The following is a 115,343-nucleotide window of genomic DNA, read 5'->3' on the forward strand; positions in this document are numbered from 1 at the left end:
ACCCCCGCCTGCCCCTGAGCCTGCTCAGCCTGGGCCTGGCCCTGCAGTGCCCCTCTGTGCTTGCCGAAGACAGCGTGGTGCTGGCCCCGTTGCAGGTCTCCGACACCTACGCCAATGATGGCTACCAGGCACGCCAGGCCGCGGTGGGCGGCTTCCAGCCCGCGCCACTGCTCGACACCCCCGCCTCTATCAGCGTGTTCAGCCAGCAGTTGCTGGAAGACCGCCAGGTACGCAAGCTTAGCGAAGTGTTGCAAAGCGATGCCTCGGTCGGCGAAAGCTATGCCCCCATCGGCTACTACGAAAACTTCAATGTGCGCGGCTTCGAGCTGAACGCCGCCAGTAGCTATCGCATCAATGGCCAGACCATTGCCGGCGAACAGAACGTAGCCCTGGAAAACAAGCAGCAGGTGGAATTGCTCAAGGGCCTGTCCGGGCTGCAGACCGGCGTGTCGGAGCCGGGCGGCTTGATCAACTATGTGACCAAGCGGGCCCAAGACATACGCAGCGTCACGGTATCGACCAACGAACAGGGCGAACGCTATCTGGCCACCGACCTTGGCGGCTGGTTCGGCAGCGAAAAGCAGTTCGGCCTGCGCGCCAACCTGGCCCATGAAGACATCCGCACCTACGTCGACCACGCTGACGGCAAGCGCGACTTCGCCTCGCTGGCATTCGACTGGCAGATCAACCCGGATGCCACCCTGCAGCTGGATGCCGAGTATCAACACCGCGAACAGTCGTCGGTGCCGGGTTACCAGCTGCTCGGTGGCACTGAAGTGCCACACGGCATCGACCCAGAAGACCGCCTGGCCTACCAGCATTGGGCAAAGCCCGTGCAGAACGACTCCCTGAACCTGGGCGGCCGCTTCGAATACCGCTTCAACGATACCTGGACCGGCACCGTGAGCGCCTCCCGCAGCAAAGTGGTGATCGACGATTACAGCGCGTTTGCCTGGGGTTCGAGCGAGGGGGCGTTTTTCGGCAGCAATGGCGACTACGACATCTATGACTTCCGCAGCCCCGACGATACCCGCCGTACCGACGAGGCACAGGCCATGCTCAACGGGCACTTCGATGCGCTGGGGGTGGGGCACGAGCTGACCGTGGGTACCAGTGCGCAGCGACGCACACTGGATCAGCGCCCGTACTACAACGAGTGGCTTGGTACCGGCAACATCCATACCAGCGCCCCGGACCTCGATCCGTCCGACAAACCCGTCGGCGCCAGCGAACGCCGGCTGGACAGCCGCCAGTACGGCTTGTTCGTCAGCGACCGCATCAGCTTCAACGAGCAATGGCAGACTGTGCTGGGCGCCCGTGAAGTGCGCCTGGATGAAAAGACCTGGGACGAGAACGGCGTAGCCGGGCGCCATACCCGCCAATACGAGCTGCTGCCCAACGCTGCGCTTATCTACAAACCGCAGCCAAACACCACGGTATACGCCAGCTACGCCAAGGGCCTGTCTGCCGGAGGCACAGCACCCTGGTTCGCCAGCAATGCAGCTGAAATCCTTGCACCCACCACCTCCCGCCAACTGGAACTGGGCCTCAAGCACGACTGGCAAGGCCTGAGCCTGAGTGCCGCCCTGTTCCAGATCCGCCAGGCGTACCAGTACGCGCGCCCGGACGGCACCGGCAACTTCACCTACGTGCAGCAAGGCCAGCAGAAAAATACCGGCCTGGAACTGGGCGCCAGCGGTCGGGTGACCCCGAACCTGCAGGTACAGGCCAGTGCGGCAGCCATTCGGGCGCGGGTGCAGAACAGCGGCACCGAAGCCTATGAAGGGCACCAGGCGATCAACGTGCCTAAATTCCGGGCGGCGCTGCATGCGGAATATGCCCTACCGGTTCCGGGGCTGGCGCTGCTGGGCGGGGCGCGGTATAGCGCCAGCAAGTATGCGAGCCAGGCGGGCAATGTGGAGGTTGGCGGGTATACCGTGTTCGACCTTGGCAGCCGCTACAGTACCCGTGTTGGCGGGTATGACACGGTGCTGCGGCTGACGGTGGATAACGTGCTGGACAAGCGATACTGGCGCGATGTGGGCGATTACCTGGGGGATAACTACCTGTTCCAGGGAGCACCGCGTACCGCTCGGCTTTCGGCTTCGATCAGCTTCTAGATTGCCGGGGCCGCTCTGCGGCCCTTTCGCGACACAAGGCCGCTCCCACAGGTGTGGACTGCCCCCAAGGGGTTGGATTGGTGTCCAACTTCTTGGGAGCACTCCAATTGCCTGTGGGAGCAACTGTCTTGCTCAATTTCTAAAAGCTGGCGCGATCCGTGTGGGAGCGGCCTTGTGTCGCGAAAGGGCTGCACAGCAGCCCCGGGATTTCAGCGTCGGTGCAAATAATGCTGGGGCCGCTTCGCGGCCCTTTCGCGACACAAGGCCGCTCCCACAGGCCGGTGTTCAGCTTCAGCCCAGCGCAGTGTCGAGAAACATCATCACCGCAAACCCACCCATCAACCCCGGGTAATGGAGCTGGGAGCATCGCTGGGCAGCTAGGTCGAGCCGGCGCTGGAAGCCCTGAAGGTCGCCGTACATCTGAAGCCTGGCATAGGCTTTGTGGGAGCCTTGTGTCGCGATGGGCTGCGCAGCAGCCCCAATGGCCTTGAAAACAAAAAGCCCCCGTGCTTTTCAGCGCGGGGGCTTTTTGTAGAATGTGGCGGTGAAGAAGGGATTTGAACCCTTGATACGATTTCTCGTATACACACTTTCCAGGCGTGCTCCTTCGACCACTCGGACACTTCACCGTTTCTCTTCAAGCCTTGCGGCCTGTCGAGGTGCGCTAATTTAGTGAAAGACTTTCCCTTTGGCAAGCATTTTTTTCAATTTTTTCATGTATTTGCACTTGGGCTGCCATGAGCACTGACCGACCAGTCAGCCTTGCTGCTTTACCTCGCCCCTGGCGCTGGGTAACGTCGTCGCCACGCCAACAAAAGGACTCTGCCATGAGCGAGCTGATTACCTACCACGCCGAAGACGGCATCGCCACCCTTACCCTGAACAACGGCAAGGTCAATGCCATCTCGCCGGACGTCATCACTGCCTTCAATGCAGCGCTGGACCGCGCTACCGAGGAGCGTGCAGTAGTGATCATCACCGGGCAGCCGGGCATTCTGTCAGGCGGTTACGACCTCAAGGTGATGACCCGCGGCCCCAAGGACGCCATCAGCCTGGTCACCGCCGGTTCCACCCTCGCCCGCCGGCTGCTGTCGCACCCGTTCCCGGTGGTGGTCGCCTGCCCCGGCAATGCGGTGGCCAAGGGCGCCTTCCTGCTGCTGTCGGCCGACTACCGCATTGGCGTCGATGGGCCATACAAGGTATGCCTGAACGAAGTGCAAATCGGCATGACCATGCACCACGCCGGCATTGAACTGGCCCGCGACCGCCTGCGCCGCTCGGCCTTCCACCGCTCGGTGATCAATGCCGAAGTATTTGACCCGCAGGGTGCCGTGGATGCCGGCTTCCTCGACAAGGTGGTACCGGCCGAGCAGTTGCAGGAAGCGGCAATGACTGCAGCACGAGAGCTGAAGAAGCTGAACATGCTGGCGCACAAGAACACCAAGCTGAAAGTGCGCAAAGGGCTGCTGGAGGCGCTGGACAAGGCGATCGAGCTGGATCAGCAGCATATGGGCTAGACGCACGGGCCCTTTTCGCGGGCTTGCCCGCGAAAAGGCCGGAACAGGCCTGCACCAAGGTTTGCCCCAACCAGTGCACACCCGTACACTGCCCCGCGACCGTCTGGTGTGAGCCGTACCATGCTTTATTCATTGCGTATGTTCCTGCTGGGGCTGCATTTTCTTGCCGTTGGCGCCGTGGGCCTGATCATTGGTCTGTGCCGCCCCTTCAACCCTGACAACAGCCGCGTTTTCGCCCGGCTCTACAGCTTGCCGGCCACCTGGCTGATGCGCATCAAGGTCAAGGCCGAAGTCGGCCCATTGTGGGACCATCCACCCGGGTGTGTGATCGTGGCCAACCACCAGTCCAACTTCGACCTGTTCGTGCTGGGCCAAGTGGTGCCGCAACGCACCGTCGCCATCGGCAAGAAGAGCCTGGGCTGGATCCCGCTGTTCGGCCAATTGTTCTGGCTGGGCGGCAACGTGCTGGTCGACCGCAAGAATGCCTATCAGGCACGCAGGGCCATACAGAAGACCACCCGGGTTCTGCAGGACGACACCTCGATCTGGATTTTCCCCGAAGGCACCCGCAATCCCGGCGAGCATTTGCTGGCGTTCAAGAAAGGCGCGTTTCACATGGCCATCGAGGCCGGTGTGCCGATCGTGCCGGTCTGCGTCAGCCGCTATGCCAGGCGCCTGAGCCTGAACAGCTGGCGCCAGCGCACGGTGATTGTGCGCTCGCTGCCGCCCATTGCCACGACGGGCATGACGCTGCAGGACCTGCCCGCGCTGATCGAGCAATGCCGGGTGCAAATGCAGCAGTGCATTGACCGCATGGAAAAAGAACTGGCCTGATCCGGGGTTGCTCTGGAGCCGGGTACAGCCCAAGCTGTATCCGTGTTCAATCGAATAAGCGGACAACCATGGGTCGAGTCGTGGCATCGGCGGTGTACAGCGCCGGCAGAAAGGTCACCAACATCAGCATCGACGAAGGCAGCGAGTGGGCGCGCAAGCCGGGGCATTTTGTGTGGATCGGCCTGGAAGAGCCCAATGCCGAAGAGCTGGCCAACCTGCAGTCGCAGTTCAACCTGCACGAACTGGCCATCGAAGATGCCCTGGAAAAACACAGCCGGCCCAAGCTGGAAACCTTCGGTGACGCGTTGTTCATCGTCACTTATTCGCCAGTGCGCCACGAAGGCAAACTGGAATTCATCGAGACCCATATCTTCGCGGGCAACGGCTACATCATCACCTGCCGCAACGGCCACTCCAAATCCTACGCCATGGTCCGCCAGCGCTGCGAGGCTCGGCCCCTGCTGCTGGAACATGGCGAAGACTTCGTGCTGTACGCCCTGCTCGACTTCGTCACCGAGAACTACCAACCGGTCAGCGAGGCCATTCATGGCGAGATCGAAGCGCTGGAGGAAAGCGTACTGGGCGGCTCGCTGCGGGAAGACGACATCCGCCGCCTGCACAGCCTGCGCCGTGACATCCTGCGCCTGCGCCGCTACGTGGCACCCCTGGTTGAAGTGAGCGAAGAACTGCAGCGCCTGAGCTTCCCGTTCATCGACAAGAACATGCGCCCGTACTTTCGTGATGTGCAAATTCACGTGACACGGCAGATGGAAGACTTGGCCGGCATACGCGACATTGCCAGCCAGACGATCGAGATCGGCATGCTGCTGGAATCGTCACGGCAAAGCATCGTGCAGCGCAAATTCGCGGCCTGGGCGGCGATTCTGGCATTCCCTACAGCCATTGCCGGGGTTTACGGGATGAACTTCCAGAACATGCCGGAGCTGAGCTGGCACTACGGTTACTTCGCGGTACTGGGGGTGATTGCGACGGGGTGTGCCGGGTTGTATGCCAGCTTCAAGAAATCGGGTTGGCTTTGATGGCCTCTTCGCGGGCGTGCCCGCGAAGGGTTGCCACCGATTAAGCGGCGCTGTCGCTGGCCTTTGATGGCTGCTGGATGAACCGCAACATCCACTCCCCTACCAAATCACCCTGGTGCTCGGTGGCCAGGCTGGCAACGGCCTTGTGGTACACCTCGTCACCCAGGTATTCCTGGCGCGCATCGAGCAGTGCGCGGGAGTAGTCATGCACGAATTCCGGGTGACCCTGGAAGCACAGCACCTGGTCGCGAATGTGGTACGCCGCGTTCGGGCAGAAATCGCTGGAGGCGATCACCGTAGCGCCTTCCGGCAGTTCGGTCACCTGGTCCTGGTGACTGATCAGCAAGGTCAGCTCCGACACCTCCGGGTCCATCCAGGGCGCATGCGCCGCCAACGAGTAGCGATGAATACCCACGCCCCAGCCTTGCTCAGCCCGCTCGGCCTTGCCACCCAGGGTCAAGGCCAGCAACTGGTGGCCAAAACATACGCCCAGCAGCTTTTCACCGCGCTCGTACAGCTTGAGCAGGTAGGCCTTTAGCGTCTGGATCCACGGGTCGGTACCGAACGAATCGGCCTTGCTGCCCGTCACAAGGTAGGCATCGAACTTTTCACTGTCGGCGGGATAGTCGCCGTGCATCACGTTGTACACACAAAATTCGGCGGCAATCGGCTGACGCGAGAAGAGCTGCTCGAACATCCTGCCGTAGCCCTGATATTGCGCCGTCAACTCCGGTCGCAGGACATCGGTTTCAAGGATGCAGATGCGTAACGACATAGGGGTAGTCCTGAACGACATGGGTGGGAATCTGCTGTAGAGACTGCCGCGAAAGGCACGTACAAGCAAGTAGGCTGCACTGACGAACGGTCACATTTCGTCGGCGCCTGCCGGGTGCTTGCGCCACTGTCTAGATAGAGCGTGTCAGCTAGATAGCACTTAGCCTCATAGCCAGAGGAATGGTTTTAGTGCACGGTTAGAACAAAGGGTTCTCAAATATGGATAACGCACACCCTACTGTTGAAGGTATATCCACTTTCAAGCGGCAAGCAGTCCGGCGCCATTCAACGCCACTGCGATCGACCCGAAGCGCGACAAGGAAGCCAACGGGTATTCAGGAATAACAACAAGAAGGCGGTCCGCCATGTTCAGACAATCGAAAATTCGCCAAGCTGGGCTCATTTTATTTGCCACCACGTTGCTGTTGATCTTGCCGAACCTGACACGTTTGTTTGGCTGACTGCGGCGGTGGCGCCAACGGGCAACGCACAGGTAACCTGCTGGCCTTGATGGTCGGAGATCGCCTATGCGCCACTGCCTTGCCCTGCTAGCGTTGCTCCTGAGCCTGCCATTGTCGGCGGCGCAACTGCACCTTGAACTGGGCGCGACACCGCGCCAGTGGAGCAGCGCCGAACTGCTTGGCCACCCTGAGGCCCAGGACATCAGCATCGAACAGGACGTATCCTACAAACGCCCCATGCACTATCGGGCGGTGCCACTGGTCACGCTGCTGAAAGGCGTGACTGCCAGCGATCACCTGCAGGCCGTGGCGCTGGATGGTTTTGCCGCCGAAATGCCCGCTGCGCCCTTGCTGCAGCAAGGGCCGGCACGGGCCTGGCTGGCCGTGGAAGACCCCGACACGCCGTGGCCGTCACTGGGTCCAGGCAAGCCAAGTGCCGGGCCGTTCTACCTGGTGTGGACTGCGCCGCAGGCCAGCGGCATCCGCCCTGAGCAGTGGCCATTCCAGATCGCCACCCTTCGCAAGCTGGCCCCGGTGGACCAGCGATTTCCTGCGCTGCTACCCGACCCGAAGCTGCCGGCCGACAGCCCGGTGCGCCAGGGCTTTGCCCTGTTCCAGCAGAATTGCCTGGTGTGCCACCGGTTGAACGGTGCGGGGGATGGGCAGGTGGGGCCGGACTTGAATGTGCCGTATAACCCGACCGAGTATTTTCAGCCGGTTTATTTACGCAAGTTGATACGCGACCCGCAAAGCCTGCGGCGGTGGCCGCAGGCGAAGATGCCGGGGTTTGCCGAAAGTGTGTTGAGTGAACAGGAACTGGATGCGCTGCTGGCCTATTTGGGGCACATGGCAGCGCGTAAGCCTTGAGGGCCTCTTCGCGGGTAAACCCGCGCCTACACGGTGGTGGAGGGTGGACACAGGTCGTCGTAGGCGCGGGTTCACCCGCGAAAGGGCCGGTCCTGCTGGCCAATATCCCTGGCCGTTCATCGTTGCCGCCGCCACCGTATTCGCGGGTGAACCCGCTCCTACAACGGCAGGTGGTGTCCACCCTCCATCAATGTGTAGGCGCGGGTTAACCCGCGAACGGGCCAACACAAAACTGTCAGGCCGTGAGCCGTTCGTGCTTGACGCCCCACCCTTCCACCTCACCCCCATACGGTGTCACCAACTGCTCGAAGGCCTCTTCAAAGTCGCCAATCCCGCCATGGGTGGCGTACATGACCTTGCTCAGTTCCAGGTGCCAGGCACCGTCGCCCAGCTCCTTCACCTGGGCATTGAGCGATTCCCCGCGAAACTGCCCGGCTGCACGACGGGCCCCTGCTTCGTCCGGGAATACGGCATAGAACTCGATGGGGTGGATCTGGGTGAAGTCGAAACCGCCTGCTTTCATCTGGCGCAGGACGTTGCTGCTGATATCGTCGTTCTGGCTGCTCATGAATCGTCCTCCTGAATAAAGCAATGGATAGACTTTCCGTGCACTACGCACCTGCCGGCAAAGGCCGTGCAGTTCGAGCTGATGCAAGACGCGAATTGTAGCGGCGCCAACCCGCAGAACAGGCAGGCCCTTCTCCAGCGTAGTGCCTGCCAAGGCACCACGCAAACGTGTGGTTCAGGGGACTTCGTGAATGCTGGTGATGGTCACACCACTATGCTCTTTGAGCCAGCGTGCGGTCGGGGAGATGATACGGTCCTGGAAGTCGTTGAGGTCCAGCTCGTCCATCACCGGAAACAGGTGTGAGCGGATGGCCCGCGCAACGTCTTCCTCGCTGGGGCAATGCTCGGCATGCAACAGCAATGTGGACGGTTCGCCCTTCTGGTCGGCAAAAATGACTTCCCACTCTTTCATTGAACGGACCCTCTCAGTCAACGAACACCAGGTGTGTGATGCCTGAATAACTGACCTTGGGGCGGGGATAATGTTCAGTCCGGGAAATTGTGCGGGGCCCATTTGCAGGCTTGCCCGCGCCCACAGGGCCAGCACAAGGTTCGAACCCTGTGCGAGCCTGTGGGCGCGGGCAAGCCCGTGAATGGGCCGCAACGCGGCCCTGGTTTACTTCGGTGTGCCGTGCACCACGCCAGCGGTGTTATCCAGCAGGCTCTTGGTCGCCGTCTGGATATACGCTTCCAGCTTCTTGAGCATTTCCGGCTGGTCCGGGCTTTCGATCAGTTCGGCCTTGAACTCGCTGCCCAACTGGTAGCGGTACATCCGCGGGCTCATGTCCTTGGACTCGATCAGGATACGGTCACCCTGTACCAACCCGACAATCTGCTCGCTGCCCGACGGCTTGATCATGCCCACGCCCTGGTCACCCTCGGGCAGGTTGAGCAGGTCACGCCCCCAGCACTGGTGGCGAGCCTTGCCACCCAGGCGGCCCATGATGGTCGGCACGATGTCGACCTGGGTACCCACGGTGTGGTTCACCGCACCGAACTTCTCCTGAATGCCCGGGGCAATCAGTAGCAGCGGCACGTTGAAGCGGCCCAGGTCCAGCTCGGTAACCTGCTGGTGGTTGCCAAAGCCATGGTCACCGACGATGACGAACAGGGTGTCCTTGAAGTAAGGCTCCTTACGCGCCTTCTCGAAGAACTGGCCCAGCGCCCAGTCCGAATAACGCATGGCGGTCAGGTGCTCGTCCAGACGGCCCTGGCCGGTCACTTTCTCTACCGGCAAGTCCTTCGGCAGGGCGTACGGCGTGTGGTTGGACAGCGTCTGCAGCAGCGCGTAGATCGGCTTCTTGCCATCATGCTTGGCCAGTTCTTCGTTGCCGCGGTCGAACATGTCCTGGTCGGACACACCCCAGGTCGGGTCGGAGAACACCGGGTTGACGAAGTCATTACGGCCGATGAAGGTGGTCATCCCCTGGTTGCCGAAGAACCCGGACTGGTTGTCCCAGGCAAAGTCGCCGTTGTAGACGTACACGTCGTCGTAGTCACGGGCGCTGAGCAGGGCCGGCAGGCCCGACAGCTTATGGCCGCCTTCCGGGGTCTGCATCAGGTATTCGAAACCTGGCAGGTTGGGGAAGCAGGCCATGGTGGCGAACATGCCCTGGTGGGTATGGGTGCCGTTGGAGAAGAAGCGGTCGAACAGCAGGCCTTCTTTGGCCAGCTTGTCGAAGTACGGGGTGATGTTGTTGGGGCTGCCAAGCGCGCCTACCGAGTGGCCGGCGAAGCTTTCCATCAGGATCACCACCACGTTCTTGATCGGCAGGGTACGGTCAGCCGGCGGCACAAAGTCGCGGCGGATAGCGGCTTCGTCGGCGTCGACCAGCGTGTCGTGGGCGGTCAGCAGTTGCTCACGCACACTTTGCGTGGCCACGTCCTGCTGCAGGACTGGCTTCCAGATGTTGGCACGGTCCTCGCCAAAACGGCTCTTGGCAGCGTCGATCAGGGTCAGGGTGCCGTTCAGGCCCAGCTGGTTGACGAAGTTGGAGTCCGTGGTGAAGGCATCACCCCAGCGCATCGGCGGGCCCTGGCGCAGGGTGCCACGGGCAGCGACCACGGCCACCAGCAAGATCACCATGAATACCGCCAGGCGCTTGTACCACGGGGCAACGCGGTACAGGCCTTCGGCACGGGTGGCGCGATCGATACCTTTGAACAGCAGGCTCAGCAGCCAGGTCCCGAAGGCCCAGGCCAGCAGGTAGCGGACCACCGGGAAACCGTACCAGAGCATGCTCATGACGGTTTTCGGGTCTTCCTTGATGTATTGGAAAACCAAGCCGTTGAGGCGCTGGTGGAACTCGCGGTAGAAGTCCATTTCCATCAGGCCGAGGAACATCACCACGCTCGAAGCGAGGGTCAGCCAGAAACGGAACACGCCACGCCGGGCCATGGCCCAGGGGCTGAGGATGGCCAGCAGCAGCGGAATACTGATGTAAACCACCACCCGCAGGTCGAAGCGCAAGCCGTTGAGGAAGCCTTCGGCGACCGTCGAATAAGGGGTATCGCCGACCATGTCGTTGTTGTAGGCCAGCAGCGCCAGGCGCACGAGGCTGAGCATCAGCATGATCACCAGGCCGCTGAGCAGCGTGTAGGCCAGGTGGGATTTCAAGGTCGGCGAAAATGACGTTCGCGCGCCCTGTTGCTTCAAGGCGTCCGTGTTAGCCATGAATGGGAAGGTCCTAGGATTGCGGTTTGCGAAGAGGCGATGGCGCTAGGCCAACGCAGCATTATGCGGGTGCGGATTCTGTTTAAACCAATGTGAAAATTTTGTCACGGCCCTATTACTGGCTATGTCAGTAACGCGCCTAGAGCCGCACATTTCCCCGCGGCCCGGCAATCGCCCAGATCACCAGCCCCACCACCGGCAGCAAGGCGATCAACAAGATCCACAACACCTTGATGCCCACCTCGCTGCCACTCTTGATCACGTTGAGAATGGCCCAGATATCCAGCGCCAGAATGATCAGCCCGACCAGGCTGTTGAAGGTAGATCCCATGTCTGAATTCCTGTCCAGAGGCTTTGCTGCACAGCATAGTCAGCTATCGCACCAATAGAAGGGAATCCTTGGCGGATGTCGCAGGTCCCTCGGTAGACTGACTGCATTCACTGATTCGAGGTTCGCATGCCGCCCACTCACAGCCAAAGCGCCGCCCCCTCTTCACTGCTGCAGGCCTGGCGCCAGCAGGTTTCCGATACCCCCTGGCTCAGCGCCGGCCTGGGGCTGAGCCTGCTGGCGGTGTGCGTGCTGCTGGCCGCCAGCCTCTGGAACGCGGTGAACGGCGACCATGCCGACAACCTGCACCTGGCCATGCTGGGCGGGTTGTCCGGCTTTGGGGCCACCGCACTGGGCGCCGTGCTGGCAGTGGTGCTGCGCGATGTCAACGCGCGCACCCAGGACGTGATGCTGGGCTTTGCTGCCGGCATGATGCTGGCGGCCAGCTCGTTTTCGCTGATTTTGCCGGGCCTGGAGGCTGCCCGAGAGATCACGGGCAACGGCCCGGCCGCTGCGTTTACCGTGGTGCTGGGCATGGGCCTGGGTGTGCTGCTGATGCTGGGCCTGGACCGCTTCACCCCGCATGAACACGAAAGCACCGGCCCGTGCGGCCCCGAAGCCGAGCGCATCAGCCGGGTGTGGCTGTTTGTGCTGGCGATTACCCTGCACAACCTGCCTGAAGGCATGGCGATTGGCGTGAGCTTTGCCAATGGCGACATGAACATCGGCCTGCCACTGACCAGTGCCATCGCCATTCAGGACATCCCCGAGGGGCTGGCCGTGGCGCTGGCCTTGCGCGCCACGGGGCTTTCCAACCTGAAGGCCGCGTTGGTGGCGATAGGGTCGGGCCTGATGGAGCCGCTAGGGGCGGTGATCGGGCTGGGGATTTCTACCGGCTTTGCCCTCGCCTACCCGATCAGCATGGGGCTGGCGGCGGGGGCGATGATCTTTGTGGTCAGCCACGAGGTGATCCCCGAAACCCACCGCAACGGGCACCAGACAGCGGCGACCCTGGGGTTGATGGGTGGGTTTGCGGTGATGATGTTTCTCGACACTGCGCTGGGCTGAAGATTGATATTTCGTGAGCCGGCCTCTTCGCGGGCTCGCCCGCTCCCACAGGGATATCACAGGGCCTGATGCGGTGGAGTATCTGTGGGAGCGGCCTTGTGTCGCGAAAGGGCCGCGAAGCGGCCCCGGCATTATTTGCATCGACGCTGAAATCCCGGGGCTGCTGTGCAGCACTTTCGCGACACAAGGCCGCTCCCACACGGATCGCGCCAGCTTTCAGAAATTGAGCAAGACAGTTGCTCCCAAAAGGACTGCGCCAGGCTTTAGATGTGTACGGCGACTTTCAACGCTTCCAGCGCCGGCTCGACCTTGATGCCCAGCGCTGCCCCCAGCTCCATTACCCGCGCCAGGTCCTGCTGCCCCACCATGACCATCTGCAGTTCATCATCGAGCAACTGGCTGAAGTTGAGCAGCACATAACCACCGGCCTCCTTGTTCAGCGCGCCCATCTGCACCTGGATACGGTTGAGCGCGGTCAGTGGCTCGGTACGGGCCAGTTGCTTGGGCTTGAGGGTAAACGGCACGCTGTTGTCGAACGAGTCGCTGATCTGCTGGAACAGCGCCTGGTAGCTGTCGGCCTGGAACACCACGGTATCCGGCAGGCTGCCCAGCACCACCCATTCGCCCAGGGGAATCGGGAAAGTGTCGTCGTAGTTGATGTCAGGGTTGGCGGCCAGAAAGGCGACAGGGTCGGCGTAGGCCTGGGCGGCCTCGTCGGCGATACGCTCGATGTCTGCCTCACGCATGCAGCCTGCGCCAATGAGGCTGATGAATTCGAGCAACTGAGTTTTCATGAAAGGGGGCCTGCGACGGGTGAAAAGTCGCCAAGGATAGCCGCAAATGCCCCTAGGCGGTTAGCCGGCCTGTGCTTGCAGGCGCGCGGCAGTGTCTGCTGCGCCCATGGTTTGCGCCGCCATCAGGGCGGTGATGCCGCGGGCGTCCTGGTGCGCCGGGTCGGCCCCCTGGGCCAGCAGATAGTCGAGGATTTCGCTGCGGTTGAACATCGCCGCCAACATCAGCGCGGTGCGACCGTCCTGTGCGGCGGCATCCACCGGCACGCCATGCTCCACCAGCAGGCGAATCATCGCCAGGTCCCCTTTGAATGCGGCACCGGCAATCGGCAGCTGGCCATTGTCGTTGGCAATCAACGGATCGGCACCTTGCGCCAGCAGCACCCGCACCGCCTCGTGGTGGCCGTGGTAGCTGGCCAGCATCAGCAAGGTATCGCCCTTGTGATTACGCAGGTTGGCCGGCAGGCCGCTGGCAAGCAGGCGCCCGAGCATGTCGGCGTCGCCCTGGCGGGCACGTTCGAACACCTGCTCGGCGAACGCAGCGGTTTCGTCATCGGTCATGGTGGCAGGTGCGGGTTGGCTGGACATAGGGAACCTCCTGGCATAATTGATGGCCCAAGTGTTCGTCAGGCATGCCATTGCGGTCAAAGGTTCAGATTCTATAAGGCCGATAGGCAAACCCTGACCCGTGCAAAATGCACTGTGCAAAATGCACGACCGTGCAGCCTGCACGATGCCGCTTCTGCAAATTACCCGTAACCTCCTGTATTTACTGAGTTTTTCGCCAAACAGGATTCTGGCACGGTCACTGCAACCATCAACTCACGTCTGCCACACACCAGCCAGGAGTTGATATGGACCTCATCCAGCAAAAGTTCGCCTCGGTATTTTCGGCCTATCAAGTGAATACCAAAGCCCGGCCCGATGGCGGTGTACTGCTTACCCTGCGCGCAGCGGATGGCAAGGTTACCCGCCGGGTGCTGACCTATGGGCAATTGCACAGTGCCGAACAGCTGTCCTGGGCGATCAGTGCCATCCGTCGTGACCTGGCTGAAGAGGCCAGTGAGTTGCCGGTCATCTCGATGCTGCAGAGCCAGCAGCGGTTTGCCTTGCCGACTTACCGCTGAGGGGCGTATTGCCTGAACTGGCCTCTTCGCGGGTGAACCCGCTCCTACGACCGACGGTTGCGCCGCCCTTGGCATCGCGCAGTCAATGTAGGAGCGGGTTAACCCGCGAAGAGGCCGGCAATGCCATTACAACTCGTCGATCCCCAGAAACGCCCGCGCCGTTGCATCCCCGGTAAACCGCGCCTCCACACCCTGCTCGCTGCCATACAAGCGCAACGCCAGGCAAAACGGTGTATCACCCAGCTCAACCCAGCGCCGCGTCCCGGCCGGCACCAGCAGCTGGTCACCCTTCTCGCACAGCACCGAATACACCCATTCCCCCAGCCGCAGGCCAACCTGCGCTCGCCCGCTGACCACGGCGAAGAGCTCGTCGGCATCATGCACATGCTCATCACGCACATCGACCTGTGCCGGGTCTTCACCGTCGCGGTTGAGCAGCGCGAAGGCCTTGCTGCCATGCGCCGTCATCAACTCATCCAGATACACGCGGCAAACCTCCAGCACCTCGTCCTGGGCCGTGCCCGGGCGCACCCGCAGGCCAGGTTCGGCATGCACAAAGCGCACGCCCTGCTCGGCCAACGTAGCGGCGATGTCGTCGTGGTGAGTCAGCACCTTGTTCGGCAGTGCCGGGCTGGCGGGGTGGAAAACGCTGAGAATGCTCATCAGGGGCGGGTCCTGGTCGGTTGCGAACAAAGGGCAATGATAACGGCTGCGGCCAAGGCTGCGGCACTGGCCATACCAAAGGTGAAGGTGGGGCCCAGCAGCTTCCAGCTGTAGCCTGAGTACAGCGCCCCCAGCGCACCGCCGGTACCCGACAGCGCGGCGTAAAGCGCCTGGCCCTGGCCCTGCTGGCGGGCACCGAAGCTGGCCTGGACGAACGCGATGCTGGCGGCATGGAAGCAGCCGAAGGTGGCCGCGTGCAGCAGCTGGGCGAAGATCAGTACTGCCGGCTCCTGGGCCAGGTTGCCCAGCAGCAGCCAGCGCAATGCCGCCAGCAGGAAGCTGACCAACAGCACGCGCTGTACGCTGAAACGGGCGAACAGGCGGCTCATGACCATGAACATCAGCACCTCGGCCACCACCCCAAGCGCCCATAACAGGCCGATGGCACCGCGCGTGTAGCCCAAGTGCTCCAGGTGCAGGGTAAGGAAGGTGTAGTACGGCCCGTGGCTGAGCTGCATCAGGGCCACGCACGCGTAGAACGCGATCACCCCCGGGGCACGCAACTGTTGCAGGAAGCCTTCCGTGCCGCTGCGCCCGCCCTGTTCCACTGGCTGGGCATTGGGCACCCACAGGCTGGCGGCAACGATGCCGGCCATGATCGTGAACAGCGCCACCGGGTAGATGTCCAGGCTCAACCACTCGAACAAGCGGCCCAGGCCAACCACGGTGAGGATGAAACCGATCGAACCCCACAGACGTACCTGGCTGTAGCGCGACGTTTGCCCGTGCAGGTGGGCCAAGGTGATGACCTCGAACTGCGGCAGCACTGCATGCCAGAAGAACGCGTGCAGGGCCATGACCAGCGCCAGCCAGGCGTAGCTTTTGCCAAAGAAGATCAGGGCGAAGGTGGCCAGGGTGCACAGCGCGCCAAGGCGGACGATCAACAGCCGCTGCCCCGTGCGATCGCCCAGCCAGCCCCACAGGTTGGGGGCCACGCAGCGCATCAGCATGGGGATGGCCACCAGCTCGCCGATGCGCGCCGGGGAGAAGCCCAGGTGGTCGAAGTACAGCGCCAGGAACGGTGCGGTGGAGCCCAGCAGGGCGAAATAGAACAGGTAGAAGCTGGACAGGCGCCAGTAGGGGATGGGTTGCATGGGGTGGCCTTGTGGGGACCTGGGCCGGCCTCTTCGCGGGTGAACCCGCGCCTACGCGGATTTCACCCTGTCACTGCACCTGAGGGCAGTGATATCCCAATGTAGGAGCGGGTTTACCCGCGAAGAGGCCGGTGCAGTTGGATCAGCGCTGGCCCAGCACCGGGGTATTCACTTGCACATCGGCATTCTGCGCACGGTGGCGCAGCAGGTGGTCCATCAGCGCAATGGCCATCATCGCCTCGGCAATCGGCGTGGCACGAATGCCCACGCACGGGTCATGGCGGCCCTTGGTGATGACGTCCACCGGGTTGCCATCGACATCGATCGAGCGGCCCGGGGTGGTGATGCTGGAAGTGGGCTTCAGTGCCAGGTGGGCAACGATCGGCTGGCCCGAGGAAATACCGCCCAGAATGCCGCCTGCATTGTTGCTGAGGAAGCCTTCCGGGGTCAGTTCGTCCCGGTGCTCGGTGCCGCGCTGGGCCACACTGGCGAAGCCGGCGCCGATTTCCACGCCCTTGACCGCGTTGATGCTCATCAGCGCATGGGCCAGCTCTGCATCCAGGCGGTCGAAGATCGGTTCGCCCAGCCCGGGCATCACGCCTTCTGCAACCACGGTGATCTTGGCGCCCACCGAATCCTGGTCTCGGCGCAGCTGGTCCATGTAGGCCTCCAGCTCAGGTACTTTGTCCGGATCAGGGCTGAAGAAGGCGTTCTGCTCCACCGACTCCCAGGTCTTGAACGGGATTTCGATCGGGCCCAGCTGGCTCATGTAGCCACGCACGGTGATGCCCTGGGTGGCCAGGAACTTCTTGGCGATAGCGCCGGCGGCCACACGCATGGCGGTTTCGCGGGCCGAGCTGCGGCCGCCGCCGCGGTAGTCGCGGATACCGTACTTGTGGTGGTAGGTGTAGTCGGCGTGGGCCGGGCGGAACAGGTCCTTGATGGCCGAGTAGTCCTTGGACTTCTGGTCGGTGTTGCGGATCAGCAGGCCGATCGAGCAGCCGGTGGTGCGGCCTTCGAACACGCCGGAAAGGATTTCTACCTCGTCGGCTTCCTGGCGCTGGGTGGTGTGCCGGCTGGTGCCGGGCTTGCGCCGGTCGAGGTCGTGCTGCAGGTCGGCGAGGGAAATTTCCAGGCCCGGAGGGCATCCATCGACAATGGCGACCAACGCCGGGCCATGGCTCTCGCCAGCGGTGGTGACAGTGAACAGCTTGCCGTAGGTATTGCCGGACATGGACGCTCCGCGAGTTCTGCCTGAAATGGACGAAAGCAGCAGTATACAGATGCTTTGATCGCCTGTGCGGGCCTCTTCGCGGGCATGCCCGCTCCCACAGGATCACCACAGATCCAAATGCTGTGAAATACCTGTGGGAGCGGGCGTGCCCGCGAAAGGGCCGAACCTGCCATTCGCTTCCCAGAACCTTCCCGCCAACAGTGGGTCAAACCCACATCTCCCCATGTAGTACCGCATGATGTCGCGCCTCGTCGCCTTGCTCTTCCTGCTGTGCACCGGCCTGGCCCAGGCCGCCGCCCCCACTGTACTGCAACGCCCGATCGACCTGGACACCGGCCAGGGCGTGCTGCACGGCAGCCTGCTGCTGCCGCAACAGGCCACCCCGCCGCCAGTGGTGCTGATCATCGCCGGCTCCGGCCCCACCGACCGCGACGGCAACAACCCGGCGTCGGGCCGGGTCGACAACCTCAAGCGCCTGGCCCTGCTGCTGGCCAACGAGCACATTGCCAGCGTGCGTTACGACAAACGCGGGGTGGCCGCCAGCCAGCCGGCCACGCCTGACGAGCGTGACCTCAGCGTGGAGCGCTACGTGGCCGATGTGGTCGCCTGGAGCCGCAAGCTCAAAGCCGACCCGCGCTTCGGCCCGCTGATCCTGATTGGCCACAGCGAAGGCGCACTGATTGCCAGCCTGGCCGCCGAGCAGGCTGGCGCCAGCGCAGTCATCACCCTGGCCGGCAGCGGCCGGCCGCTGGCCGAGGTGCTGCACGAACAACTGGCCCAGCGCCTGCCGCCCGCGCAACTGGCCGGTGGCAGTGCCCTGCTCGACCGCCTGCAGGCCGGGCAGACCAGCCTGGATGTGCCAGCGCCGCTGCGCCAGGTGTTTCGCCCCAGCGTGCAGCCGTACCTGATTTCGCTGTTCCAGCAAAACCCGGCAGCCGCCTTTGCCCGCCTGCCCATGCCCGCGCTGATCGTGCAGGGGCGCAACGACGTGCAGGTGGACGTGGCCGACGCCCAACGGCTGAAAGCGGCCAAGCCAGATGCACAACTGGTCCTGATTGATGGCATGAACCACATGCTGCGCATCAGCCCCAAGAGCATGAGCCAGCAGCGCGACAGCTACCTCAACCCCGAGCTGCCGCTGGCGCGTGAGCTGGGCGAGCGAATTGTGACGTTCATCCAGCATTTGCCTTCGGCGTAAGTCAAACAGGCTCAGGTCTCAGCCATGCCTGCCGATACAGCAGGCATAGCTGAGGACAAGCCCTGATGACCACCTCCCCCACCGCCGTCGAGCCGGCCGAAGAACCCCAGGAAATCCCCGCCCTGCCCTGGGCCGAGCTGACCGCCGAACATTTCCAGCTGCTGCGCCTGGCAGCACTGCCTACCGACCGCAGCACCGGCGCGCGGCCGCTGCGTTTTGTGCAGTTCGGCTATGCCGAGCGCCATGACAAGGCACACAGCCTGCTGCGCATGGAAATCCAGCTGCCTGGGCAGAAAGTACACAAAGAGCAGAACCGCCTGGACATCCGCGTCGACCATGCCGAGCGCCTGGTGCGTATTGGCAATGAACATGGCCTGCAACTGGAACCGGTGAACCGTGGCATCGGCCGTTTCATGCTGGCCCAGGCCGCGCAGTGGTTGCAGCGCAGGTGGTCGCACTACCGGGTTGAAGGCATGGCGCTGCCGAGCAAGGATGCCCTGAACGAGGACTCACGCCTGCGCCGTGACCACTGCTTGCGCGGGGTGGGTATCGAGGTGCAGTACGAGGACAGCCAGCACCTGAAGGGCCGTACCGCGGATATGACGGTGGGCCAGCTCAAGGCCGCCTGGAGCAACGAGCGCCTGCAGCGGGTGGAGATTCTGGATGCCGCCAACCTGCTGCAGCAGGCGGACCAGCAACTGCAGGAAAAGGAAGGGCAACTGCGCGAGCGGGATGAGCGCGTGGCCAAATACCAGCGCGAAGACGGCGGATTGCGTTTCACCATTACCTGCCTGGTGGCGTTTGCCGTGTTCCAGGCAGGGCTGTTGATCTGGATTGCAACCCGCTAAGACCGCATCTGCCGGTGAAGATTGGGGCCGCTTCGCGGCCCATCGCGACACAAGGCCGCTCCCACAGATTGATCGCGCACCTTGTGAGGCCTTGTGTCGCGATGGGCTGCAAAGCAGCCCCAAATAGCCTAAACGCGGGCCTTGAACAATTCCTGATGCTGGCGGCACTGCTCGGCGGTGAGCATGAACACCCCGTGCCCGCCACGCTCGAATTCCAGCCAGGCAAAGTCCACCTCGGGGTACAACGCCTCGACATGCACCTGGCTGTTGCCCACTTCGACAATCAGCAAACCCTTCTCGGTCAGGTGGTCAGCCGCTTCGGCCAGCATCCGCCGTACCAGGTCCAGGCCGTCGCTGCCGCAGGCCAGGCCCAGCTCGGGCTCATGGTGGTACTCGGCCGGCATGTCGTCGAAGTCTTCGGCATCGACATACGGCGGGTTGGACAGGATCAGGTCAAAACGCTGCCCCGGCAAACCGCCAAAGCCATCGCCCTGCACGGTGTACACGCGCCCGTCCAGGCCATGGCGCTCGATGTTCTGGTTGGCCACTTCAAGGGCCTGGAACGACAGGTCGGCCAACACCACCTCGGCCTCGGGGAACACGTCAGCGGCGACGATGCCGATGCAACCCGACCCCGTGCACAGGTCCAGAATGCGCGCCGGCTCGCTGGCCAGCCACGGCTCAAAACGTTTTTCGATCAGCTGGCCAATGGGCGAACGCGGCACCAGCACCCGTTCGTCGACGATGAACGACATGCCGCAGAACCAGGCCTCGCCCAGCAGGTAGGCGGCCGGTACACGCTCTTCGATACGGCGCTTGAGCAGGTGCTGAAGGCGTACTCGCTCGTCGTCCTCGAGCATGCAGTCCAGGTAGCTGTCGGCCACCTCCCATGGCAGGTGCACCGCACCCAGCACCAGCAGGCGGGCTTCGTCCCAGGCGTTGTCGGCACCGTGACCGAAGAACAGGTCATGCTCGTGGAAGCGGCTGACCGCCCAGCGGATGTAGTCGCGCAGCGTGCGCAGACGGGATGTGATCACGGGGTACTCCTATTTTCAGACCGGACAAAAGTCTAACAGCCCCACCCGCACATTTGTTCCTTTGCCTTGCCCAAAGGCTAGCCACAGGCCAGTAACCATGCCGCTTGCGTTGTCAACCATTCCCATTGGCGCCAAGGCAGGGGAGAATAGGTATACAAAAGCCCTATCCAAGGAGCCCTTGATGTCCGTTCCAACCACGATGTTTCGCCTCACTGGCCGCGACTATCCGCCGGCCAAGCTGAGCCACGCCAGCCTGATCATCATCGATGCACAAAAGGAGTACCTCAGTGGTCCCCTGAAGCTGTCAGGCATGGACGAGGCCGTGGCCAACATCGCCAGGTTGCTCGACGCCGCCCGTAAAAGCGGCCGTCCGATCATCCATGTTCGCCACCTGGGCACTGTTGGTGGCCGCTTCGACCCCCAGGGGCCGGCTGGCCAGTTCATTCCGGGGCTGGAGCCGCTGGAAGGTGAAATCGTCATCGAAAAACGCATGCCCAACGCGTTCAAGAACACCAAGCTGCACGAAACTTTGCAGGAGCTGGGCCACCTGGACCTGATCGTCTGTGGTTTCATGAGCCATTCCAGCGTCAGCACCACCGTTCGCCGCGCCAAGGACTATGGTTATCGGTGCACCCTGGTAGAAGACGCGTCGGCCACCCGCGACCTGGCATTCAAGGACGGCGTCATTCCGGCCGCGCAGATTCACCAGTGCGAAATGGCCGTGATGGCTGACAACTTCGCTTGCGTCGCACCCACCGCGAGCCTGATCTGAGCGGCTTGCAGGACCGCCCGGCAGCCGGGCGGAACCCGATGGGCAGCAGCAGGTCGAATTCCGGATATCCACCGAGGAGAGCGGAATGAAGCTTAAAGGCAGTTTCGACGCCAAGCGCCTGCGCCCGCGCGAGCCGCGTAACTGGGGCGCCCGCCTGGCGGCCGGTCTGTCGGCCCTGCTGGCGACGCTGGGCGTATTGCTGGCCATGGCCGGCGTCGCCGGCCTGCTGGGCAACTACCCTGCCCTGCAGGAACTCAACGCCAACAAACCGTTGTCCAGCATCCTCACCGTGGCTGGCTTGCTGTTGCTGTGGCTGGGTGTGCGCTTCTGGCGGCGCAGCCGTATCCGCTTGCGCCGCGGGCGGGAGCTTAACCTGTCGCCGCACCTGATGAAGAAGCACGATTGAGACGCTGCCAACGCGGTCCTTGTGGGAGCGGCCTTGTGTCGCGAAAGGGCCGCAAAGCGGCCCCGGCAATTCATGCAGTGAACTGAAACCCTCGGGGGCGCTGCGCACCCCTTTCTCGACGCAAGGCAGTTGCCCCCCGATCGCACCGGCCTCAAGCCATGCGCAATCCCTGTAGGAGCGGGTTTACCCGCGAAGAGGCCCGCACAGGCTGCACACGGCCCCACAGTCGCGTAAACTACGTCGCCTACGTGGAGGCATCATGCAAGACGACGATTTTTCCCTGTTCAAGGCCGAAGTGCGCGGCGTAAAGCCGATCAGCCACGACCGTGCCGACGTCGGCAAGCCCAAGGCCGACCGCCAGAAGCTGGCCGGCCTGCGCCAGGCGGCGACCGTGCGCAGTGACAAGGCTTTGGTCATCGATGGCATGTCCGACCAGTTCGTCATCGACGTAGGCGCCGAAGACGAGCTGATGTGGCGCCGCGATGGCGTGCAGGAAGGCCAACTGCGCAAGCTGAAGCTGGGGCAGATTCCATTCGAGGGCAGCCTCGACCTGCACGGCATGACGGTGGAAAAGGCCCGCGAAACCTTGTGGGACTTCATCGCCGAAGCCACCAAACTGGAGGTGCGCTGCGTGCGGGTGACCCACGGCAAGGCCGCGCGCCTGGACGGCAAGCGCCCGATGATCAAGAGCCACGTCAACACCTGGCTGCGCCAGCACCCGCAAGTGCTCGGTTTTGCCTCGTGCAGTGCCCGCCACGGCGGCACCGGCGCGGTGTATGTGATGCTGAAGCGAACCATGCTCGAAGGCCGCGACGAGTAACGCCGCGCTTGCAGCGCCGCCCTCACCGCCGTACCCTTCGTTTTTGCGATTTTTTCCCACAGGTAGATCCATGTCCCTGGAACAGAACTACACCGAGATCCTCAGCCAGATTGGCGAGGACGTCTCCCGTGAGGGCCTGCTCGACACGCCCAAGCGGGCTGCAAAGGCGATGAAGTACCTTTGCCGCGGTTATGAGCAAACACTGGAAGAAGTCACCAACAACGCTTTGTTCAGCTCTGACAACAGCGAAATGGTGCTGGTCCGGGACATCGAGCTGTATTCGATGTGCGAACACCACATGCTGCCGTTCATTGGCAAGGCACACGTTGCCTACCTGCCGAAGGGCAAGGTACTGGGCCTGTCCAAGGTGGCACGTATCGTCGACATGTACGCCCGCCGCCTGCAGATCCAGGAAAACCTCAGCCGCCAGATCGCCGAAGCCGTGCAGCAGGTAACCGGTGCCGCGGGTGTGGCCGTGGTGGTCGAAGCCAAGCACATGTGCATGATGATGCGCGGTGTCGAAAAGCAGAATTCGACCATGATCACCTCGGTGATGCTGGGTGAGTTCCGCGATAACGCCGCCACCCGTAGCGAGTTCCTCAGCCTGATCAAGTGATTGGTTGCTGACCCCAAGCCGACCCTTCAGGGTCGGCTTTTGCATTTCAGGAGTTGTCCATGATCGTCAAAGCCCTGCGGGTTGGCCTCGGCCAGCTCATTGTGTTCGGTGACTGGATCAGCCGCCCGGCCAAACGCAAGCGCGACGCGGCCGCCCAGGCCCGCATCGAGCAAGCGGCCAAGGGGCTGGCGCTGTACCAGTTCCACGCCTGCCCGTTCTGCGTCAAAACCCGCCGCACACTGCACCGTTTGAACGTGCCGGTGGCGCTGCGCGACGCCAAGAACGACCCGGTGCACCGCCAGGCCCTGCAAGAAGGTGGCGGCCGGGTGAAAGTGCCATGCCTGCGCATTGAAGAAGCCGGCAAGGTGACTTGGATGTATGAGTCCAAGGCGATCATCGCTTACCTGGATGAGCGGTTTGCCGCCATCTGACTGACGCTGCAGATCCCTTGTGGGAGCGGGCGAGCCCGCGAAGCAGGCATCGCGGTGGTTGGCACGGGCTGCGCCCGTGTTCGCGGGCACGCCCGCTCCCACAAGGGTTGCGCAAGCGCCTGGAAAACAGGTCGGCTTTCAACCCACCATCGGCACATGCCGCGGGTGGCTGCTGACCCGCTCCAGCCAGGCCCTTACCGCCGGGTACTCCGCCAGGTCGAAGCCGCCCTGCTGCGCCACATGGGTGTAGGCATACAACGCCACATCGGCAATCGAGTAGTGCTCACCCACCAGGTAAGGCGTCATCTGCAACTGTCGCTCCATCACCTTCAGCGCCTTGTAGCCGCCCTTGTGCAATTTGCGGTACTCGTCCAGGCGCTCGTCCGGTAACCCCAGGTAGAACTGGATGAACCGCGCCACGGCAATGTACGGCTCATGGCTGTACTGCTCGAAAAACTGCCACTGCAGCACCTGGGTACGCAGGCGCGGCTCGCTGGGCAGGAACTCGCTGCCATCGGCCAGGAAGTTGAGAATGGCGTTGGACTCCCACAGGTAGCTACCGTCTTCCAGTTCCAGCACCGGTACCTTGCCGTTAGGGTTCATCGCCAGAAACTCGGGCGTTTCGGTCTCGCCCTTGAGGATGTCCACCGGGTGCCATTCATAGGGCCGGCCCAGCAGGCTCAACATGAGCTTGACCTTGTAACAGTTACCCGACTGGTAGTCGCCATAGACCTTGTACATCGACCCTCCCTGCAAAGCAGTTTCGCAATTGCGCCCAATATTTGGCGACTGTACGGCTAAAAGCAATGGCCGCTGTATGGCAAGGATCAACCTTGCTCGCTGTAGTCTGAAAAAACTGCTTACACCTTTACAAGGATTTTATTCATGACCGATGCCACTTCCGCACGCCTGCGGCCCCTGGCAGACACCTCCCCCTCGGCGGTGGTCGCCGGCTTCATTGCCATGCTCACCGGCTATACCAGTTCGCTGGTGCTGATGTTCCAGGCCGGCCAGGCGGCCGGGCTGACCACCGCGCAGATCTCGTCATGGATCTGGGCGCTGTCGATCGGCATGGCGGTATGCAGCATCGGCCTGTCGCTACGCTACCGCACACCGGTCACCGTCGCCTGGTCCACCCCCGGCGCGGCGCTGCTGATCACCAGCCTGGGTGGGGTCAGCTATGGCGAAGCCATTGGCGCCTACATTACCTGCGCCTTGCTGGTGCTGGTGTGCGGCCTGACCGGCAGCTTCGAGCGCCTGGTCAAACGCATCCCGGCCTCGCTGGCCTCGGCGCTGCTGGCGGGCATCCTGTTCAAGATCGGCAGCGAAATCTTCGTGGCCGCCCAGCACCGCACGTTGCTGGTGCTGGGCATGTTCTTCAGCTATCTGCTGGTCAAGCGCCTGTCGCCGCGTTATTGCGTGCTGGCCGCGCTGTTGGTGGGCACGGCATTGTCCGGCGTGTTGGGCCTGCTGGACTTCAGCGGCTTCCATCTGGAAGTGGCCAAGCCGGTGTGGACCACCCCAAGCTTCTCACTGGCGGCAACCATCAGCATCGGCATTCCGCTGTTCGTGGTGGCCATGACTTCACAGAACATGCCAGGCGTAGCCGTCCTGCGTGCCGACGGCTACCAGGTACCGGCCTCGCCGCTGATTTCGGCCACCGGCTTTGCCTCGCTGCTGCTGGCGCCGTTCGGCTCGCATGGGGTCAACCTGGCGGCGATCAGCGCGGCGATCTGCACCGGGCCGCATGCCCATGAAGACCCGGCCAAACGCTACACCGCGGCGGTGTGGTGCGGGATTTTCTACGGCATTGCCGGGGTGTTCGGCGCCACCTTGGCGGCACTGTTCGCGGCATTGCCGAAAGAACTGGTGCTGTCGATTGCGGCACTGGCCCTGTTTGGTTCGATCATGAACGGTTTGACCGTGGCCATGAGCGAGGCGCGTGAGCGGGAGGCAGCGGTGATCACCTTTATGGTGACCGCTTCGGGGCTGACCTTGTTCTCGATTGGTTCGGCGTTCTGGGGGATTGTGGCGGGGGTGTTGGCTTTGGTGATTCTTAACCCGCGTAGGGGGTGAGGGTTGTTGTTGCCTGTGGTGGCCTCTTCGCGGGTAAACCCGCTCCTACGACGGGAAATCACACAACCCGCGAATGGGCCGCCACAGACAACGAGATTACAACCTGAAATGCCCCACCATGCCCTTCAAATCGGTGCCCAGCTGCGCCAGCTCGACACTGGACCGGGCATTGTCCTGCATCGCCAACGCCGCCTGGTCCGCACTGCCACGAATCTGCGTGACACTGCGGCTGATCTCTTCCGCCACCGAACTCTGCTGCTCGGCCGCTGCGGCAATCTGCTGGTTCATCTGCTGAATCAATGACACCGCTGCGGCAATGCTGCCCAGCGCACTTTCGGTTTGCAGTGCATCGGCCACGGCCAGCCGCACCAGCTCGGTACTGCCGCGGATCTGCGTCACTGACTGCTGGGCATTGCCGCGCAGGCTGGCCACCAAGGTCTCGATCTGCTCGGTGGATTGCCGGGTACGCCGCGCCAGGGCGCGCACTTCATCGGCCACCACGGCAAAGCCGCGCCCCTGCTCGCCGGCGCGGGCAGCCTCGATGGCAGCATTAAGCGCCAGCAGGTTGGTTTGCTCGGCCACGCTCTTGATCACTTCCAGCACATCACCAATGGTGTGGATTTCGGCACTGAGGCTGTCGATGCCGGCGCTGGCAGCTTCTGCCGCCGACGCCAGCTGCTCGATGCGCTGCATGCTCTGGCGCACCACCTGCTGGCCGGTGTCGACCTTCTCGTCCGCCGCCTGGGCCGCCTGCGCCGCCTCCTCGGCATTGCGCGCCACATCGTGCACGGTGGCAGTCATCTGCTGCATGGCGGTCGCCACCTGTTCGGTTTCTTCCTTCTGGCTGCCCACCTCGCGGTTGGTCTGCTCAGTCACCGTCGACAACGCCTGGGCGCTGCCGGCCAATTGTTCGATGCCCTGCTGCAAGCCGCTGACAATGCCCGAGAGCCCCGCCGCCATCTGCTGCATGGCCTGCATCAGTTGCCCCACCTCATCCCGGCGCGGCGCCTGGGCGTCGAAGCCCAGCTCACCCGCCGCAATGCGCTGGGCACGGGCAATCACATGCTTCAACGGGCCGACCACAGCCCGGGTAATCAGCCAGGCCGCCAACACGCCTACAAGCAGCGCCAGCGCCGTCGCCAGGCCGATGGCCAAGGCATTACGCTGCAGCTCGCCCTGTAGGGCCTGCTCCTGCCCAAGATAGGCCTGGTCGACACGCCCGGTAACCCGCTCGGCGCTGGCTTGCAACTGCGCCTTGAGCCCCTGCTCGCGGGCCAGCTGGTCGGTGTATTCGTTGAGCTTTTCCGAGAAACTGCCAATGTGCCCAGCCACTTCGCCCAACACACTCTGATAACCGGCATCGCCAACCGCGCCTTGCAACTGGCTGACCAGGCCAGCGGCCTCCACCGTCTGGGCAATACGCTCCTGGCTCACACCCTCCTCGCCCTTGCGGCTTTTTTCCAGGCGTACCCGTGCTTCGTCCATGGCCTGCAGCATCAGCCGCGACACCTGGGCCACCTGCGCGGCTTGCTCCAGAAACTCGCCACCCTGCTGGCCCTGGGACTGCTTGAGGGTGTACACGCCGTCATCGGCCAGGCCGGCCTGCAGCACATCAAGGTTGTTGGACACGTTGGACACCGACCAGCTGGCCATGTCCAGCGCCAGCTCCTTGGCTTGCACGGCCTCGACAAAGGCTTCGAAGGCCTGGCCATAGGCCGCAAGATCGGTTTGCGCCGCCGCCAGCGCCGGCAGGCCTCGGGCGCGCTCCACCAAGCCCTGCAGGCCGCCACGCAAGGCGTCGGCCTGCTGCATGTCGGAGCGCAGGGCAAACGCCTGCTCGTGCTCGCGCAAACGCAGCAAGTCGGTATTGAACTGGGCCAGCTGACGCAAGCTGTCGAAGCGCTGGCCAACGCTGTGCAACGCCGCGACGCCGATAGCCGCCACCGCCAGTGTCAGCAGCAGCACCAAGGCAAAGCCCAGGCCAAGTTTGCGGGCCATGCCCAGGTTGGCCAGCACACCGTGCTTGCTCGCGCCCATCGCCGATCCCCTTTCAGCCAGTGAGGTTATCCCGAAGGCTAAGGGTGGCAACGTTATCTGCCAATGAACAAGGGGCTGACGTCAGAATAGTGTCAAATAGCTATGTCTTGTCGTTTTTGGCTGCAAAAGGGTCGCTTTAAGTGCCAGCTGTAAACGATATCACTAGGCCATCAATGATAGCCCGTCCCTCAACCTTCGGCCGCGCTTGTCCATATTAAATCGACGCAAGTAAAACATTCATTTATTCCAATCCACACTTTATTAATCACTCTTGACGCCATTAAATTTGCGCCAAAAGTGGGGTATTGAAATTTTTTTAAACACCCCTGCACACAATAAAAACGTCGCTATCGTGATCGGTAACTGGCCCGTTCTCCGGACCTGCAGTGCACCCTGGAGCTTGCAATGAAAACAGCCATATTTACTGCTGTGGTCACCCCGTTGCTGCTGTTTACTGTGCCAACCGTTGGCTATGCCGAAACTTCCACCGCCCCGTTGTTCACCCTTGGCTTACAAGGGAGCTACACCCAACTGGAACTCAACGGCCGTAATAATGAAACCGAAGATATGCCCGAAGGGGGCTTATTCCTCAACTACGGCAACAAGATGACGGCCACGCAAGGCCTTGTCTACCAGGCCGAGGCCAGTGGCATGTACTCGAAACAGCATGACCAGAAGCTCAAGGACGGCCAGGCCGACCTGGACCTGGGTTGGCGGTTGGCACTGGCCGAACGGCATTCAGTCGACCTGCTGCTGGGCGCCGGTTACAAATGGAACCGGTTGGAACCCAATACCAGCCGCCATGATGTCGACCTTACCAACCGTACGCCATTCGCCAAGCTGGCGGCGGGTTACAATTACCGCTTCAATAATGCCACCTTGCGTTTCGAGGCGGGCATACGCCAGGTTATCAATGGCGATTCGCAATTGAAAATACATGGCATCAGCAACGAAGAGGTTGATTTGAAAGATACCACCAACCCCTTTGCCGAACTTAGTGTGCTGTTCAACCAACACGGTACTGTGCCGGTATACGCTTCGCTTTACTTCAGCCGCTACAACTATGAACTGGATGGGCAGTTCCTGATGACTGACTCGGACGAACAAACCCGTGACGAGTACGGCCTGAAAATAGGCGTCAGCTTTTAGCCGGGTGGCCGGCGGACTGCCCGGCTTGCTCAGAACGGTCTGGGCACGCCCATCCTGTCCATGCGCGACATAGTAGGCTTGGGCCTGGTGATCGCATTTGCCAGGGGCGGGCTTGCCCACGCAGCAGCCCGCACGGTATCCACTCAGATCGCCGTAGCCCCACCATCCACCGTCAGGCAATGCCCGGTGGTAAACGCTGCGCCGTCACTGCACAGGTACAGTACAGCGCTGGCGATTTCCTCGACCTTGCCAATGCGCCCCACCGGGTGCATGGCTGCGGCGAACTCGGCCTTGCGCGGGTCGGCCTGGTAGGCGCGGCGGAACATGTCGGTGTCGATCACGGCCGGGCACACGGCGTTCACGCGGATGCCCTTCTTGGCGTACTCGATGGCCGCCGACTTGGTCAGGCCGATGACCGCATGCTTGCTGGCGCTGTAGATGCTCATCTTTGGCGCCGCCCCAAGCCCCGCCACCGACGCGGTATTGACGATGGCCCCACCGCCTTGGGCCAGCAACAAGGGCAACTGATACTTCATGCACAACCACACGCCCTTCACGTTCACGCCCATGATGGCATCGAACTCCGCTTCGCTGCCTTCGGCCAGGCGGTGTTGCTCGATCTCGATCCCGGCGTTGTTGAAGGCGTAGTCCAGCCGGCCGTAGGCGGCCATCAGGCGCTCATGCAACTGGCGCACCTCGGCGTCGCGGGTCACGTCGCAAGCAATGAACAGCGCTTCGCCGCCTGCCGCGTGGATCAGCGCCACGGTGGCCTCGCCGCCGACCGGGTCGAGGTCGGCCACCACCACTTTCATGCCCTCGTGGGCGAACGCCAGGGCGGTTGCCCGGCCGATGCCGGCACCCGCGCCGGTCACCAGGGCTACCTGGCCAGAAAAGGTCATGCTCATCGCGTGCTCCTGTGAGGGGTTGGGTGGGGTTCAGAGCATAGTCAGCCACCGCTCGGCCGGGCAGCATCATCACAGCAACGGTTGGGCTACCATGCTTGTCAGTGATTTTAAGGAACCGCCTTCATCAACAAGGTAGATTGAACGCCTTACGCCCTCCACAGCCCACAAGGACCCGCCATGACCCAGACCAACCGCCGCTTCCTGCTTGCCAAACGCCCGGTCGGCGCCGTGCGCCGTGACGACTTCAGCTTCGAGACCGTACCCGCCGAACAACCCGGCGAAGGCCAGGTACAGGTGCGCAACCTGTACCTGTCGCTGGACCCGGCCATGCGCGGCTGGATGAACGAAGGCAAGTCCTACATCCCGCCCGTGGCCCTGGGCCAGGTAATGCGTGCGCTGGGTGTAGGTGAAGTGGTTGCCTCCAATCACCCCGGCTACCAGCCCGGCGACCACGTGAGCGGCGCCCTCGGTGTGCAGGACTACTTCACCGGCGAGCCCCAGGGCCTGCACAAGATAGACCCCAAGCTGGCCCCCCTGCCCCGTTACCTGTCAGCCTTGGGCATGACCGGCATGACCGCCTACTTTGCCCTGCTGGAGGTCGGCCAACCCAAAGCTGGCGATACCGTGGTCATTTCCGGCGCGGCCGGTGCGGTGGGCAGCATTGTCGGGCAGATTGCCAAGATCAAAGGCTGCCGCGTGGTCGGCATTGCCGGCGGTGCCGAGAAGTGCCAGTACTTGAAGGACGAACTGGGCTTTGACGGCGTGATCGACTACAAGGCTGAAGACGTGCTGGCCGGCCTGAAGCGCGAATGCCCCAAAGGCGTGGACGTGTACTTCGACAACGTGGGCGGCGACATCCTCGATGCCGTGCTGACGCGCATCAACTTCAAGGCACGCATCGTGATTTGCGGCGCGATCAGCCAGTACAACAACAAAGAAGCGGTAAAAGGCCCGGCCAACTACCTGTCGCTGCTGGTGAACCGCGCGCGCATGGAAGGCTTTGTGGTGATGGATTACAGCAAAGACTACGGCAAAGCCGCGCTGGAGATTGCCGGCTGGCTGGCCAGCGGGCAGGTGAAGAGCAAAGAGGATGTGGTGGAAGGGCTGGAAACCTTCCCGGAGACCTTGTTGAAGCTGTTCAGCGGGGAGAATTTTGGCAAGTTGGTGTTGAAGGTTTAAACGCCACCGATGGCCCGACATAGCCCGCCGTAGGAGCGGGTTTACCCGCGAAAGGGCCGGTCCTGCGGGCCAATTTCCACAGGGCGTTCACCGTTGCCGCCGCCACCGTATTCGCGGGTAAACCCGCTCCTACACGGATCGGGGGTGCAGCCACATCAATGGTTCGACACAGGCATCGGTGGCCCGAAAGGGCCAGGCCTGCCGGCCAATTTCCACCCGCCGTCCACCGTTGCCGCCGCCACCGTATTCGCGGGGGACACACAGCGGTGGCTCGGCACAGGCCATTGTTGGACAGCCGCAGGTTAATTACCCACGAATCTCCGCCACCACCGCTGCCAACGCTTGCGCAGGGTCTGCAGCCTGGCTGATCGGCCGGCCAATCACCAGGTAGTCCGAACCGGCATCCAGTGCCTGACGCGGGGTGAGGATGCGGCGCTGGTCATCCTGCGCGCTGCCCGCCGGGCGAATGCCCGGGGTCACCAATTGCAACGATGGGTGCGCCGCCTTCAGTGCCGGGGCCTCGAGCGCCGAGCACACCAAACCGTCCATACCCGCTTTTTCCGCCAGCGCCGCTAAACGCAGCACTTGCTCTTGGGGGTCGACATCCAGGCCAATGCCGGCCAGGTCTTCACGCTCCATGCTGGTCAGCACGGTCACGCCTATCAGCAACGGCTGCGGGCCGCTGCGCTTGGCCAGCTCTTCACGGCAGGCCACCATCATGCGCAGGCCACCGGAGCAATGTACGTTGACCATCCACACGCCCATCTCGGCGGCGGCCTTTACCGCCATGGCGGTGGTGTTGGGAATGTCGTGGAACTTGAGGTCCAGGAACACTTCGAAGCCCTTGTCACACAGGGTTTCGACAATGCCCGAAGCGCTGCTGGTGAACAGCTCCTTGCCAACCTTCACCCGGCACAGCGCAGGGTCAAGCTGGTCAGCCAGCTTCAGGGCGGCCTCACGGGTAGGGAAATCCAGGGCGACGATCAGGGGCGTCTGGCAGGCGGACATGGGCAGGGTCTCTTGGCAAGTCGAAAACGGCGCGCATTGTAAACGAAGTGACGCAGGCTTTGGGGCCCGCAGGTCACGGAATTGGCCCTGCACGGCCTGGCACCTATAATTGAACCAACGGAACGGGCAATTGCTCAAAACTTATGTAACCGTTGCCCATGGCCCGATCTAAGGAGAACGACAATGCCCTGGTATGCCTGGCTGATACTCATCATAGCCCTCGGCTCGATTGTCGGCGGGTTGATGATGCTACGCGACACGGCCAAAAAACTGCCGCTGACCGAAGAGCAACTGCGCAAGGTACATGAGCGCAATGCCGAGGCGGATGCCAAGGACGCTCAAGACCGCTAAAACGCCCAGCCCTTCAAGCGCTGCGCCTGCGGGAGCGCGCCATTCCCGGCACACAAAGGCCGGGCCAGGGCATCACCCCGGCCCCTCCCCGCTTACTCCACCATCACCTTGTCCCGGTTGCGCTCCAGCAACGCATTGCCTATGCCCTTTATTTCCAGCAACTCATCCACTGAAGCAAACGGCCCATTGGCCTCGCGGTAGGCCACAATAGCCTCCGCCTTGGCCTTGCCAATGCCGTTCAGCTCCTTTTGCAGGGTGAGGGCATCTGCCGTGTTCAAGTCCAGTCTCGGCGCCTGCTGTGCCTGGGCCTGAGCCTGGGCCACCACCGGCACCGGTTCGGCCACTGCCATGGTGCTGGCCGGGGCGGCGCTAAGGGAGAACGACAAACTGGCGAACAGCGGCAGCAGCAGGTACGACAGAACGTTATTGCGCATGGTCAACACTCCTTGGGTTGGTCATTTTCCAGCAACCGTTTTCCTTCGGCTGCGCAACCAACCCTAGCGGGTAACCCGGCCGCAAAATACCCAACCACCCCGGCGAATGGTTACCGAATCGGTCAGCAAAACGCTCAACTTCGCCCACCCACCAACAATGGCCGTTTCCTCCTCGCTCGCCCCGGCCCTTGATGCACAAGACTCCGGCCCTGTGCCTGTAGCCAAATCCCGGTTGGTTCGACGCCCACTGCCCACCAATGCCCGGCCACTCTCCTACAACGCCCGCCGAATAAGGCCCACCCCGTAAAGCAGCCGGCCGTGGCAGCTTCAAGCGCATCTGGAACATGGCGACACCAACGCCCCGCTCAACACCCCCGATCGATGTACAGGGCTTCCCCCGAGAATGCGGTGGCGGTTCGCGGGTAAACCCCCGCCGACAACGGTCGGCAATAACGGCGAAGCTACTTGCCTTGGGGTGCACACCCAGCACGTCAGACTTTCCTGAAACCCTGCCCCACCTCTTCAGCTCGACAACCAAGCGAACTATCCTACGCGCCAGTCAGAAGCAGCTGAATTGTCGGGGAAATGCCCCAGGGATAACTTCACCGGGTCGCCATGTTGGTGACCGGGTGTGAGAACCTGATGCGAGTTACCTGGCTTGCCTGTCATGGCAGTCGTACGCGGGCAGACTTCGGTCTGGCCGAGCCTTGTAGCTCCCTCGGTTTCTCACCCCGTGTACGACTGCCGCCCTGGTCCGTGAGAAAGATCTGCGTGGCAGTTCCACTTACCAGGAGCAACTACCATGAAGAACAACAACCAATCCCCCCTCCTCACCGCAGGCATCGAAACCTTCCTCGAAGCCGGCAACCCCACCCTGGACCTGCTCCGCGTCCAACCCGGCATCCCCGTCGATGACGCCTATGAACACGTCTCCGTCCTGCTGGGCTACTGCAAGCACTTGGTACGCGAAGGTGACATGGAAGACGACCACAAGATGCTGGGCGCAGCGGACTACCTGCTGGCCACCGCAAAAGCCCTGATGAACGACATCGAGATTGCGAAAAACAGGCAGCACTGAAGGGAATGACGCGAGACCAGGCGAGGTTATGCCTCGCTTGCAGTCAGAAGAAATGGGCTTCATCAGCCCAGACATGGCGAGGGCAAACCACTGCAGTGGCCAAGCCCCCGCCCTGTGGGAGCGGGCGCGCCCGCGAACACCGGCACCGCCGGTGCCATCCCCCCAATGCCTACAAGATCACAGCCCCCACCCGCCGCTCAAATCTCACTGCGCGGATAAACACTGATAAACGCCGAAATGGCAATCGCGTCCCCATCATCCACCTTCACCCGCGGGCTCTGCCCCGAGCGCTTGATGTCAGAGGCAAACTCAGCGGCCTTGAATGCCTGCTCAAGCTCGTCACCGCCCACCCCGGCATAAACGACCACCTGGGTACCGGTATTGTGCTTCTGCAGGGGCAACTGCTTGATCTGAACCTGCACACCCGCCTTGGTCAGCGCAACGGCAATTTCCTTGGCAAAGCGCACAGCTTCCTTGTCATCTTTGTGGATATTCAGCAACACCACCGGCGCCAGCGTCTTAGCCTTCAGCTCGCCCGCCAATGCCTTGAACGCATCATGCGCCTGCGGCGTCAGCGCTCGGGGCTTTAGGCTGGCTTCCAGCTTCAACCGCTCGGCCCGCTCGCGCTCAAGTTCGGCCCTGAGCGCATCGTTCTGCTCCATGAGCTGCTCGATCTCCAGCCTGGCCTGCACGTCCGACTCCTGGACGACAGTAACCACCTGCGCCCCCCGGGAAACGGGCACTTCGGCTTGCTGGTTTTTTACATCCGAGGTCATATGGGCAATGATCATCGCACTGGCGGCGATCAGCGCAGCGATTACCGCAGTGGCAGAGGCTATGGCATGGATAAGGCTGGCTGCGTCTGCTGAAATATCAGGCATAAACAACTTCTTGAAGTTAGGGATGTTCATCGTTTCACGGTCAGGCAGGCGTGCCGGGCAGAGGCCACGGAACGGGTACAAGTCGAGCCAGAAGGCTAGCGAGGCCTGGCAGATTGCCATAATTTTGCGGATTCTGCTGGAAAACACAAAGACTCCGCGACCAATGTTGCATCCCATACTGCGCCTGCTACGCGCCATCCAGTGAACAACCCAGCGGCGGCGCAAGGACAATGTCGGATGTTGCCCTCTCGCATTCGCGCAGCGCCCTTCGGCAGCGGACCTGCCTGGCAGCCCTATCAGTCATCACGCAGTTTAATCAGAAAATCAGCCTTAATAGCCTCAGAAAACTTAAGGCTGGTGTGGGGTGAAAACTATTGCGTGGGGTTACAGACTTGGTCTGAGAAAGCGATACAACCTCTTAGACTGCCGCCTTCCGGCGCGCGCCAAAAGAGCACCGTAGAACGCCTCGCTCTGGGTGAACAAATACTCATCCAACAGTTAAATTTTGCACTCAGCAGCGCGCCTTTCGATCTCATCGGTTACCTGTATGAGTGGCCTCACTTAAATATTCATGCCCTGCTTAATCTCATAACAAGGAATCATGAGCTAGAAATATAGCCCCTCGGCCTTCCCAATACTGCTTCAGCATGCCCTCAACCAGCCGCAGCCCCCTGCGCGTAGCGGCACAACGCCAGCTATCCCGTAAGGCTGGCAACCTGATGCGATCTGCTGTATCTATGACGCCCTTTCGACCCAGGGAGAAGGCTGTGGAGTGGTACGAGTCGCTTTTTTTGCAAATGTGTAGTCATGTTCTAACCCAGTCCAAGATGGCAAATCGCCGCGGACTCACTGGGGCTTTGACTATGGACACCACATCGACTCGCGATCTGGTAGAGAGTTACGAGCGTAACGTAGCAGTAGCGTTCAGCGCAGCCGAAATGAAAGACCATCTTTCACAAGGTGCAAACTGCGTGGTCCTGATCATTGTGAAAGAGCACCAATTCCAGAATTACTTGACCGATATCAACCGTCAGCACGAGGTCGTATTGAGTGCCACGCTGCGTACGGATGCCCGATCCACCGAGTATGCCAATTACCATGTCGACATCGCGATTATACGACCCACCTCGTCAGGCCCCATGGACATCGCTCACTAAAACGTGACGTTCGTTATAGCCCCTAACGCCGGGCTGACCGCCGCCTACACTCGCCTTCCGAAAGTGCAGGCGGCGGAAATTGCAGCGCTTACCTGGCGGCGCCCCGAGCATCCTCTGGAAAGTCCAGCTATGATGCCCTCGGCCCTGATCGATGTGCAGAGCGACGGCTCATTCAGCGTGAGTAGTCCCGTCGCCTGCATCATGGGCCTGACCGTTCGTGGCAACACCCAAGCCTTGGCTATTTCAACCTGGCTATACCTGCCTCAACGAGGTAGCGCAGCAAAATTCATGCGGCTAATCATTTTGCCCACCATCCCCTTCTAAACGGTGCCTGCAGTCAGCACCGCATATGAGAGATGTATGTACGCACCTATCCAAACTCGTTGCTTCAAAGCCTATGACATCCGCGGCCAAGTGCCGGCCGACCTCAACGACGACATCGCCTACCGCATTGGTCGCGCCCTGGTGGCCCAATTGGGCGGACGCAGTTACGTGGTCGGCCGTGACATGCGCCTTGAAAGCCCGGGCCTGTCGCGTGCCTTGATGCAGGGCCTGACCGAAGGCGGTGCCGATGTGATCGACATCGGCCTGTGCGGCACCGAGGAAGTCTACTTCGCCACCAGCCATTACAAGGCAGATGGTGGCATCATGGTCACCGCCAGCCACAACCCGAAGGGTTACAACGGCATGAAGCTGGTGCGTGAGCAGTCGCGCCCGATCAGCGGTGACACGGGCCTGAACGATATCCGCCAGCGCGTCGAAACAGGCGAACTGGGCACTCAAGCGGCCACGCCGGGTAGCGTACGCGAAGCGTTCGACAAATCTGCCTACATCGAGCACCTGCTGACCTACATCGACCTGGGCGCACTCAAGCCCCTGAAAGTACTGGCCGATCCTGGTAATGGCGCGGTTGGCCCGGTACTGGAGCTGCTCAAGGCCCGCCTGCCGCTGGATATCACCATCATCAACGGCGAGCCAGATGGCAACTTCCCCAACGGCATCCCCAACCCGCTGCTGCCAGAAAACCGTGACCTTACCCGCCAAGCAGTGCTGGAAACCGGCGCAGACATGGGTATCGCATTCGACGGCGACTTTGACCGCTGCTTCTTCTTCGACAATCAGGGGCGCTTCATCGAAGGCTACTACGTGGTCGGCCTGCTGGCCGAAATGCTTCTGGCCAAGCACCCGGGCAGCAAGATCATCCATGACCCACGCCTGACCTGGAACACCATCGAGCAAGTCAGTGCCGCCGGCGGCCAGGCCATTCAGAGCAAGACCGGCCACGCCTTCATCAAAGAGCGCATGCGCGCCGAAGACGCGGTGTACGGGGGTGAAATGAGCGCCCACCACTACTTCCGCGATTTTGCCTACTGCGACAGCGGCAACATTCCGTGGCTGCTGGTCGCCGCGCTGATGAGCCACACCGGCAAGAGCCTGGCCCAACTGGTAGACGAGCGTATTGCGGCATTCCCGTGCAGTGGCGAGATCAACTACGAAGTGGCCGATGTGAAGGGCACCATCGAGAAGATTCTGGCGTTCTACTTGCCACACAACCCCAGCGTCGACCGCACCGATGGGATCAGCGTCGAGTTTGCCGACTGGCGCTTCAGTCTGCGTGGTTCGAATACCGAACCCCTGCTGCGCCTGAACGTCGAGAGCCGGGGCGACGAAGCGCTGGTCGCTCAGCGCGTCGCCGAAATCGCCCGCCTGATCCGGGAATAATCTGGCCAACGGAATTGCTGGTGCATCTGGGCGTGCGCAAGCACGTGCCATAAACGACTCGGCAATTTGGGGCTGCCTCGCAGCCCCTTGTCTCGCTCCCTTCCCACGCCCAACGGTCTAATCACTGCTTTAGGAGGCAGACCGTCTAGTCAGCGGCTGACCATCAAGTTACTGCATTTTTTGTTACACAATGTGAACCCGATCACCTACACAATTACCACTCCCACGTAAGCTGAAAAGCCGCGTTACGGTGAAAACTTAATGGCCCACCACTTCTCAACATGAAATCATTGTGCCATCATTCCCACCGTTGCCATTCGTCTCGAATATAGCTAATGGATTAGAACTTTCGACCACATTTGCGGCACCTCGCTTGACGCTTATACCCTCGGACGCTTACCCTTCTGCCCCTTAGAACAGGGAAGTTTCCGGAATTACCATCTGAAATCGCCTCCGGGCGAGCCTTTCCTGAAGATGAATTTCGGCGTGCTTAGGCGCGCTGCATTGCTTTGCGGTCGCCATCTTGAAAGCTCGTTCGTCTCTACAGATACAGAAATCGGTCATCTTCGCTTTAGTCCTGCGCGAAGCGCGTGCACGTGTTGGCGATACCCGCCTGGGTGCCTTGTGGATGCTGCTGGAGCCGCTGGTTCACCTTCTCCTCTTCTCGCTGCTGTTTGCAATGCTGCGTGGCCGCACAGTATCCGGCGTTGAATACCCGGTGTTCATCCTCGTCGGCATGGCGCCCTTCCTGCTCTACCGCAATACCGCGCTGCGGCTGATGGACAGCCTGCGCGAAAACCGCTCGCTGTTCGGTTACAAACAGATCAAACCACTCGACACCTACATTGCCCGCGTCATCGTAGAAACCTGCATTGCGGTTACGGTGTACGCCATCCTGGTGTTCGGCTTTGCCTGGACAGGCTTCGACATGTCGATTCACAGCCCACTGCAATGGGTCGCCACCCTGTTGCTGGGCCTTCTGTTCGCCTTTGGGCTGGGCATGTTGCTGGCCTTGGTCACTCACGCTCTTCCCAGCGTCAAGATCGTCATACGCATGGCCTTCTTCCCCCTGTACTTTATCTCTGGGGTGCTGATTCCCGCATCCTACTTGCCTCAGGCCATGATGCCGGTGCTGCTGCTCAACCCGTTTTTGCACATCCTCGAACTGATTCGCGCTGAAGTACTGCCGCATTACACCCCAGTCGATGGCGTGTCCGAGACCTATGTAATCAGCTTCACCCTGGTATTGCTGTTCCTATCTCTGGGTGCCTACCGCGCCCGCAGGATGCACCTGATTTCCACCAAGAACGGTTAAGTACAGGCCAAACGTGTTCGAGCTCAGAAACGTAACCAAGTCGTACCTCACGCCCAATGGTCGGCGGTATGTCTTCCGCAACCTGTCGCTTGCCATCCCGCCGGGCAAGAACATTGGGCTTATCGGCCGCAACGGCGCCGGCAAGTCCACGCTTATGCGCCTGCTTGGCGGTGCTGATGTGCCCGACTCCGGCACCATCATTACCGACCGCAGTATTTCCTGGCCGGTTGGTTTGACGGGGGGCTTCCAGGGCAGCATGACAGGGCGCGACAACATAAAGTTCGTCTGCCGCATTTATGGTGCAACTGGCGACGCCATGCGCGAAAAGATTCGCTACGTCCAGGAATTTGCCGAAATCGGCGACTGGATCGACGAGCCAATCAAGACCTACTCCTCCGGCATGCGTTCACGCGTGGCTTTTGGCCTAAGCATGGCGTTCGACTTCGATTACTACCTGATCGACGAAGTGATGTCGGTTGGCGATGCGCAATTCAAGCGCAAGTGCAACGAGGTTTTCCAGGAAAAACTGCAGAAGTCCAACGTCGTACTGGTGACCCATACCATGTCCGAAGTCGAAAAACTCTGCGACGTGGTCCTGCTGGTGCGCAATGGCGAAATCCAGGTGTACGACGACGTGTCCGAAGGCATCAAGGCCTACAGCAGCTAAATAAACCCCTTTCCCAATTTTAAGCAGCACCGTTCGACTTCAAGGATGCATCCAATTATGAGCAGTACGGGTAAAAAGAAGGGCTGGCGCCTGGCGATCGCCATGGTGGTTTTGCCAATGATCCTGGCAGGGGTTTATTACGGCCTATTTGCCGCTGACCGCTTTGTCAGCTCCGCCCAGGTGGTGGTACGCCAGGATGGCAACAATCAAGGTGCGCAGATGCCTGGCCTTGCTACCTTGCTGACAGGCACCAACCCGGCCTCGCGGGAAGAGACTCTTTACCTGCGCGAATACATCACGTCGATGGACATGATGCTGCTGCTCGAAGACAAAGTGCACTGGATCGAGCAATTCGCTGCCCAGCGCAGCGACGTATTCTTCTGGCTGGACAAGGACGCACCGCGCGAAGACCTGCTGAAGTACTACCAGCGCATGGTTTCCGCCCACTACGACGAAACCACCGGCCTGCTGCGTGTAGAGGTTCAGGCATTCACCCCTGAACTGTCCGAGAAAATGCTGCGTGTCATCCTTCAGGCCAGCGAACACTTCGTCAACGAAGTCAGCCACAACATTGCCCGTGAGCAGATGAAGTTTGCCCAAGGCGAGCTGGAAACCGCGCGCGTCAACTACGCCAAGCGCAAGACCCAGCTGCTGAACTTCCAGAATGAAAACAAGGTGCTGGACGGCGGTAACTCCGCACAAAGCCGCGCCACCATCATTGCCGACCTGGAAGGCCAGTACACCAAGGAACAGGCTGTTCTGACCGAGATGTCGTTCAAGCTGCGCGCTGACGCGCCGCAAGTCCGCCAGCAGAAGCAGAAGGTTGAAGCCATTGTCCGTCAGTTGGCCAAAGAGAAGCGCTTGCTGGTTTCGTCCCCGCAAGGCTCGCAGCTCAACGTGGTTGCCTCGCGCTTCCAGCAACTGACCCTGGACGCCGGCATCGCCGAAGAAACCTACAAGACCGCTGTTGCCGCGCTCGATAATGCCCGCGTAGAAGCAAGCAAGAAAATCCGCACCCTGGTAACCGTAGTCAGCCCTAACACCCCCCAGCTCGCGCTCTACCCCGAGCGCTGGTACAACCTGGCAACCATTTTGCTTGGCCTATTGATGCTGTATGGCATCACGCGCTTCATTCTGGCTTCGATCGAGGATCATCGTGATTAAATCCCTGGCTGTCTCCAAGACATTCAACTTGAAACTGGCTGCTTTGGCGCTGGCGACCTTGGGCCTGGCGGGTTGTGGCGGCACCATGTCTGGTGCAGGGCCATACAAGGGCACGATTGAGAATAAAAACGAGGCGTACAACCTCGTGGACATCAACGCCAGCACCATCGGCCCGTACCTGGCGGGCGCCCCACGCGCCTCGCTGGCTACAGTCACCAAGCCACAACCGCCTGAAGTACGCTTGGCCGCAGGTGACACCCTGAATGTGCTGATTGCCGATACCGCTCCGGCAGAGTCAGCCCTGTTTGCCCCTTTGGCAACTGGCGGCACCCAGCTGAAGTCGCGTATTGACGCTCAAGGCATGCTGTCGCTCCCTTATGTGGGCCGTCAGTTTGTGGCCGGCATGACCCTCAATGAGGTCGAGGCCATGATTCGCCGGCAGCTAAAGGGTATTACCACTGACGTGCAGACCCACGTTGAGTTGGTCGGCGACCTGTCGGGCTCGGTACTGGTTGCCGGCGCCGTCAAAACCCCTGGGCGCTTCAGCACCCTACAAGGCCCACTCACCCTGCTGGATGCTGTGAACCAGGCAGGCGGCCCTGTAATGGAGCCACACCTGGTCAACGTGACTGTGCGTACCGGCACCCAGATTCAACAGTTTAACTATGAAGACGTTTTATCGGGCAACAACATGGTGCTACGCCCGAACTCGGAAGTGGTGCTTGATCGTGCACGTCAGCGTTTTGTAGCGATGGGTGCCGTGGCAGAGCCAGGCCTGAAGGACCTTCCGAGCCAGAACACCAGCTTGTTGGATGCGCTGGGCAGCGTAGGCGGCTTGCGTGAAGCGAATGCTAATCCGGAAGGTGTTTTCGTGTTCCGGATGGCAAACGACCCCAAGTCGAAGCCAACTGTACTTCGACTGAACATGCGCGATCCTGCAGCTGTGTTTTATGCGCGGCAGATTGCTGTGAAACCGGACGACACTATCTACGTAACAAACGCAGCTGTATACGAATGGCAGAAGGTGATTTCGCCTATCGTTCAGACCATGCTGTTGGGACGTGCGACCGGCGCTTACAAATAAATTTCAATTTGATCAGGCATAGGGAAATCACATGATCCCCGTCGTACTCTCCGGTGGCTCCGGCTCTCGCCTTTGGCCACTCTCGCGCGCCATGCACCCGAAACAGTTCCTCGCCATTGGCGGTGAATTTTCGCTGTTCCAGTCGACGCTGAAGCGCCTGGCTGAGATTCAGGGCGATGCCCTGACTCCAATCGTTGTGAGCAACGAAGACCACCGCTTCCTGGTCGCAGAACAATGCAGGGCCTTGGGCGTTTCGCCAAGCGCCATCCTGCTCGAGCCTTGCGGCAGGAATACCGCGCCCGCCATTGCGGCCGCAGTACTTCAGTCACTCAGCAATGGTAAGGATGAACTACTTCTGGTTCTGCCAGCTGATCACGCCATCGAAGATATCGAAGCCCTGCAACGCGCATTCGAGACAGGCGCCGCTGCCGCACGAGATGGAAGCATCGTGACCTTCGGCATCGTCCCCAACAAAGCCGAAACTGGCTACGGGTACATTCGCGTAGCAGAAAAAGGTCAAGCGGCACAACCGGTAGAAGCGTTCGTTGAAAAGCCTGATCTCGCCAAGGCCCAAGAATATCTGGAAGACGGCCGTTACTATTGGAACAGCGGTATGTTCCTGTTCAAGGCCTCGGTAATGCTTGAACAACTGCGCTCACATGCACCACAAGTGGTGCAGACCGTTGAAGATGCACTGGCAGCTGCGAAAACCGACCTCGACTTCACTCGCCTGGATGCCGCAGCATTCAGCGCTGCTGAAAATATCTCCATTGATTACGCCGTCATGGAGCGCTCGGACAAGGTTGCAGTAGTTCCCCTGAATGCGGGCTGGAACGACGTCGGCTCTTGGTCCGCTGTGTGGGAAATCACCGAAAAGGACGCCCAAGGCAACGCAACTCAAGGCGATGTAATACTTGAAGCAACCAGCAATGCATATGTTCATGCGGAGCACCGCATGGTCTCGGTATTGGGCCTTGATGATGTAGTCGTAGTCGAAACTGCTGACGCTGTAATGGTTGCCTCGAAAGACAAAGCCCAAGACGTCAAGTTGCTGGTAGATCGCATCAAGCAAGCCAAGCGCACCGAAGCCACAAGCCATCGAAAAGTTTACCGCCCTTGGGGGGCCTACGACTCTATCGACAATGGCCCGCGCTATCAGGTCAAGCGTATCACTGTAGCCCCCGGGCAGAAGCTTTCGGTACAGATGCACCACCACCGTGCCGAGCACTGGATCGTAGTCACCGGCACAGCAAAAGTGACCATTGGTGAGAAAGAAATTCTGCTGACTGAAAACCAGTCCACCTATATCCCGATTGGTGTTGTGCACGCACTTGAAAACCCAGGCAAAATTCCCCTGGAGATGATCGAGGTTCAATCTGGCACCTATCTCGGCGAAGACGATATTGTTCGCTTTGAAGATCGATACGGCCGCGCACCCCAACAAAACTCTGATGCAAAAGTACTGAACAATGAACCAGCAATCCACTGAAATGGATCAGAAAAAGCACATTCTCATCCTTACGCCAGAAATCCCTTACCCGGTTTTCAAGGGCAATCAGAGCCGCATTGACCAGACCATCAAGGTACTTCTCGCGGAGGGCCACGATGTTTCTCTAGCTGTCCTGAACTTCAACCAAGAAGCCAGAACATCGGCACACGTTCAGCAAGAGCTCAAAGCGCACTACCCGAACATTCGGGAGGTGGAGGTTCGTCGTCACCCACGCTTCAACAAAGATACCAAACCAAGTCTGCTTCAGAAGCTGGCGAAGCTTTCGGATAAGAACCAGGTGTCCAACATTGACGCTTGCCCGGAAGCCTATAAAAAGCTTGTCCACCAGATGGTCGCTCAATTGCGCCCAACTCACGTCCTTGTGAACTATGTAAAGCTTGATCGCGCTATTCCAAAGTCTTACAAGGGCGTGCGCATTGTTGATACACACGACATTCAAACAAGCATTATTTCGGCCGCAATCAAAGCCGGTACCTACAAGAAAAAAGTCGATCTGGTCAGCTTTGAACAAGACGAGTTCCAACTGCTCTCGACCTATGACTTCATCGTTTCGATTAACCCGAACGAAACTCGGGAAATCCAGAAACGGCTGCCTAACCAAAAGATTCTGACTCTCCCTGCCTTTAACGACTTCCAGACAGAACACGTTACCGGCAAAGAAATTTACGACATCTTGTTCGTCGGCTCGGCATCCCCCTTCAACTCGGAAGGTATCAAGCACTTCATTCGGCATTCCTTCCCTGCCGTTCGTAAGGCGTTCCCGAAGGTTAAACTTGCCATCGCAGGCGAGGTCAGCAATATCGCGTCCGTGAAAGCCTTGAAAAACGACAACATCGTTTATCTTGGCCGCGTAGACGACCTCACCAAAACCTACGCTCAATCCAAGATCGTAGTATCTCCGATCATGAGCGGCGCGGGGATGAAGGTTAAAAACATTGAGGCGTTCTCGCATGGCATGCCAATTGTAGCCACCGCCTTCTCAATGGACGGTATCGAAGGCAAAGATGGCATCAACTGCTTCATCAAAGATGATAATGCTGAATTCGCCAAAGCTGTCATTGACCTGCTTAAAGATGCTGAGCTGCGCAAGAAAGTTTCGCACAATGCTTACATGCTGGCCAGAACCTACTATAGCCGCACCACGGCTGCACGTAGCTATAACGCCATCATCAATAATGATTTCACGTATCGCCCTGAAATTATTGCGACAAGCACCGCGAAGCACATCGCTGCCGCCGTTGGGGCCAACACCAAGCGTACCAAAGCACTGATCTATAGCTCTGACGCAGACTACCTTATCGGCTATAAGCTATCGCTTGCCGAGAGCTTCAAAAAACTGGGTATCTACTCCGAGTTTGTCACCATGGATGCAGCTCGCTGCAACCGCTTCCTTTCCGAAGGTTACCTGGCCCACCCTACCCGGCCAGACCTGGAAAAGAAGAAACGGGAAGAAATCAAGGCGGAACTACGCAAGCAATTTGAAACAAACGACCGCATTGAAATCACCCTGAAAGGCGTGAACATAAGCGACGAAATCACTACCTATCGAGACATGTTCCCTGAACACTTCGAAGGCAAGAAGGTAGTGGATGTCATTGCACACGCCATGCTTATCCTCGATTCGATTCTTCGCCGAATCTCCAAAACCACACCTGACTTTTTGGTTGGCTGGAATGGCAACGGTCCGCACTTCATTTTCCTGATGAAAGTTGCCGCCAAAATTGCCAACGTGCCGGTCTTCCACGTCGAGCGCGGCCTGTTACCGGATACTCTGGTCTTCGACCCTCAGGGTGTAAACTTCAAGAGCTATATCGCTGGCAGCTACCTCCCTCTCATTACTGAAGAGGAGCGAAAAGTCGCTCGCGCATATATCAAAGACTTTTCCACCCAAGGCAAGACCATTGTCGGAAAAAATCTTGATCGCGACCTGACCAGCGAAGAGGTAAATCGCAAGATCGGTCTACCGGCGAGAGCCAAATTCATCTTCTTCCCGATGCAAATTGAGGGTGACTCCAACATCATCATCAACTCGCCTATTTACAAAAAAATGGCCGATGTTATCGAGGATGTGAAGCAAGTCGCTAACCGCACCGGTTTGAAGGTAGTATGCAGGCCGCACCCTGAGTACTCCCTGACGCCCGAGGAACTCAAAGCATTGCATCCTGGTGTAATCTTTGACAACTCCCTGCACCTTCACACGATGCTCAAGCATGCAGTCGCCAACGTGGTGATCAACTCCACGGTTGGTCTTGAATCGATTCTGCTTGGCAAACCTACGATCGCACTCGGACATAGTGTTTATTCCGGCAAGGGCATTACTCTTGATGCATTCCACCGGGATCACATTGAGACAGCGATTAGGAAGGTATTAAGCGCCGAATTCGACAATGCAGGTGCCGCGCTGCGTACGGAAGCCCTCGTTCACCAGCTGTTCAGTAACAGCCTGATTCGACTGAACGATTCGGACTCGAACAAGGAAATGCTCGCCAACACTCTGCTGAAAAATGGCGTCGTTGTGAACAGCTCCCTACCTGAGCCTAAGCCACCTCAGCTGGCCGCACGCTACATGCAGCAACATAAGTCGTTCACCCAAGCCATTAAAGGTGCGAAGAAGATTGTTATCTGCAACACCTTAGACCCAGAGGCTCGCCTCTGGCTCAACGGCAATACTCGCCCAGTATTCACAAACGAGCTAATTCAAAGTCACTTTGCGAGGTCTACTAAAGCTGAGTTGCTGATCACAAGCGCCAACGATCAGATCGCGCTCGATAGTGGCACTATAAAGATTGTGATTACACCATCCAAGACGGCCAAAAAACCAAAAACTCTTGGACCAAACGAGTACTATGTAGACGAATACTTCTACCCAGTGGCATAAAAAAAAGGGGCTGCATTTGCAGCCCCTTTTTTATTTAACTCAAGAGCGAGGGAACTTTGAGTGTATCCCCACCATCAACTCTCGATGCGAAAACACCATATCTACCATCTTCAAGAAGCCATTAATACCTTGATAGTAGTATTTATGCTCTACATCATGAGAATTCCCGAAAATCAACCCTACGCCGGGAGTACGCGCACAGAGCTTGAAGAGGGCATCTCTATTAACAAGATCCATAGGATGCTGACCAAATGCAGCACCGATCACAGACGACCTAGAGCGAAATGACAGCTCATCAATATTATACTTCTGCTCTATTTGATCAATAACTTCCCGCAACTTAGGCCAAGCTGTTTCATAGGTAGCATCAAGATTAACCTGAGGATTATTCACCACTGCGTTAGCGTCGAAAAACAGCGCTAAATCAATAGCAGCGAATCCCGCCATCGACGCGCCACAGAACACAACGTTTTCTGGCTTATAATCCTTCACGATCTCAGAGACAACACTTCTGATGTGCAACCCACGGTCACTACGCAAATAGTACGTATTATCCGGATCAACCAAGCAGAGGACGTCTCCAGGGTAGTCTTTGTAATAACTTTTGACACCGGCATAAACCCCTTTGTTCATCAAGGTTGCCAAGCCCACCAAAAGTTTATTCTTACCCTTTCCTCGATCTATATAAACGACTTCCTCACCATGAATCACCCTAGTATGTTCTGCTACAACTTTTTTATACTCTAGATCAATTTCCAGCTCTGTCGACACACTCAGCCCCCAGCAATACAATCTTTTTCAACGTCGACGACCGCGCCAGCCTTGCGACGCCACACCCACCAAGTAGTTTACAATCGATAAGCAGCTCAATAGCGACATCGAATCGTAATCGGTCATCACAAATACACCAAAATCAACAAAAAATCAACAAAAACCTCCTAATTATGCTGATTTCGAATACACTTCGATATAGACTCATTGAGAAAAAAATATTAAAGTAGCACTTGAAGTATTCAACGCATAATGGACTGACATCTTGAAACTGACCCCTTCTATCGAGTGCTCTAACTCCTCCCCGTTCGTGCTCTTCGGCGGCATCAACGTCTTGGAATCCGAAGACCTTGCGCTGACAGCATGCGCAGAATATGTCCGCGTGACCGAAAAACTGGGCATCCCCTACGTTTTCAAAGCCAGCTTCGACAAAGCCAACCGTTCGTCCATCCACTCGTACCGCGGCCCTGGCATGGAAGAAGGCCTGCGTATTTTCGAGAAGGTAAAAGCTGAGTTTGGCGTGCCAATCATCACTGACGTGCACGAGATTTATCAGGCCGCACCTGTCGCCGAAGTTGTAGACGTGCTGCAACTGCCAGCCTTCCTAGCACGGCAGACGGACTTGGTCGTAGCTCTTGCCAAAACTGGCAAGCCGGTCAATATCAAAAAGCCACAATTTCTCAGCCCTTCACAGATGCAGAATATTGTCCACAAGTTCAAAGAAGCTGGAAACGACCAGCTGATCTTGTGTGATCGTGGATCTTGCATGGGTTACGACAACCTGGTTGTGGATATGCTAGGCTTCGGCGTTATGAAACGCACTTGCGATAACCTGCCTATCATTTTCGACGTCACACACGCATTGCAAAACCGCGACCCGTCTGGCGCAGCATCTGGCGGGCGCCGCGACCAAGTCGTAGACCTTGCACGTGCTGGTATGGGTGTTGGCCTGGCAGGTCTGTTCCTTGAAGCGCATCCGAACCCTGATAAAGCCAAGTGCGACGGCCCAAGCGCCCTGCCGCTGGATAAACTAGAGCCATTCCTCGCTCAGATAAAGGCGCTTGACGATTTGGTTAAGTCCTTCCCACCTCTGACGATTTCGTAAATTTGGCTTAACGTAACAAGGACTGTGACATGGCAAGTTGTGAACAACGGGTCGCTATTGTTATCCCGGCCCGCTATGGTTCAACCCGCCTGCCAGGCAAGCCATTGGCCGATATAGCCGGGAAACCAATGGTACAGCATGTTTATGAGCGCGCGCAGCAAGTATCAAATGTTCAGCTAGTGGTTGTTGCTACCGACGATGAACGAGTTGCTGTTGCTGTACATGCATTCGGAGGCAAATGCGTGATGACCTCTCCTGATCACCCATCAGGAACCGATCGACTCGCTGAAGTGATGAGCCACGTTTCTGCAGATATTTACATCAATCTGCAAGGTGATGAACCTCTCGTACGACCAGCGGACATCGAAGCATTGGTCGAGGGTATGCTTGCGGACAAAGATGTTAACGTTGGCACTCTGTGCCACCCAATTGATGCAGATGAAGCCAGCAACCCGAATACTGTAAAAGTAGTACTTGCCTCAAATGGAAATGCCCTCTATTTTAGCCGCTCACCGATACCCTATCCTCGCGATGGGGAGCATGCGAGTTATTTGAAACATGTGGGCGTCTACGCTTATCGCAGAGAGGTTTTGGCTGATTACGCAGACTTGCACCAACCCATGATGGAGCAAGCTGAAAAGCTGGAGCAATTGCGATTACTTGCAGCCGGGTATTGTATTCGCGCCTACAAAGTAGAAGCTACAGGCCCTGGCGTTGATACACCCGAATGCTTAGAGCGGGTTCGCGCAATTATGGCAGGGCGCCCACCAGCAGCAAGGCCTTCACTTGCTGACATCAAGCTAGTAATCACAGACGTAGATGGCGTCCTTACTGATGGCGGAATTTATTATGATGCCACCGGCGAGTGTCTAAAACGCTTTCATGTCAGAGACGGCATGGGAATGCGCTTGCTAGAGGAAAATGGTGTTAGGGTCGCCGTGCTATCAGGTCGCGACTCAGCAACTTTGCGCAAACGTGTTGGCGACCTAGGAATCACGCTTTGCCAGTTCGGTGTAAAAGACAAGATGGCCGCATGCGAACAACTGATGTCTGAAGCCGGCGTAACTGCAAAGCAAACAGCCTGCATTGGTGACGATTGCATTGACCTACCAGCCTTTGCTGCTTGCGGAATGTCCTTTGCTGTAGCGGATGCACCAAGCTATGTCAAAGCTGCAGCCACACAAACACTTGAGGCATTTGGTGGCACTGGCGCATTCAGGGAGGTTGCCGATGCAATTTTGCTCGCTCAGAATAAAGAAGCAGTACTAGGTACGGCCGCTGGATACTCGACAATAATGGCAAAAATGGCACAGTAACAATTAAGCGGCAAGCCCGAGAGAGCTTGCCGCTTAATGCGCCCAAAAAAAGCCCCAAACCTATTAGCCTCTCATCAAAAATGAGTTAATCACTTACAAGCCTCGTATTGATTCTCCTCCACCACATTACCCTCAGCTGGCACTCCAGTTAGTCGCGTCGTCATATTTTGCGACTGCACAACCCAATCTTTATTTTTCACATCTGATTTATTATTTCTCACCACATTAAAATTCCCGTCAACCCTAACACCCTCTCCGCCACCACAAAACTTATTATCCTCTACAATATTGTGATCCGCATAATCTCGATAAAATTTACCTCCACCATCCAGCGACGGGTCGCCACAGTCTCTATGTGACAGGTCCCTTCCTTGACGCGAGGCGATCCAGACACCCACACTTTCCCCAACAAACTTGTTATTTCTAACTGCATTTTCATTGCTTGGTTGCCAGCGCAAAACCGCCATGCCTTTACTAAAATTTTCCCCGCAGTTTTTGTAAAGAAATATGCCTCCGGCAGAATTACCAATAAAGCTGTTCCCTTCAATCAGATTCTTTGCCGAAGAATCAACTGCCACACCCTCCCGCTGACCCGATTTTGGGCCAGCCATCTCACCGTTATTCTTAATTATATTATTTATTAGCTTATTTTCCCGAGAGCTTTGCTCCAAGTACACACCAACTCCGCGAGACCTTTCTACCACTGACTCGCGCAATGTGACATTCGAAACATAGCTATACAAATAGACCCCAACCCCTCCACTATTCTCAATATGCAAGTGAGAGAGAACCACACCACTCGGACTAATATCATAATTATGATCACGATCACCTGAACGCTTAAAATCTGGAACACCAGAACGAACAGCAACACCATTATTTGAGAAATTTTTTACATTACAATTTGATACCGATACGTTTCTCAACTGCCGCCCCTGGCTAGAAATTGAAACTCCATCTTTCAACTTACCCAAACCATCTAGAGTTGCGCCATCACAATCAAGCTTTGTATTTGAGATAGAGATGCTAACCGCTTGATTATAAGTACATTTCCTATCCAATTTAACTTCCCCACTAATATTTCCTCCGTCAGGCAATTGACACAAAGAGTTGACTTCGCTTGCACTCGCTGCCTGCATACAGCCAGCAAAACAACAGCACAGCGCAAGCCGAGACATAAAGCGACCAACATTCACAGCTTTCATCCACTCAGCCTCATAGCACAATTTAAAATTGACAAGTATAGCCTCAAAAATTAGCACTAACCCTCAGGCCTGCAGCGCATGTAATGTCCTATCAATCGAGCAACACCATAAAAATCATACAAAAAAAAGCCGGCATGCTTAGCATGCCGGCTTTTCTGAATAGACGCATGAAACCTTAGTCAAAAATCTCAACAACACCTACAACAGCACCCTCGGCATCGGTCACAGCCAACGCCCGAATCTTGTTGTCCAGCATGTAAGCCTCAGCCTCAGAAAGCTGAGAATCTTCGCGAATAGTGTGTGGGCTGGCGGTCATGAACTGCTCAACCGAGGCTTGAGTAACGCTCTCGTCTTCCAACAGCGCCCGACGCAGGTCGCCGTCCGTAACGATACCGACCAGCTTGTCGTTATCCATCACCACCGTCATGCCCAAGCGACTACGAGTCATGACCAGCAAGCAATCATGGAAGCTGGTAGACGGTGAAACAACAGGTGCCGGCGAGTGCATGACGTCACAAACACGGGTCAGCAGCTTGCGACCCAGGCTGCCACCGGGGTGGTAGCGAGCGAAGTCCATCGGCTTGAACTGGATAGCCTCAATCAGCGCCACTGCCAGTGCATCACCCATGGCCATAGTTGCCAGCGTCGAAGTGGTGGGGGCCAGATTGTTCGGGCAGACTTCACGCTCGACCGAAATGTCGAGCCAGATGTCTGCATGCTTGGCCAGCGTAGATTTGCCGTTCCCAGTCATGGCGATGATCTTGTTACCGAAAGACTTCAGGCTAGGAATCAGCTTGATCAGCTCTTCGGTTTCGCCGCTGTAGCTGATCAGGATCAGTACATCGATTGGCTTGAGCATGCCCAGGTCGCCGTGGAAGGCTTCGGCCGGGTGCAGGAAAAAGCTGGGGGTGCCAGTGGATGCGAAGGTGGCGACCATCTTCTGGCCGATCAGGCCAGATTTACCCATGCCGCACACCACGGTACGCCCCTGGCAACCAAGGATGAGTTCAACGGCGCTCTGGAACTCGCCATCCAGGCGGTCGGCCAACTGAGTAACAGCTTGAGCTTGAGCGATAAGGGCTTCTTTGGCGATGCTGAGGTGATTCATTTTCGTCCCTGACGACAGCTGAATGTATACGAAGGCGCGAATGTTAAGGTTTTTACAGCTGGAAGCATAGTGCGGAAGCCCCAGTCTCAGAGCAATCTGACTGGCGGCGACGCTAGCAGAACAGAGAACTAAGCGCCGACTTTGCGCCAATGATGGCATTGAGATATCAAATTTAATCTATTTCTTCACACCCCAGCCTCTGCAGGCTTTTACACTCGGCAACCAGTTAACTAACTTCGCAGGAGTGCCTTATACAAGGTGCCAACTCGGCCTGATTGCGCGTGAACGCCCTAGCCATTTGGCTCGTTCTGACGCCAATCATTAAGTGATTAGACGTGGAAACCGCATCTCTCGGACCATCAGTGAAGGCTTGTTGTCTATGTAGCCACTTGGCCTGTTCGGCGCGCCACCAGATGAATACTGGTGGCGCTCCTCGTGCGTAACGACACCAAAAAAGCGGGAGGCATCGCTTGGCCTACACAAGCCCCGATGCCAGCGGCAACCCTTGAACCATAAGGCGTTCAGCCCTCTCTTCCCTTCCAAATCAATATCTTGTTGTAACTTTTCGTTGTACACAGGCCGCTCATACAGCAGCATACCCCCCTTTCTCAGCTTCAAATTGGACGTATGGCAGTGGCAACATGGATGTTATGAATCCCTCTACACGACGGCACCCAGCTGGCAAGAACCTCTATCGCTGGCACGCCGCCTCACTCGAGAGCCATCTCCAAGCCCTTGCCCCCCACTGGGGCCAGAAAACGCTGGAGATCACTACCGAAGTCCTGGGTGCAAATGCATCCTTCGTTAACTACGTGCGTCACCATCGGTTGAAGGATCCGTGCACCGGGCAACCCGTCGAAATAGTGGAAAAATCGATCCGCAAAATTGCGTTTATCAGCAGCCAGGAGGCGCGCTTCCATCGTACTGAAGGAATGTTGGCGAGAAGTAAGCACTTTCACTACCCCGCCTGCATAGGCGTGATCGATACGCCTTGGGAAAGCTTGATATTTACCGAATTCGTGCGTGGCATGCCCCCACGTATGCATGCGATCGCCAAACAGTTGGCGCTTGGCATTGCCGAGCTTGAAAGCCTGAGCCACGATTACCTCGAATCCCAACCTTTCGCCAAAGTGCCCTTGTACTGGAGCATGGACTTCTTCAGGCCTTGGTTCCTGCTACGCCCGCGATTCAATTTTGCCCGCTGCCTTCCTGCGCTGGCGCAACTCGGTCTTGAAGACGAACGCTTTGCCGGGCTGGCTGAGCGCTTCAAGGCCTTTTTACCAGTGACTCGCGCCATGGCAGCCAAGGCCCGACGTAGCCCACGCTGCATCAGCCATATGGATTACCTGCGCAAAAACCTGTTCGTCGACAATGGCCAATTGCACCTGATCGACTGGAGCGAGGTAAAGGTTGGGCGCATAGGCTTTGACGGCGGCGCCTACCTGGGCAGCCTGTTCCGGCGCAAAGACATGAAGGTCTTCTTGGCAGCACAGGCCGAGTTCATCGAGACGTACCGAGCAGCCCTGCCGGAGCGCTTCGATGTGGAACAGGCGCTAGGGAACTTGCGCTACGTGTTTCTCCTCACAGCACTATTCCATTGCTTGCGCCCAGAAACGGTCGCTGAGTACAAGGAGCGAGGCCGGATGGGGTTATTGCTGGAGAAATACCACTATTTGCTGGGGATGCTGGAGCAGGGGTAGATGAGCTTTTGTACCCATGGCGGAAAAAGCTTCGCGGGTAAACCCGCTCCTACAGGCGTGCGTTACGTTCCCCCTGCGGGGTGGTACGCCGCGGTTGCGGGGAGTTTGCCGGGATCAGATGTCATTTTGATGCCATAGGTCATCATCTGCACATATCGTCTAATTTCTTTTCGCGATTTTTGCCCAGCGGCACGCCTACAAATGTGAATTTGTATTAAGATTCGCCATCCTTTGTTTCCACCGGACCCGCAGGGCTATAAGCCCATGCCGCCCCTTTGCTGAATGGATGCCGCTCCACGTATATGGACGACGCTTCGCCCCGCCCTCGCCTGCTGATCCTGTCAAAAGGAGCCCAGCGCATCAGTACGTTGCCTGCCTTGCTGCCCGAATTCGCGCTGCAAAGCGGTGCTGTGCGCGATGTCGAGCTCGCTGATTGGGTAATGGCCTGGGGCCGCAAGCCAAGCGCCATCAAGGCAATGGCCGAGGCGCACAAGGCTGGCAAGCCCGTTCTCACGCTGGAAGACGGCTTCATCCGTTCCGTGGGCCTGGGCGCCGACGAGCCGCCCCTGTCGCTGATCGTCGATGACGTAGGCGTGTACTACGACGCTTCCCAGCCGTCCCGCCTCGAACAGTTGATCGCCACGCCCCTCGACGCCGAGCAAACCCAACGTGCCCTGGCACTACGTAGCCTGTGGCAGCAGCAACGGGTGTCGAAGTACAACGACGCACGCATCGAGCTGCCAGCGTTGCCGGCCGACTGCGTGCTGGTGGCCGACCAGACCTGTGGCGATGCCTCGTTGCAAGGTGCAGGGGCCAGCGACTTCCGGGCCATGCTGGAGGCGGCATTGGCCCGCTACCCGCATAGCACCATCGTGCTCAAGGTGCACCCCGACGTGGTGGCCGGGCGCAAGGCCGGGCACTTCGACCTGGCAGCGCTGGCCGGCAACCCGCGGGTGCAGGTACTGGCCCACAATGTTCACCCGGCCGATTTGCTGCCACGCATGCGTGCAGTGTTCGTGATGACGTCGCAATTGGGCTTCGATGCCTTGCTTTGGGACGTACCGGTGCACACCTGGGGCATGCCGTTCTATGCCGGCTGGGGGCTGACCGACGACCGCTTGCCGGCACCTTCACGCCGCAAGCCTGTGCCGTTGGCGCAACTGATTCATGCCAGCCTGGTGGCCTACCCGCGCTATGTCTGCCCAGAACGTGGTCAGCCGTGTACGCCAGAGGTGCTGATCAACTGGCTGGGCCTGCAACGGCGGCACCGCAGCGTGTTGCCAAACACCGTTCAGATGCTGGGTTTCAGCCGCTGGAAAGAACCACTGGCAAACCTGTTTTTCAACGGCGCGGCCATTCGCTTCGTCAAGCCCGAGCAACCGCTGGCGCAAGACTTGCCCGTGGTGTCCTGGGGCTGCAAGCACGACACTCACCTTTGCGCCCATCCACTGCCCGTCAACCGGGTGGAAGACGGCTTTCTGCGCTCGGTCGGCCTGGGCGCCGGCAAGGCGCGACCGTTGTCGTGGGTGGTCGATGACCTGGGTATTTACTACGACGCCACCCGGCCTTCGCGCCTGGAGCGCATCCTGGCTGAAGAGCCCTTCGACCCGCAGTTGTTGGCCCGCGCGCATGCTTTGCGCCTGGCCATCTGCGCGGCGGGGCTGACCAAGTACAACTTGCCCGGCGCCAGCTGGCAGCGCCCCTCGCATGCGCAACGGGTGATCCTGGTGCCTGGCCAGGTGGAGGGCGATGCGTCCATCCGCTTTGGCGGCAACCGTATCCGCAGCAACCTGCAACTGCTGCGCGCCGTGCGTGAGCAAAACCCTGATGCGTGGGTGTTGTACAAACCCCACCCAGAGGTATTGGCCGGCACGCGCGCCCGCGGTGACGACGAAGCGCAAACCGTGCACTGGTGCGATGAAGTGATCGGCGATACGCCACTGCAGCAATTGCTGGAAGTGGTCGACGAATTGCATGTGCTGACCTCGCAGTCGGGCTTCGAGGCCCTGCTACGCGGTGTGCCGGTGACGACCTATGGCCAGCCGTTCTACGCCGGCTGGGGGCTGACCCGCGACATGGACCTTCAAGCACCGGTGCAGGCACGGCGCAGCCGACAACTGACGCTGGACCAGTTGGTAGCGGGCACGCTGTTGCTCTACCCCACTTACGTAAGCCTGGTGACCAACCGCTTCACCACCGCCGAACGAACCTTATACGAACTACAAAATTGGCACGCCTTACCGCAGCCTGGAGCGCCCTCCCGATGGCAGGACTTGAAACGACGCTTGAGCAGTTTGTTGGGCATGAAGCGCCCGACCAACTGAATGCAAGGGCGACGCGTGGTCCGCTGCTGCGTATCCCGTCACACAATTTTCTGCTGCTTCAGGGTGTCAGTTCGCCCTTCTTCAGCCGCCTTGCCAAGGGGCTGCGGGATATCGGCCAGCGAGTGCACAGCGTGCGCTTCAACGTCGGTGACGCCCTGTATGGCCCCGGCGGCGCGCAGCTGACCTGCCCGCACGCCCCGGAAGACATGGAGGCCTGGTATTCACAGGTGTTCCGCCAACTGGATATCACCGACCTGGTGCTGTTCGGCGACTGCCGCCCGGTACACCGCCCGGCCGTGACCCTGGCGCGGCTGTCGGGTATTCGCGTGCACGTGTTCGAGGAAGGCTACTTTCGGCCCTATTGGGTGACGCTGGAGCGCGACGGGGTCAACAACAACTCGCGTTTGCCACGTGACCCGCAGTGGTACCGCGATGTGGGCAAGTACATTCCGCGCTATCAGAATGGCAACCCGTTCAAGCTGTCGTTCGCCGCACGTGCCACGCACGATGTGCTGTACCACGCCGGCGGCGCGCTGAACCGGCTGTGCTTCCCGCGCTACCGCACCCATGCCCCGTTCAACGCCGCCATGGAGTACGCCGGGTTTATCCGCCAGGGCATGCGCCTGCTGCGCGCCCGTGTGCATGACGACGCGCTGGTGGCCGAAGTGGCCCGCGAGCGGCACCCCACGTTTTTGCTGCCCTTGCAGCTGGACAGCGATGCGCAAATCCGCGACCACTCGCCGTTCCAGAACATGACCCAGGTGATCGAGCATGTGATCGACTCGTTCTCGCTCAACGCGCCCTTCGATGCGCGCCTGCTGGTGAAAAACCACCCGTTGACGCCTGGGCTGGTCAACTACCGCAAGGTCACCGAGCAGTTGGCGCGCCAGTACGACGTGGCCGAGCGTGTCGACTTCATGGAAAGCGGGCACATGCCTACGCTGCTCTCGCACATCACCGGCATGATCACCGTCAACAGTACCGCGGGGGCTTCTGCATTGCTGCACCACCGCCCTACCTGCACGCTGGCCGAGCCGATCTACGCGATGCCGGGGCTAACCCATCAGGGCGGCCTGGATGATTTCTGGCAGCAGCCCGAAGCGCCCGACAACACGCTGTTTCAACGCTTCCGCAACACGGTCATCCACACCACCCAGGTCAACGGCGGCTTCTACACCACCTGCGGCATGGACATGGCCGTGGCCAACTGCCTGGAAGTGCTGATGGCGAAAACCTCAAGAATCGAAAAATACCTATGAGTTCGCATGCCTCACCCCGCTGCATCCTCATCACCGGCGCCACAGGCGGTATCGGTGGCGCGCTGGCGCCTGCCTACGCCGCCCCGGGGGTGACGCTGATCCTGCAAGGCCGGCGCCAGGACCGCCTGGCCGAAATGGCCGAACAATGCCGCGCCCTGGGTGCCCAGGTGCTGCTGGAAGCCCTCGACGTGCGCGACCTGGACGCCCTGCGGGCCATGGTGCGCCGGGTAAGCGAGCAGCATCAGCCCGACCTGGTGCTGGTCGGCGCAGGGCTTAACACCGCCGTGGGCGCCAATGGCGAAGCGGAAGACTGGGACGACAGCCGCGCCCTGATGGAAGTGAACGTGATGGCCGCCTTGGCCACCGTCGAGGCCGCCCTGCCCGCCATGCGCAGCCGTGGCGACGGGCAGATCGCCCTGTTCAGCTCGCTGGCGGGCTGGCGTGGCTTGCCGGTCACACCGACCTACAGCGCCAGCAAGGCCGCCATCCGGGTGTACGGCGAGGCCATCCGCGACTGGCTGGCGCCGGAAGGGGTGAAAGTGAATGTGATTGTGCCGGGGTATGTGGAGTCGAAGATGTGCTTCGAAATGCCCGGGCCTAAACCTTTTCTGTGGACCGCCGACAAAGCGGCCAGGCGTATCAAGCGCGGGCTGGCAGCGAACCAGGCGCGTATCAGCTTTCCGTTCCCGCTCAACCTGGGCACCTGGCTGCTGGGGCTTATCCCGCAGTGGCTTTCTTCGATGATCCTGCGTGGGTTGAAGTACAGTGATTGATGTTTCCATGTTGCCGGTCGCTTTGATCGGCCTGGGCTTGACCGTCGCGGTCGAGCGCCTGCTGGTTCCCCGCCCTGCCCTGCGTCGCCCGGCCGATTGCTGGCTGCTGCACGCGGGGCTGTGGTGTGTGGCCTTCGGGCTGTTGTATGCACTGACGGCGCGGCCGTTGTTCAGTGGCGTGAATGTGTTGCTGCTGTGGCTGCTGATCGTGCTGGTCAGCAACGCCAAGTATCACTCGCTGCGCGAGCCGTTTGTGTGTGCAGATTTCGAGTATTTCAGCGATGCAGTGAAGTTCCCGCGGTTGTACTTGCCGTTCTTTGGCTTTGGCAAGGCCGCGCTGCTGGCGGTGGGCTTTCTGGTTTACCTGTGGGCGGGGTTGAGCTTCGAGGTGGCGGGCGCGCGGCTTGAGGCGTTGCTGCCGTTGGCGCTGGGCCTGGGCTTGCTGCGCCTGGGGCATCGGCCTGTGAAGCCGAGCTTTGATGCCGAGCAGGATGTACGTGGCTGGGGCTTGGCGGCCAGCTTGTGGCGGTACTTCTGGGCGGCGCGGGCGCCGGTTGACCGGGACGGGCTGGGCTCGCCGTTTGCTGTTGGGGCTGTGCCGGCCTCTTCGCAGCCGACAGCGGCCCAGGCCGGGGCGCTGCCGGACTTGGTCTCGGTGCAGAGCGAGTCGTTCTTCGATGTGCGTGGGCTGTGGCCTGGCGTGCGCCCGCAAGTGCTCGACCAGTACGACCTGTTGGCCAGCCAGGCGCTGGCCCGGGGCAAACTGCAGGTGGCAGCCTGGGGCGCCAATACGGTGCGGACCGAGTTCGCCTACCTTACCGGCATCCCTGCCGACCGGTTGGGCGTGCACCGCTTCAACCCGTACCGGGTGCTGGCCCGCCAAGGCCTGCCCAGTATCGCCTCCAGGCTCAAGGCGCAGGGGTACCGGACCATTTGCATCCACCCGTACGACGGTGGTTTCTATGGCCGCAACAAGGTGTTGCCGGCATTGGGCTTTGATGAATTCATCGATGTGAAGGCGTTCAACGCTTCGCAAAAGGCCGGGCCGTTCATTGGTGATTGCGCCGTGGCAGACAAAATCCGCGCGCTGCTGCAGGCGCCAGGCCGCACACAGCCGCTGTTCATCCATGCGGTCACCATGGAAAACCATGGCCCGTTGCACCTGGAAAGCGTAGCCGCGCACGAGCTGCCGGCCTGGTTCGACCGCCCGCTGCAACCGGGCATGCAAGACCTGGCGCCCTACCTGCGGCACATCGGCAACGCTGACCGCATGCTGGGCATGCTGCGCGACACCTTGCTGGCCCAGCCGAACGAGGCGCTGCTGTGCTTCTTTGGCGACCATGTGCCGATCTTGCCCGAGGTGTACCAGGCTGTTGGTGCGCCCGCAGGTGATACCGACTACCTGGTGTGGTCCAACCGCCGCCAGCCTGGCTGCGGGGCCAAGCCAATGCCGGTGCAGCAGCTTTCCAGCACATTGCTGGCCCATGCCCTGGCGCCGGCAACCTGCCAGGACACGCCTGTGGCCAGTGCCGGGGTAGCCTGACAACGTGGTGCGTATCGTTTTGGGATCGGACCTGTCGCCGGAGCGTGCCGCAGACCCTGCCTTGGCCCGCTTGCTGACCGAGGGGCGGGGGTCGCTGGCGTTCCTGATTGGCAATACGGCCTGCCGCTATCGCTTGCTGGGGTCGGCTATCCACTGGGACCGTGTGCTGCTGGCCTTCGAGGGCGAGCAGGCACTGGGCTTTGCCGCATTCAAGCATGGCCGGCGCGGGCCGTTTGCCTGGCACTGGCGGCCGTTCGTGCGTGAGTTCGGCGTGTTGAGTGGCTGGGTGCGGTTTATCGGGTTCTGCCTGAGCGAGCTGCGCGAATGGCGCTACCCGTTCTTGCTGTACGGGCTGCGGGTCAGCAAGGCCGCACGCCAGCACGGCGTAGGCTCGGCGCTGGTGCAGGCGTGCTGCGCGCACGCCGCCGGCCAGGGCTTTACCCAGGTAGAGCTGGAGGTGCCGCTGAGCAATCATCGGGCGCAGCACCTGTACCTGCATAATGGCTTTGCCCTGCGCCGCAAGCGCTGGGTGCCGTTCCCGCCGGTGCGCAACATGTGGCGGGCCGTGTAATGCACAACACGCCTCCCTTTGTACCCCACCCGCCCGAAGGTTACTCACCACCCGATGCCCTGGTAGACGGCACCGGCTGGGTCGGCATCATGTCGCAATGGGTGGCCTGGAAGGTCCTGCACCTGCCGCAGTTCCTCGGCCCGGAAGGCCCGCCCTTCTGGCTGTGGCGCCGTGGCCGCAAGGCGCCCAAGGGGCTCAAGGCCATTGCCGGTATCGGCTACAAGCAGTCGTCGGCCCATGCCCGGGTGCTGTGCCAGCGCTGGGGGCTGCCCTACATTGCGCTGGAAGACGGCTTTTTGCGGTCTTCTTCGCTGGGCATCGAGGGCGATACGCCAATGTCCATGGTGGTCGACCCGGTGGGCATCCACTACCTGGCCGACCGCCCTTCGCTGCTGGAAAACATCCTGCAGCAGCCCGAGGCGCTCAGCGCATACGAACTCAATTGCGCCCGCGAACTGATTGCCTTGATGCGCAGCAGCGGCATCGGCAAGTACAACAACGCCCAGGACCTGCCCGACGACGACCCGCTGGGCCGCGAGCGGCCGCTGGTGCTGGTGGTGGACCAAACTGCCGGGGATTATTCAATCCCGGGCGGCGGGCTATGCGAAGCCGACTATGTGCGAATGCTGGATGAGGCCCTGGCAGAAAACCCGGATGCCGACGTGCGCGTGCGCATTCACCCGGACTGCCTGGGCGGGCAAAAGCCCAGTTGCCTGCTGGATGCCGCGCGGGCCCGCGGGGTAACGCTGGAGGCGCGGCCGGTAGCCTGGGCGTCACTGGCCCGGCGTGCCCGGCGCGTGTACGTGGGTACCAGCCAGGCCGGGCTGGAGGCGTTGATCCAGGGCGTGCCGGTCACCTGCTTCGGGCTGCCGTTCTACGCGGGCTGGGGGCTGACCGATGACCGCATGGCCATTGCTCGCCGGCAGGCACGGCCAGACCTTGTGCAACTGGTGGCGGCGGCCTATGTGCGTTACTGCCGTTATGTCGACCCATTGAGCGGCCAGTTGACCGATGCCTTGACCGTTGCCCGCCAATTGGCCAGCAAGAAAGCCCGCGATGCTGCGTTTGCCGGCCCCACCACGGTGCTGGGCGTGAAGCGGCACAAGCAGCACAACATCCGGCGTTTTTTCGCAAGCCGTTGGGGGCAGCTGCGCTTCAGCGTGGACAGCCCGCGCCTGATAAGCCAGGTAGCGGCCGAACAGGGTCGGCTGCTGGTATGGGCTGCGCGCGAGCCGGCCGGCCTGGCCGAACGTGCGCGCCAGGCGGGGGTGCCAGTGTGGCGGGTCGAGGATGGTTTCTTGCGCTCCACGGGGTTGGGGGCTACCAACAGCCCGGCACTGTCATTGGTGCTGGACCGGGGTGGCATTCATTACGATGCGCAGTCTGCCAGCGACCTGGAGCAGCTGTTGCAGCATGGCGAATTTGACGCCCCATGCCTGGCCGAAGCGGCGCGCTTGCGGGCGCAGATCGTTGCCAGCGGCACCAGCAAGTTCAACCTGCGCAGCAATGTGCGCCCGGCACTGCTGGGGCAGCCGGGGCAGCGGCGGGTACTGGTGGTGGGCCAGGTCGAGGATGATGCCTCGGCGCTGTGCAGCGGTGGCGGTGCCGGGTGCAACCTGCGGCTGCTGCAACAGGTGCGCGCGCGGTTGCCGGATGCCTGGATTCTGTACAAGCCGCACCCCGACGTGGAAGCCGGCAAACGCCGCGGGCACATCGCCCCGGCACAGCTGGTGGGGCTGGCCGATCAGGTACTGGCGGGTGTGGATATCGCCAGCCTGTATGGCCAGGTCGATGCGCTGCATACGCTCAGTTCCACCGCCGGTTTCGAGGCCTTGCTGCGCGGGCTGCCGGTGGTCACCTATGGCACACCGTTCTATGCCGGCTGGGGCCTGACCGAGGACCATCAGCCCTTGCCCCGCCGCACCCGGCGTTTAACCCTGGACCAGTTGGTAGCCGGCGCCTTGTTGCGCTATGCGCGCTATGCCGACGTCCAGCAAGACCTGCCCTGCGATGCCTGGCACGCCCTCGCCTGCCTCAGCGCGCCCCACCCGGCGCCGGTGGCCTATCGACGAGTGGCGCCGTTGCTCAACTATACCCGGACCATGCTCGGCTGTGGCCGGCCATTGGCCCCATCAAAGGACTAGATCATGCCTGTTTCGATCAAGGACATCGGCCGTTACGCGGCACTCCCCTGGCATTGCCTGCAGTTGGCTACCCATGCCAAGTCGTTCGAGAACAACCCGGTGCTGGGCAGTGCCCGGCTCAATGCCTTGGGCCTGCATGTGCAGCGTCGTCAGCTGGCGATGGCCATGGCAGGTTACCGTCGCAATGCGCTGGCCTCGCGGCTGGATGCCAGTGAGCGCGCGCATTTTGAGCAGAACGGTTTTTTCATTCGTGAAAACGCCCTGCCTGCCGAGCAGTTTGCGGCCTTGCGCGCCGAGCTGGGTGCATTGCGCAGCACCGGCTGGGAAATGCGCCAGGGCCGCGCGGTTACCCGCCGGGTCAGCCTTGACCAGGACGTGCTGGCGCAAAACCCGGCCAGTGCGGCGTTTGTGGCGGACCGTGGGGTGCGCGACCTGATTGCCTATGCGTCGTCCAATACCGGTGGCATTACCTACCAGTTGCAGTCGATCGTGATCGACGCCGCCAATGCCGACCAGGACCCGCAGACCCGCCTGCATGCCGACACCTTTCACCCCACGGCGAAGGCGTGGTTGTTTCTGGACGATGTGGCGGATGACCAAGGGCCGTTCAGTTATGTGCCGGGGTCGCACCGCCTGACGCCGGAGCGTTTGGCCTGGGAGTATCGTCAAAGCCTGGGGGCGGCGCGCTCCGGCGAGCAGATGCACCGTGAGGGTTCATTCCGCATCGACGAGCCCGAGCTGGCGGCCCTCGGCTTGCCGCCGCCCCGTCGCTTTGCGGTGCCAGCCAACACCCTGGTGGTGGCGGACACGTCTGGTTTCCATGCCCGTTGTGCAAGCCATCAGGCCAGCCACCGCGTCGAGATCTATGCCAGCCTGCGGCGAAACCCGTTCATCCCCTGGCGCGGGGCGCACCTGTTTGCATTGCCATGGATTGCCAACCACCACATGCGTTGGGATATCCGGTTGAAGCGGTTGATGGGGTTTGGCAAGAAGAGCCATTGGCGGTTTGTGGAACAGTTGAATGCGTATGAGGCACCGCATATCTGACCCACGCCCAGTCCCCGGCCCGGTGGCTGGACGCAGGCCGTCGCGTAGGAGCGGGTTTACCCGCGAAAGGGCCGGGCCTGCTGGCCAATGTCCCTGGCCGTTCACCGTTGCTGCCGCCACCGTATTCGCGGGTAAACCCGCTCCTACACTGATCGGGGGTGGGCACAGATCGGGGGTTGGACGCAGACCGTCGTGTAGGAGCGGGTTCACCCGCGAAAGGGCCGGGCCTGCGGGCCAATATCCCTGGCCAATCACCGCCCCCCCCTGGTCGGTGGGCACATTCTGCAATGGTTGAATCGCTGCTGGCGCCAGGAGGGCGTCTACGCTGGCTCGAACTATCGAAGCCTTCAAGGATGACCCCATGCACTACGCCCACGCCCACCATCTGCGCCGCCATCGGGTTTCACACCCCGGCAGGCTGTATATGCTGACCACAGTCACCCACCAGCGCCGCCCCCTGTTTCACAACTTCAACCTGGCCAGGCTGGTGGTCAATCACCTGCGCCAGGCAGACCGGGAAAACAGCTGCGCCACGCTGGCCTGGGTGGTCATGCCCGACCATGTGCACTGGCTGATCGAACTGAAACAGGTGACGCTGGCCACGTTGATGCGCCGCTTCAAATCAAGGTCCAGCCATGCCTTGCACAAGGCTGGTGTAACAGCCACCCCGATCTGGCAGGCCGGCTACTGCGATCGCGCCATGCGCAAGGATGATGACCTGCTCAACGCCGCGCGGTACATCATTGCCAACCCGGTCAGGGCCGGCCTGGCACCCAATGTCGGCGAATACCCACACTGGGATGCCATCTGGCTGTAAGCGTGGCCCTCACCCCAGCCGCGCCATCTCCTGCGCCACCACCGCAACGGTATGCCTGATCTGCTCTTCCGTATGCTCGCAAGACACAAAAAACCGCACCCGCGCCGAATGCTCCGGCACCGCCGGGTACAAAATCGGCTGGGCATTGATGCCACGCTCGAACAGGGCGCTGGACAAACGGCCGGCCTTGAACGAACTGCCGGTAATCACCGGGATCACCGCCAACCCGGTACTGGTCGCCGTGTCCAACCCTGCTTCACGCGCCAGGCGCAGGAACAGCTCCCCCCGCGCCTGCACTTGCGCTACCCGCTCGCTGTCTGCAGCCAGCAGCTTCAACGCTGCCAACGCAGAGGCCGTGACCGCCGGCGGCATGCCAACACTGTACAAGAAGCCCGGCGCCAGAAACTTCAGGTGCTCGATCAGTGCCGTGCGGCCCGCAATGTACCCACCGCAACTGGCCAGGGTCTTGCTCAAGGTCCCCATCCAGATGTCGACGTCATCGCCAGCCAACCCAAAATGCTCACGAATACCTTTGCCCGTCGCACCCATCACCCCCAGCGAATGAGCTTCATCCACCATGAGGAAAACCTTGTGCTTATGCTTGAGCTCGACGAACCGGGGTAGCTCGGGGTAGTCGCCGTCCATGCTGTAGATGCCTTCCACCACCACCAGCACCCGCTCGAAGTGCTGGCGTTGCTCGCCCAGCAGGCGGTCCAGCGCCTGCCAGTCGTTGTGGGCAAAACTCAGACGGCGGGCACCGGACAGCTGGATACCCTGCAACACGCTGTTGTGAATCAGCTCGTCATGCACCACCAGGTCGCGTGGCCCGAACAGGTAGCCGATGGTGGTGACGTTGGTGGCGTGGCCGCTGACCATCACCACCGCATCGTCCACCTCGTACAGGCGCGCCAGTTCGCGCTCCAGCTCGCGGTGCAGCGGGCGGTCGCCAGAAACCGGGCGGCTGGCCGACACCGAGGTGCCGTAGCGGTCGATCGCCGCCTTGGCCGCTTCGGCCACGGTCGGGTGGCCGGAGTAGCCCAGGTAGTTGTAACTGGCAAAGTTGAGAAACTCGCGCTCGCCAATCTGCGTCTGGGCACCGGCGGTGCCCTGGTGCATACGGAAGAACGGGTTGCTCACGCCCAGCTGCATGGCGCTTTGCTGGATTACCCGCAGTTGCTGGTACCCCGGGTGCTGATCAAAGCGATAGTGCGCTTCGGGCACCTTCAGGGCAGCCTGCTGTACCTGCTCCAGGGTGGCGCCCTGCTCGCCCTCGGCAGCCACATGGCGGCGCCGGGCGAGGGCTTGCTGGATCAGGCGTTGCTTGGCATCACCACCAAGGCCGGTCGGGGTTCTGGCTGTCATCTGGCACTCTTAATCAATCAATCGGTTGGGTGCCGCGTTGCTGTCGGCCAAGGCTGCGTTCAACTGCGCCAACTCTTCGGCACTGTGCTCGCTGCCATGGCGGGCAAGCACATTCTGCGCCAGTTGCTCTTCCCCGCTGCTCGCTTCACCGCGCAGCAGCTCCAGCAAGCGTACGGCAAGCTTGTCGATGCTGGAGCTGTCGCTCAGTTCCATCACCGGCAAGCGAATACCGAAACGCTCTTCCAGCGCCACCACCAACTCAACGCTCATCAACGAATCGAGCCCCATTTCCTGCAGCGGGCGCTGGGCATCCAGACGTGCGGGCGGCAGGCGCAAAATCTCGCACACCTCGTGCTTGAGCATGTCTACGAAGCGTTCGAGCAGTTCGCCATCGTCAAGCTCCTCCAGCATGCGCTGGATGTCTTCACCGCCCCCTTCATCCTCATGGTCGCCGCCATAGGCACGGGCCAGTTCGCTGAAGCGCGGTGTAGTGGCGCTCGGCAGGAAGCGCGCCAGGGCCTTGAAGTCCAGCTCCAGCACGCCATGGCCGTTATCACCCTGCAACAGCATGGCCTCGAGCTGTGCCAAGGCTGCCTCAGCCCGCAGCGCCGAGCCCCCCATGCGGCTCTGCAGGGCGTCCTTGATCTGGCTGTTGCGCGCCAGGAAACCGACATCGTCGATGGCGCCCCACAGCACGGCAGTGGCTGCCTGGCCCTGAGCACGACGGTGCCGCGCAAGGGCTTCGAGCCAGTGGTTGGCCGCCACGTAGTTGGCCTGGCCAGGGTTGCCGAACAAGGTGGTGGCCGAGGAGAACATCACGAAGAAGTCCAGCGCCAGGCCTTGGGTCAGCTCGTGCAGGTACTGCGCACCCTTGGCCTTGGGCTCCAGCACGCGACGCAACTGGTCGCCGTCAAGGTTGCGGATCAGGCTGTCGTCAATCACCGTCGCGGCGTGCACCAGGCCACGCAGTGGCCATGGGCTGGCGGCAATGCGATCAAACACCCCGCGCAGTTGCTCACGGTCGGTGATGTCGCACGCCACGGCCTGCACATCGATACCTTGGGCGTGCCACAACGCCAGCTGCGGCTGGGCCTCTTCACTGGCCGGGCCACGACGGCCCAGCAACACCAGGTGACGGGCACCTTTGTCGATCAGCCACTGCGCAGTACGCAAGCCAAAGCCACCCAGGCCGCCGGTGACCAGGTAGCTGGCATCGGCGGCAAGCTGCAGTGCCCGCACCGGCTGCACGCGGGTGTCGACGGTTTGCTGGATCGGGTTGGCGTACGTCACCACGACCTTGCCAATCTGCCGCGCCTGCTGCATGTAACGGTAGGCCTCGACCACCTGGTTGGCGTCGAACTCGCGGAACGGCAACGGGTGCAGGATGCCCTGCTCGAACAGTTCCATCATCTCGGCGAACAGGCGGCGGGTGAGCGCGGGGCGCTCGCTCATCAGCTGGTCAGCGTCGATACCGAAATAGCTGATGTTGTTGCGGAACGGGCGCAAGCCAATACGGGTGTTCTGGTAGAAGTCGCGCTTGCCCAACTCCAGGAAGCGACCAAACGGCTTCAGCACCTGCAGGTTGCGGTTGATGGCCTCACCGGCCAGCGAATTGAGCACCACGTCCACGCCACGCCCACCGGTGGCTGCCAGCACCTGGTCGGCATACGCCAGCGAACGGGAGTCGTAGATGTGGCTGACGCCCAGCAGGCGCAGGAAGTCGCGCTTCTCGTCGCTGCCTGCGGTGGCGTGAATTTCTGCGCCCAGCCATTTGGCGATCTGGATGGCCGCGATGCCCACGCCACCGGCAGCGCCGTGGATCAGCACCTTCTCGCCCGGCTCCAGGCGCGCCAAGTGATGCAGCGCGTAGTACACGGTGAAGAAGGTACTCGGAATGGTGGCCGCCGCTTCGAACGACATCCCTTCGGGGATGCGTGCAACGGCGTTGGCGTTGGTGACCAGGCGGTTGGCGAAGCTGCAGGGGCCAAAGCCCACCACACGGTCACCCGGGGCGAAGTCGCCCACTGCCTCGGCGCCTTTGCCCTGCACCACACCGGCAAATTCGAAGCCCAAGGTAGGGCCGGAGAAGCCGTTTTCGATGGCTTCATCCGACAGCAGGCCGAGGGCGAACATCACGTCACGGAAGTTAAGGCCCGTCGCACGCACCTGAATGTCCAGCTCATCCGCCGCCGGTTGACGCGGCTCACGCACCTCCCAGCGCAGGTTGCGCAGCTGGCCCGGCAGGTCGAAGCCCAGGCACACCCACTGTGCATCGCCCACTGCGCGGCGCGGCTGGTCGGCCAGCACGCGCAGGCGCGGCACGTAGCGACGGCCTTCGGCGTCCAGGGCCAGCTCGGTTTCGCTGTCGGCGTGCAGCAACGCAGGTACCGCCAGCTCGACCGCTGCCGCGTGGGCCAGATCGAGCAGGCGAATACGACAGTGCGGGGATTCGTTGGCCAGGGTACGGCCAAAGCCCCACAAGGCGGCGTCGCCGATGGCCGCAACCTCAGCGGCGGTGTCGACGCTGTACAGGTGCTCGGCAGCGCCACGGCTGAACAGCCAGCACTGCGGGGCGATCGTCAGCGACTCACAGGCCTGCACCAGCGCGGCCGCTTGCATGCAGCGCTCGGCCTGGCCATCGAGGCCTGTGCCGCTGTCGAAACCAGCCAGGTGCAGCACATGCTCAGGGGGCTGGGCAAAGGCGCCAAGCTGGGCCGCCAGCGCCTGGGCGTCACCCGGCTGCAACAGGTCAACCTGCTGGCCCTGGGCGCGCAGTTGCTGTGCCAGGCGCAGGGCTGCGCCCTGCCCGGCTTCGGCGAGTACGGCCCAGCGCTGCACGGCCACGGGTGCAGCAGTGTCAGCACCGGCGGGCTTGTCCGCCAGCAACAGGTAGCTACCACAGGCGTTACCCGGCAACGCCTCCAGCGTGCGCAGCGCGGTCAGGCCATGTCGCTGCAGCTCATGGCTCCAGAACGCCGGGCCTTGCTGGCGCGACAACGCCTGCTGCGGGCCGGCCAGCCACCAATCTGGCTGGGCACCGAAGACGAAATCGGCCCAGCGCGCCGGGTACTGCCCAAGCAGCGCCAACTGGCCGTGCGGGTTGAGCCGACCACTGGCCAGGCGCAGGGCGTCACCCACCGTACCAAGGGGGCCGAAGTCGGTAGGCACCAGCACCCAGTCGAACGTACCGGCTTCGGCCAGTTGCTCCAGGCCAAGTACCTCCAACGCCGGGCAATCGTCACGCAGGCGCTGCTCAAGCTCAGGCTCGGCGACGCAGTAGGCATAATCGAGGCGATCGAAATCCAGACCGGCGTACAACAGCTCGGCAAACGAAGCGCCACCGAAGCCGAATTCCAGCACCCGCAGGCGCTGGCCGGGCGGCAGTTGCGCCAGGCGCGCGGCCAGGGTCTGGCCAATGCCGCTGAGCAGGTGCTGCTGCCCTGCCGCACCCAGCACCAGGCGCGCCAGGCTGGCACCGCTGGTTTCGCGCGGTTGCAGAGTGTCGAAGGCCTGGCTGCCATCCAGCAACGCCGACAGATGACGGCCGATACGGCCCACGGAATGGATAATCTGGAAGTACTCGGGGTAGCTTCTGAACAGCTCTTGCCAGATAACCTGCGAGGTCGGGCGCTCGCCCTGGTCGACCAATTGCCAGCTGCCGTCCGCGCTACGCTGCAGGCTGCCGTCGTGCTCGGCATGGCGCAACAGCATCGCCAGGAAGTCGCCCTGGCCCTGCGACCACTGCGCGACCTGCTCGGCACTGATGCGGCCGCCGGCCTGTTCCACCGCATCGAGGACAAAGCTGCTGCACAGCACATCCAGCAGTGGCTCCACTTCATTCAGGTAACGCACCTGTGCCGGCTCGTCGGCCAGGCACTGCAAGGCCTCAGCCAGCGGCGAGCAGGCCACGGCGTTACGCTGCACAGGCACAACCGCGCCTGGCGCGGCCTGCCCCACATGGCCCATACGCTTGATGTCGCCACTGCGGTCGTACTGCAGGCGCACGGCACGCATGCGCGCATCCTTGATTGCCAGCACGGCAGCGCCGCTGGCATCGAACAGGGTGAAGTCGACCAGCAGCGAATGCGCGGTGCGCTTGCGCTGGCGCACCTCGGCCAGCACCGGCACACCACCAGCATTGGTAAAGGCAATGCGCCCAAGCTTGACGGGGATGAACGCCAGGCCATCGTCATGCCCCTGGCGGCTGGCCAGCAGCTCGGTAATCAGCTGGAAGGCACCATCCAGCAGCGCCGGGTGCAGGTGCAGGCTTGCCAGTTCGTGTTCGATGGCAGCAGGCACGACCAACTGAGCCAGCACGCGCTCGCCTTCCACCCAGGCTGCGGCCACCGTCTGGTAAGCGGGGCCGTAGTTCAGGCCAACCGCGCAGGTCATTGCCAGGTGCTGCTCGCCGGTGAAGTCTGCCGGGCGGGCTGGCAACGCCGGTGCCCGGGTGTCCAGTAGCACACCGCGCGCTTCGCCCGGCAAGCGTGCGACCACGTGCTGTACCCAGTCTTCGCGTTGCATCAACGTGCGCGAGCTGATGCGCAATGTGCCATCGGCCTCTTCCACCTGCACGCGCACTTTCTTGCTGACCTCGCTGCTCAGCAGCAGAGGGTTGTGGATTTCCAGCTCTTCGATATCGACGAACTCGCCCGGCTGGTGCAGTTGCGCCACCGCCAGGGCCAGCTCGGTAAAGCCTGCACCCGGGAACAGTACCGACTCACCCACCTTGTGGTCGGCCAGGGTCGGGTACTGCTGGGTATCCAGGCGGTTTTCCCAGGTCAGCGCCTGGTCTGTTACCGGGTAACCCAGCAACGGGTGCACGCGCTCGTGGCTCAGCGGGCCATAGGCCTCGGCAGTGACCGGCAAGCTGAAGTGATCGCGCTGCCAGGCGTAGTTAGGCAGGCGCAGCGGGCGCCCCGTCACCGGGAAGCGTGCCTGCCACTTTGGCTCCACGGCGGCAATCTGCAGGCGGGCTACGGTACGTTCCAGCAGCAGCGGACTGTGGTCGTTGCGCTTGAGGGTGCCAATCACCTGCCCCGGTTGTTCGCACTCGACCAGCACATCGCTGACGTAGCTGCGCAGAATCGCATGCGGGCCCACTTCGACGAACAGGTTAAGGCCATTGCGCACCAAGGCAGCCAGCGCGCCCTGGAACAGCACCGGGAAGCGAATGTTCTGCCACCAGTACTGGCTGTCCAGGCGTTCGCCGTTCAACTGGCCACCAACAACAGTGGAGTAGAACGGAATCTTCGTAGCCTGCGGGCGGATATGCGCGAGGTCGTCGATAACCGCTTGCTTGATCGGGTCCATGGCCGGCGAGTGGAAGGCGTAGTCCAGGTCCAGGCGACGGGCGAATACCTGGCGCTCTTCCAGGGCCGCCTCCAGCAGTGCCAGGGCGTCGACCTCACCGGCCACAGTGGCGCCGCGGGCGCTGTTCTCGCCCGCCACCACCAGGCGGCCGTCCAGTTTCAGTTCGGCAATCAGCTGCGCCGTGGCTTCACCCGAGAGGCCGACCGCCGTCATCTTACCGGTACCACGGGTCAGGCCCTGCAGGCGGCTGCGGTGGTAGATGACCTGGGTGGCGTCCTCCAGGCTCAACGCGCCGCTGGCCCAGGCCGCGGCCACTTCACCCACACTGTGGCCAATCACCGCCACCGGGTGGATGCCTTCGGCAGCCAGCACTTTGGTAACCGCCACTTGCAGGGCAAACAGCGCAGGCTGGGCGATTTCGGTACGTGCATAGCGGCCTTCGCCGTTATCACCCAGCAGCTCGGCGCGCAGCGAGTAGCCCGCCAAGGGCTGGAACAACGCGTCCACTTCATCCACGGCGGCGGCGAACAGCGGCTGGTCGAGCATCGCCCGGCCCATGCCCTGCCATTGCGAGCCGTTGCCGGAATAGACAAATACCGGTGCCGAGGCGCCGTCCAGGGCCTGGCCGGCCTCCAGCACTGCGCTCAGTTCGCTGAGGGTCGGGTCCTGGGCATAGTCGTCCAGCGCCTGGGCAGCTTCGGCTGCAGTGTCGCAAACCAGCAGCAGGCGATGGCTGTGCGCATCCCGGCGGAACATCGCCTGGTAGGCCACATCGTAATAGTCGGCCTGCGGCTGCCCGGCCAGGTAGGCGGCAAAGCGCTCTGCGGTTGCGCGCAGGCCTTCTTCGCTCTTGGCACTGAGCAGTAACGGCACGCGCCGGGCGCTGGTCGCTTGCGCTGCCGGCGCCTGTGGCTCAGGGCTTTGCAGGATGACATGGGCGTTGGCGCCGCCAAAGCCGAACGAGTTCACCCCCACGGTCAACTGGCCATCGGCTTTCAGCGGCAGGGGCTTGGTGACCACCTGCAGGTTGAGGTCGGCGAACGCGATGTTCGGGTTGAGCGCCTGCACGCCAATGGTAGCGGGCACGGTACGCTCAGCCAGGCAGTTCAGTGCCTTCATCAGGCCTGCCACGCCAGAGGCGGCTTCAAGGTGCCCGAGGTTGCTTTTCACCGAGCCGATTGGCAGCGGGTTGCCGGCGCCGCGCGCCTGGCCCAGCGCCTCGCCGATGGCGCGGGTTTCGATTGGGTCCCCCACAGCGGTACCGGTGCCGTGGGCCTCCAGGTAGTCCAACTGCTCGGGGGCGATGCCGGCCTGGGTGTAGGCGCGCTTGAGCAACGCCGCCTGGGCCTCGGCATTGGGCAGGGTCAGGCTGGACTTGCGCCCGTCGGTGTTCACCGCACTGGCCGCCACCACCGCCAAAATGGTGTTTCCGTCGGCCACTGCCTGGTCATAGTCCTTGAGCAGGAACAACCCGCCGCCTTCGGAGCGGGCGTAACCGTCACCGTTTTCGTCGAACGACTGGCAGCGCCCGGTGCGCGACAGCATGGTCGCCTTGGCGAAGATCATGAAACCGAACGGGTGCATGTGCAGGCTGATACCGCCCGTCACGGCTTGGTCGACATCACCGCTGAGGATGGCCTGGCACGCCTGGTGGAAGGCCACCAGCGACGACGAGCAGGCGGTGTCGATGGCCATGCTCGGGCCTCGCAGGTCGTAGAAGAACGACAGGCGGTTGGCCGCGATACTCATGGTGTTGCCGGTCGCCGTGGCGCCATCGATGGCCGACAGGTCCTCGAGCAGGCGGTAGGACTGCTCGACACCGGCGATGCCCAGGTACACGCCACAGTTGCTGCCACGCAGGCTGGACGGCTTGACCCCGGCGTTTTCGAAGGTTTCCCAGCACATTTCCAGCAACATGCGCTGCTGCGGGTCCATCATCGCGGCTTCACGCGGCGAGATGCTGAAGAAGCCAGCGTCGAAAGCGCTGATATCACCCAAGGTGCCTGAGGCGAAGGTGTAGCTGGTTGCAGGGCTGGCCTTGTCCGGGTGCAGGAACTCGCGTTTGTTCCAGCGCGACGGGTCAACCTGGGTCACCAGGTCGCGGCCCTCCATCAGGTTTTGCCAGAAGCCCGCATTGGAAGAGCCAGGAAAACGGTACGCACAACCGACGATTGCAACCTTTCTACGCTTGATCAAAACCTATTCCTTCAAATCTCATCGGGCACCGTCCCATCCGTCGGACAGCCGGCATGCCTGGCCTGGCCATGAAGCTGGCCGGTCGTTGTATGTCACTGATGATTGTCTGGGTACCTGAAGCAGCATACACGCGGGGGGCGCAAGACTTTTGGTCTGGGGCTAGCGTGGGAATGTTCAGATTTGTGTGTGCGGATGATACGCGGGTTGTGGAGGTGGGAAAACCCTGGAGGACAGATTGGACAGCATACGCGGAGCTTTGTAGCGGTTGCCTGAATGTGGACCGACCGGACGAACAGGTGGTGAACGAATGCCGGGGTGAGCCAAGCCCGTTCGATCGAAACCCGCCCCAAAAATTCACGAACATCTCAGGAAAATCTCATAGAAATCGGCCCTGTAGGAATATTCCGAAAATAGCCCAGAGACCCAAGAAACTAGTGTAATGAATATTAATTTGAGTTAAAAGCTGGCCAGTCGACCTGCGCCACGACTGACTCACCAACCGCCCCAATGACAACGGCTACAACCCTGGATTACTATGTTCATCCTGCCTGATGAAATCGGACAAACCTTCATCAGGCGTACGCCAGTCACAACCCGAGAGTCGACCTGCCGCCGATACAGCAGATGCCTAAAAATTTTATAAAGCCAGGAACATGAACGAAAACAATTTGATTGCAATTCTTCTTTGCACCTACAACGGCTCAAAGTACCTGCGCGAACAACTTGACTCGCTTATAGAGCAAACCCATAAAAACTGGATTCTGTACGTCTCCGATGATGGCTCGAGCGATGACACCCTGGATATTCTTCATCATTATCAGCGCACGCTTGGTACTCGACTGTTTATTTTCGAGGGCCCTCGACAGGGCTTTGCCAGGAACTTCATTTCACTGATTCAGAATCCACTGGTGGACGGCGATTACTTCGCTTTCAGCGACCAGGATGACATCTGGCTTGACGACAAGCTGGCCAGAAGCCTGGCCGCACTGCAACAAAGCCGCAGCGACGTCGCCACGATGTACTGCTCACGCACCAAGCTTATTGACGCCGCCGGCAAATGCGCAGGGCATTCGCCGCTCTTTACCAGACCGCCAAGCTTCCGCAATGCGTTGGTCCAAAGCCTCGCCGGGGCCAATACGATGCTGGTCAATCGACGCACACAAGCGTTGCTGGCTGCGATCGAACCTAACGCTCAAATAGTCGCACATGATTGGCTGACCTACCTTCTCGTCAGCAGCCATGACGGTGTCGTCATATATGATCCACAACCCACTCTTCTCTATCGCCAGCATGGCGGTAACCTGATCGGATCTAATACAGGATTTCGGCGACGCCTGGTTCGACTTGCCTGCACGCTCCGCGGGCGCTTCAGTGAGTGGAATGAAATGAACCTGCGCATTTTGGCCAAATACAAATCCAGCCTCAGCCAGGACAACCTGCGAATCATGGAGCAGTTTGCTACCGCTAGAAAAAGTCCACTATTCAAACGCCTCCGACTGCTGGGCGAGACCGGGGTATACCGTCAGACACTTGCCGGCAACCTGAGCTTATTAGCAGCGGCGATTCTCAACAAGCTTTAAATATAATGGCACGGCATGACACGTGAAGCCCCAGACGGACGTGCGTTGTCACGCTTGAGGCCACATGCTAGTCTGATCTGCGCTTACAGCCCGCCGCACGCGAGTTGTAACTGCCTTATGGATCAACAGCCCCACGCTGCGGTCTGACCGCGGCAATCATGATTTTACCGACGGCAGACAGAAGACATTTTTTCGCATCATGATCAAACAGCCAGCGCACCCGCACCCCTTCAACGTCACCTCTTTGCAACGTGATCTTGCCGCCCCTGTTTGCTAGCCATCGCGCACATTCCAAGGCGACGAGAAATGATGCCGCGACATCTGGCTCTCCCCATGAATAGCACCCGTCGCCTTTGCAAGGGCTACGCCGTCGTACCTGGGCGATAATCCCGACGATTGCCATGCCTCCGATTCAAGGGTTGAGCCGCAGACCGATCCCTTTCTGATTTTTTACCAGCAGCACCGCTCAACCGGTCCTGGTCGTACCTGGAGATACCGCAGCAATGAAAGCCACTCACCTTGCGATTCCGGATGTTGTTCTTTTCGAGCCGAAGGTTTTCGGCGATCAGCGGGGATTTTTCTACGAAAGCTTCAATCAGAAGGTGTTTGAAGAGGTTGTAGGTAGGTCGGTCACGTTCGTTCAGGACAACCATTCCAAATCGGTGAAGGGCGTGCTTCGCGGCTTGCACTACCAGATAAAGCATGCGCAAGGCAAACTGGTCCGGGTAACGCATGGCGAGGTGTTCGATGTTGCCGTGGATCTGCGCAAGAGCTCACCAACCTTTGGCCAGTGGGTTGGCGCTCATTTGAGCTCAACCAACCAGCATCAATTGTGGATCCCCGAAGGCTTCGCCCATGGTTTCGTCGTGCTTTCGGAAACCGCTGAGTTCCTCTACAAGACCACCGATTACTGGGCACCTAAGTTCGAGCGCAGCCTGGCCTGGAATGACCCAACCGTGGCGATCGAATGGCCTTATACCGACGCACCGACCTTGTCCGCCAAAGATGACATCGCTGCCCTGCTGCAGGATGCAGAGGTGTTTGAATAGTGAATGCTCACCTGCGTCATACTGCCGGTCCCGCCAGCCTGACGATCAGCCTCTGGAAAAACCGGTCGCTGATCTCGCAGATGACCAAGCGCGAGGTCATCGGCCGATATCGAGGATCGGTAATGGGCTTGGCCTGGTCGTTTTTCAACCCGATCCTGATGCTGGCCGTTTACACATTCGTGTTTTCGGAGATCTTCAAGACGCGCTGGGTCGGAGTAGACACTGGCAAAGGTGGATTCGCGATACTGCTTTTCGTCGGAATGATCATTCACGGGCTGTTTGCGGAATGCGCCAACCGTGCCCCGTCCCTCATCATGAACAACAGTAACTACGTGAAAAAAGTGGTATTCCCACTGGAGATTCTGCCGGTCATTACCTTGGGATCGGCCCTCTTTCATAGCTGCATCAGCTTGCTGGTGCTACTGATCGCCCAGTTCCTGATCGTCGGCACGCTCTACTGGAGCGCCTTGCTGTTTCCGCTGATCCTCGTTCCCTTGATTCTCGCGACCCTGGGCATCAGTTGGCTATTGGCCTCACTGGGCGTTTACCTGCGAGACGTGGGGCATGTCATCACCGTACTGACAACGGTCCTGCTGTTCCTCTCTCCGGTGCTCTATCCAGTGGCTGCACTGCCCGAAGCCTACCAGCCCTGGCTAAAGCTCAACCCTTTGACCTACATCATCGAGGAAAGCCGTAGCGTCCTACTCTTCGGCAACCTGCCAGACTGGGTCAACCTGGCAACTGCCCTCGCGGTGGGTGCAATTATCGCTGCCGCCGGATTCTGGTTCTTCCAAAAGACGCGCAAAGGATTCGCCGATGTCATCTGATCAACCTGTCATCAGCGTCAAGAACGTCTCCAAATGCTTTTACAGCTACGACAAGCCACATGACCGGCTGAAACAGGCAATCGTCCCGCGACTCCAACGTTGGGCCGGCGACCCGGTCACTACATACGGCAAGGAATACTGGGCCCTACGCGACATCAGCTTCGATGTCAACAAAGGGGAAACAGTAGGCGTCGTGGGCCGCAACGGGTCAGGGAAGTCGACATTGCTGCAGATAATTTGCGGCACCTTGACGCCGACGCTGGGGGAGGTTGAGACCCACGGTCGTATCGCCGCACTGCTGGAGCTGGGCTCTGGGTTCAACCCTGAATTCACCGGGCGCGAAAACGTCTACCTCAACGGTGCGGTCCTCGGCCTGAGCCGCGAGGAAATCGACCAGCGCTTTGATGCTATTGCCGGTTTTGCAGATATCGGCGAATTCCTTGATCACCCCGTTAAAACCTATTCCAGCGGAATGGCCGTACGACTGGCATTTGCCGTACAAGCACAGGTCGACCCGGAAATCCTCGTGGTTGACGAGGCATTGTCGGTTGGCGACGCGAGGTTCCAGGCCAAATGCTTTGAGCGCCTACGCCAGCTCAAAGATAACGGTACCAGTATCCTGCTCGTCACCCACTCCAGTGAACAAGTGGTCACGCATTGCTCTCGGGCGATTCTGCTGGAAAAGAGTCGCGTCGAAATGATTGGCAAATCGCGCCCGGTCATTAACCGTTACACCGACATCCTCTTCGGTCGCGACAAAGAGGAAATCAAGCCTGGGTTGGAGCAAAACGCTCAAAGCGCTTCCACCGAGTCAGCAGACGTACCGCGCGAAGCCATTTCACTCTTGTTCGACCAGGATGCTTACAGTACTCGGCCCAACTACAACCAGCATGAATATCGCTGGGGAGATGGCGCTGCGACCCTCACTGACTTCCACCTGAGCGCCGCAGGCAATGCTTATCCCAACAGCGTGGAGCCAGGCGACGATATCACCCTGACGCTCGCGTTCACATTCAACCGCCCCGTCATCAATCCGATCATTGGCTTTACCATCAAGACCAAGGAAGGCGTCACGGTCTACGGCACCAATTCATACCTTCTTGATTGCGAAGATGCCCGAGCCCTGGGCGAAGCTGGCGCCAGGGCTACCGCGCGCCTGCAATTCAAAAACAGGCTAGCGACAGGCGATTATTTTATATCCATCGGCCTGGCATCCCGCGAAGGCGAAGAAATCGTCCCTCACGATCGTCGCTACGACTCCATTCATTTTATCGTTGAGCCAACACCCAATCTCTTGGGCCTGATTGACCTCGCTCTGACTATGGAAATAAACCGGTAAGCCCCGATGAACACACTAGAACAACATGGCTATACCAAAGACCGCGATACTGAAGTGTGGGTCCGTTCCGACTTTGGGGGCATCGCCTACAGCGACGGCGATAGCAGCGAAACCGAGTTGGCGAAGATTATTCGCGAGGCCAGCGACGTCTCTGTCCTATCCGATGAGCTCCCTCAATACTGCACGGACTGGGCGAAGCTCTACCATCTGAGCGCGGTGCGCGGCAATATCCTGCGCCCGTTCGAACATCTACTCAAAGGGCGTGTTCTCGAAATTGGCGCAGGCTGCGGTGCTATCAGCCGTTACCTGGGCGAGTGCGGCGCCGAACTGCTCTGCCTGGAAGGCAGCCCGCGCCGGGCAGCCATTGCCGCCAGCCGAACGCGCGACCTGGACAACGTGACCGTGCTGGCGGAGCGCTTCGACGATTTCAAGGTGGACGTGCAGTTCGACGCCGTGACCCTGATCGGCGTGCTCGAATACGCCAGCATGTTCAGCAACGCCGAAAACCCCGCGCTCGCCATGCTCAAACGCATTCGTCAGTTGCTAAAGCCAGACGGTCATCTGTTCATTGCCATCGAAAACCAGCTTGGTCTCAAGTATTTTGCGGGCGCCCCGGAAGATCACGTGGGCATTGCCATGTACGGCATCGAAGGCCGCTACCAACACGGCCAGCCCAAGACCTTCGGTAAGGTAGAGCTGGAAAGATTGCTCGCCTCCGCCGGCTTTGAAGCATCCGATTTTATGGCTCCAAGCCCGGACTACAAACTCCCCAACTCGATCATCACTGAAGCCGGCTTCCAGTGTGATGCGTTCGATGCTGCGGCGCTTGCCTGGCAGAACGTCAAGAAAGACCCTCAACTGCCAGAGTCGACCACCTTCAACCTGGAAAAAGCCTGGCAGGTGGTGTTCAACAATCGTCTGGGCATGGATCTTGCCAACTCCTTCCTGATCAAAGCAGCCTGCAAAAAAAACGATAGCCAGAAAAACGATATCCTCGCCTATCACTACAGCATCGGCAGAAGGACCCGCTATTGCAAAGAGTCATTGTTCGTCATGACTGACGACGGCATTCAGGTCGAATACAAACAACTGGCCTCCTCCGCTACCCCTTCCGAGAATGAAGACAGCAGCGCATTCAAGTACGTACTGCCCCGCATTGATGCATACGCCGCCGGCAAGGTGCTAAGCCTTGATTTTCTGGATAGCGCCGCTCACCACGACTGGAGCATTGACAGCTTTGCGCCCTTTATAAAGACCTACCTCGCCTGCCTGGCGACATTGCTCAAGCAAGATGGGGCAGATGTCGATCTGCGCTCAGTGGGCGCGGTGCTTCCCGGCCACTACATCGATGCCGTGCCGCAGAACATCGTGCTGAGACCTGACGGCACGCCGCAGCTCATCGACGTTGAGTGGGAGATGATCGGGGGTGTCGAACTTGGTCACCTGATGATGCGCGCGTTACTGCTGCTCATGGCCGCAGCGAACCCGTTCTATCCCAGCGCAGCCTCCTTCAGCCGCCAAGAGTTCACCATGGGCCTGCTGGCGAGCGCAGGGCTGGACATCAGTCGTGAAGATTGCGAGCGCTACATTGCGCTCGAGGCGGCATTTCAGGAGAAAGTCACAGGAAAGAAAGCCGACCGTTTCTTGGACTGGGCACCCGAAGCCCTGATTCACAAGCTGGGCAGCACACAATCAACGTCGAAATTCGCGACGCTGTATATCAGTGACGCGCATGGCAACTTCTCTGAACAGTCAGCACTGCGCCACGAGGTCAGTGATGGCCCGCAACGGCTCCAGTTCGCTCTCCCCAGCCCGCTCGCAGCCTCTACTGTTTTCCGCTTCGATCCCGTGGATCAGCGGCAGGGCTTCTCGATTGAAAGCATAAAGGTATATTCTGGCGCCCGATGTGCCTGGGAATGGCCAGGCGAACTCAGCCTGCCGCTAGCGGCAATGTTCGCGTGGAAGATCCCTCGCGCGGATGATTCGCTCTACCTCGCTCTGACTGACGATCCCAGCCTGACGCTTCCCGTGGACATGGAAACGTTGCAAATCGGCGAGCAGCTCGAGCTGGAAATCAGCCTTACTATATTCACGGACGCGCAGTTGGCTCGGGAGGTCAACATGCTGAATCAATCTGGACATGTAAGTCCTGTCACGGACCTGCAAAGTAAACTTGATCTGATCGTCGACTCGAACAAAGAAATCGCTCATGCCCTGGCGCATGTCAAAGCCTCTGTCAGCCAGAGCACTGTTCTTGCAGAACTCAGCGAGTCCCTGCTTGCGAAGGACAGGAAAATTCATGAGCTGTCGACTCAGCTGCAGAAGAAGGTCCAGCAACAAGAGGCCCTGGCCCAGGTGCTGCACGAGCAGCAGATGATGGGGCTGAACGCCGGCGAAGCGAAAGATCCGGAGCTGCTCGGCGTTCCAGCGCTGCAGGCATCCATCGCCAGATGGCAAGAGTCTCTTGCCCAGAAGGACGAACACATTCGTAACCTCGAAGAGCGTCTACATGTTCTGCAGGTCGATAAAGACACCCATATCCACCACCTCAATCTGCACATCATCGGCATGCAGAAGTCGACCAGCTGGAAGGCGACCGCCCCGGCCCGAAAGCTCATCACACTGACACGCAGGCTCAACAGAGGGCTCAAATTACTGCCATCGGTGATCCGACGTGGTGGCGGCTTGAAAAGCACTGTTCGCAAGACCATCAGCGTATGGCGCCAGCATGGCACAGCCGGGCTGATCGCTCGAGCTCGCTGGGTCGCGAACCCGGGCAGTTCCAGCTTAGTAAGCCCGGAAAGTGGCGAGGTCATCCATAGCCATGACTACGCGAGCTGGGTGAAGCTTTATGACACCCTGGACGATAATGATCGCTGGCGAATCAGCGAAGAAATCAGGCAGTGGAAAGACCAGCCTCTGATTTCGATCATCATGCCGGTTTACAACCCGCCAATGGATCTACTGCGCGAGGCTATCGACAGTGTCACTGCCCAGCTTTACAAGAACTGGGAGCTTTGCATTGCCGATGATGCGTCCACTGACCCTGAAGTCATTGCCTATTTGAAAGGGCTGACCAAACAGGATCAGCGGTTCAAGGTGGTGCTACGCGAAAAGAATGGCCACATTTCCAAAGCCAGCAACTCGGCACTGGAGCTTGCAAGCGGCCGATACGTGGCACTCATGGACAATGACGACCTGCTGCCGGCCCACGCCCTTTATTGGATCGCGCGAGCCGTTCATGAAAACCCCGACGCTGCCGTCATTTACTCGGACGAAGACAAAATCGACGTCGAGGGTAATCGCTCGGCCCCTTATTTCAAGACTGACTGGAACCTCTATCTCTTCCGCTCACACAACATGATCAGCCACCTTGGCGTATACCGCCGGGACCTGGTACAGCGGGTTGGCGGCTTCCGAGAAGGCATGGAAGGCTCACAAGACTACGACCTGGCGTTGCGCTGCGTCGAACAAGTCAGGCCCGATCAGATCGTTCATATTCCGCATGTTCTCTACCACTGGCGCGTTCACCCTGGCAGCACGGCTATGTCGCTGGGTGAAAAGCCATATGCACAGATTGCCGGTCAGAATGCACTGGACCAGCATCTGCAACGTACAGGTATCAAGGGCCACGCCGAGCTTCTGGATTTCGGTATGTACCGGGTCCACTACGACCTCCCGGCAGATCAGCCGCTGGTTTCCCTGATCATCCCGACTCGCAATGCTGTTGGGTTAGTGCGTCAGTGCATTGAAAGCATAACGAGCAAGACCAGCTATCAGCACTACGAAATCATTCTGGTGGATAACGGCTCTGATGATCCAGAAAGCCTCCAGTATTTCGAGTCACTCAAACTGCAGCAGAATATCAGGGTGCTCCGTGACGATGGGCCATTCAACTATTCGGCCCTGAACAATCGTGCGGTCCGTGAAGCCCGCGGTGAACTGGTCGGACTGATCAATAACGATATTGAAGTGATCAGCCCTGACTGGTTGAGCGAAATGGTGTCGCTGGCGTTGCAACCTGGCGCAGGCGCTGTCGGCGCCCGGCTGTGGTACCCAGATAACCGCTTGCAGCACGGCGGCGTCATCATGGGCCCGCTGACATTGGCCGGTCACGCCCACAAGATGCTGCCGCGTGGGCACCATGGCTATTTCGGACGTGCGTCGCTGATACAGGGGATGTCTGCGGTCACCGCCGCATGCCTGATCGTTCGCAAGTCCATTTTCGAAGAAGTCGGCGGGCTCAATGAAGTCGAGTTGAAGATTGCTTTCAATGACGTTGATTTTTGCCTGAAAGTCATGGCCGCTGGATACCAGAATATCTGGACGCCAAATGCAGACTTGTATCACCACGAATCGGCGACTCGCGGGCTGGAGGATACGCCCGAAAAGATTGAGCGGTTCAAAAGCGAAGTTAGATACGTGCAGGAAAAGTGGGCAAAAATTATTGCTAACGATCCGGCATACAATCCAAATCTGAGCTTTGAACTCGAAGACTTTTCACTGGCATTCCCTCCCAGAATTGCTCAGAAATAAAATAGCCAGGGACCGCCTTTGATGCGAAGAATCGCCAAACGCTCTGTACTAATCGCTCTCTGCGCAGCCCTAATTGTAGGGCTGCTCTTGGAGTTCACCCGCATGGGCTCGCCTGTAGTACGCTTGAACTTCTCAGCCAACACACAAGGTTTATCTCAAATCTTCTTCAATAACGGCGGAAGCTACTCAGAAGAAAACTCTAAAACCTATAGATTAGCCACAGGAATAACAAATCTATCTTTTAAGATTCAAGGTGACTCGCCTGTACGCTGGGACCCATCACAAACCGAAGCCTCCATAATCCTGGAAAGACCATATATAACGCTATTCCGCGTCAAATTGGACACTCCCGTAAAAATAAACGCCCTCAACCAGATTCAGTCAATCCAGGAAAATGGCGGGCGGATAATTATCGAAAGTACGGAGCGGGCAAATGACCCGCAAGTGCAGATTAGCTTTGATACAAGAGCCATAGCAAAAGAAAAGCTTAATCTCGTGCTGGCGATTTCTGCATTGGTTGCACTCACCACTGCACTGGTATCCCTATTCACCTCCCAACTTTCATCCATCTCAAAATATCTGGATCGAGTCCGACACCACGCCCACGAACACGTCAGAGCTGAAAGATTTACCCTGAATGAGTTCTTTATTCTTTCAGGAATGGCGATTACTGCAAACATTTATTTCATCGCAAACCTTTCACTCTCGATAGATGATGAGATGGGCGCAGCAAGAAGCAACCCGGAAGTCTGGATATCTCAAGGACGCTGGGCAGTTTATTTCATAGAGTCATTCTTATTCCCCCAACCAGCCATCCCTTTCGCCCCCTACATACTATTGAGTGTCTGCATCGCCGGATCATATATGCTTTTGATTCGATCTCACGGACACATGCCTTCTTGGAAGTCTTACTTTACATTCCCTGTGATCGCGGGCTATCCAACACTATGGCTTATATCTGAGTTTTCTTCAAATGTACCAGCTCTAGCTATAGGTTTTTTCCTAACAAATCTTTCCGCCTATTTAGTATTCATCAAGCACCCTACCCCCCCAAAAGTCTACTCCACGCACGCAAACCTACTCGTAGTACCTTTACTCCTGGCATTCTCGATCGCGTGCTACCAATCCCTTGCAATACTATTTGTAAGTATTTGCCTGGGGATCAACATGATCAAAATCGTATCAAACACGAATAATTGGAAAAGCGCGACAAACGCAATCATCACGGATGGGACGAAGGCCTTGATCTACTTGGGCCTTGGGATACTTCTTTACGCCATCATAAACAAAGCTAGCCAGCACCTGGCGAACTCCTTCAGCCCTTACCTCAATAGCTTCATCAAACTAGAAACCTTAATAAACTCGCCGCTTTCCGTCATTACATCAGTAATAGCAGAAGCAAATAAATTCTATATTGGCTCAGCCAGCCGATTTGGAGCAGCAATCCCCATCTCACTCGGACTGCTGATAATTTCCGCATTGAGCATTCTAAGCCAAGTTAGAGGACGCGCTACTCCGGCGCTTTTAATTTTCACACTCTTACTTGCCTCGCCATTTGCTCTGCATTTTCTCGCAGGCCCTGACAACGTACCTCTTCGAACAATGATCGCACTCGGCTATGCAACATGGCTAATGGCCTTCATCGCACTAACAGCAAAAAATTCTATCATCACCTTATTATCAGTATTAATTATAGGCACCTACCAGATTCAAAGCGCAGGTGTAACATCCCAGTATATTGCCTCTGCCAAACTTACTCAAGGACACGATGAAGCACTGGCCTCGAGCATCTACCAGGCGATCATCCAAACTTCCGGAAACGAGACAGCATCTCAACATACTCCAATTGTGATAGACGTTTACGGACACAAACCCTTTGAAACACTATATGCGAAAGCACTCACCTCAACTACACAGGCATCTTTTTTTGACTGGGATAACGGCAATCTATTGAGAATCACAACGTACATGAGGTTACTTGGATTCAACAATATCTTGCCAGCCGACGAGAAAACCCGTCAAACATTGACTCCTTATTTTTCAGGCATGCCTACCTGGCCACTTCCAGGCTCGATTATCAACGTTAACGGCACCTACCTTATCAAACTAAGCGAAGATGCTGACCCAGCGCATCTTCCAACCAAATAACGATAGAGATCTATATGCACAACAATCATCTCATCCCCCTTTTCTCCGCTGAAATAGTGAATACTGGTATTGATTTCCTGTCTCCCTTGAAAACCGTTCTGGACAGCCACTGGTACATCCTTGGCACTGAAGTGAAGCAATTCGAGGAAGCGTTTGCTCGTTATGTCGGTGTCGACCACTGCATAAGCGTCGCCAATGGTTCGGAGGCACTGGAGCTCGCACTTCGCGGCCTGGGCGTTGAACAAGGCAGTCGCGTGGTAGCGATCGCCAACGCCGGCTTCTATAGCAGCACCGCCATTCATGCCATTGGCGCAGAGCCCGTCTACGTCGATGTAGACGCAGAGACGCTGACCATGTGCCCCAATGCATTGGCGCAGGTTATCGAAAGCAAGCCTGCTGCGGTCATCGTGACGCACCTGTATGGGCAACTGGCCAATATCGAAGAAATCGTTCGCATCGCTCAGGCCGCTGGCGTACCGGTCCTCGAAGACTGCGCACAGTCCCACGGTGCACGACGCAATGGCCAGCAGGCCGGCAGTTTCGGTGACATCGCCTGCTTCAGCTTCTACCCCACGAAGAATCTCGGCGCCCTGGGTGACGGCGGCGCTGTGGTTACCCGCAACGACCAGCTTGCCGCCCGCATTCGCCAGCTGCGTCAATATGGCTGGTCGCAAAAATACCAGGTCGCCATTGCTGGCGGTCGCAACAGTCGCCTCGATGAAATGCAGGCCGCTATCCTGCGCGTGAAACTTCCGCTTCTCGATGGCTGGAACGAGCAACGCCGCTCTATCGCTCAGCGCTACAATGCCGCGTTCGCCTCGCTGGACCTGCAACTGCCTGCCTCTACGGGCGAGGACTATGTTGCTCACCTGTACGTTGTCCGAGTCAAAGACCGCGCAGCTTTCGCTGCAGCGCTCAAGGAAAGGCTTGTCAGCACCGATATCCACTACCCGATCGCCGACCACAAACAGCCTGCCTATAACGCCACACCGCCCCAGTCGCTCGTGGTGACCGAACAGGCCTGCAGTACTGTCATCTCCCTGCCCTGCTTCCCGGGACTCAAAGATGAAGAAGTGAATCGGGTCATCGACGCCGTCAAGGAATTCTTCACCAAGGAGCATTGATCTTGCTGACGCTGGTCATCCCCGTTTATCGCAATGAAAGCAACCTGCCCGACTTGTTGACGGCAGTGGCTGACCTCAACCTTCAGCTCGAAGGTGAGCTGGAAGTGGTGTTCGTTATTGATGGCAGCCCTGACCGTTGCTATGAAATTCTTCGCGACACGCTGCCATCCCAGCCATTCCGCTCCAAGCTCGTCCTGCTGTCGAAGAATTTTGGCTCGTTCATGGCTATCCGAACTGGTCTGCAACACGGCAGCGGCGATCGATATGCGGTGATGGCAGCAGACCTGCAGGAGCCGCCGGAGCTGGTGCTCGAAATGAACCGTGTGCTGCTGCGGCAAAATACCGATGTCGTGGTCGGTGTGCGGGAAGGCCGTGAAGATCCATGGGCGTCTCGCACAGCATCGAAAATCTTCTGGGGGCTCTACCGCCGATACGTCATCCCGGAGATTCCTCCGGGTGGGGTCGACATGTTCGCCTGCAACAAAGCGTTCAGAGACACACTACTTACGCTGGACGAACGCCACAGCTCGTTGATTGCTCAGATCTTCTGGCTCGGCTACCGCCGCGAAGTCGTGACCTACTCGCGTCGGGAGCGCATCCATGGCAAATCGGCCTGGACGCTGCGCAAGAAGGTCAATTATCTGATGGACAGCGTCTTCTCTTTCACCGATTTGCCCATCAGACTGCTTACCCGCGTCGGAGCATTCGGATCATCGCTGGCCGCACTTTTCGGCCTATTCACGGTGATCGCCAAATTGCACGGCATGATCGAAGTACCCGGATACGCGATGATCATGCTGGCAATTACCTTCCTGGGTTGCTTGAACCTTCTGGGGCTCGGCATCGTTGGCTCTTATGCCTGGCGCACATACGAAAATACAAAAAATCGGCCATTGGCAATTCCAATGCGCGTTGAGGATTTTGGAGACAGCAATGAGCGGTAACAGGAACTTTTTCGTCCACAGCCACGCGCTGTGCGAATCCGAAAACATCGGTCAGGACACCCGGGTGTGGGCCTTTGCCCATATCTTGCCAGGCGCCAGCCTGGGCCGCGAATGCAACGTCTGCGATAACGTTTTCATTGAAAACGATGTCGTCATCGGTGATCGGGTAACGCTTAAATGCGGCGTTCAGATCTGGGACGGGATCACTATCGAAGACGATGTCTTCATTGGTCCCAACGCCACCTTCACCAATGACCTCTTCCCGCGAAGCAAGGTCTATCCGCAGACTTTCTCACGCACCATCATCAGAAAGGGTGCCTCCCTTGGCGCCAACTGCACCATCCTTCCCGGCTTGACCATTGGTATCAATGCAATGGTCGGCGCTGGTGCGGTGGTTACTCGCTCCATTCCGCCAAACGCCATCGTCGTCGGCAACCCAGCGAAGATCATTGGCTACGTCGACGCCAAACCGGTATCTACAAAAGCAGAAAACGAAGTCACGCCCTACTCGGAAGGTGCAGAAGAAACGTCAGTCAAGGGCGTCAAGCTGCACACCATGAAGGAGGTGACTGATATACGCGGTAGCTTGTCAGCTGGGGAGTTTGAACGCTCCATTCCCTTCAAGACCGAACGCTATTTCCTGGTCTATGACGTTCCCACAGCCGAAACCCGGGGTGAGCATGCCCACCGTGAGTGCCATCAGTTCCTGGTAGCCGTGAAGGGTTCTGTTCACGTCGTGGCCGATGACGGCATCAACCGTGAAGAGTTTGTATTGGACAAGCCTAACAAAGGTATCCATCTGCCCCCAATGACTTGGGGCATACAGTATCGCTACTCTCCGGACGCAGTGCTCATGGTCTTCGCATCGCACTATTACGATGCGGATGACTACATTCGCAATTACGACGAGTTCAAGTCACTGATCAATAGCCACCTGTCGTGAAACCATGAACAACTCGGTCATTTCCAAGCTTCTCAATCTGGACATTGCCCGTTTCCTGATGTCAGGCGGTTTCAACACCGCTCTGACATATGGCATGTATCTGGGTCTACTGACGTTTTTATCCTACCAACTCAGCTATACGCTCTCCTATGTAGCCGGCATCGTCCTAGCCTATCTGCTAAATCGATTTTTCGTCTTCAAGAGTCATCAAGGCGTAAAATCTGCGGTCATGTTGCCACTGATTTATCTGGTGCAGTATCTGCTCAGCGTGCTGATCCTGTGGGTATGGGTCGAGAGATTTCAACTGGATAGTCGACTGGCACCACTTGTGGCCATCGTCCTTACACTGCCTGTGACGTTCCTGCTTTCCCGATTCGCATTCAAAAAGCGATAACTATTGCTTACGTGCGGTATTACATACAACGAATGGAACAGGTCAACCACAGTTCGTGCGCACAGCTTTAAGTGAGCCTTCGGTAAGTGTGCCGGGCGAGTCCAATGAACCAAGAAAACTTTGAAAGCATTGGAAAATGATAATTAATGATCGACCAGACACCGCCCTGACAGTGCCGTCCAGGGCATAAGGTCTGATCGAGCCTCGCCTCCGTTAGTGCCTGAACAATGCGCTGAGCATGCACAGCACCACAAATGCAAACTGGTCACGCCGGCGCCGCCGACATTCTTGTGCGCGTATCATCAACCTCAGAAACAAAATCCGCCCGGAACACTTAAGGCTCTTTGGGACTGCATCCTGGCAATGGGTGTCGAGCGTTAGCTCACGTATGAGTTTGACCTGAGAAAACCACCAACCTTGTACAACCTGCCTGACTCGCGAAATCGCCGAGCGCAGACCCGCGTTCACCCCTACCTGATTTTTCAGGTGCTGGCGGTAATCCATTCTCGGAACCGGATCAATGAACCATCTGTACCCTGCACTGCGCGCGTAGGCATAGCAGAACCAGTCGTGTAGCGCGACATTTTGCACTGCCTCCCAGCGCTGGGCTATCAAACGCTTCAGCGCAGCCGCCAATTTCTGAGTCAGAACGTAAGTGCAACCTGGACCCGCGGCTTCAAACAAATAGTCCCATGCCACCTGAGGTTGCGCCTTGTCCACCAGTAAACGACGGCCGTCGGGCCAAAAAGCGACTACATTGCTTGAGTAACCATCGAAGTTGCCTGTTCGCAGTTGCGCGACAGCTCTCTCAAGCTTGTCCGGATACCAGATATCGTCTTGATCGGAAAAAGATAAGTAGTCGAACGTCGAAAAATCGACATCTCGGATCAGCCGGAAGAAGTTGGGGGCAGCGCCGCCAAATGGGCCTGCTGGTGGCAATACGAATACACTCTCGTGCCCCGCAGCGTAATCAGCGCACCAGCCTTCGGTACCATCACTGGAAGGATCAACGCTGATGAAGATGCTTACGTGAACATTGGTTTGCGAAAGGATCGAGGCGAGTTGCTCCTCGATCCAAGACATTCCGTTGTATGCAGCCAACAGCACTGCAACCTGTGGCAGATTATCAGCCATGCTGCTGGTCACCTTGCTTCATTCGCATACAGCGACTCAGTGAGCCCCGACGTCCAGCAACTTTTTCAGGTACTGGCCATAGCCGGTCTTTTTCAGCTTCTCTGCTTGGTCCTCGACTTGCTCTTTCGAAATCCAGCCGTTGGCATAGCCAATTTCCTCAAGGCACGCTACTTTCCAGCCTTGGCGCTGCTCGATTGTATGAACAAAATGGCTAGCCTCTAGCAGCGACTCATGGGTGCCTGTGTCCAGCCAAGCAAAACCGCGACCCAGCATCTGCACCGTAAGCGACTTCCTGTCCAAATAGGCACGGTTGACATCGGTGATTTCGAGCTCACCGCGCGCGGAAGGCTTGATGCTTTTGGCGATCTCGACCACGTCGTTATCGTAGAAATACAAACCGGTCACAGCATAGTTGGACTTCGGTGCTGCGGGCTTTTCCTCAATGCTAAGGGCGCGGCCATTTTTGTCGAATTCAACGACACCAAAGCGCTCGGGATCGTTCACGTGATAGCCAAATACCGTAGCACCGTCTTTTTGCTCGGCAGCGGCGCGCAAATTATCCGAAAAATGCTGACCATAGAAAATATTGTCACCGAGGATCAAGCAGCAAGGGTCATTGCCGATAAATTCTTCGCCAATAATGAATGCTTGAGCCAAGCCATCCGGACTGGGTTGCTCCGCGTAGCTCAACTGAATGCCATATTGGCTGCCATCCCCGAGCAACTTGCGAAACGCCGGCAGATCGTCAGGCGTCGAAATGATCAGGATCTCACGCATACCCGCCAGCATGAGTACCGACAGCGGATAGAAGATCATCGGCTTGTCGTAGATTGGCAGCATTTGCTTGGAAACACCCAAGGTCAACGGGTGCAAACGCGTTCCCGAACCGCCTGCTAGGATGATTCCTTTACGATTGATTGCGTTCATTTATTCAAGATTTCCATGAGCATTCGAGTTACACCGACTTTCCAGTCCGGCAATTGCAAAGCGAAAGCATCGCGTAGCTTTGTTGTATCCAGACGTGAGTTCAACGGACGATTTGCAGGCGTCGGATATTCCGTGGTAGCAATTGGATTGATCGTTTCCACTGCTAACGGCTCGCCGTGTGCTCGCGCAGACGCAATGACATATGTCGCGTATGCGTGCCAAGACGTCTCACCCGCGGGAGCCAGGTGGTAAATCCCGCACAAGCTGGGATTGTTCAGTGTCTTCTGCACTGCATGCACTGCAACATCGGCCAATAGCTCGGCACTGGTCGGCACACCAATCTGGTCCGCAATGACATTCAGTGTCTGTCGTTCCTTAGCGAGGCGCAGCATGGTCTTGGCAAAATTGTTCCCTTTTGCCGCGTAGACCCAACTGGTCCGGAAAATCAGATAGTTGCAACCTGAGGCGACGATCAGCTGCTCGCCTTCCAACTTGGTGGCGCCGTAATAGTTTACCGGCGATACGCTATCACTTTCTTTCCAGGGGCTTGTACCCGCACCATCGAATACATAGTCCGTGGAGTAATGCACGAACAATGCATCCAGACGCTTCGCCTCTTCAGCAATCACCCCGCTAGCCAAGGCATTGACCTTACGGGCGAGTTCCTGCTCAGTCTCCGCCTTGTCGACAGCAGTGTACGCTGCGGCATTTACGATAAGATCAGGCGCAACAGCACGGATGGTCTGGCGCAACCCGTCCAGGTCCGACAAATCACCGCTGAGCGTGCCATATGAGGTAGACACCGGATTCCGGCCCAAGGCGACGATCTCACCCATGACTACCAGGGCACGTTGCAACTCCCAGCCAACCTGTCCGTCTTTACCCAGCAACAGAACCTTCATGGCTTTTCAGCACGCGCGGTGTAATTCGTGTCGATCCACTGCTGGTAGCTGCCACTCTTGACGTGCGCTACCCACTCCGCATTGCTGAGGTACCACTCAACAGTCTTGCGAATACCGGACTCGAAGGTCTCCTCCGGCACCCAACCCAGTTCGCGCTGAATCTTGCTGGCGTCGATCGCATAACGTACGTCATGGCCAGGTCGGTCGGTAACGTAGGTCACCAGATTGAAATGCGGAGCGAACGCGGAGTCAGGGCGCAGTTCATCAAGCAACTCGCAAACAGTTCGCACAACTTCAATGTTCTGCTTCTCGTTGTGGCCACCGATATTGTACGTTTCGCCGACTTCACCCTCGGTCACGACCTTATACAGCGCACGCGCATGATCTTCGACAAACAGCCAGTCGCGGATTTGATCCCCTTTGCCATAAATAGGCAGCGGCTTGCCCTCCAGTGCGTTGAGAATCACCAGCGGGATCAGTTTTTCAGGGAAGTGGAACGGCCCGTAGTTGTTCGAGCAGTTGGTCACCAGGGTCGGTAGCCCATAAGTGCGGGCCCAGGCGCGTACCAGGTGGTCGGAACTGGCCTTGCTCGCCGAGTAGGGGGAGCTTGGTTGGTAGGGGGTCGCTTCGGTGAAGAGATCTTCCGGCCCCTCCAGGTCACCATAGACTTCGTCAGTGGAAATATGGTGGAAACGGAATGCCGACTTACGTGCTTCGTCGAGCCCGGACCAGTAGCCACGCGCGGCTTCGAGCAGGACGTAGGTACCAATGATATTGGTTTCGATGAACGCCGACGGCCCGGTGATAGAGCGGTCGACATGGGACTCGGCAGCCAGGTGCATCACCGCATCAGGCTGATGTTCGCGGAACACCCGATCCATCTCCTCACGACTGCAGATGTCAACGTGCTCAAAGGCATACCGTGGATTCTGAGCGACGGATTGCAGAGACTCGAGGTTCCCCGCATAGGTGAGCTTGTCGACGTTGACTACAGAGTCAGCCGTATTGGAAATGATGTGCCGAATGACGGCTGAGCCAATAAAGCCTGCACCACCTGTTACTAAAATCTTCACGAGAATTTTCTACCTTGGGGCCTGACAAAAATCGAAAAGTATTCACCCTATCCATGGAAGCAACGGCACAAAATGACCACAAGCGATGCCACTTTTGCGTTCCCACGATTCAATAGAGGCAAACTTACCTAAGCGAAAACGACAAAGGATTCTACATACAAAACCGCTACCCTTGATAACATAATCACACCGACACCAACGTAAGCCCTTGAGCGCTCGAAACTTCTGACCAGCGGGCAATGACTGCGCCGGACGTTTTTTCAAGAATCGACCCTGCGTTGGGTGTGAATCCAATCAACAATCTCACCGTCAGGCGAATAACCGCTGACCGTTTCACGCAGCAACTGCCGGACACGAACATAATCATCCGTGGAAATCGCTGCGAGCAGCGCGGAAAGCTTATCTTTGAGCACATCCCAGGACAGGTGATCCTCATGCGCAGCCATGATCATCGGATGGTCCGTGCTCACTACCTGATCACCAATCAGCAATTCTTCATACAGTTTTTCACCCGGCCGCAATCCCGTGAACTCGATGGCAATATCGCCCTGTTGATTGCGCTCTGAACGCACACTCAGGCCAGACAGGTGGATCATCTTTTCGGCGAGTTCAACGATGCGCACCGGTTCACCCATATCGAGCACGAACACATCCCCGCCCGTTCCCATCGACCCGGCCTGGATCACCAGTTGCGCAGCCTCGGGAATGGTCATGAAATAGCGGGTGATCTTGGGGTGCGTGACCGTGAGAGGCCCCCCTGATTTGATCTGCTTATGAAATAGCGGCACAACCGAGCCCGACGAACCCAGCACATTTCCAAAACGAACCATGGTAAAGCGCGTTTTGTTGACCCTGGATACCTTGCCACTGTCAGCGAACATGACCGGCGCCATTTCACGACTCAAAGCTTGCAGAATCATTTCTGCAAGCCTTTTGCTGCTGCCCATCACATTGGTGGGGCGTACCGCTTTGTCCGTGGAGATAAGCACGAAATTGGCGACGCCTGCCTGCAGTGCCGCCTGTGCAGTGTGGAGGGTACCGATGACATTGTTCAGCACACCCTCTGCCATATTGTGCTCGACCATTGGCACATGCTTGTAGGCCGCCGCGTGATAGACGGTGTCCACACGCCAGGCTTTCATGACATCCAGCAGGTGTGCCTGATTACGAACAGAACCGAGGATTGGCAACAAACGTATGGACAATGACTCGCGGCTGATGCGCTGCTCAAGTTCAGAGAGGATAGTGTAGAGGTTGTACTCGCTATGATCGAACAGCAGCAGCGTCTTGGGGCCCAGGCCAATGATCTGCCTGCACAGCTCGGAGCCGATCGAGCCGCCTGCCCCCGTTACCAGAACGGTCTGTTTCTCAATGCAACGCACCAGCAACTCTTTTTGCGCAGGCACTGCATCGCGCCCGAGCAAATCGGCGATGTCGACATCTTGAATATCCCCTACCTTCACCCTGCCGCTAGCAAGATCGGCAAAAGCAGGAACACTGCGCACATGCAAAGGGAACGGCTCGAGGAAGCCAAGAATTTCTTTTCGGCGCGCCCGCGTAGCCGAAGGCAGCGCCAGTAGGATTTCCTGAGCGCCCGTTTCATTGATCAGTTGCTGAAGGTGCTTGGGCTTGTAGACCTGCAAACCGGAAATGACCCGCCCGGACAAGTCGCCATCATCGTCGAGGAAAGCCACCGGGCGCATCAGACGGCCCATGCGCAAGGCGGCCAGTAATTGGTTGCCCGCTGTTCCAGCTCCGTAGATGGCGACCTTGGTCAAGCCGTCATCTCGGCCCGCAAAAGGCATCACGTGAGCGCCGGCAAACCAGTCCCCCATAAAATAGTGGCGCATCAGCAACCGCAAACCACCGATGATGACCAGGCTCAACCACCAGTAATTGAAGACGATCGACCGCGGCACGATCGCCTGATGATTGCTGTACCAGAAAACGACCACGGAAAGTATCAACGACGAGAGACTGACCGCCTTGATGATGGCGATCAGTGCGTCATTGCCAAAATAACGCATGACCGCACGGTACATTCCAAACCGTGTGAAAAGCGGAATGGCCACGATTGGAGCGAAGGCGAACAACCATGCGTGCTCTTTGAGCGGACCGGAAAGATCATCGATGCCCAAGCGCACGAGAAATGCAAGCCAGAGGGCAAGCCAAATGAGCAAAACATCAGTTACGACCTGAATCAGCCTCTTCTGGCGCCTCGGCAACGCGACCAAGAAAACTCGCAGCCTGTCCAACAGGTTATCGCCGCTCATCGACTTCTCCCTGCATATGGCGCTTTATTGACGAACACTCGCACATAGTACTCATTGAAGCACCTTTACAAGCGCAACGCCGCCTATCCCTCACCAACATCCGTCTCTCGCTCTCCCGCATGAAACCTGAGTGCCAGCACCACCAGTGGCGCGTAGGCGATTAGCAGCCCTGCCCCGCCAAGACCAAAGATGGTGCACGCGACAGCGATTGGCAATAACCAGCACAGGTTTATCAGCACAACGGCCACGGTGACTGGCAAATGCCTGCCGAAATGACGCGCAGCGTATTGGTAAGCATGGCTTCGATGCGCCTCATACACCTTGTCCCCGCGCAATAGTCGGCGTAGAAGGGTGAACGTGGCATCGACCACGAATACGCCCATGAGAATCAGCCAGCACCAAAAGAGTTCGCTATCTAGCGAGGCCGCATGGAGCGAAAGCCCGGCCAACACGACCCCCAGAAACCCACTACCTGCATCGCCCATGAAAATTCGCGCGGGTGGGAAATTCCAACACAGGAAACCTGTGACGGAGACCGCAAGCAGCAGTGGCCCCCAGATAGCTGCCAGGTGGCCGGTCAGGCCATAAATCAGGCAAGCCCCAAGGCAGACAGTGATTGCCTGCACACTGGCGATCCCATCGATCCCATCCATGAAGTTGTAGAGGTTGAGCGTCCAGACGAGGTACAACAACCCAAAGATACTACCGACTACCCGCGGCTCGACAGACATGCCGAATGCCGAAAGCTGGGGCATACCTCCCAACCAGTACAGAGACCACGCAGCGGCCATGAAGTGCGCCAGCAGACGCCAACGGGCCGCCACGTGACCATGATCGTCCATGAAGCCGATGACGGCTACCATTGCACCAGATCCACCCAGCGCCATACAGATCCTGACGGGAACATTGCCGGATACGCCTAAAAACACCAATGCGAGCAGAAAAGTCAGAACTATTGCAACGCCACCTCCGCGCGGCGTCGGCATGCTGTGCGAGCTACGTGCATTGGGGATATCCAGCAGGCTCTGCGACAAGGCGTATCGGCGCAGGGCAGCCGTCAGGCCGAACGATAGGACAAAAGCAATAGGAAGCAGCCAGAGAAGGCTCATTGGCGATGAGTTTCCAGATAATAGGTGCAGGCGGTTTCGGGCGCTTCTAATAAGCTGGTGGCTGACACCCAGCCGTCCAGGCCCAGAGTCATCTCTACAGTGAGCTGCAGCGAACATGTCAGTCGCATGGCGAGGTCTTGGCACACGAGCATGACAACTGCATTGCGCAACTGGCAGTCATCATATTCAGGAAGGGCCGATTCATCCAGCCTTGTACCTTCTACCTGCCTCCTCGAGCCCCTGATGCGTGCTCACGCGCGGTTCCCATTGCAATAATTCACGCGCTTTGCCTGCATCAATTTGAAGCGAGCCAAAAAGCTGGATATACATGCTTTCCCTGCCGGTCAATATTGCCATCCAGTGAAGGATGGTTTTGGGAAATGGCAGCAACCAACGGCGACAACCCATACCCTTAGCCAGCCGGCGAACCATTTCCTCCGTCGAAACATCATCACCGTCACAAATCAGGAAGACCTCGTTCGCTGCGTGCGGACTTTTGACACAAAGTTCGATAAAACCAATCAGGTTCTGCAGCGAAACCAGGCTTCTCAGATTATCCATCCCGCCGAACGGCAAAGGCACAGGAAGGGATGTCAGCTTCAGTAGCCGTGCAAAATTACCCGGCGCGTGCGCTGCGAAAATCATCGGCGGCCGGATGATGACGACCTCCATAACGCCCGACTCTGCCATGTTGAGCAATCCACATTCCGCTTCGTATTTGGATTGCGCATAGGGTGAATGAGGCGATACCGCACTTCGCTCGTTAAAAGCCTGACCCTTCGTTTGCGCGCCATTCACACCAATACTGCTGATGAAGACGAATCGCCTGACCCCGGCGAAAGCCGCCTGACGCGCCAGGTTCAATGTGCCTTGGGTGTTGACCTCCCTGAACATCGCCAGTGGATCGGCGTCGCGGTGATGCAGTATGTGCGCACGAGCAGCCAGATGCACAACTACATCCACACCCGCCAGTACCGTTTGCCAATCGGTTGCACCATTTATATCGCCAACTTGAATGCACTCGGCGAACGGCACTTCGATGGCTCGCCGCTGGGCCAACCGTAGCTGTAAACCATCATCGAGCCGAAGTTGCTCGATCAAAGCTCCGCCGACAAAGCCGGAAGCCCCCGTCACCAACACTCTCACTCTTGCGACTCACTCTCTTGCCGGAATATTCACTTAGCGCACACTACGATGGCCACCCCTTCAGACACTCCATACAGCTTACAGCGAAACGCACCTCATGCTCTCATCCGCTCTCGCCAGACCAAGAGCGAGCATCAGGCGACAATGACCTCCGCACGACACCCCATTTGGCCAATCCGCCGCCTCAGAGCCTTGGCCAATCCTTCCTTGGCACTGCTGTCTCCGTGCACAAGCAATACCCTCCCCGCCGGCGTTCTGCCTCCCATGGCAAACCTTACCAAGCCCCCTTGGTCCGCATGCCCGGAGTAGCCGTGCATCGATATGACTTTCGCCCGCACATCATGCATATCTCCATCCAGGTCAATCTGTACAAACCCTTCCGCCCCTTCGCTGGCCTGTATCACCGCCCCCGGCGTCCCCTTAGCCTGGTTTCCCACAAACATCACCTCATGCCGCGGATCACCCAGCATGGCCTTGAGGTAATTGACGATGCGCCCACCCGAACACATGCCATTGCCGGCAATCACGATCGCCGGTCGCCCAGTGCTCTTGAGGTAGTTCACCACCTGCTGGTGGCGGGCATGGGTGTCCACACTGATCAGTTGGCTGAAGCCGAGTGGATCACGCCCTGCTGCAACACGCGCCCTGGCTTCTGCATTCCAGTATTCGTGCAGCTCCCGGTACACGCGGGTGATGCGCTGAGCCAAGGGCGAATCGAGGATGATGGGCAACTGTGACCAGTCGATCGGCTCACCGTCCGGAGCCGGACCGGTAGTGTTCAGTAGGGCTTTGCGGTGCAGAATGTCTTCCAACTCGTACAGCAACTCCTGGGTACGACCAAGACTGAATGCGGGAATCAGGAGGGTGCCCTTGTCGGCGAGGGCTCGGTCGATGGCGTTTTCCAGCCGCTGACGGCGGTCGCCTGCCTGTGGGTGCAGGCGGTCGCCGTAGGTGCTTTCCAGCACCAGCACATCGGCACGCTCCGGAGGTTGCACCGGGCGCAGCAGCGGATTGCCACAAGCGCCCAGGTCACCAGAAAACACATACCGGGTGTTGGTGTGCTCATGCTGCATATCACACTCGACATAAGCGGAACCCAGCAAATGCCCTGCCCGCTGCAGGCGAATACGGCAGGCAAGACCAGCGTACTCAACCACCGTGTGCCACTGCTCAAAGGGCAGCGGCACGATAAGGTCACGGATGAAGTCGAGATAGCGCGCCACCTGCGCAGGCTCGCTGCTGATGCTCAGCTTGTAGGCGTCTTCCAGTACCAGCGGCAGCAACCGGGCCGAGGGCTCGCTGCACAGGATAGGGCCACGGTAACCCGCTGCCAGCAGCGCAGGGATGCGCCCAACATGGTCGAGATGGACATGGGTGATGACCAGGGCCTGAATACCCTGGATATCAAAACCGAGGGGGGCGGATGCTGCACCGGGCGGCGCATCACTTCCCTGTTCCAGCCCGCAGTCGACCAGCAAACTGGTGGATGGGCCGAGGTGCAGCTGGTGACAGGACCCGGTGACACCCCGGGTACCACCGTGATGGGAAAGGCTGGGATATTCCATGCTGCGCACACTCGCCTGGACCGAAAATGAAGTGGACTATTACTCCATGACGGCCGACGCATGCATAGGTGAACCTTTCTTTAGTAGGTGTAGGAAACTTCCTTAGTTGCCGTTCAGTGCCGCCTGACGGGCAGAAGCCCTGATCTTGCGCTTGCTGCGCTGCACGCCGTAAGCCCCCAGCAACGGCCCGACCGCCAGGCCAATGACCAAGGCAGCCAATACCAGAACAGCAACCGGCATGGCTGGCGTAGCCCAACCGAACAGGACCAATGACACGGCTTGCTGGTTCTCCAGCACGAAGAACAGCACCACAGCCGCCAACAGCAGCACGAACACTGCCGCCAGGGCGCGCTTGAGGTTACGCATCAGAATTCTCTCCTTGGTAGATCAGGCTTCAGCCTCGTCTTCTTCATTGACCCGATCACGCAGCTCTTTGCCGGGCTTGAAGTGCGGCACGAACTTGCCTTCGAGGCTGACCGACTGGCCGGTCTTCGGGTTACGGCCCACGCGGGGGGCGCGATAGTGCAGCGAGAAGCTGCCAAAACCGCGGATCTCGATGCGATCGCCGGTAGCCAGGCATTGCGACATCTGCTCAAGCATGGTCTTGATGGCCAGCTCCACATCCTTGGAGGAGAGCAGCCCCTGATGGGTGACAATACGTTCGATCAGCTCCGACTTCGTCATATTTTTCCCTTCGTTATCAAGCAGCTAGATCATTGCTTAACCAGTTTGTAGCACGCTGGGAAGGATTTGAACAGGGTGGATCTTGACTTAATAAAAAAATTCAAGATTGAAGTAATTCAAGAATGGTCTACCACTCAGGCAGGCCAGCGCTGCCTGATTCGCGGGCAAGCCCGCTCCTGCAACGGGGCGTGTCAGCCTGAGGCGAGTGTGATCCAGCGCCGTCGTTGTAGGAGCGGGTTTACCCGCGAACACCGGCGAAGCCGGTGCCATCCACCGCGCCGCCTGATTCGCGGGCAAGCCCGCTCCTACAATGGGGGGGGCGTCGGCCTGAGGCGAGTGTGATCCAGCGCCATCGGTGTAGGAGCGGGTTTACCCGCGAACACCGGCGAAGCCGGTGCCATCCGCCGCGCCGCCTGATTGCCGAGCATAAAAAAAGGGCGACCCGAGGGTCGCCCTTTTTACCGATCAAACAGAACTCAGTTCTGCTTGGCCATTGCTTCGCGCAGCAGCGCAGCCATGGTGGTGTCGGCAGCAGCTTCCGGAGCGTTTTTCAGGCTCTGGATAGCTTCGCGCTCTTCAGCGTCGTCTTTCGATTTGATCGACAGGCTGATAACGCGGGACTTGCGGTCAACGCTGATGATCTTGGCTTCGATCTCTTCGCCTTCCTTCAGAACGTTACGCGCGTCTTCAACGCGGTCACGGCTGATTTCGGAAGCTTTCAGAGTGGCTTCGATGTCGTCGGCCAGGGTGACGATGGCGCCTTTGGCGTCAACTTCTTTCACGATGCCCTTGACGATAGCGCCCTTGTCATTGACAGCAACGAAGTTGGAGAACGGATCGTCTTCCAGCTGCTTGATGCCCAGGGAGATGCGCTCGCGCTCTGGGTCAACCGACAGGATGACAGTTTCCAGCTCGTCGCCCTTCTTGAAACGACGCACGGCTTCTTCGCCGGTTTCGTTCCAGGAGATGTCGGACAGGTGAACCAGGCCGTCGATGCCGCCGTCCAGACCAATGAAGATACCGAAGTCGGTGATCGACTTGATGGTACCGGTGATCTTGTCACCCTTGTTGAACTGGCCGGAGAAGTCTTCCCATGGGTTGGACTTGCACTGCTTGATGCCCAGGGAGATACGACGACGCTCTTCGTCGATGTCCAGAACCATGACTTCCACTTCGTCGCCAACCTGAACGACTTTCGACGGGTGGATGTTCTTGTTGGTCCAGTCCATTTCGGAAACGTGTACCAGACCTTCAACGCCTTCTTCCAGCTCAGCGAAGCAGCCGTAGTCGGTCAGGTTGGTAACGCGAGCCTGTACGCGAGTACCTTCTGGGTAACGGGCAGTGATAGCTACCCACGGATCTTCGCCCATCTGCTTCAGACCCAGCGAAACGCGGTTGCGCTCACGGTCGAACTTCAGAACGCGTACGTCGACTTCGTCGCCAACGTTAACGATTTCCGACGGGTGCTTGATGCGCTTCCAGGCCATGTCGGTGATGTGCAGCAGGCCGTCGATACCGCCCAGGTCCACGAATGCGCCGTAGTCGGTGAGGTTCTTGACGATACCTTTGACTTGCTGGCCTTCCTGCAGGGTTTCCAGCAGGGCTTCGCGCTCGGCGCTGTTCTCGGCTTCCAGCACGCTGCGACGGGAAACGACAACGTTGTTGCGCTTCTGGTCCAGCTTGATGACCTTGAATTCCAGCTCTTTGCCTTCCAGGTGGGTGGTGTCACGCACTGGGCGGACATCAACCAGGGAGCCCGGCAGGAACGCACGGATGCCGTTAACGTCGACAGTGAAGCCGCCCTTAACCTTACCGTTGATAACGCCCTTGACCACTTCTTCGGCGGCGAAAGCTGCTTCCAGAACAATCCAGCACTCGGCGCGCTTGGCTTTTTCACGGGACAGCTTGGTTTCGCCAAAGCCGTCTTCGACCGCGTCCAGCGCAACGTGAACTTCGTCACCGACCTTGATGGTCAGCTCGCCAGCTTCGTTGTAGAACTGCTCGAGCGGGATGACGCCCTCGGACTTCAGGCCAGCGTGTACGGTAACCCAGTCGCCGTCGATGTCGACAACGATACCGGTGATGATCGCACCCGGCTGAAGATTGAGGGTTTTCAGGCTTTCTTCAAAGAGTTCTGCAAAGCTTTCGCTCATTTTAATTCCTGTAGATTCGGGCGAAACAAACGCCCATAACCACATTCCAGACAATGTGGGTTCGTTTTAAGTAAAGGAAAGCCGGCAGGACGTTGACTGGTGCCCCTGCCTGCTTTCCTGGCTATCAGATAAGGTCGCGCTGGGCGATCTCGCTTCTGATACGTTGCAACACCTGCTCGATGGACAACTCGGTAGAGTCCAACTGAATGGCATCGGCCGCTGGCTTCAGCGGGGCCACTGCACGTTGGGTGTCGCGCTCATCACGCGCACGAATCTCATCCAGCAGACTCGACAGACTAACATCTTCACCCTTGCCCTTCAACTGCAGGTAGCGGCGACGTGCGCGCTCCTCCGCGCTGGCGGTGAGGAAGACCTTCAATGGCGCATCCGGGAACACCACGGTACCCATGTCGCGACCGTCAGCAATCAGCCCCGGCACTTCGCGGAACTCACGCTGACGCACCAGCAGCGCATCACGCACTGCCGGCAACGAGGCCACCATCGATGCACCAGCACCGACGGTTTCGGTACGGATGACGTTGCTGACGTCCTCACCCTCAAGGATGATCTGTTGCAGCTTACCGGGCTCGGCAGCAATGAACTGCACATCCAGATGGGCGGCAAGTTTGGTCAGCAGCTCTTCGTTGGTCAGGTCGACGCCATGGTTGCTGGCATTGAATGCCAGCAAGCGATACAGCGCGCCGGAGTCCAGCAGCTTCCAGCCCAGCTCGCGGGCAATCAGCCCAGCGACCGTGCCCTTGCCCGAGCCGCTTGGCCCGTCGATGGTGATAACCGGTGCCATTGAATTCACGACTTGCCCTCTTCTGCCACGCGAATCCCCACTTCGGCGCACAGCGCCAGGAAGTTGGGGAACGAGGTGGCGACGTTGGCGCAGTCGTGAATGCGAATCGGCGCACTGGCGCGCAGCGAAGCCACGCTGAAGGCCATGGCGATGCGGTGGTCACCATGCCCATGCACTTCGCCGCCGCCCAACTGGCCGCCGTCGATGATGATGCCGTCCGGGGTCGGCTCGCACTTGATGCCCAAGGTGGTGAGGCCATCGGCCATCACCTGGATGCGATCGGACTCCTTCACCCGCAGCTCCTCGGCGCCACGCAGCACGGTACGCCCTTCAGCGCAGGCAGCGGCCACGAACAATACCGGGAATTCGTCGATGGCCAGCGGCACCAACGCTTCAGGAATGTCGATACCCTTCAGCTTGGCACCGCGCACACGCAGGTCGGCCACGGGCTCGCCGCCCACTTCACGCTGGTTTTCCAGGGTGATGTCGCCGCCCATCAGGCGCAGGATGTCGATCACGCCGGTACGGGTCGGGTTGATGCCGACATGCTCCAGCACCAGCTCGGAGCCTTCAGCGATAGAGGCTGCGACCAGGAAGAACGCTGCCGAGGAAATGTCAGCCGGCACTTCGATCCGGGTAGCGGTCAGCTTGCCACCGGACTGCAGCGAGGCCACCGGGCCATGGCTGTCGACCGAGTAGCCAAAACCGCGCAGCATGCGCTCGGTGTGGTCACGGGTAGGTGCAGGCTCAGTGACAGTGGTCTTGCCTTCGGCGTACAGGCCGGCCAGCAGCAGGCAGGATTTGACCTGGGCGCTAGCCATTGGCAGCGTGTAGGTCAGCCCTTTGAGCTTGTGGCCACCGCGGATGGTCAGCGGCGGACGGCCGTCCGGGCCGGTCTCGACCACAGCACCCATTTCGCGCAGCGGGTTGGCCACACGGTTCATCGGGCGCTTGGACAGCGAGGCGTCGCCGGTCATGGTGACATCGAACGACTGACCGGCCAACAGGCCCGACAGCAGGCGCATCGAAGTACCCGAGTTACCTACGTACAGCGGCCCAGGTGGCGGCTTGAGGCCATGCAGGCCCACGCCGTGAATGGTCACACGACCGTGGTTGGGGCCTTCGATGACCACACCCATGTCACGGAATGCCTGCAGGGTCGCCAGCGCATCTTCGCCTTCGAGGAAGCCTTCGACCTCGGTAGTACCCTCGGCCAGCGAGCCGAGCATGATCGAGCGATGGGAAATCGACTTGTCGCCCGGTACACGGATCCGCCCGTTCAGGCGGCCACCCGGTTGGGCCTGGAAAATCAGATCGTTGGCGTTCATAGCGTCCACATAGGCCCGGCGGGCCAGGATTTTACTGAAATGCTCGCGGGCAACCCGTGCGCGGGTGAATACACCCAGCAGTTGGTGCCCATCCCCTTCAGCGATCGCGTCGCGCAGGGCGTCGAGATCGCTGCGATATGTATCAAGCGTGCGCAGGACAGCGTCGCGGTTGGCGAGGAAGATGTCATGCCACATGGTCGGATCGCTGCCGGCGATTCTTGTGAAATCGCGGAATCCACCCGCAGCGTACCGGAAGATCTCGAGGTTTTCATTGCGTTTGGCCAGTGAGTCGACCAGGCCAAAGGCCAGCAGGTGTGGCAGATGGCTGGTGGCGGCCAGTACTTCGTCATGGCGCTCGACCGACATGTGCTCCACATCGGCATCCAGCGCACGCCACAGGCGGTCAACCAGGGCCAGCGCGGCGGGGTCGGTTTCGGCCAGCGGCGTGAGGATGACCTTGTGCCGGCGGAACAAGGTGGCATTGGAGGCTTCTACCCCGCTCTGCTCGGAACCGGCAATGGGGTGGCCCGGGACGAAGCGCGGCAGGCGATCACCGAAGACGGCACGCGCTTCCCGCACAACGTTGCCCTTGGCGCTGCCGACGTCGGTGATGATTGCATCACCCAGGTCGAGCTGGGCCAGGCGGGCCAGGACTTTCTCCATGGCCAGGATCGGTACGGCCAGCTGAATGACATCGGCGCCCACGCAAGCGGCGGCGAGGTCTTCTTCGCAGCGGTCGACCACGCCCAGGGCCACGGCCTGCTTGCGCGAGGGGGCATCCAGGTCGACACCGACCACTTCGCGGCACAGGCCGCCTTCACGCAGGCCTTTGGCGAACGAGCCGCCGATCAGGCCGAGACCGACCACGACCAGGCGGTTGATGATTGGCGCGGGTTTGGTTTTTGCTGCATTTACCACTGGTGCGAACCCTGTTCTGAAATCTGGACAGCCGGTAAGAGCCATTGGGGCTGCTTTGCAGCCCATCGCGACGCAAGGCCGCTCCCACAATGCGCTACACCTGTGTGGGAGCGGCCTTGTGTCGCGATGGGGTGCGAAGCGGCCCCAACAACCTCAGATCAAAGCACCGCCTTCGGATAAGAGCCCAGCACCTTCAGCGCCACAGCCTCCTGGCTGATCTGCTCGAGCACCGCCTTGATCAGCGGGTCGCGGTGGTGACCGACGAAGTCGATGAAGAACACGTAGGTCCACTTGCCGCTGCGCGACGGGCGGGTCTCGATGCGGGTCAGGTCGATGCCGTTCTGATAGAACGGCACCAGCAACTCATGCAACGCACCTGGCTTGTTGCTCATCGAAACGATGATCGAGGTCTTGTCGTCGCCGGTCGGCGGTACTTCCTGATTACCGATCATCAGGAAGCGCGTGGAGTTGTCCGGGCGGTCTTCGATCTTCTCGGCCAGACGGGTCAGGCCGTACAGGTTGGCCGCCATATCGCCGGCGATCGCCGCCGAATTCCACTCACCCTTGACCCGCTTGGCCGCTTCGGCATTGCTCGATACGGCCACGCGCTCCACGTTCGGGTAGTGCGCGTCCAGCCACTTTCGGCACTGGGCCAGCGACTGGGCGTGGGAGTAGATGCGGGTGATGCTGTCGGTCTTGGTATTCTCGCCCACCAGCAGGTGGTGGTGGATACGCAGCTCGACCTCACCGCAAATCACCATGTCATGCTCGAGGAAGCTGTCCAGGGTGTGGCTGACCGCACCTTCAGTGGAGTTTTCCACCGGCACCACACCGAAGTTGACGGCACCGGCCGCCACTTCACGGAACACTTCGTCGATGGCCGCCATCGGCCGACTGATCACCGCGTGGCCGAAGTGCTTCATGGCCGCCGCCTGGGTGAAGGTACCTTCAGGGCCGAGGTAGGCGATTTTCAGCGGCTCTTCCAGGGCCAGGCACGACGACATGATTTCGCGGAACAGCCGCGCCATCTCTTCGTTGCCCAGCGGGCCCTTGTTGCGCTCCATCACGCGCTTGAGCACCGCAGCTTCACGCTCGGGACGGTAGAACACCGGCTTCTCGCCTTCCTTCAGCGAGGCCGTCTTGACCCGGGCTACTTCTTCGGCGCAGCGGGCGCGGTCGCTGATCAGCTCGAGGATTTTCTCGTCGAGGCTGTCGATGCGCACGCGCAGCGCCTTGAGCTCCTGTTCGGACATGTCAGCCATGCTCCTTCTCGAATTCAGCCATGTAGCCTACCAGCGCTTCTACCGCTTCCAGGCCCAGGGCGTTGTAGATGGAGGCGCGCATGCCGCCCACCGAACGGTGGCCCTTGAGGTTGAGCAGGCCACGCGCGTCGGCGCCAGCGAGGAAGGCCTTGTCCAGGCGCTCGTCAGCCAGGCGGAACGGCACGTTCATCCACGAACGGGCGTTGACGCTGATCGGGTTGGTGTAGAACTCGCTGCGGTCGATAAACCCGTAAAGGCGCTCTTTCTTGGCACGGTTGCGCTGCTCCATGGCCTCAACACCGCCCTGCTCTTTCAGCCACTCGAAGACCAGGCCAGAGAGGTACCAGGAGTAGGTGGCCGGGGTGTTGTACATCGACCCGTTGTCAGCCGAAACCTTGTAGTCGAGCATGGTCGGGCAGCTGCTGCGGGCATGACCCAACAGGTCTTCGCGCACGATCACGACCACCAGGCCGCTTGGGCCGATATTCTTCTGCGCGCCGGCGTAGATCAGGCCGAACTGCGACACATCGATCGGGCGCGAGAGGATGTCGGACGACATATCGACCACCAACGGCACGTCACCGGTTTGCGGCACCCAGTCAAACTGCAGGCCACCGATGGTCTCGTTGGACGCATAGTGCACGTAGGCAGCGTTTTGGGTCAGGTTCCACTCGTTCTGGCCGGGGATGGCCAGGTAGTCGTAAGGCTTGGCAGTGGCGGCGACGTTGACGTTGCCGAAACGGCGCGCTTCCTCGATGGCCTTTTTCGACCAGATACCGGTTTCGATGTAGTCGGCCGTGCCGTTTTCCGGCAGCAGGTTCAGCGGGATTTCAGCGAACTGCTGGCTGGCGCCCCCTTGCAGGAACAGCACCTTGTAGTTGGAGGGGACGGACAGCAGGTCACGCAGGTCCTGCTCGGCCTTTTCGGCGATGGCCACGTAATCGTCGCTGCGATGGCTCATTTCCATCACCGACAACCCCTTGCCACGCCAGTCCAGCATCTCGGCCTGTGCGCGCTGCAGGACAGCGTCAGGAAGCGCGGCAGGGCCTGCGCAGAAGTTAAAGGCTCGTTTGCTCACATCCACTCTCGCTCTGCCAAATAGAACAAAAACTATCACATGGGTTAGCAGCGACCCTGTGGGAGCGGGCGAGCCCGCGAACACCGGCAAAGCCGGTGCCATCTACCGCAGTGTCTGCTTCGCGGGCATGCCCGCTCCCACAAGGCCGGGCTTTGCCAGCTGTTATCAGTCAAACGGGGCGACCTTGGTCGCCCCGTTCGGGTTTCACGCTTGATTACTCTTGCGGGGCCTCTTCGGCGCCTGCAGATTCGTCTGGCGCTTCGGCTTCGACACCCTCCTCGTCCGCCTCGATCACTTCATCGAGCTCGTCCTCGGACGGCTCCTGGATACGCTCCAGGCCCACCAGTGTCTCATCGGCCGCCAGCTTGATCAGCGTAACACCCTGGGTGTTGCGGCTCAGGCTGGACACCTCGCCAACCCGGGTGCGAACCAGCGTGCCCTGGTCGGAAATCAGCATGATCTCCTCGCCTTCCTGCACCTGGATAGCCCCGATCAGCAGGCCGTTGCGCCCTTTGGTACCCATGGCGATCACACCCTGGCCACCACGGCCGCGACGCGGGAACTTGGACAGCGGGGTGCGCTTGCCAAAGCCACGCTCGGAGGCGGTGAGAATCTGCGAGCCGGACTCCGGGATCAGCATCGAGATGATCCGCTGGCCTTTGCCCAGCTTCATGCCGCGTACACCACGGGCGTTGCGGCCCATTTCACGCACGACGCTCTCGGCAAAGCGAATGACCTTGCCAGCGTCGGAGAACATCATGACTTCCTTGGCGCCATCGGTGATGGCCGCGGCAATCAGGGTGTCGCCTTCCTTCAGCTTCAGGGCGATCAGGCCGTTGGAGCGCGGACGGGCGAACTGCACCAGCGGGGTCTTCTTGACGGTACCGGAAGCGGTCGCCATGAAGATGTACGCGCCGGTCGGCTCTGCAACCCACTCCGGGGTGTCGCCGTCTTCTTCGTCGACTTCCTCGGCCTCCACCAGCTCACCCTCGAGCACGGTGTCATCAGCCTCGTCCAGCTCTTCGTCGAGGTCGGCGTTCTGCTGCAGCGCTTCGAGGTCGATCTGCAGCATGGCGGTGATGCGCTCACCCTCCTCCAGCGGCAGCAGGTTGACCAGCGGACGACCGCGGGCAGCGCGGGACGCTTCGGGGATTTCGTAGGTCTTCTTCCAGTACACCTTGCCCTTGCTGGAGAACAGCAACAGGGTGGCATGGCTGTTGGCGACCAGCAGGTGCTCGATGTAGTCCTCGTCCTTCACGCCGGTCGCCGACTTGCCTTTGCCGCCGCGGCGCTGGGCCTGGTAGGCGGACAATGGCTGGGTCTTGGCATAACCACCATGGGAGATGGTGACCACGCGCTCTTCTTCCGGGATCATGTCGCCGTAGTTGAGGTCGTGGCTGGCATTGAGGATTTCGGTACGGCGCACATCGCCGTACTCGGCACGGATGGCCTCCAGCTCCTCGCGAATCACTTCCATCAGGCGCTCGGCGCTACTGAGGATGCGGATCAACTCGCCGATCTGCTCGAGGATTTCCTGGTACTCGGCCAGCAGTTTCTCGTGCTCCAGGCCGGTCAGGCGGTGCAGGCGCAGGTCGAGAATAGCCTGGGCCTGTTCCGGCGACAGGAAGTACTTGCCGTCATGCAGGCCGTACTGCTCCGGCAGGTCCTCAGGGCGGCAGGCGTCGGCGCCGGCGCGCTCGACCATGACCTGCACGGCACTGGATTCCCACGGCGTGGAAACCAGGGCTTCCTTGGCTTCGGACGGCGTCGGCGAGGCCTTGATCAGGGCAATGACCGGGTCGATGTTGGACAGCGCGACCGCCTGGCCTTCAAGGATATGGCCGCGTTCACGGGCCTTGCGCAGCTCGAATACAGTACGGCGGGTCACCACTTCACGGCGGTGGCGGACGAACGCTTCGAGCAGGTCCTTGAGGTTGAGCAGGCGCGGACGGCCGTCGACCAGGGCCACCACGTTGATGCCGAATACGCTCTGCAGCTGGGTTTGCTGGTAGAGGTTGTTGAGCACTACCTCCGGCACCTCGCCGCGACGCAGCTCGATGACGATGCGCATGCCGTCCTTGTCGGACTCGTCGCGCAGCTCGGTGATGCCTTCGATCTTCTTCTCTTTGACCAGCTCGGCGATCTTTTCGATCAGGCGCGCCTTGTTCAGCTGGTACGGCAGCTCGGTGATCACGATCTGCTGGCGGCCGCCAACCTTGTCGATGTCTTCGATCTCGGAGCGGGCGCGCATGTAGATGCGGCCACGGCCGGTGCGATAGGCCTCGATGATGCCCTGGCGACCGTTGATGATGCCGGCAGTCGGGAAGTCCGGGCCAGGGATGAACTGCATCAGCTCATCGATGGTGACTTCCGGGTTGTCGATGAGCGCCAGGCAGCCATCGATGACCTCGCCGAGGTTGTGCGGCGGGATATTGGTCGCCATGCCCACGGCAATACCGCTGGAGCCGTTGACCAGCAGGTTGGGAATACGCGTCGGCATGACCGCCGGGATCTGCTCGGTGCCGTCGTAGTTGGGCACCCAGTCGACGGTTTCCTTGTGCAGGTCAGCCAGCAGTTCGTGGGCCAGTTTGGTCATGCGCACTTCGGTGTATCGCATGGCAGCAGCGTTATCGCCGTCCACCGAACCGAAGTTGCCCTGGCCGTCGACCAGCAGGTAGCGCAACGAGAACGGCTGGGCCATACGCACGATGGTGTCGTAGACCGCAGTGTCGCCGTGCGGGTGGTACTTACCGATCACGTCACCGACCACACGGGCGGATTTCTTGTACGGCTTGTTCCAGTCGTTGCCCAGTTCGCTCATCGCATAGAGAACGCGGCGATGCACGGGCTTCAAGCCGTCACGCGCATCGGGCAGCGCTCGCCCGACAATCACGCTCATCGCGTAGTCGAGGTAAGACTGTCTCAGTTCGTCTTCGATATTGACCGGGAGGATTTCTTTGGCCAGTTCGCCCATGAGAAGCCTGATTCCTTTTTCTGGTGAAACTTCGCAGCTCCATCAAGGGCCGAACGAAGCTCGCCGCCGCAGCGCATAAGGGTGCGACGACTTACGACAAATCAATGAGTTGTGCCATGGATCTGCGCAATGAAGGCCGCCACTTTGGGCGGTCTTGGAAACTGCCGGATATTATCACAAAGGCGGGGGCGGTGGGGAGATCTGTACGGCAGTGCACGGTCATTGTGGGAGCGGCCTTGTGTCGCGATAGGGCTGCACAGCAGCCCCGGCAATTTTTGCTTCTTCGCCGACATCCCGGGGCCGCTTTGCGGCCCTATCGCGACGCAAGGCCGCACAAAGTACGCGTTCTACCGGGGTATCAGTGCAGGCGCTTGCGGCAAATCAACTGGGCCAGTTTGGCGGTATCCGGGCGCTCGACAACACCCCGTTCGGTCACGATAACGTCAATCAGGTCGGCCGGGGTCACGTCGAACACCGGGTTGAATACCTGCACATCCCGTACCGCCGGGGCACCGCCAAAGTCCAGCCACTCGTCGGCGTCACGCTCTTCCAGGGGAATATCCTCGCCGGTTGCCAGGTTCAGGTCGATGCTGGTGCTCGGCGCCACCACCATGAAGCGCACACCATGGTGCATGGCGCTGACCGCCAACTGGTAGGTGCCGATCTTGCTGGCCACGTCGCCATTGGCAGCGATGCAGTCCGCGCCCACCACCACCCAGGTGATGCCCTTGGTCTTCATCAGATGCGCCAGCGCCGAGTCGGCGCACAGGGTCACCGGAATTCCCTCGTTGGCCAGCTCCCAGGCCGTCAGGCGCGAGCCCTGCAGCCAAGGGCGAGTCTCACCGGCATACACCCGCTCGACCATGCCTTCCAGGTAGCCGGCACGGATTACCCCCAGTGCGGTGCCAAAGCCGCCACTGGCAAGGGCGCCGGCGTTGCCGAAGGTGAGCAGGGCCTGGGCATTGCCCTGATGACGACGGATCAGTTCGATACCCTGCTGGGCCATGGTCAGGTTGGCCTCACGGTCGCTTTCGTGAATGGCCACCGCTTCGGCCTCCAGCGCCGCCAGAACGTCTTCTTCCGGACGCAGGCGCAGCAGACGCTCGCGCATGCGGTTCAGCGCCCAGAACAAGTTGGCGGCGGTAGGACGCGCTTCGGCGAGGGTGAGAAAGTCGTCTTCCAGGTCCATTTCCCAATCGCCGCCTTCGGCCAGCCGTTCTTCAAGGGCCAGTACCAGGCCGTAAGCTGCGGCAATACCGATCGCCGAGGCGCCGCGCACGGCCATGTCACGGATGGCTGCGGCCACCTGCGCAACATTGTCGCAGGCCAGCCAACGCTCCTCCGACGGCAGCAGGCGCTGGTCGAGCAGGTGCAAGGCGCCGCCCTGCCAGCGGATCGCGGTCACCTTCTCCGCCGCCAAAAGTCGCTCGCGCATCGCCTCTCCCCGTCATTCGGATATCAAAAACCGGCGATTATAGCGACCCTCGCGGCCAAGCGCTCGGGTATACTCCGGCGCAATTTTGCGAAGTTTCAGAGGACTGTTCAATGAGCAACGTCGACCGCGCCGAAATCGCCAAGTTCGAAGCGCTGGCCCACCGCTGGTGGGACCGCGAAAGCGAGTTCAAGCCGCTGCACGAAATCAACCCGCTGCGCGTCAACTGGATCGACGAGCGCGTCAGCCTGGCCGGCAAGAAAGTGCTGGACGTGGGTTGCGGTGGCGGCATCCTCAGCGAAGCCATGGCCCTGCGCGGCGCCACGGTCACCGGTATCGACATGGGCGAGGCGCCACTGGCGGTGGCTCAGTTGCACCAGCTGGAGTCCGGCGTGCAGGTGGAATACCGGCAGATCACCGCCGAAGCCCTGGCCGAGGAAATGCCCGAACAGTTCGACGTGGTCACCTGCCTGGAAATGCTCGAGCACGTGCCCGACCCGTCTTCGGTGATCCGCGCCTGCTACCGCATGGTCAAGCCGGGCGGCCAGGTGTTCTTCTCCACCATCAACCGCAACCCCAAGGCCTACCTGCTGGCCATCGTCGGCGCCGAGTACATCCTGAAGATGCTGCCGCGCGGCACCCATGACTTCAAGAAATTCATCCGCCCGTCCGAGCTGGGCGCCTGGAGCCGCGATGCAGGCCTGCAGGTGAAGGACATCATCGGCCTCACCTACAACCCGCTGACCAAGCACTACAAGCTCAACAGCGACGTCGACGTCAACTACATGATCCAGACCCTGCGCGAGGAATAAGCATGCGTTTGCGAGCAGTACTCTTCGACATGGACGGCACCTTGCTGGACACGGCGCCGGACTTCATCGCCATTTGCCAGGCCATGCTCGCCGACCGCGGGCTGCCGGCCGTTGACGACAACCTGATCCGTGGCGTGATCTCGGGTGGCGCCCGCGCCATGGTCGCCACTGCGTTCGCCATGGACCCGGAGGCTGACGGCTTCGAGGCCCTGCGCCTGGAATTCCTCGAGCGTTACCAGCGCGACTGCGCGGTGCACAGCAAGCTGTTCGAGGGCATGGCCGAGCTGCTGGCCGACATCGAGAAAGGCAACCTGCTGTGGGGCGTCGTCACCAACAAGCCGGTGCGCTTCGCCGAGCCGATCATGCAGCAGCTGGGCCTGGCCGAGCGTTCGGCGTTGCTGATCTGCCCGGACCACGTGAAAAACAGCAAACCCGACCCCGAGCCGCTGATCCTGGCCTGCAAGACGCTGAACCTGGACCCGGCCAGTGTGCTGTTCGTCGGCGACGACCTGCGCGACATCGAGTCCGGCCGCGACGCAGGTACCCGCACGGCGGCGGTGCGCTACGGCTATATTCATCCAGAGGACAACCCCAACAACTGGGGTGCCGACGTGGTGGTGGACCACCCACTGGAACTGCGCAAAGTGATCGACAGCGCGCTGTGCGGCTGCTGAACCCAGACCGATGACCGGGCACCGCCTCTTTGTAGGAGCGGATTCACCCGCGAATGCGCCAGCCCAGACAACACTGGCGCCTGATCGGACGCATTCGCGGGTGAACCCGCTCCTACAATAGGCCCGGCCGCCCACACGAACTCGAAGGACAGAACCATGTTCGACTACACCGCCCGCCCCGACCTGCTGCAAGGCCGGGTCATCCTGGTTACCGGTGCCGGCCGTGGCATTGGTGCCGCGGCTGCCAGGGCCTATGCCGCACTGGGTGCCACCGTGCTGCTGCTGGGCAAGACCGAGGCCAACCTGAACGAGGTCTACGACCAGATCGAAGCCGCCGGCCACCCACAGCCGGTCGTCATCCCGTTCAACCTGGAAACTGCCCTGCCACACCAGTACGACGAGCTGGCGGCCATGATCGAAGGCCAGTTCGGCCGCCTCGATGGCCTGCTCAACAATGCGTCGATCATCGGCCCGCGTACGCCGCTGGAACAGCTGTCGGGCGACAACTTCATGCGCGTGATGCACATCAACGTCAATGCCACCTTCATGCTCACCAGCACCCTGCTGCCGCTGCTGAAGCTGTCGGAAGACGCTTCGGTGGTGTTCACCAGCAGCAGCGTCGGGCGCAAGGGCCGGGCTTACTGGGGCGCCTATGGCGTGTCGAAGTTCGCCACCGAAGGCCTGATGCAGACCCTGGCCGATGAACTGGAAGGCGTGGCGCCGGTGCGCGCCAACAGCATCAACCCAGGCGCCACGCGCACGGCAATGCGGGCCCAGGCCTACCCTGGCGAGAACCCGCAGAACAACCCGCTGCCCGAAGAGATCATGCCGGTGTACCTGTACCTGATGGGGCCAGACAGCACAGGGGTGAACGGGCAGGCGTTCAACGCCCAATAAACCTGCATCGGCCTCTTCGCGGGCTTGCCCGCTCCCACAGAATCACCGCAACCCTCAAGGACTGCGCCATACCTGTGGGAGCGGGCAAGCCCGCGAAGAGGCCGATACAGGAAAGCGATCAGCCCGCAGCCAACGCCGGCCGCATACGGCCTTGCTGGCGCCCTTCCAGCTGCATGCAGCGTTCCAGGAACAGGAACATGCAGTCGTAACTCTTGCAGATCGCCCTGCGCAGCTCGGTCCGCAACCCCAGGGTGGGGTTCTCACCGGCCAGGGTACAGATGATTTCCAGCGCCTCCCACGGGTGCGCATCGTCATACTGGGCATGCATCTTCAGCCACTTCATCGCCCGCTTGCGCCCTTCTTCAGGGAACCCCTGCGCATAGGTGTCGGTCGAGCACACCACCGCCGACCATTCACCGGTCGCGCCTTCGATGGCGTAGTTGGTCGCCGCCATGGAAATGGCCAGGTTTTCGGTGGCGCACACCCGCCAGCACCAGTCGTTCAGGCCGTTCAGCTCGGGCGGCACTTCTTGCGCCTGCAACTCGTGCAGGTGCACACCGTGCGCCTGGCACCAGTTCACCCAGTAATCGGCATGGTTGAGCTCGACGCGGATGTTGCGCATCAGCCAGCGCCGCGCCATGTCCTCGCCCTGATGCCGGCCATAGCGGGTCTTGGTCAGGTTATGCGCCATGTACAACGAAAACTGCTCCACCACCGGCCAGCCACCGATCAGGTACTGACGGATGGTCGATTGCTTCAGCTGGCCATCGCGTAGACGTGCATAAAACTCATGCTCAACCACCCGGCGCTTGCTCTCGCGGCAGTCTTCAATCAGTTGCTGGGCCCATTGGGGGTAACTGGCGGGGTCCATCAAAGGCCCGATACGAACGAATGCGTCAATCACTTTCAGCTCCTTGATCCTTGTGATTTCCAACTAGCGAAACGTGCCAGGTGCTCGCTGCAACAGAGGCCGGGCGGCGATCCGTTGGCGCTGCAGACTGTCACAGGTGAACACCTGGGGGCGTTCGATCAGGTAGCCCTGGGCGTAATCCACGCCTATTTCCTGCAAGGCCTGCTCGATCAAGGGTGTTTCGACAAACTCGGCAATCGTGCGCTTACCCATCACATGGCCGATATGGTTGATGACCTCGACCATGGCCCGGTTGACCGGGTCGTCGAGCATGTCCTTGACGAAACTCCCGTCAATCTTCAGGTAGTCCACGGGCAAATGCTTGAGATAGGCGAACGAGGACATGCCAGCGCAAAAATCATCCAACGAGAAACGGCAACCCAGCCCTTTCAGCTCGTTGATGAAGCGAATGGCGCTGCCCAGGTTGGCAATGGCGCTGGTTTCGGTAATTTCGAAACAGATCATTCGCGGCGGAATGGCGTATTCGACGAACAACCGCTGGAGGTATTCAAGGAACTTGTCGTCGCCAATGCTGGACCCCGACAGGTTGATGGCACAGGTCGACAACGGCCCTTCACGCCCTTCTTCCAGGCACTGGCGTATGACCATGAACACATTGCGCACCACCCAGCGGTCAAGCGCGGTCATCAGGCCGTAGCGCTCGGCCGCCGGGATGAAGCTGCTGGGCAGGATGGTGCGGCCGCTTTCGTCGTGCAGGCGCAACAGAATTTCGATATGGCCCGGGCCTTCGAAGGTTTTGAGCGGGGCGATTTCCTGGGCGTAGAGGCAAAAGCGGTTTTCTTCCAGGGCCACATGCAGGCGCTGGATCCAGGCCATTTCGCCAAAACGCATGGACAGTTCGCTGTCGTCGGCGTGGTACACCTGCACACGGTTTCGGCCCTTTTCCTTGGCCATGTAGCAGGCCATGTCGGCGGCGCGCAGCGAGGCCTCCAGGGTACCGGGGGCCTGGGCCATATGCACCAGGCCAATGCTGACCGTGGTCACGAACGGCCGCCCTTTCCATACAAAGTGCAGGCTCTGCACCATCTGGCGCAGTTGTTCGCCAATGCGCTCGGCCTGGTCGGGCGGGCAGTTTTCCAGCAGCACGCCAAATTCATCGCCGCCCAGCCGCGCCAGCGTATCGCCCTCACGCAGGCCGGACTGCAGCACCGCGCAGATATGCCGCAGCAACTCATCGCCGGCAGCGTGGCCACAGGTGTCGTTGACCAGCTTGAACTGGTCGAGGTCGAGGAACATCAGCGAATGCCGCCCGGCCTGACGCGCCAGGTCGTTGAGCGCCTGTTCCAGGCGGTACTCGAACTCGCGGCGGTTGGCCAGCCCGGTCAGGGCGTCGTGGGTTGCCTGCCAGGACAGATTGGCGATGTACTGGCGTTCCTGGGTCATATCGTGCAGCACCAGCACGATGCCACTGACCTGGCCATCATTGACGATCGGCGAGCCTACCAGGTTGATCGACACGGTACTGCCGTCCAGGCGCTGGATCAGCCGGGCATGCTCGGAGCCGCCCTTGAGGCTGCCGCTGAGCACCTGTTCGACCAAGCTGCGCCCGTCCTCCTCGGCGTGTTCGTCCACCAGGCTGAACAGCGCCGACAGCGGCAGGCCCTGGGCCTGCCCGGATTGCCAGTGGGTCAATTGCTCGGCGGCCGGGTTCATGTAGCCGATACTGCCTTCGACATCGGTGGTGATCACCGCATCACCGATGGCCTGCAGGGTAATCTGCGCACGCTCTTTTTCTTCCTGCAGGGCGCTGGCAAAGGCTTGGCGCTGGGCCAACAGCTTGCTGGAGCGGCGCCAGGCAATGGCGATCAGGAACATCGCGGTCAGCAGGTTGGTGATCAGCAGCACCCGTAGCAACATGCGCGAGCCTTCGCCCAAGGCATCACTGAACG

General features: G+C 59.8%; 92 protein-coding genes, 1 tRNA gene and 1 pseudogene (1 of these 94 running past the window's edge). 51 read left to right on the top strand and 43 right to left on the bottom strand.

The genetic code is table 11. From position 1 onward, the window contains the following. Positions 1-2,120 (top strand): TonB-dependent siderophore receptor (locus AC3WLP_RS08745; RefSeq protein WP_103340179.1); only part of this gene is annotated, 2,120 nt, incomplete at its 5' end. Positions 2,121-2,659: 539 nt separating this feature from the next. Here AC3WLP_RS08745 and AC3WLP_RS08750 read toward each other — a convergent pair. After that, positions 2,660-2,749 (bottom strand) — tRNA-Ser (locus AC3WLP_RS08750). 198 nt (positions 2,750-2,947) lie between these two features. On the opposite strand from AC3WLP_RS08750, the gene AC3WLP_RS08755 reads away from it, so the two are divergent. From AC3WLP_RS08755 to AC3WLP_RS08765, 3 genes are all read left to right on the top strand, one after another. Then, entirely contained in the window at positions 2,948-3,637 is a 690-nt protein-coding gene (locus AC3WLP_RS08755; RefSeq protein WP_003252834.1) for a crotonase/enoyl-CoA hydratase family protein, read from the top strand. A gap of 120 nt (positions 3,638-3,757) precedes the next feature. After that, complete coding sequence (locus AC3WLP_RS08760) at positions 3,758-4,471, top strand: lysophospholipid acyltransferase family protein (protein ID WP_004577086.1); 714 nt, start codon at positions 3,758-3,760, stop codon at positions 4,469-4,471. Positions 4,472-4,539: 68 nt separating this feature from the next. After that, the gene (locus tag AC3WLP_RS08765) at positions 4,540-5,511 is read left to right on the top strand and encodes a magnesium and cobalt transport protein CorA (protein WP_010952874.1); all 972 of its coding nucleotides are present in this window, start codon (positions 4,540-4,542) and stop codon (positions 5,509-5,511) included. A gap of 40 nt (positions 5,512-5,551) precedes the next feature. Here AC3WLP_RS08765 and AC3WLP_RS08770 read toward each other — a convergent pair whose 3' ends face one another. Continuing rightward, the gene (locus AC3WLP_RS08770) at positions 5,552-6,286 is read right to left on the bottom strand and encodes an amidotransferase (RefSeq protein ID WP_003252828.1); all 735 of its coding nucleotides are present in this window, start codon (positions 6,284-6,286) and stop codon (positions 5,552-5,554) included. A gap of 526 nt (positions 6,287-6,812) precedes the next feature. On the opposite strand from AC3WLP_RS08770, the gene AC3WLP_RS08775 reads away from it, so the two are divergent. After that, a complete protein-coding gene (locus AC3WLP_RS08775; RefSeq protein WP_004577085.1) occupies positions 6,813-7,613 on the top strand; it encodes a cytochrome c in 801 nt (266 codons plus the stop codon). Positions 7,614-7,848: 235 nt separating this feature from the next. Here the strand turns inward: AC3WLP_RS08775 and AC3WLP_RS08780 are convergent, their stop codons facing one another. From AC3WLP_RS08780 to AC3WLP_RS08795, 4 genes are all read right to left on the bottom strand, one after another. Then, on the bottom strand, positions 7,849-8,181 hold the full coding sequence (locus AC3WLP_RS08780) for a ribonuclease E inhibitor RraB (RefSeq protein WP_003252824.1): 333 nt from the start codon (positions 8,179-8,181) through the stop codon (positions 7,849-7,851). Between the two features lie 174 nt (positions 8,182-8,355). Beyond that, positions 8,356-8,592 (bottom strand): hypothetical protein, encoded by a 237-nt coding sequence (locus AC3WLP_RS08785; protein ID WP_003252823.1) that lies wholly within the window; start codon positions 8,590-8,592, stop codon positions 8,356-8,358. Between the two features lie 204 nt (positions 8,593-8,796). After that, entirely contained in the window at positions 8,797-10,854 is a 2,058-nt protein-coding gene (locus AC3WLP_RS08790; RefSeq protein ID WP_014859922.1) for an LTA synthase family protein, read from the bottom strand. A 139-nt stretch (positions 10,855-10,993) separates the two neighbouring features. Continuing rightward, complete coding sequence (locus tag AC3WLP_RS08795; RefSeq protein WP_003252818.1) at positions 10,994-11,185, bottom strand: PLDc N-terminal domain-containing protein; 192 nt, start codon at positions 11,183-11,185, stop codon at positions 10,994-10,996. Positions 11,186-11,311: 126 nt separating this feature from the next. Here AC3WLP_RS08795 and AC3WLP_RS08800 point away from each other — a divergent pair, with 126 nt between their 5' ends. Then, a complete protein-coding gene (locus AC3WLP_RS08800; RefSeq protein ID WP_012053339.1) occupies positions 11,312-12,250 on the top strand; it encodes a ZIP family metal transporter in 939 nt (312 codons plus the stop codon). Between the two features lie 263 nt (positions 12,251-12,513). On the opposite strand, the gene AC3WLP_RS08805 is transcribed toward AC3WLP_RS08800, so the two are convergent. After that, on the bottom strand, positions 12,514-13,044 hold the full coding sequence (locus AC3WLP_RS08805) for a hypothetical protein (RefSeq protein ID WP_012053340.1): 531 nt from the start codon (positions 13,042-13,044) through the stop codon (positions 12,514-12,516). 60 nt (positions 13,045-13,104) lie between these two features. Continuing rightward, complete coding sequence (locus AC3WLP_RS08810) at positions 13,105-13,629, bottom strand: ankyrin repeat domain-containing protein (protein WP_017147845.1); 525 nt, start codon at positions 13,627-13,629, stop codon at positions 13,105-13,107. A gap of 266 nt (positions 13,630-13,895) precedes the next feature. Between AC3WLP_RS08810 and AC3WLP_RS08815 the strand changes: the two genes are divergently transcribed. Further along, on the top strand, positions 13,896-14,168 hold the full coding sequence (locus AC3WLP_RS08815) for a DUF3509 domain-containing protein (protein ID WP_003252809.1): 273 nt from the start codon (positions 13,896-13,898) through the stop codon (positions 14,166-14,168). 126 nt (positions 14,169-14,294) lie between these two features. On the opposite strand, the gene AC3WLP_RS08820 is transcribed toward AC3WLP_RS08815, so the two are convergent. The 3 genes from AC3WLP_RS08820 to aroC form a co-directional block, all read right to left on the bottom strand. Continuing rightward, positions 14,295-14,831 carry an oxidase gene (locus AC3WLP_RS08820; protein WP_088513076.1) on the bottom strand — a complete coding sequence of 179 codons (537 nt, stop codon included), beginning with the start codon at positions 14,829-14,831 and terminating at the stop codon, positions 14,295-14,297. Beyond that, a complete protein-coding gene (locus AC3WLP_RS08825; protein WP_014754131.1) occupies positions 14,831-15,985 on the bottom strand; it encodes an MFS transporter in 1,155 nt (384 codons plus the stop codon). Before AC3WLP_RS08825 ends, AC3WLP_RS08820 begins: the two co-directional genes overlap by 1 nt. A gap of 142 nt (positions 15,986-16,127) precedes the next feature. Further along, positions 16,128-17,219: a chorismate synthase gene (gene aroC, locus AC3WLP_RS08830; protein ID WP_003252803.1), complete on the bottom strand. Its 1,092-nt coding sequence runs from the start codon at positions 17,217-17,219 to the stop codon at positions 16,128-16,130. Positions 17,220-17,454: 235 nt separating this feature from the next. Between aroC and AC3WLP_RS08835 the strand changes: the two genes are divergently transcribed. Continuing rightward, the gene (locus AC3WLP_RS08835) at positions 17,455-18,417 is read left to right on the top strand and encodes an alpha/beta hydrolase (RefSeq protein ID WP_088513075.1); all 963 of its coding nucleotides are present in this window, start codon (positions 17,455-17,457) and stop codon (positions 18,415-18,417) included. A gap of 65 nt (positions 18,418-18,482) precedes the next feature. Next, a complete protein-coding gene (locus AC3WLP_RS08840; RefSeq protein WP_003252799.1) occupies positions 18,483-19,265 on the top strand; it encodes a hypothetical protein in 783 nt (260 codons plus the stop codon). 128 nt (positions 19,266-19,393) lie between these two features. On the opposite strand, the gene prmB is transcribed toward AC3WLP_RS08840, so the two are convergent. Beyond that, on the bottom strand, positions 19,394-20,302 hold the full coding sequence (gene prmB / locus AC3WLP_RS08845; RefSeq protein ID WP_003252797.1) for a 50S ribosomal protein L3 N(5)-glutamine methyltransferase: 909 nt from the start codon (positions 20,300-20,302) through the stop codon (positions 19,394-19,396). Positions 20,303-20,483: 181 nt separating this feature from the next. On the opposite strand from prmB, the gene AC3WLP_RS08850 reads away from it, so the two are divergent. The 5 genes from AC3WLP_RS08850 (at position 20,484) to AC3WLP_RS08870 (ending at position 23,347) form a co-directional block, all read left to right on the top strand. After that, a complete protein-coding gene (locus AC3WLP_RS08850) occupies positions 20,484-21,074 on the top strand; it encodes a cysteine hydrolase family protein (protein WP_003252796.1) in 591 nt (196 codons plus the stop codon). An 85-nt stretch (positions 21,075-21,159) separates the two neighbouring features. Then, positions 21,160-21,480 (top strand): hypothetical protein, encoded by a 321-nt coding sequence (locus tag AC3WLP_RS08855; protein ID WP_004577080.1) that lies wholly within the window; start codon positions 21,160-21,162, stop codon positions 21,478-21,480. A 259-nt stretch (positions 21,481-21,739) separates the two neighbouring features. Then, positions 21,740-22,300 carry a Smr/MutS family protein gene (locus AC3WLP_RS08860; protein ID WP_003252791.1) on the top strand — a complete coding sequence of 187 codons (561 nt, stop codon included), beginning with the start codon at positions 21,740-21,742 and terminating at the stop codon, positions 22,298-22,300. Positions 22,301-22,370: 70 nt separating this feature from the next. Beyond that, positions 22,371-22,916 (top strand): GTP cyclohydrolase I FolE, encoded by a 546-nt coding sequence (gene folE / locus AC3WLP_RS08865; RefSeq protein WP_003252789.1) that lies wholly within the window; start codon positions 22,371-22,373, stop codon positions 22,914-22,916. Between the two features lie 59 nt (positions 22,917-22,975). Next, entirely contained in the window at positions 22,976-23,347 is a 372-nt protein-coding gene (locus AC3WLP_RS08870) for a glutaredoxin family protein (RefSeq protein ID WP_010952857.1), read from the top strand. 138 nt (positions 23,348-23,485) lie between these two features. On the opposite strand, the gene AC3WLP_RS08875 is transcribed toward AC3WLP_RS08870, so the two are convergent. After that, the gene (locus tag AC3WLP_RS08875) at positions 23,486-24,088 is read right to left on the bottom strand and encodes a glutathione S-transferase family protein (protein WP_003252786.1); all 603 of its coding nucleotides are present in this window, start codon (positions 24,086-24,088) and stop codon (positions 23,486-23,488) included. A gap of 144 nt (positions 24,089-24,232) precedes the next feature. Here AC3WLP_RS08875 and AC3WLP_RS08880 point away from each other — a divergent pair, with 144 nt between their 5' ends. Next, positions 24,233-25,423: a benzoate/H(+) symporter BenE family transporter gene (locus AC3WLP_RS08880; protein WP_088513074.1), complete on the top strand. Its 1,191-nt coding sequence runs from the start codon at positions 24,233-24,235 to the stop codon at positions 25,421-25,423. Positions 25,424-25,519: 96 nt separating this feature from the next. Here the strand turns inward: AC3WLP_RS08880 and AC3WLP_RS08885 are convergent, their stop codons facing one another. After that, positions 25,520-26,401 (bottom strand): methyl-accepting chemotaxis protein, encoded by an 882-nt coding sequence (locus AC3WLP_RS08885; protein ID WP_370626784.1) that lies wholly within the window; start codon positions 26,399-26,401, stop codon positions 25,520-25,522. 27 nt (positions 26,402-26,428) lie between these two features. Further along, a pseudogene (locus AC3WLP_RS08890) lies at positions 26,429-27,460 on the bottom strand (methyl-accepting chemotaxis protein); the annotation flags it as partial. 405 nt (positions 27,461-27,865) lie between these two features. Between AC3WLP_RS08890 and AC3WLP_RS08895 the strand changes: the two are divergent. Beyond that, positions 27,866-28,609, top strand: a complete 744-nt coding sequence (locus AC3WLP_RS08895; protein ID WP_088513073.1) for an outer membrane beta-barrel protein — start codon at positions 27,866-27,868, stop codon at positions 28,607-28,609. Between the two features lie 143 nt (positions 28,610-28,752). On the opposite strand, the gene AC3WLP_RS08900 is transcribed toward AC3WLP_RS08895, so the two are convergent. Then, on the bottom strand, positions 28,753-29,514 hold the full coding sequence (locus AC3WLP_RS08900) for an SDR family oxidoreductase (protein WP_047605247.1): 762 nt from the start codon (positions 29,512-29,514) through the stop codon (positions 28,753-28,755). Between the two features lie 177 nt (positions 29,515-29,691). Between AC3WLP_RS08900 and AC3WLP_RS08905 the strand changes: the two genes are divergently transcribed. Then, positions 29,692-30,693 (top strand): NADP-dependent oxidoreductase, encoded by a 1,002-nt coding sequence (locus AC3WLP_RS08905; protein WP_088513072.1) that lies wholly within the window; start codon positions 29,692-29,694, stop codon positions 30,691-30,693. Positions 30,694-30,999: 306 nt separating this feature from the next. Here AC3WLP_RS08905 and pyrF read toward each other — a convergent pair whose 3' ends face one another. Beyond that, the gene (pyrF, locus tag AC3WLP_RS08910) at positions 31,000-31,701 is read right to left on the bottom strand and encodes an orotidine-5'-phosphate decarboxylase (protein WP_003252765.1); all 702 of its coding nucleotides are present in this window, start codon (positions 31,699-31,701) and stop codon (positions 31,000-31,002) included. Positions 31,702-31,884: 183 nt separating this feature from the next. On the opposite strand from pyrF, the gene AC3WLP_RS08915 reads away from it, so the two are divergent. After that, positions 31,885-32,052: a DUF2897 family protein gene (locus AC3WLP_RS08915; protein ID WP_003252762.1), complete on the top strand. Its 168-nt coding sequence runs from the start codon at positions 31,885-31,887 to the stop codon at positions 32,050-32,052. Positions 32,053-32,144: 92 nt separating this feature from the next. On the opposite strand, the gene AC3WLP_RS08920 is transcribed toward AC3WLP_RS08915, so the two are convergent. Continuing rightward, complete coding sequence (locus AC3WLP_RS08920; protein ID WP_088513071.1) at positions 32,145-32,486, bottom strand: ComEA family DNA-binding protein; 342 nt, start codon at positions 32,484-32,486, stop codon at positions 32,145-32,147. Positions 32,487-33,288: 802 nt separating this feature from the next. Here AC3WLP_RS08920 and AC3WLP_RS08925 point away from each other — a divergent pair. Then, a complete protein-coding gene (locus tag AC3WLP_RS08925; RefSeq protein ID WP_003252758.1) occupies positions 33,289-33,564 on the top strand; it encodes a DUF3077 domain-containing protein in 276 nt (91 codons plus the stop codon). A 197-nt stretch (positions 33,565-33,761) separates the two neighbouring features. On the opposite strand, the gene AC3WLP_RS08930 is transcribed toward AC3WLP_RS08925, so the two are convergent. After that, entirely contained in the window at positions 33,762-34,622 is an 861-nt protein-coding gene (locus AC3WLP_RS08930) for a hypothetical protein (protein WP_219732808.1), read from the bottom strand. 686 nt (positions 34,623-35,308) lie between these two features. Here AC3WLP_RS08930 and AC3WLP_RS08935 point away from each other — a divergent pair. From AC3WLP_RS08935 to AC3WLP_RS08970, 8 genes are all read left to right on the top strand, one after another. Continuing rightward, positions 35,309-35,602, top strand: a complete 294-nt coding sequence (locus AC3WLP_RS08935; protein WP_256596050.1) for a hypothetical protein — start codon at positions 35,309-35,311, stop codon at positions 35,600-35,602. A 360-nt stretch (positions 35,603-35,962) separates the two neighbouring features. Then, on the top strand, positions 35,963-37,324 hold the full coding sequence (locus AC3WLP_RS08940) for a phosphohexomutase domain-containing protein (RefSeq protein ID WP_088513067.1): 1,362 nt from the start codon (positions 35,963-35,965) through the stop codon (positions 37,322-37,324). Positions 37,325-37,847: 523 nt separating this feature from the next. Then, positions 37,848-38,639, top strand: a complete 792-nt coding sequence (locus AC3WLP_RS08945) for an ABC transporter permease (RefSeq protein ID WP_081273250.1) — start codon at positions 37,848-37,850, stop codon at positions 38,637-38,639. Positions 38,640-38,652: 13 nt separating this feature from the next. Then, positions 38,653-39,306 carry an ABC transporter ATP-binding protein gene (locus AC3WLP_RS08950; RefSeq protein WP_064492492.1) on the top strand — a complete coding sequence of 218 codons (654 nt, stop codon included), beginning with the start codon at positions 38,653-38,655 and terminating at the stop codon, positions 39,304-39,306. 57 nt (positions 39,307-39,363) lie between these two features. After that, on the top strand, positions 39,364-40,470 hold the full coding sequence (locus AC3WLP_RS08955; protein ID WP_064492491.1) for a KpsE/RkpR family capsule polysaccharide export protein: 1,107 nt from the start codon (positions 39,364-39,366) through the stop codon (positions 40,468-40,470). Continuing rightward, complete coding sequence (locus AC3WLP_RS08960) at positions 40,463-41,554, top strand: polysaccharide biosynthesis/export family protein (protein WP_064492490.1); 1,092 nt, start codon at positions 40,463-40,465, stop codon at positions 41,552-41,554. Before AC3WLP_RS08955 ends, AC3WLP_RS08960 begins: the two co-directional genes overlap by 8 nt. Positions 41,555-41,585: 31 nt before the next feature. Then, positions 41,586-43,043: a mannose-1-phosphate guanylyltransferase/mannose-6-phosphate isomerase gene (locus AC3WLP_RS08965; RefSeq protein WP_088513066.1), complete on the top strand. Its 1,458-nt coding sequence runs from the start codon at positions 41,586-41,588 to the stop codon at positions 43,041-43,043. Then, a complete protein-coding gene (locus AC3WLP_RS08970) occupies positions 43,024-45,942 on the top strand; it encodes a glycosyltransferase (protein ID WP_088513065.1) in 2,919 nt (972 codons plus the stop codon). Before AC3WLP_RS08965 ends, AC3WLP_RS08970 begins: the two co-directional genes overlap by 20 nt. Before the next feature lie 39 nt (positions 45,943-45,981). On the opposite strand, the gene AC3WLP_RS08975 is transcribed toward AC3WLP_RS08970, so the two are convergent. Further along, complete coding sequence (locus AC3WLP_RS08975) at positions 45,982-46,713, bottom strand: YqiA/YcfP family alpha/beta fold hydrolase (protein ID WP_088513064.1); 732 nt, start codon at positions 46,711-46,713, stop codon at positions 45,982-45,984. Between the two features lie 262 nt (positions 46,714-46,975). On the opposite strand from AC3WLP_RS08975, the gene kdsA reads away from it, so the two are divergent. Beyond that, complete coding sequence (gene kdsA / locus AC3WLP_RS08980; RefSeq protein WP_064492486.1) at positions 46,976-47,818, top strand: 3-deoxy-8-phosphooctulonate synthase; 843 nt, start codon at positions 46,976-46,978, stop codon at positions 47,816-47,818. Between the two features lie 29 nt (positions 47,819-47,847). Then, positions 47,848-49,134, top strand: a complete 1,287-nt coding sequence (gene kdsB / locus AC3WLP_RS08985) for a 3-deoxy-manno-octulosonate cytidylyltransferase (RefSeq protein WP_081273248.1) — start codon at positions 47,848-47,850, stop codon at positions 49,132-49,134. A gap of 89 nt (positions 49,135-49,223) precedes the next feature. Here the strand turns inward: kdsB and AC3WLP_RS08990 are convergent, their stop codons facing one another. Both AC3WLP_RS08990 and AC3WLP_RS08995 read right to left on the bottom strand, forming a co-directional pair. Further along, entirely contained in the window at positions 49,224-50,339 is a 1,116-nt protein-coding gene (locus AC3WLP_RS08990; protein WP_143516724.1) for a right-handed parallel beta-helix repeat-containing protein, read from the bottom strand. A gap of 175 nt (positions 50,340-50,514) precedes the next feature. Then, a complete protein-coding gene (locus tag AC3WLP_RS08995; protein WP_064492484.1) occupies positions 50,515-51,447 on the bottom strand; it encodes a KpsF/GutQ family sugar-phosphate isomerase in 933 nt (310 codons plus the stop codon). 641 nt (positions 51,448-52,088) lie between these two features. Here AC3WLP_RS08995 and AC3WLP_RS09000 point away from each other — a divergent pair. From AC3WLP_RS09000 to AC3WLP_RS09040, 9 genes are all read left to right on the top strand, one after another. Then, entirely contained in the window at positions 52,089-53,147 is a 1,059-nt protein-coding gene (locus tag AC3WLP_RS09000; RefSeq protein ID WP_178085896.1) for a phosphotransferase family protein, read from the top strand. Between the two features lie 302 nt (positions 53,148-53,449). Continuing rightward, positions 53,450-55,471, top strand: a complete 2,022-nt coding sequence (locus AC3WLP_RS09005; RefSeq protein ID WP_003252732.1) for a capsule polysaccharide biogenesis protein — start codon at positions 53,450-53,452, stop codon at positions 55,469-55,471. After that, positions 55,411-56,730: a capsule polysaccharide biogenesis protein gene (locus tag AC3WLP_RS09010; RefSeq protein WP_088513062.1), complete on the top strand. Its 1,320-nt coding sequence runs from the start codon at positions 55,411-55,413 to the stop codon at positions 56,728-56,730. The genes AC3WLP_RS09005 and AC3WLP_RS09010 overlap by 61 nt, the downstream gene beginning before the upstream one ends. After that, positions 56,727-57,503, top strand: coding sequence for an SDR family NAD(P)-dependent oxidoreductase (locus AC3WLP_RS09015; protein ID WP_003252728.1), 777 nt, complete (start codon positions 56,727-56,729; stop codon positions 57,501-57,503). Before AC3WLP_RS09010 ends, AC3WLP_RS09015 begins: the two co-directional genes overlap by 4 nt. Positions 57,504-57,510: 7 nt before the next feature. Next, a complete protein-coding gene (locus tag AC3WLP_RS09020; RefSeq protein WP_088513061.1) occupies positions 57,511-59,046 on the top strand; it encodes an LTA synthase family protein in 1,536 nt (511 codons plus the stop codon). A gap of 4 nt (positions 59,047-59,050) precedes the next feature. Beyond that, the gene (locus AC3WLP_RS09025; protein ID WP_088513060.1) at positions 59,051-59,617 is read left to right on the top strand and encodes a GNAT family N-acetyltransferase; all 567 of its coding nucleotides are present in this window, start codon (positions 59,051-59,053) and stop codon (positions 59,615-59,617) included. Then, on the top strand, positions 59,617-61,761 hold the full coding sequence (locus tag AC3WLP_RS09030; protein ID WP_088513059.1) for a capsule polysaccharide biogenesis protein: 2,145 nt from the start codon (positions 59,617-59,619) through the stop codon (positions 61,759-61,761). Before AC3WLP_RS09025 ends, AC3WLP_RS09030 begins: the two co-directional genes overlap by 1 nt. A gap of 3 nt (positions 61,762-61,764) precedes the next feature. Next, positions 61,765-62,808, top strand: coding sequence for a phytanoyl-CoA dioxygenase family protein (locus AC3WLP_RS09035; protein WP_088513058.1), 1,044 nt, complete (start codon positions 61,765-61,767; stop codon positions 62,806-62,808). Between the two features lie 361 nt (positions 62,809-63,169). Then, positions 63,170-63,625: an REP-associated tyrosine transposase gene (locus AC3WLP_RS09040; RefSeq protein WP_088513610.1), complete on the top strand. Its 456-nt coding sequence runs from the start codon at positions 63,170-63,172 to the stop codon at positions 63,623-63,625. Positions 63,626-63,634: 9 nt separating this feature from the next. Here AC3WLP_RS09040 and AC3WLP_RS09045 read toward each other — a convergent pair whose 3' ends face one another. Further along, positions 63,635-64,987 (bottom strand): aminotransferase class I/II-fold pyridoxal phosphate-dependent enzyme, encoded by a 1,353-nt coding sequence (locus AC3WLP_RS09045; protein WP_054888755.1) that lies wholly within the window; start codon positions 64,985-64,987, stop codon positions 63,635-63,637. 9 nt (positions 64,988-64,996) lie between these two features. Then, the gene (locus AC3WLP_RS09050; RefSeq protein ID WP_088513609.1) at positions 64,997-72,496 is read right to left on the bottom strand and encodes a type I polyketide synthase; all 7,500 of its coding nucleotides are present in this window, start codon (positions 72,494-72,496) and stop codon (positions 64,997-64,999) included. 653 nt (positions 72,497-73,149) lie between these two features. Here AC3WLP_RS09050 and AC3WLP_RS09055 point away from each other — a divergent pair. The 10 genes from AC3WLP_RS09055 to AC3WLP_RS09100 all read left to right on the top strand — a co-directional run bounded on the left by AC3WLP_RS09055 (position 73,150) and on the right by AC3WLP_RS09100 (position 87,380). Next, a complete protein-coding gene (locus tag AC3WLP_RS09055; RefSeq protein WP_012053366.1) occupies positions 73,150-74,076 on the top strand; it encodes a glycosyltransferase family 2 protein in 927 nt (308 codons plus the stop codon). 503 nt (positions 74,077-74,579) lie between these two features. Continuing rightward, positions 74,580-75,125 carry a dTDP-4-dehydrorhamnose 3,5-epimerase gene (gene rfbC / locus AC3WLP_RS09060; protein ID WP_012053367.1) on the top strand — a complete coding sequence of 182 codons (546 nt, stop codon included), beginning with the start codon at positions 74,580-74,582 and terminating at the stop codon, positions 75,123-75,125. Beyond that, a complete protein-coding gene (locus AC3WLP_RS09065; RefSeq protein WP_012053368.1) occupies positions 75,125-75,952 on the top strand; it encodes an ABC transporter permease in 828 nt (275 codons plus the stop codon). Before rfbC ends, AC3WLP_RS09065 begins: the two co-directional genes overlap by 1 nt. Continuing rightward, positions 75,942-77,291: an ABC transporter ATP-binding protein gene (locus AC3WLP_RS09070; RefSeq protein ID WP_012053369.1), complete on the top strand. Its 1,350-nt coding sequence runs from the start codon at positions 75,942-75,944 to the stop codon at positions 77,289-77,291. Before AC3WLP_RS09065 ends, AC3WLP_RS09070 begins: the two co-directional genes overlap by 11 nt. 6 nt (positions 77,292-77,297) lie before the next feature. Further along, on the top strand, positions 77,298-81,827 hold the full coding sequence (locus tag AC3WLP_RS09075; protein WP_012053370.1) for a glycosyltransferase: 4,530 nt from the start codon (positions 77,298-77,300) through the stop codon (positions 81,825-81,827). Positions 81,828-81,848: 21 nt separating this feature from the next. Further along, positions 81,849-83,975, top strand: coding sequence for a glucosyltransferase domain-containing protein (locus AC3WLP_RS09080; protein WP_088513608.1), 2,127 nt, complete (start codon positions 81,849-81,851; stop codon positions 83,973-83,975). Positions 83,976-83,989: 14 nt separating this feature from the next. After that, positions 83,990-85,099: a DegT/DnrJ/EryC1/StrS family aminotransferase gene (locus AC3WLP_RS09085; protein ID WP_012053372.1), complete on the top strand. Its 1,110-nt coding sequence runs from the start codon at positions 83,990-83,992 to the stop codon at positions 85,097-85,099. Continuing rightward, positions 85,096-86,043 (top strand): glycosyltransferase family 2 protein, encoded by a 948-nt coding sequence (locus tag AC3WLP_RS09090; RefSeq protein WP_041168516.1) that lies wholly within the window; start codon positions 85,096-85,098, stop codon positions 86,041-86,043. The genes AC3WLP_RS09085 and AC3WLP_RS09090 overlap by 4 nt, the downstream gene beginning before the upstream one ends. After that, a complete protein-coding gene (locus AC3WLP_RS09095) occupies positions 86,033-86,986 on the top strand; it encodes a WxcM-like domain-containing protein (protein WP_012053374.1) in 954 nt (317 codons plus the stop codon). The genes AC3WLP_RS09090 and AC3WLP_RS09095 overlap by 11 nt, the downstream gene beginning before the upstream one ends. A 4-nt stretch (positions 86,987-86,990) precedes the next feature. Next, the gene (locus AC3WLP_RS09100; protein ID WP_012053375.1) at positions 86,991-87,380 is read left to right on the top strand and encodes a GtrA family protein; all 390 of its coding nucleotides are present in this window, start codon (positions 86,991-86,993) and stop codon (positions 87,378-87,380) included. A 213-nt stretch (positions 87,381-87,593) separates the two neighbouring features. On the opposite strand, the gene AC3WLP_RS09105 is transcribed toward AC3WLP_RS09100, so the two are convergent. From AC3WLP_RS09105 to mtnA, 17 genes are all read right to left on the bottom strand, one after another. Next, positions 87,594-88,514: a glycosyltransferase gene (locus AC3WLP_RS09105; RefSeq protein WP_012053376.1), complete on the bottom strand. Its 921-nt coding sequence runs from the start codon at positions 88,512-88,514 to the stop codon at positions 87,594-87,596. Positions 88,515-88,550: 36 nt separating this feature from the next. Beyond that, positions 88,551-89,441 carry a glucose-1-phosphate thymidylyltransferase RfbA gene (gene rfbA, locus AC3WLP_RS09110; RefSeq protein ID WP_012053377.1) on the bottom strand — a complete coding sequence of 297 codons (891 nt, stop codon included), beginning with the start codon at positions 89,439-89,441 and terminating at the stop codon, positions 88,551-88,553. After that, entirely contained in the window at positions 89,438-90,343 is a 906-nt protein-coding gene (rfbD, locus tag AC3WLP_RS09115; protein ID WP_012053378.1) for a dTDP-4-dehydrorhamnose reductase, read from the bottom strand. The genes rfbA and rfbD overlap by 4 nt, the downstream gene beginning before the upstream one ends. After that, positions 90,340-91,416, bottom strand: coding sequence for a dTDP-glucose 4,6-dehydratase (rfbB, locus tag AC3WLP_RS09120; RefSeq protein ID WP_012053379.1), 1,077 nt, complete (start codon positions 91,414-91,416; stop codon positions 90,340-90,342). The genes rfbD and rfbB overlap by 4 nt, the downstream gene beginning before the upstream one ends. 260 nt (positions 91,417-91,676) lie before the next feature. Then, a complete protein-coding gene (locus AC3WLP_RS09125; protein WP_012053380.1) occupies positions 91,677-93,689 on the bottom strand; it encodes a polysaccharide biosynthesis protein in 2,013 nt (670 codons plus the stop codon). An 83-nt stretch (positions 93,690-93,772) separates the two neighbouring features. Continuing rightward, positions 93,773-94,798 (bottom strand): MraY family glycosyltransferase, encoded by a 1,026-nt coding sequence (locus AC3WLP_RS09130; RefSeq protein ID WP_041168517.1) that lies wholly within the window; start codon positions 94,796-94,798, stop codon positions 93,773-93,775. Positions 94,799-94,999: 201 nt separating this feature from the next. Beyond that, a complete protein-coding gene (locus AC3WLP_RS09135) occupies positions 95,000-95,944 on the bottom strand; it encodes an NAD-dependent epimerase/dehydratase family protein (protein WP_012053382.1) in 945 nt (314 codons plus the stop codon). Between the two features lie 134 nt (positions 95,945-96,078). After that, on the bottom strand, positions 96,079-97,509 hold the full coding sequence (locus AC3WLP_RS09140) for an MBL fold metallo-hydrolase RNA specificity domain-containing protein (RefSeq protein ID WP_088513606.1): 1,431 nt from the start codon (positions 97,507-97,509) through the stop codon (positions 96,079-96,081). A gap of 102 nt (positions 97,510-97,611) precedes the next feature. Next, a complete protein-coding gene (locus tag AC3WLP_RS09145) occupies positions 97,612-97,875 on the bottom strand; it encodes a lipopolysaccharide assembly protein LapA domain-containing protein (RefSeq protein ID WP_003252676.1) in 264 nt (87 codons plus the stop codon). A gap of 21 nt (positions 97,876-97,896) precedes the next feature. Continuing rightward, a complete protein-coding gene (gene ihfB / locus AC3WLP_RS09150; protein WP_003252675.1) occupies positions 97,897-98,193 on the bottom strand; it encodes an integration host factor subunit beta in 297 nt (98 codons plus the stop codon). 476 nt (positions 98,194-98,669) lie between these two features. Further along, complete coding sequence (gene rpsA, locus AC3WLP_RS09155; protein ID WP_003252673.1) at positions 98,670-100,346, bottom strand: 30S ribosomal protein S1; 1,677 nt, start codon at positions 100,344-100,346, stop codon at positions 98,670-98,672. A gap of 124 nt (positions 100,347-100,470) precedes the next feature. Further along, positions 100,471-101,148 (bottom strand): (d)CMP kinase, encoded by a 678-nt coding sequence (gene cmk, locus AC3WLP_RS09160; RefSeq protein WP_003252672.1) that lies wholly within the window; start codon positions 101,146-101,148, stop codon positions 100,471-100,473. 5 nt (positions 101,149-101,153) lie between these two features. Then, a complete protein-coding gene (locus AC3WLP_RS09165; RefSeq protein WP_256596052.1) occupies positions 101,154-103,361 on the bottom strand; it encodes a bifunctional prephenate dehydrogenase/3-phosphoshikimate 1-carboxyvinyltransferase in 2,208 nt (735 codons plus the stop codon). A gap of 191 nt (positions 103,362-103,552) precedes the next feature. Next, positions 103,553-104,647, bottom strand: coding sequence for a prephenate dehydratase (gene pheA, locus AC3WLP_RS09170; RefSeq protein ID WP_003252669.1), 1,095 nt, complete (start codon positions 104,645-104,647; stop codon positions 103,553-103,555). A 1-nt stretch (position 104,648) separates the two neighbouring features. Next, positions 104,649-105,734, bottom strand: a complete 1,086-nt coding sequence (gene serC, locus AC3WLP_RS09175) for a 3-phosphoserine/phosphohydroxythreonine transaminase (protein ID WP_088513604.1) — start codon at positions 105,732-105,734, stop codon at positions 104,649-104,651. A 214-nt stretch (positions 105,735-105,948) separates the two neighbouring features. Beyond that, positions 105,949-108,708, bottom strand: coding sequence for a DNA gyrase subunit A (gene gyrA / locus AC3WLP_RS09180; RefSeq protein WP_014754190.1), 2,760 nt, complete (start codon positions 108,706-108,708; stop codon positions 105,949-105,951). Between the two features lie 358 nt (positions 108,709-109,066). After that, complete coding sequence (mtnA, locus tag AC3WLP_RS09185; protein WP_012053387.1) at positions 109,067-110,143, bottom strand: S-methyl-5-thioribose-1-phosphate isomerase; 1,077 nt, start codon at positions 110,141-110,143, stop codon at positions 109,067-109,069. Positions 110,144-110,253: 110 nt separating this feature from the next. Between mtnA and ubiG the strand changes: the two genes are divergently transcribed. The 3 genes from ubiG (at position 110,254) to AC3WLP_RS09200 (ending at position 112,523) form a co-directional block, all read left to right on the top strand. Beyond that, a complete protein-coding gene (ubiG, locus tag AC3WLP_RS09190; protein WP_003252662.1) occupies positions 110,254-110,952 on the top strand; it encodes a bifunctional 2-polyprenyl-6-hydroxyphenol methylase/3-demethylubiquinol 3-O-methyltransferase UbiG in 699 nt (232 codons plus the stop codon). Positions 110,953-110,954: 2 nt separating this feature from the next. Next, positions 110,955-111,626, top strand: a complete 672-nt coding sequence (gene mupP / locus AC3WLP_RS09195) for an N-acetylmuramic acid 6-phosphate phosphatase MupP (RefSeq protein WP_003252659.1) — start codon at positions 110,955-110,957, stop codon at positions 111,624-111,626. A gap of 156 nt (positions 111,627-111,782) precedes the next feature. Next, the gene (locus AC3WLP_RS09200) at positions 111,783-112,523 is read left to right on the top strand and encodes a YciK family oxidoreductase (protein WP_012053388.1); all 741 of its coding nucleotides are present in this window, start codon (positions 111,783-111,785) and stop codon (positions 112,521-112,523) included. Between the two features lie 118 nt (positions 112,524-112,641). Here the strand turns inward: AC3WLP_RS09200 and AC3WLP_RS09205 are convergent, their stop codons facing one another. Both AC3WLP_RS09205 and AC3WLP_RS09210 read right to left on the bottom strand, forming a co-directional pair. Then, entirely contained in the window at positions 112,642-113,427 is a 786-nt protein-coding gene (locus AC3WLP_RS09205; protein WP_010952802.1) for an iron-containing redox enzyme family protein, read from the bottom strand. A 30-nt stretch (positions 113,428-113,457) separates the two neighbouring features. Next, positions 113,458-115,343, bottom strand: the 3' portion of a protein-coding gene (locus tag AC3WLP_RS09210) for an EAL domain-containing protein (RefSeq protein ID WP_012053390.1). It continues 571 nt past the right edge of the window; only the last 1,886 of its 2,457 coding nucleotides appear in the window; the start codon falls outside the window, past its right edge; it ends in the stop codon at positions 113,458-113,460.

This window comes from Pseudomonas sp. FW305-E2 (assembly GCF_058782925.1).

Excerpts from the sequence above, each read along its gene's own strand:
- AC3WLP_RS08755 (WP_003252834.1), top strand. The coding sequence starts at position 2,948 with ATGAGCGAGCTGATTACCTACCACGCCGAAGACGGCATCGCCACCCTT.
- AC3WLP_RS08760 (WP_004577086.1), top strand. The coding sequence starts at position 3,758 with ATGCTTTATTCATTGCGTATGTTCCTGCTGGGGCTGCATTTTCTTGCC.
- AC3WLP_RS08765 (WP_010952874.1), top strand. The coding sequence starts at position 4,540 with ATGGGTCGAGTCGTGGCATCGGCGGTGTACAGCGCCGGCAGAAAGGTC.
- AC3WLP_RS08770 (WP_003252828.1), bottom strand. The coding sequence starts at position 6,286 with ATGTCGTTACGCATCTGCATCCTTGAAACCGATGTCCTGCGACCGGAG.
- AC3WLP_RS08775 (WP_004577085.1), top strand. The coding sequence starts at position 6,813 with ATGCGCCACTGCCTTGCCCTGCTAGCGTTGCTCCTGAGCCTGCCATTG.
- AC3WLP_RS08780 (WP_003252824.1), bottom strand. The coding sequence starts at position 8,181 with ATGAGCAGCCAGAACGACGATATCAGCAGCAACGTCCTGCGCCAGATG.
- AC3WLP_RS08785 (WP_003252823.1), bottom strand. The coding sequence starts at position 8,592 with ATGAAAGAGTGGGAAGTCATTTTTGCCGACCAGAAGGGCGAACCGTCC.
- AC3WLP_RS08790 (WP_014859922.1), bottom strand. The coding sequence starts at position 10,854 with ATGGCTAACACGGACGCCTTGAAGCAACAGGGCGCGCGAACGTCATTT.
- AC3WLP_RS08795 (WP_003252818.1), bottom strand. The coding sequence starts at position 11,185 with ATGGGATCTACCTTCAACAGCCTGGTCGGGCTGATCATTCTGGCGCTG.
- AC3WLP_RS08800 (WP_012053339.1), top strand. The coding sequence starts at position 11,312 with ATGCCGCCCACTCACAGCCAAAGCGCCGCCCCCTCTTCACTGCTGCAG.
- AC3WLP_RS08805 (WP_012053340.1), bottom strand. The coding sequence starts at position 13,044 with ATGAAAACTCAGTTGCTCGAATTCATCAGCCTCATTGGCGCAGGCTGC.
- AC3WLP_RS08810 (WP_017147845.1), bottom strand. The coding sequence starts at position 13,629 with ATGTCCAGCCAACCCGCACCTGCCACCATGACCGATGACGAAACCGCT.
- AC3WLP_RS08815 (WP_003252809.1), top strand. The coding sequence starts at position 13,896 with ATGGACCTCATCCAGCAAAAGTTCGCCTCGGTATTTTCGGCCTATCAA.
- AC3WLP_RS08820 (WP_088513076.1), bottom strand. The coding sequence starts at position 14,831 with ATGAGCATTCTCAGCGTTTTCCACCCCGCCAGCCCGGCACTGCCGAAC.
- AC3WLP_RS08825 (WP_014754131.1), bottom strand. The coding sequence starts at position 15,985 with ATGCAACCCATCCCCTACTGGCGCCTGTCCAGCTTCTACCTGTTCTAT.
- aroC (WP_003252803.1), bottom strand. The coding sequence starts at position 17,219 with ATGTCCGGCAATACCTACGGCAAGCTGTTCACTGTCACCACCGCTGGC.
- AC3WLP_RS08835 (WP_088513075.1), top strand. The coding sequence starts at position 17,455 with ATGATGTCGCGCCTCGTCGCCTTGCTCTTCCTGCTGTGCACCGGCCTG.
- AC3WLP_RS08840 (WP_003252799.1), top strand. The coding sequence starts at position 18,483 with ATGACCACCTCCCCCACCGCCGTCGAGCCGGCCGAAGAACCCCAGGAA.
- AC3WLP_RS08850 (WP_003252796.1), top strand. The coding sequence starts at position 20,484 with ATGTCCGTTCCAACCACGATGTTTCGCCTCACTGGCCGCGACTATCCG.
- AC3WLP_RS08855 (WP_004577080.1), top strand. The coding sequence starts at position 21,160 with ATGAAGCTTAAAGGCAGTTTCGACGCCAAGCGCCTGCGCCCGCGCGAG.
- AC3WLP_RS08860 (WP_003252791.1), top strand. The coding sequence starts at position 21,740 with ATGCAAGACGACGATTTTTCCCTGTTCAAGGCCGAAGTGCGCGGCGTA.
- folE (WP_003252789.1), top strand. The coding sequence starts at position 22,371 with ATGTCCCTGGAACAGAACTACACCGAGATCCTCAGCCAGATTGGCGAG.
- AC3WLP_RS08870 (WP_010952857.1), top strand. The coding sequence starts at position 22,976 with ATGATCGTCAAAGCCCTGCGGGTTGGCCTCGGCCAGCTCATTGTGTTC.
- AC3WLP_RS08875 (WP_003252786.1), bottom strand. The coding sequence starts at position 24,088 with ATGTACAAGGTCTATGGCGACTACCAGTCGGGTAACTGTTACAAGGTC.
- AC3WLP_RS08880 (WP_088513074.1), top strand. The coding sequence starts at position 24,233 with ATGACCGATGCCACTTCCGCACGCCTGCGGCCCCTGGCAGACACCTCC.
- AC3WLP_RS08885 (WP_370626784.1), bottom strand. The coding sequence starts at position 26,401 with ATGCAGGCCATGCAGCAGATGGCGGCGGGGCTCTCGGGCATTGTCAGC.
- AC3WLP_RS08895 (WP_088513073.1), top strand. The coding sequence starts at position 27,866 with ATGAAAACAGCCATATTTACTGCTGTGGTCACCCCGTTGCTGCTGTTT.
- AC3WLP_RS08900 (WP_047605247.1), bottom strand. The coding sequence starts at position 29,514 with ATGAGCATGACCTTTTCTGGCCAGGTAGCCCTGGTGACCGGCGCGGGT.
- AC3WLP_RS08905 (WP_088513072.1), top strand. The coding sequence starts at position 29,692 with ATGACCCAGACCAACCGCCGCTTCCTGCTTGCCAAACGCCCGGTCGGC.
- pyrF (WP_003252765.1), bottom strand. The coding sequence starts at position 31,701 with ATGTCCGCCTGCCAGACGCCCCTGATCGTCGCCCTGGATTTCCCTACC.
- AC3WLP_RS08915 (WP_003252762.1), top strand. The coding sequence starts at position 31,885 with ATGCCCTGGTATGCCTGGCTGATACTCATCATAGCCCTCGGCTCGATT.
- AC3WLP_RS08920 (WP_088513071.1), bottom strand. The coding sequence starts at position 32,486 with ATGCGCAATAACGTTCTGTCGTACCTGCTGCTGCCGCTGTTCGCCAGT.
- AC3WLP_RS08925 (WP_003252758.1), top strand. The coding sequence starts at position 33,289 with ATGAAGAACAACAACCAATCCCCCCTCCTCACCGCAGGCATCGAAACC.
- AC3WLP_RS08930 (WP_219732808.1), bottom strand. The coding sequence starts at position 34,622 with ATGGGATGCAACATTGGTCGCGGAGTCTTTGTGTTTTCCAGCAGAATC.
- AC3WLP_RS08935 (WP_256596050.1), top strand. The coding sequence starts at position 35,309 with ATGGACACCACATCGACTCGCGATCTGGTAGAGAGTTACGAGCGTAAC.
- AC3WLP_RS08940 (WP_088513067.1), top strand. The coding sequence starts at position 35,963 with ATGTACGCACCTATCCAAACTCGTTGCTTCAAAGCCTATGACATCCGC.
- AC3WLP_RS08955 (WP_064492491.1), top strand. The coding sequence starts at position 39,364 with ATGAGCAGTACGGGTAAAAAGAAGGGCTGGCGCCTGGCGATCGCCATG.
- AC3WLP_RS08965 (WP_088513066.1), top strand. The coding sequence starts at position 41,586 with ATGATCCCCGTCGTACTCTCCGGTGGCTCCGGCTCTCGCCTTTGGCCA.
- AC3WLP_RS08970 (WP_088513065.1), top strand. The coding sequence starts at position 43,024 with ATGAACCAGCAATCCACTGAAATGGATCAGAAAAAGCACATTCTCATC.
- kdsB (WP_081273248.1), top strand. The coding sequence starts at position 47,848 with ATGGCAAGTTGTGAACAACGGGTCGCTATTGTTATCCCGGCCCGCTAT.
- AC3WLP_RS08990 (WP_143516724.1), bottom strand. The coding sequence starts at position 50,339 with ATGAAAGCTGTGAATGTTGGTCGCTTTATGTCTCGGCTTGCGCTGTGC.
- AC3WLP_RS08995 (WP_064492484.1), bottom strand. The coding sequence starts at position 51,447 with ATGAATCACCTCAGCATCGCCAAAGAAGCCCTTATCGCTCAAGCTCAA.
- AC3WLP_RS09000 (WP_178085896.1), top strand. The coding sequence starts at position 52,089 with ATGGATGTTATGAATCCCTCTACACGACGGCACCCAGCTGGCAAGAAC.
- AC3WLP_RS09005 (WP_003252732.1), top strand. The coding sequence starts at position 53,450 with ATGGACGACGCTTCGCCCCGCCCTCGCCTGCTGATCCTGTCAAAAGGA.
- AC3WLP_RS09010 (WP_088513062.1), top strand. The coding sequence starts at position 55,411 with ATGGCAGGACTTGAAACGACGCTTGAGCAGTTTGTTGGGCATGAAGCG.
- AC3WLP_RS09015 (WP_003252728.1), top strand. The coding sequence starts at position 56,727 with ATGAGTTCGCATGCCTCACCCCGCTGCATCCTCATCACCGGCGCCACA.
- AC3WLP_RS09020 (WP_088513061.1), top strand. The coding sequence starts at position 57,511 with ATGTTGCCGGTCGCTTTGATCGGCCTGGGCTTGACCGTCGCGGTCGAG.
- AC3WLP_RS09030 (WP_088513059.1), top strand. The coding sequence starts at position 59,617 with ATGCACAACACGCCTCCCTTTGTACCCCACCCGCCCGAAGGTTACTCA.
- AC3WLP_RS09035 (WP_088513058.1), top strand. The coding sequence starts at position 61,765 with ATGCCTGTTTCGATCAAGGACATCGGCCGTTACGCGGCACTCCCCTGG.
- AC3WLP_RS09040 (WP_088513610.1), top strand. The coding sequence starts at position 63,170 with ATGCACTACGCCCACGCCCACCATCTGCGCCGCCATCGGGTTTCACAC.
- AC3WLP_RS09045 (WP_054888755.1), bottom strand. The coding sequence starts at position 64,987 with ATGACAGCCAGAACCCCGACCGGCCTTGGTGGTGATGCCAAGCAACGC.
- AC3WLP_RS09055 (WP_012053366.1), top strand. The coding sequence starts at position 73,150 with ATGAACGAAAACAATTTGATTGCAATTCTTCTTTGCACCTACAACGGC.
- rfbC (WP_012053367.1), top strand. The coding sequence starts at position 74,580 with ATGAAAGCCACTCACCTTGCGATTCCGGATGTTGTTCTTTTCGAGCCG.
- AC3WLP_RS09070 (WP_012053369.1), top strand. The coding sequence starts at position 75,942 with ATGTCATCTGATCAACCTGTCATCAGCGTCAAGAACGTCTCCAAATGC.
- AC3WLP_RS09075 (WP_012053370.1), top strand. The coding sequence starts at position 77,298 with ATGAACACACTAGAACAACATGGCTATACCAAAGACCGCGATACTGAA.
- AC3WLP_RS09080 (WP_088513608.1), top strand. The coding sequence starts at position 81,849 with ATGCGAAGAATCGCCAAACGCTCTGTACTAATCGCTCTCTGCGCAGCC.
- AC3WLP_RS09085 (WP_012053372.1), top strand. The coding sequence starts at position 83,990 with ATGCACAACAATCATCTCATCCCCCTTTTCTCCGCTGAAATAGTGAAT.
- AC3WLP_RS09095 (WP_012053374.1), top strand. The coding sequence starts at position 86,033 with ATGAGCGGTAACAGGAACTTTTTCGTCCACAGCCACGCGCTGTGCGAA.
- AC3WLP_RS09100 (WP_012053375.1), top strand. The coding sequence starts at position 86,991 with ATGAACAACTCGGTCATTTCCAAGCTTCTCAATCTGGACATTGCCCGT.
- AC3WLP_RS09105 (WP_012053376.1), bottom strand. The coding sequence starts at position 88,514 with ATGGCTGATAATCTGCCACAGGTTGCAGTGCTGTTGGCTGCATACAAC.
- rfbA (WP_012053377.1), bottom strand. The coding sequence starts at position 89,441 with ATGAACGCAATCAATCGTAAAGGAATCATCCTAGCAGGCGGTTCGGGA.
- rfbD (WP_012053378.1), bottom strand. The coding sequence starts at position 90,343 with ATGAAGGTTCTGTTGCTGGGTAAAGACGGACAGGTTGGCTGGGAGTTG.
- AC3WLP_RS09125 (WP_012053380.1), bottom strand. The coding sequence starts at position 93,689 with ATGAGCGGCGATAACCTGTTGGACAGGCTGCGAGTTTTCTTGGTCGCG.
- AC3WLP_RS09130 (WP_041168517.1), bottom strand. The coding sequence starts at position 94,798 with ATGAGCCTTCTCTGGCTGCTTCCTATTGCTTTTGTCCTATCGTTCGGC.
- AC3WLP_RS09140 (WP_088513606.1), bottom strand. The coding sequence starts at position 97,509 with ATGGAATATCCCAGCCTTTCCCATCACGGTGGTACCCGGGGTGTCACC.
- AC3WLP_RS09145 (WP_003252676.1), bottom strand. The coding sequence starts at position 97,875 with ATGCGTAACCTCAAGCGCGCCCTGGCGGCAGTGTTCGTGCTGCTGTTG.
- ihfB (WP_003252675.1), bottom strand. The coding sequence starts at position 98,193 with ATGACGAAGTCGGAGCTGATCGAACGTATTGTCACCCATCAGGGGCTG.
- rpsA (WP_003252673.1), bottom strand. The coding sequence starts at position 100,346 with ATGAGCGAAAGCTTTGCAGAACTCTTTGAAGAAAGCCTGAAAACCCTC.
- cmk (WP_003252672.1), bottom strand. The coding sequence starts at position 101,148 with ATGGCACCGGTTATCACCATCGACGGGCCAAGCGGCTCGGGCAAGGGC.
- pheA (WP_003252669.1), bottom strand. The coding sequence starts at position 104,647 with ATGTCCGAACAGGAGCTCAAGGCGCTGCGCGTGCGCATCGACAGCCTC.
- gyrA (WP_014754190.1), bottom strand. The coding sequence starts at position 108,708 with ATGGGCGAACTGGCCAAAGAAATCCTCCCGGTCAATATCGAAGACGAA.
- mtnA (WP_012053387.1), bottom strand. The coding sequence starts at position 110,143 with ATGCGCGAGCGACTTTTGGCGGCGGAGAAGGTGACCGCGATCCGCTGG.
- ubiG (WP_003252662.1), top strand. The coding sequence starts at position 110,254 with ATGAGCAACGTCGACCGCGCCGAAATCGCCAAGTTCGAAGCGCTGGCC.
- mupP (WP_003252659.1), top strand. The coding sequence starts at position 110,955 with ATGCGTTTGCGAGCAGTACTCTTCGACATGGACGGCACCTTGCTGGAC.
- AC3WLP_RS09200 (WP_012053388.1), top strand. The coding sequence starts at position 111,783 with ATGTTCGACTACACCGCCCGCCCCGACCTGCTGCAAGGCCGGGTCATC.